Annotated in this window: 103 protein-coding genes (1 of these 103 only partly in view); 53 read left to right on the plus strand and 50 right to left on the minus strand. The window is 39.2% G+C overall.

Going from position 1 to position 115,343, the window contains the following annotated elements; all coding sequences use genetic code 11:
* Together F565_RS0108080 and F565_RS0108085 are read left to right on the plus strand one after the other, a co-directional pair.
* Positions 1–4, plus strand: the end of a protein-coding gene (locus F565_RS0108080) for a magnetosome magnetite crystal formation protein family (protein WP_020212709.1). 320 nt of this gene lie to the left of the window's left edge; 4 of the gene's 324 nt are visible here — the last part of the coding sequence; the start codon falls outside the window, past its left edge; it ends in the stop codon at positions 2–4.
* A gap of 3 nt (positions 5–7) precedes the next feature.
* Complete coding sequence (locus F565_RS0108085; protein ID WP_020212710.1) at positions 8–655, plus strand: alpha/beta hydrolase; 648 nt, start codon at positions 8–10, stop codon at positions 653–655.
* A gap of 115 nt (positions 656–770) precedes the next feature.
* Here the strand turns inward: F565_RS0108085 and F565_RS0108090 are convergent, their stop codons facing one another.
* Positions 771–1,268, minus strand: a complete 498-nt coding sequence (locus tag F565_RS0108090; RefSeq protein ID WP_154652567.1) for a hypothetical protein — start codon at positions 1,266–1,268, stop codon at positions 771–773.
* A 596-nt stretch (positions 1,269–1,864) separates the two neighbouring features.
* Between F565_RS0108090 and F565_RS0108105 the strand changes: the two genes are divergently transcribed.
* A complete protein-coding gene (locus F565_RS0108105; RefSeq protein ID WP_020212714.1) occupies positions 1,865–2,089 on the plus strand; it encodes a hypothetical protein in 225 nt (74 codons plus the stop codon).
* Positions 2,090–2,455: 366 nt separating this feature from the next.
* Here F565_RS0108105 and F565_RS0108110 read toward each other — a convergent pair whose 3' ends face one another.
* The 4 genes from F565_RS0108110 to F565_RS22320 form a co-directional block, all read right to left on the minus strand.
* Positions 2,456–3,334, minus strand: a complete 879-nt coding sequence (locus tag F565_RS0108110) for a hypothetical protein (RefSeq protein WP_026299952.1) — start codon at positions 3,332–3,334, stop codon at positions 2,456–2,458.
* The gene (locus F565_RS0108115) at positions 3,322–3,834 is read right to left on the minus strand and encodes a hypothetical protein (protein WP_154652568.1); all 513 of its coding nucleotides are present in this window, start codon (positions 3,832–3,834) and stop codon (positions 3,322–3,324) included. The genes F565_RS0108110 and F565_RS0108115 overlap by 13 nt, the downstream gene beginning before the upstream one ends.
* 240 nt (positions 3,835–4,074) lie before the next feature.
* Positions 4,075–4,488: a response regulator gene (locus F565_RS0108120; protein WP_020212717.1), complete on the minus strand. Its 414-nt coding sequence runs from the start codon at positions 4,486–4,488 to the stop codon at positions 4,075–4,077.
* Complete coding sequence (locus tag F565_RS22320) at positions 4,485–6,428, minus strand: sensor histidine kinase (RefSeq protein ID WP_020212718.1); 1,944 nt, start codon at positions 6,426–6,428, stop codon at positions 4,485–4,487. Before F565_RS22320 ends, F565_RS0108120 begins: the two co-directional genes overlap by 4 nt.
* A gap of 308 nt (positions 6,429–6,736) precedes the next feature.
* On the opposite strand from F565_RS22320, the gene dnaK reads away from it, so the two are divergent.
* From dnaK to F565_RS0108150, 5 genes are all read left to right on the plus strand, one after another.
* Positions 6,737–8,632: a molecular chaperone DnaK gene (gene dnaK, locus F565_RS0108130; protein ID WP_020212719.1), complete on the plus strand. Its 1,896-nt coding sequence runs from the start codon at positions 6,737–6,739 to the stop codon at positions 8,630–8,632.
* Between the two features lie 373 nt (positions 8,633–9,005).
* A complete protein-coding gene (locus F565_RS0108135; RefSeq protein ID WP_020212720.1) occupies positions 9,006–9,767 on the plus strand; it encodes a C40 family peptidase in 762 nt (253 codons plus the stop codon).
* Positions 9,768–9,842: 75 nt separating this feature from the next.
* Entirely contained in the window at positions 9,843–10,685 is an 843-nt protein-coding gene (locus F565_RS21345) for an alpha/beta hydrolase (RefSeq protein WP_020212721.1), read from the plus strand.
* A 74-nt stretch (positions 10,686–10,759) separates the two neighbouring features.
* Entirely contained in the window at positions 10,760–11,407 is a 648-nt protein-coding gene (locus tag F565_RS0108145; RefSeq protein WP_169336019.1) for a carboxypeptidase-like regulatory domain-containing protein, read from the plus strand.
* 83 nt (positions 11,408–11,490) lie between these two features.
* Positions 11,491–12,738: a glycoside hydrolase family 5 protein gene (locus F565_RS0108150; protein WP_020212723.1), complete on the plus strand. Its 1,248-nt coding sequence runs from the start codon at positions 11,491–11,493 to the stop codon at positions 12,736–12,738.
* 127 nt (positions 12,739–12,865) lie between these two features.
* Here F565_RS0108150 and F565_RS0108155 read toward each other — a convergent pair whose 3' ends face one another.
* From F565_RS0108155 to F565_RS0108165, 3 genes are all read right to left on the minus strand, one after another.
* Positions 12,866–14,044, minus strand: a complete 1,179-nt coding sequence (locus F565_RS0108155; RefSeq protein WP_020212724.1) for an acetyl-CoA C-acyltransferase — start codon at positions 14,042–14,044, stop codon at positions 12,866–12,868.
* Between the two features lie 183 nt (positions 14,045–14,227).
* Positions 14,228–15,478, minus strand: a complete 1,251-nt coding sequence (locus F565_RS0108160) for a hypothetical protein (RefSeq protein ID WP_020212725.1) — start codon at positions 15,476–15,478, stop codon at positions 14,228–14,230.
* Positions 15,479–15,639: 161 nt separating this feature from the next.
* The gene (locus F565_RS0108165) at positions 15,640–16,056 is read right to left on the minus strand and encodes an OsmC family protein (RefSeq protein ID WP_020212726.1); all 417 of its coding nucleotides are present in this window, start codon (positions 16,054–16,056) and stop codon (positions 15,640–15,642) included.
* Positions 16,057–16,292: 236 nt separating this feature from the next.
* Between F565_RS0108165 and F565_RS0108170 the strand changes: the two genes are divergently transcribed.
* Positions 16,293–17,264 (plus strand): hydrogen peroxide-inducible genes activator, encoded by a 972-nt coding sequence (locus F565_RS0108170; protein ID WP_020212727.1) that lies wholly within the window; start codon positions 16,293–16,295, stop codon positions 17,262–17,264.
* A 147-nt stretch (positions 17,265–17,411) separates the two neighbouring features.
* On the opposite strand, the gene F565_RS0108175 is transcribed toward F565_RS0108170, so the two are convergent.
* From F565_RS0108175 to F565_RS0108190, 4 genes are all read right to left on the minus strand, one after another.
* Entirely contained in the window at positions 17,412–18,506 is a 1,095-nt protein-coding gene (locus F565_RS0108175; RefSeq protein ID WP_026299953.1) for a peptidylprolyl isomerase, read from the minus strand.
* 10 nt (positions 18,507–18,516) lie between these two features.
* The gene (gldI, locus tag F565_RS0108180) at positions 18,517–19,074 is read right to left on the minus strand and encodes a gliding motility-associated peptidyl-prolyl isomerase GldI (RefSeq protein ID WP_020212729.1); all 558 of its coding nucleotides are present in this window, start codon (positions 19,072–19,074) and stop codon (positions 18,517–18,519) included.
* A gap of 3 nt (positions 19,075–19,077) precedes the next feature.
* Positions 19,078–20,091, minus strand: a complete 1,014-nt coding sequence (locus tag F565_RS0108185) for a DHH family phosphoesterase (RefSeq protein WP_020212730.1) — start codon at positions 20,089–20,091, stop codon at positions 19,078–19,080.
* A gap of 102 nt (positions 20,092–20,193) precedes the next feature.
* Complete coding sequence (locus F565_RS0108190) at positions 20,194–20,871, minus strand: DUF4919 domain-containing protein (RefSeq protein WP_020212731.1); 678 nt, start codon at positions 20,869–20,871, stop codon at positions 20,194–20,196.
* Positions 20,872–21,355: 484 nt separating this feature from the next.
* Between F565_RS0108190 and guaA the strand changes: the two genes are divergently transcribed.
* Positions 21,356–22,885, plus strand: a complete 1,530-nt coding sequence (gene guaA / locus F565_RS0108195; protein ID WP_020212732.1) for a glutamine-hydrolyzing GMP synthase — start codon at positions 21,356–21,358, stop codon at positions 22,883–22,885.
* Between the two features lie 339 nt (positions 22,886–23,224).
* Positions 23,225–23,572, plus strand: coding sequence for a LysM peptidoglycan-binding domain-containing protein (locus tag F565_RS0108200; RefSeq protein WP_020212733.1), 348 nt, complete (start codon positions 23,225–23,227; stop codon positions 23,570–23,572).
* Positions 23,573–23,784: 212 nt separating this feature from the next.
* Here the strand turns inward: F565_RS0108200 and F565_RS22325 are convergent, their stop codons facing one another.
* A complete protein-coding gene (locus F565_RS22325) occupies positions 23,785–26,847 on the minus strand; it encodes a T9SS type B sorting domain-containing protein (RefSeq protein ID WP_020212734.1) in 3,063 nt (1,020 codons plus the stop codon).
* Between the two features lie 167 nt (positions 26,848–27,014).
* On the opposite strand from F565_RS22325, the gene F565_RS0108210 reads away from it, so the two are divergent.
* Genes F565_RS0108210 through F565_RS0108220 form a run of 3 tightly spaced genes read left to right on the plus strand, consistent with a single transcriptional unit; the run spans position 27,015 to position 30,197 of the window.
* On the plus strand, positions 27,015–28,004 hold the full coding sequence (locus F565_RS0108210) for a GNAT family N-acetyltransferase (protein WP_020212735.1): 990 nt from the start codon (positions 27,015–27,017) through the stop codon (positions 28,002–28,004).
* The gene (locus F565_RS0108215; protein WP_020212736.1) at positions 27,997–29,475 is read left to right on the plus strand and encodes an oligosaccharide flippase family protein; all 1,479 of its coding nucleotides are present in this window, start codon (positions 27,997–27,999) and stop codon (positions 29,473–29,475) included. The genes F565_RS0108210 and F565_RS0108215 overlap by 8 nt, the downstream gene beginning before the upstream one ends.
* Positions 29,475–30,197, plus strand: a complete 723-nt coding sequence (locus F565_RS0108220) for an acyltransferase (protein ID WP_020212737.1) — start codon at positions 29,475–29,477, stop codon at positions 30,195–30,197. Before F565_RS0108215 ends, F565_RS0108220 begins: the two co-directional genes overlap by 1 nt.
* A gap of 26 nt (positions 30,198–30,223) precedes the next feature.
* Here the strand turns inward: F565_RS0108220 and F565_RS0108225 are convergent, their stop codons facing one another.
* Positions 30,224–31,366 carry a glycosyltransferase family protein gene (locus tag F565_RS0108225; RefSeq protein WP_020212738.1) on the minus strand — a complete coding sequence of 381 codons (1,143 nt, stop codon included), beginning with the start codon at positions 31,364–31,366 and terminating at the stop codon, positions 30,224–30,226.
* 43 nt (positions 31,367–31,409) lie between these two features.
* Here F565_RS0108225 and F565_RS21360 point away from each other — a divergent pair, with 43 nt between their 5' ends.
* The 3 genes from F565_RS21360 to F565_RS0108240 are packed head-to-tail and all read left to right on the plus strand — an operon-like array spanning position 31,410 to position 33,729.
* Entirely contained in the window at positions 31,410–32,231 is an 822-nt protein-coding gene (locus F565_RS21360) for a glycosyltransferase (protein ID WP_020212739.1), read from the plus strand.
* Positions 32,228–32,635 carry a sugar 3,4-ketoisomerase gene (locus F565_RS0108235; RefSeq protein WP_020212740.1) on the plus strand — a complete coding sequence of 136 codons (408 nt, stop codon included), beginning with the start codon at positions 32,228–32,230 and terminating at the stop codon, positions 32,633–32,635. Before F565_RS21360 ends, F565_RS0108235 begins: the two co-directional genes overlap by 4 nt.
* On the plus strand, positions 32,632–33,729 hold the full coding sequence (locus F565_RS0108240; protein ID WP_020212741.1) for a glycosyltransferase family 4 protein: 1,098 nt from the start codon (positions 32,632–32,634) through the stop codon (positions 33,727–33,729). Before F565_RS0108235 ends, F565_RS0108240 begins: the two co-directional genes overlap by 4 nt.
* Here F565_RS0108240 and F565_RS0108245 read toward each other — a convergent pair.
* The 3 genes from F565_RS0108245 to F565_RS0108255 form a co-directional block, all read right to left on the minus strand.
* Complete coding sequence (locus tag F565_RS0108245; protein ID WP_020212742.1) at positions 33,724–34,602, minus strand: glycosyltransferase family 2 protein; 879 nt, start codon at positions 34,600–34,602, stop codon at positions 33,724–33,726. The genes F565_RS0108240 and F565_RS0108245 overlap by 6 nt on opposite strands.
* Positions 34,603–34,716: 114 nt before the next feature.
* Positions 34,717–36,045 (minus strand): hypothetical protein, encoded by a 1,329-nt coding sequence (locus F565_RS0108250; RefSeq protein WP_020212743.1) that lies wholly within the window; start codon positions 36,043–36,045, stop codon positions 34,717–34,719.
* Between the two features lie 37 nt (positions 36,046–36,082).
* Positions 36,083–36,766 carry a cell division ATP-binding protein FtsE gene (locus F565_RS0108255; RefSeq protein ID WP_026299954.1) on the minus strand — a complete coding sequence of 228 codons (684 nt, stop codon included), beginning with the start codon at positions 36,764–36,766 and terminating at the stop codon, positions 36,083–36,085.
* A gap of 520 nt (positions 36,767–37,286) precedes the next feature.
* Between F565_RS0108255 and F565_RS0108260 the strand changes: the two genes are divergently transcribed.
* The 11 genes from F565_RS0108260 to F565_RS0108315 all read left to right on the plus strand — a co-directional run bounded on the left by F565_RS0108260 (position 37,287) and on the right by F565_RS0108315 (position 54,063).
* On the plus strand, positions 37,287–40,316 hold the full coding sequence (locus F565_RS0108260; RefSeq protein ID WP_020212745.1) for a tetratricopeptide repeat protein: 3,030 nt from the start codon (positions 37,287–37,289) through the stop codon (positions 40,314–40,316).
* 12 nt (positions 40,317–40,328) lie between these two features.
* Positions 40,329–42,086: a TonB-dependent receptor gene (locus tag F565_RS0108265; protein ID WP_020212746.1), complete on the plus strand. Its 1,758-nt coding sequence runs from the start codon at positions 40,329–40,331 to the stop codon at positions 42,084–42,086.
* A gap of 129 nt (positions 42,087–42,215) precedes the next feature.
* The gene (locus tag F565_RS0108270) at positions 42,216–42,668 is read left to right on the plus strand and encodes a hypothetical protein (RefSeq protein WP_020212747.1); all 453 of its coding nucleotides are present in this window, start codon (positions 42,216–42,218) and stop codon (positions 42,666–42,668) included.
* A 284-nt stretch (positions 42,669–42,952) separates the two neighbouring features.
* The gene (asnB, locus tag F565_RS0108280) at positions 42,953–44,569 is read left to right on the plus strand and encodes an asparagine synthase B (protein ID WP_020212749.1); all 1,617 of its coding nucleotides are present in this window, start codon (positions 42,953–42,955) and stop codon (positions 44,567–44,569) included.
* Between the two features lie 327 nt (positions 44,570–44,896).
* Positions 44,897–46,837: a DNA topoisomerase (ATP-hydrolyzing) subunit B gene (gene gyrB / locus F565_RS0108285; RefSeq protein ID WP_020212750.1), complete on the plus strand. Its 1,941-nt coding sequence runs from the start codon at positions 44,897–44,899 to the stop codon at positions 46,835–46,837.
* Positions 46,830–47,840 (plus strand): DUF6588 family protein, encoded by a 1,011-nt coding sequence (locus F565_RS0108290; RefSeq protein WP_020212751.1) that lies wholly within the window; start codon positions 46,830–46,832, stop codon positions 47,838–47,840. The genes gyrB and F565_RS0108290 overlap by 8 nt, the downstream gene beginning before the upstream one ends.
* 25 nt (positions 47,841–47,865) lie before the next feature.
* Positions 47,866–48,801: a malate dehydrogenase gene (locus F565_RS0108295; RefSeq protein ID WP_020212752.1), complete on the plus strand. Its 936-nt coding sequence runs from the start codon at positions 47,866–47,868 to the stop codon at positions 48,799–48,801.
* Between the two features lie 139 nt (positions 48,802–48,940).
* A complete protein-coding gene (gene secDF, locus F565_RS0108300) occupies positions 48,941–51,913 on the plus strand; it encodes a protein translocase subunit SecDF (protein ID WP_020212753.1) in 2,973 nt (990 codons plus the stop codon).
* A gap of 149 nt (positions 51,914–52,062) precedes the next feature.
* Positions 52,063–52,767, plus strand: coding sequence for a MotA/TolQ/ExbB proton channel family protein (locus F565_RS0108305; protein ID WP_020212754.1), 705 nt, complete (start codon positions 52,063–52,065; stop codon positions 52,765–52,767).
* Positions 52,764–53,156, plus strand: a complete 393-nt coding sequence (locus tag F565_RS0108310) for an ExbD/TolR family protein (protein ID WP_020212755.1) — start codon at positions 52,764–52,766, stop codon at positions 53,154–53,156. Before F565_RS0108305 ends, F565_RS0108310 begins: the two co-directional genes overlap by 4 nt.
* Before the next feature lie 7 nt (positions 53,157–53,163).
* Entirely contained in the window at positions 53,164–54,063 is a 900-nt protein-coding gene (locus F565_RS0108315) for an energy transducer TonB family protein (RefSeq protein WP_020212756.1), read from the plus strand.
* A 239-nt stretch (positions 54,064–54,302) separates the two neighbouring features.
* Here the strand turns inward: F565_RS0108315 and trpA are convergent, their stop codons facing one another.
* From trpA to F565_RS0108375, 11 genes are all read right to left on the minus strand, one after another.
* Positions 54,303–55,046, minus strand: coding sequence for a tryptophan synthase subunit alpha (trpA, locus tag F565_RS0108320; protein ID WP_020212757.1), 744 nt, complete (start codon positions 55,044–55,046; stop codon positions 54,303–54,305).
* Positions 55,043–56,830, minus strand: coding sequence for a tryptophan synthase subunit beta (trpB, locus tag F565_RS0108325; RefSeq protein WP_081621325.1), 1,788 nt, complete (start codon positions 56,828–56,830; stop codon positions 55,043–55,045). The genes trpA and trpB overlap by 4 nt, the downstream gene beginning before the upstream one ends.
* Positions 56,830–57,597: an indole-3-glycerol phosphate synthase TrpC gene (locus F565_RS0108330; protein WP_020212759.1), complete on the minus strand. Its 768-nt coding sequence runs from the start codon at positions 57,595–57,597 to the stop codon at positions 56,830–56,832. The genes trpB and F565_RS0108330 overlap by 1 nt, the downstream gene beginning before the upstream one ends.
* Positions 57,594–58,577: an anthranilate phosphoribosyltransferase gene (trpD, locus tag F565_RS0108335; protein WP_020212760.1), complete on the minus strand. Its 984-nt coding sequence runs from the start codon at positions 58,575–58,577 to the stop codon at positions 57,594–57,596. The genes F565_RS0108330 and trpD overlap by 4 nt, the downstream gene beginning before the upstream one ends.
* Positions 58,578–58,735: 158 nt before the next feature.
* Positions 58,736–59,302 (minus strand): anthranilate synthase component II, encoded by a 567-nt coding sequence (locus tag F565_RS0108340; protein WP_020212761.1) that lies wholly within the window; start codon positions 59,300–59,302, stop codon positions 58,736–58,738.
* A 2-nt stretch (positions 59,303–59,304) separates the two neighbouring features.
* A complete protein-coding gene (locus tag F565_RS0108345; protein ID WP_020212762.1) occupies positions 59,305–60,684 on the minus strand; it encodes an anthranilate synthase component I family protein in 1,380 nt (459 codons plus the stop codon).
* Between the two features lie 605 nt (positions 60,685–61,289).
* On the minus strand, positions 61,290–61,820 hold the full coding sequence (locus F565_RS0108350; protein WP_020212763.1) for a YceI family protein: 531 nt from the start codon (positions 61,818–61,820) through the stop codon (positions 61,290–61,292).
* 123 nt (positions 61,821–61,943) lie between these two features.
* Positions 61,944–62,819, minus strand: coding sequence for a pirin family protein (locus F565_RS0108355; RefSeq protein WP_020212764.1), 876 nt, complete (start codon positions 62,817–62,819; stop codon positions 61,944–61,946).
* Positions 62,820–63,068: 249 nt separating this feature from the next.
* On the minus strand, positions 63,069–63,656 hold the full coding sequence (locus F565_RS0108365) for a Crp/Fnr family transcriptional regulator (RefSeq protein ID WP_020212766.1): 588 nt from the start codon (positions 63,654–63,656) through the stop codon (positions 63,069–63,071).
* A gap of 130 nt (positions 63,657–63,786) precedes the next feature.
* Positions 63,787–66,003 carry a redoxin family protein gene (locus tag F565_RS22330; protein WP_020212767.1) on the minus strand — a complete coding sequence of 739 codons (2,217 nt, stop codon included), beginning with the start codon at positions 66,001–66,003 and terminating at the stop codon, positions 63,787–63,789.
* A gap of 18 nt (positions 66,004–66,021) precedes the next feature.
* Positions 66,022–66,969, minus strand: a complete 948-nt coding sequence (locus tag F565_RS0108375; RefSeq protein ID WP_020212768.1) for an ABC transporter ATP-binding protein — start codon at positions 66,967–66,969, stop codon at positions 66,022–66,024.
* 153 nt (positions 66,970–67,122) lie between these two features.
* Here F565_RS0108375 and yaaA point away from each other — a divergent pair, with 153 nt between their 5' ends.
* Together yaaA and F565_RS0108385 are read left to right on the plus strand one after the other, a co-directional pair.
* Positions 67,123–67,881: a peroxide stress protein YaaA gene (gene yaaA, locus F565_RS0108380; protein ID WP_020212769.1), complete on the plus strand. Its 759-nt coding sequence runs from the start codon at positions 67,123–67,125 to the stop codon at positions 67,879–67,881.
* 43 nt (positions 67,882–67,924) lie between these two features.
* On the plus strand, positions 67,925–68,275 hold the full coding sequence (locus tag F565_RS0108385; protein WP_020212770.1) for a hypothetical protein: 351 nt from the start codon (positions 67,925–67,927) through the stop codon (positions 68,273–68,275).
* 107 nt (positions 68,276–68,382) lie between these two features.
* On the opposite strand, the gene F565_RS0108390 is transcribed toward F565_RS0108385, so the two are convergent.
* From F565_RS0108390 to F565_RS0108410, 5 genes are all read right to left on the minus strand, one after another.
* Positions 68,383–68,676 carry a DUF3861 domain-containing protein gene (locus tag F565_RS0108390; protein WP_020212771.1) on the minus strand — a complete coding sequence of 98 codons (294 nt, stop codon included), beginning with the start codon at positions 68,674–68,676 and terminating at the stop codon, positions 68,383–68,385.
* A gap of 149 nt (positions 68,677–68,825) precedes the next feature.
* Positions 68,826–70,415 (minus strand): MDR family MFS transporter, encoded by a 1,590-nt coding sequence (locus tag F565_RS0108395; protein WP_020212772.1) that lies wholly within the window; start codon positions 70,413–70,415, stop codon positions 68,826–68,828.
* 4 nt (positions 70,416–70,419) lie between these two features.
* Positions 70,420–71,508: an HlyD family secretion protein gene (locus F565_RS0108400; protein WP_020212773.1), complete on the minus strand. Its 1,089-nt coding sequence runs from the start codon at positions 71,506–71,508 to the stop codon at positions 70,420–70,422.
* A gap of 6 nt (positions 71,509–71,514) precedes the next feature.
* Entirely contained in the window at positions 71,515–72,864 is a 1,350-nt protein-coding gene (locus F565_RS0108405; RefSeq protein WP_020212774.1) for a TolC family protein, read from the minus strand.
* Positions 72,854–73,477: a TetR family transcriptional regulator gene (locus F565_RS0108410; RefSeq protein ID WP_020212775.1), complete on the minus strand. Its 624-nt coding sequence runs from the start codon at positions 73,475–73,477 to the stop codon at positions 72,854–72,856. The genes F565_RS0108405 and F565_RS0108410 overlap by 11 nt, the downstream gene beginning before the upstream one ends.
* A gap of 482 nt (positions 73,478–73,959) precedes the next feature.
* Here F565_RS0108410 and epsC point away from each other — a divergent pair, with 482 nt between their 5' ends.
* Together epsC and cysK are read left to right on the plus strand one after the other, a co-directional pair.
* A complete protein-coding gene (gene epsC / locus F565_RS0108415; RefSeq protein ID WP_020212776.1) occupies positions 73,960–74,775 on the plus strand; it encodes a serine O-acetyltransferase EpsC in 816 nt (271 codons plus the stop codon).
* A gap of 11 nt (positions 74,776–74,786) precedes the next feature.
* Positions 74,787–75,695, plus strand: coding sequence for a cysteine synthase A (gene cysK / locus F565_RS0108420; protein WP_020212777.1), 909 nt, complete (start codon positions 74,787–74,789; stop codon positions 75,693–75,695).
* Positions 75,696–76,000: 305 nt separating this feature from the next.
* Here the strand turns inward: cysK and F565_RS0108425 are convergent, their stop codons facing one another.
* Positions 76,001–76,555 (minus strand): DUF1697 domain-containing protein, encoded by a 555-nt coding sequence (locus F565_RS0108425; protein WP_020212778.1) that lies wholly within the window; start codon positions 76,553–76,555, stop codon positions 76,001–76,003.
* 48 nt (positions 76,556–76,603) lie between these two features.
* Here F565_RS0108425 and rlmD point away from each other — a divergent pair, with 48 nt between their 5' ends.
* From rlmD to F565_RS0108445, 4 genes are all read left to right on the plus strand, one after another.
* Positions 76,604–78,016, plus strand: a complete 1,413-nt coding sequence (gene rlmD / locus F565_RS0108430) for a 23S rRNA (uracil(1939)-C(5))-methyltransferase RlmD (protein ID WP_020212779.1) — start codon at positions 76,604–76,606, stop codon at positions 78,014–78,016.
* Positions 78,017–78,034: 18 nt separating this feature from the next.
* Entirely contained in the window at positions 78,035–78,568 is a 534-nt protein-coding gene (locus F565_RS0108435; protein ID WP_020212780.1) for a DUF6452 family protein, read from the plus strand.
* Positions 78,549–79,352, plus strand: a complete 804-nt coding sequence (locus F565_RS0108440; RefSeq protein ID WP_020212781.1) for a DUF6048 family protein — start codon at positions 78,549–78,551, stop codon at positions 79,350–79,352. Before F565_RS0108435 ends, F565_RS0108440 begins: the two co-directional genes overlap by 20 nt.
* Before the next feature lie 214 nt (positions 79,353–79,566).
* Positions 79,567–79,806: a hypothetical protein gene (locus F565_RS0108445; protein ID WP_020212782.1), complete on the plus strand. Its 240-nt coding sequence runs from the start codon at positions 79,567–79,569 to the stop codon at positions 79,804–79,806.
* A 40-nt stretch (positions 79,807–79,846) separates the two neighbouring features.
* Here F565_RS0108445 and F565_RS21370 read toward each other — a convergent pair whose 3' ends face one another.
* Positions 79,847–80,419 (minus strand): hypothetical protein, encoded by a 573-nt coding sequence (locus tag F565_RS21370; RefSeq protein WP_020212783.1) that lies wholly within the window; start codon positions 80,417–80,419, stop codon positions 79,847–79,849.
* 105 nt (positions 80,420–80,524) lie between these two features.
* A complete protein-coding gene (locus F565_RS0108455; protein WP_020212784.1) occupies positions 80,525–82,153 on the minus strand; it encodes an acyl-CoA carboxylase subunit beta in 1,629 nt (542 codons plus the stop codon).
* A gap of 197 nt (positions 82,154–82,350) precedes the next feature.
* Between F565_RS0108455 and F565_RS0108460 the strand changes: the two genes are divergently transcribed.
* The 5 genes from F565_RS0108460 (at position 82,351) to F565_RS0108485 (ending at position 87,880) form a co-directional block, all read left to right on the plus strand.
* Positions 82,351–82,995, plus strand: coding sequence for a DUF47 domain-containing protein (locus F565_RS0108460; RefSeq protein WP_020212785.1), 645 nt, complete (start codon positions 82,351–82,353; stop codon positions 82,993–82,995).
* Positions 82,996–83,017: 22 nt separating this feature from the next.
* Positions 83,018–84,079 (plus strand): inorganic phosphate transporter, encoded by a 1,062-nt coding sequence (locus tag F565_RS0108465; protein WP_020212786.1) that lies wholly within the window; start codon positions 83,018–83,020, stop codon positions 84,077–84,079.
* Positions 84,080–84,704: 625 nt separating this feature from the next.
* Positions 84,705–85,631: a phospholipase A gene (locus F565_RS0108475; RefSeq protein WP_051087084.1), complete on the plus strand. Its 927-nt coding sequence runs from the start codon at positions 84,705–84,707 to the stop codon at positions 85,629–85,631.
* A gap of 270 nt (positions 85,632–85,901) precedes the next feature.
* A complete protein-coding gene (locus tag F565_RS0108480; RefSeq protein WP_020212789.1) occupies positions 85,902–87,428 on the plus strand; it encodes an aldehyde dehydrogenase family protein in 1,527 nt (508 codons plus the stop codon).
* 74 nt (positions 87,429–87,502) lie between these two features.
* Positions 87,503–87,880, plus strand: a complete 378-nt coding sequence (locus F565_RS0108485) for a DUF779 domain-containing protein (protein ID WP_020212790.1) — start codon at positions 87,503–87,505, stop codon at positions 87,878–87,880.
* A gap of 89 nt (positions 87,881–87,969) precedes the next feature.
* Here F565_RS0108485 and F565_RS0108490 read toward each other — a convergent pair whose 3' ends face one another.
* The 5 genes from F565_RS0108490 to nadC all read right to left on the minus strand — a co-directional run bounded on the left by F565_RS0108490 (position 87,970) and on the right by nadC (position 92,844).
* Positions 87,970–88,890, minus strand: a complete 921-nt coding sequence (locus F565_RS0108490; protein WP_020212791.1) for an AraC family transcriptional regulator — start codon at positions 88,888–88,890, stop codon at positions 87,970–87,972.
* A 114-nt stretch (positions 88,891–89,004) separates the two neighbouring features.
* On the minus strand, positions 89,005–90,231 hold the full coding sequence (locus F565_RS0108495; protein ID WP_020212792.1) for a GAF domain-containing sensor histidine kinase: 1,227 nt from the start codon (positions 90,229–90,231) through the stop codon (positions 89,005–89,007).
* 379 nt (positions 90,232–90,610) lie between these two features.
* Positions 90,611–91,039 (minus strand): DUF2147 domain-containing protein, encoded by a 429-nt coding sequence (locus F565_RS0108500; RefSeq protein WP_020212793.1) that lies wholly within the window; start codon positions 91,037–91,039, stop codon positions 90,611–90,613.
* Positions 91,040–91,060: 21 nt separating this feature from the next.
* Positions 91,061–91,987, minus strand: a complete 927-nt coding sequence (locus F565_RS0108505; RefSeq protein ID WP_020212794.1) for a YihY/virulence factor BrkB family protein — start codon at positions 91,985–91,987, stop codon at positions 91,061–91,063.
* Positions 91,987–92,844, minus strand: coding sequence for a carboxylating nicotinate-nucleotide diphosphorylase (nadC, locus tag F565_RS0108510; RefSeq protein WP_020212795.1), 858 nt, complete (start codon positions 92,842–92,844; stop codon positions 91,987–91,989). Before nadC ends, F565_RS0108505 begins: the two co-directional genes overlap by 1 nt.
* Positions 92,845–92,903: 59 nt before the next feature.
* Between nadC and F565_RS0108515 the strand changes: the two genes are divergently transcribed.
* The gene (locus F565_RS0108515; RefSeq protein ID WP_020212796.1) at positions 92,904–93,524 is read left to right on the plus strand and encodes a hypothetical protein; all 621 of its coding nucleotides are present in this window, start codon (positions 92,904–92,906) and stop codon (positions 93,522–93,524) included.
* A gap of 4 nt (positions 93,525–93,528) precedes the next feature.
* Positions 93,529–94,473, plus strand: a complete 945-nt coding sequence (locus tag F565_RS0108520) for a 5'-nucleotidase (protein ID WP_020212797.1) — start codon at positions 93,529–93,531, stop codon at positions 94,471–94,473.
* A 477-nt stretch (positions 94,474–94,950) separates the two neighbouring features.
* Here F565_RS0108520 and F565_RS0108525 read toward each other — a convergent pair whose 3' ends face one another.
* Both F565_RS0108525 and F565_RS0108530 read right to left on the minus strand, forming a co-directional pair.
* Positions 94,951–96,126, minus strand: a complete 1,176-nt coding sequence (locus F565_RS0108525) for a THUMP-like domain-containing protein (protein WP_020212798.1) — start codon at positions 96,124–96,126, stop codon at positions 94,951–94,953.
* Between the two features lie 2 nt (positions 96,127–96,128).
* Positions 96,129–97,235 (minus strand): AI-2E family transporter, encoded by a 1,107-nt coding sequence (locus F565_RS0108530; RefSeq protein WP_035642057.1) that lies wholly within the window; start codon positions 97,233–97,235, stop codon positions 96,129–96,131.
* Between the two features lie 245 nt (positions 97,236–97,480).
* Between F565_RS0108530 and F565_RS0108535 the strand changes: the two genes are divergently transcribed.
* The 6 genes from F565_RS0108535 (at position 97,481) to F565_RS0108565 (ending at position 104,574) form a co-directional block, all read left to right on the plus strand.
* Positions 97,481–99,217 carry a ubiquinone-dependent pyruvate dehydrogenase gene (locus F565_RS0108535; protein ID WP_020212800.1) on the plus strand — a complete coding sequence of 579 codons (1,737 nt, stop codon included), beginning with the start codon at positions 97,481–97,483 and terminating at the stop codon, positions 99,215–99,217.
* A 383-nt stretch (positions 99,218–99,600) separates the two neighbouring features.
* Positions 99,601–100,245 carry a pyridoxamine 5'-phosphate oxidase gene (gene pdxH / locus F565_RS0108545; protein ID WP_020212802.1) on the plus strand — a complete coding sequence of 215 codons (645 nt, stop codon included), beginning with the start codon at positions 99,601–99,603 and terminating at the stop codon, positions 100,243–100,245.
* Positions 100,246–100,422: 177 nt separating this feature from the next.
* Positions 100,423–100,872, plus strand: coding sequence for a response regulator (locus tag F565_RS0108550; protein WP_020212803.1), 450 nt, complete (start codon positions 100,423–100,425; stop codon positions 100,870–100,872).
* 155 nt (positions 100,873–101,027) lie between these two features.
* Positions 101,028–101,549: a SixA phosphatase family protein gene (locus F565_RS0108555; RefSeq protein WP_020212804.1), complete on the plus strand. Its 522-nt coding sequence runs from the start codon at positions 101,028–101,030 to the stop codon at positions 101,547–101,549.
* Positions 101,515–103,626 (plus strand): polyphosphate kinase 1, encoded by a 2,112-nt coding sequence (gene ppk1 / locus F565_RS0108560; RefSeq protein WP_020212805.1) that lies wholly within the window; start codon positions 101,515–101,517, stop codon positions 103,624–103,626. The genes F565_RS0108555 and ppk1 overlap by 35 nt, the downstream gene beginning before the upstream one ends.
* A 57-nt stretch (positions 103,627–103,683) precedes the next feature.
* Positions 103,684–104,574, plus strand: coding sequence for a Ppx/GppA phosphatase family protein (locus tag F565_RS0108565; protein ID WP_020212806.1), 891 nt, complete (start codon positions 103,684–103,686; stop codon positions 104,572–104,574).
* Positions 104,575–104,694: 120 nt separating this feature from the next.
* Here F565_RS0108565 and F565_RS0108570 read toward each other — a convergent pair whose 3' ends face one another.
* The 6 genes from F565_RS0108570 to F565_RS0108595 form a co-directional block, all read right to left on the minus strand.
* Positions 104,695–105,543 carry an aldo/keto reductase gene (locus F565_RS0108570; protein WP_020212807.1) on the minus strand — a complete coding sequence of 283 codons (849 nt, stop codon included), beginning with the start codon at positions 105,541–105,543 and terminating at the stop codon, positions 104,695–104,697.
* Between the two features lie 35 nt (positions 105,544–105,578).
* The gene (locus F565_RS0108575; protein WP_020212808.1) at positions 105,579–106,616 is read right to left on the minus strand and encodes an OmpA family protein; all 1,038 of its coding nucleotides are present in this window, start codon (positions 106,614–106,616) and stop codon (positions 105,579–105,581) included.
* A 122-nt stretch (positions 106,617–106,738) separates the two neighbouring features.
* Complete coding sequence (locus tag F565_RS0108580; protein ID WP_020212809.1) at positions 106,739–107,887, minus strand: hypothetical protein; 1,149 nt, start codon at positions 107,885–107,887, stop codon at positions 106,739–106,741.
* 61 nt (positions 107,888–107,948) lie between these two features.
* Entirely contained in the window at positions 107,949–108,515 is a 567-nt protein-coding gene (locus F565_RS0108585) for a pentapeptide repeat-containing protein (protein ID WP_020212810.1), read from the minus strand.
* Positions 108,516–108,554: 39 nt separating this feature from the next.
* Positions 108,555–109,079 carry a DUF6265 family protein gene (locus tag F565_RS0108590; RefSeq protein ID WP_035642050.1) on the minus strand — a complete coding sequence of 175 codons (525 nt, stop codon included), beginning with the start codon at positions 109,077–109,079 and terminating at the stop codon, positions 108,555–108,557.
* 70 nt (positions 109,080–109,149) lie between these two features.
* Entirely contained in the window at positions 109,150–110,061 is a 912-nt protein-coding gene (locus F565_RS0108595) for an NAD(P)/FAD-dependent oxidoreductase (RefSeq protein WP_020212812.1), read from the minus strand.
* Between the two features lie 177 nt (positions 110,062–110,238).
* On the opposite strand from F565_RS0108595, the gene F565_RS0108600 reads away from it, so the two are divergent.
* From F565_RS0108600 to F565_RS0108615, 4 genes are all read left to right on the plus strand, one after another.
* The gene (locus F565_RS0108600) at positions 110,239–110,610 is read left to right on the plus strand and encodes a Fur family transcriptional regulator (RefSeq protein ID WP_020212813.1); all 372 of its coding nucleotides are present in this window, start codon (positions 110,239–110,241) and stop codon (positions 110,608–110,610) included.
* Between the two features lie 88 nt (positions 110,611–110,698).
* On the plus strand, positions 110,699–111,772 hold the full coding sequence (gene prfA / locus F565_RS0108605) for a peptide chain release factor 1 (RefSeq protein ID WP_020212814.1): 1,074 nt from the start codon (positions 110,699–110,701) through the stop codon (positions 111,770–111,772).
* 252 nt (positions 111,773–112,024) lie between these two features.
* Positions 112,025–112,840, plus strand: a complete 816-nt coding sequence (pyrF, locus tag F565_RS0108610) for an orotidine-5'-phosphate decarboxylase (RefSeq protein WP_020212815.1) — start codon at positions 112,025–112,027, stop codon at positions 112,838–112,840.
* Between the two features lie 191 nt (positions 112,841–113,031).
* Positions 113,032–113,787: a helical backbone metal receptor gene (locus tag F565_RS0108615; RefSeq protein ID WP_051087085.1), complete on the plus strand. Its 756-nt coding sequence runs from the start codon at positions 113,032–113,034 to the stop codon at positions 113,785–113,787.
* A 4-nt stretch (positions 113,788–113,791) separates the two neighbouring features.
* Here the strand turns inward: F565_RS0108615 and F565_RS0108620 are convergent, their stop codons facing one another.
* Positions 113,792–115,342 carry a hypothetical protein gene (locus F565_RS0108620; protein ID WP_020212817.1) on the minus strand — a complete coding sequence of 517 codons (1,551 nt, stop codon included), beginning with the start codon at positions 115,340–115,342 and terminating at the stop codon, positions 113,792–113,794.
* Position 115,343: the final 1 nt, after the last annotated feature.

Consider the following 115,343-nt stretch of genomic DNA (forward strand, 5'->3'; position numbering starts at 1 on the left):
CTAATAAATGGATTTGTCATTGTACCACTTAGTAAGGGAACCTAAAATAAAACTGGATAAAAATCCGCTCTTGTTATTGCTTCACGGCTACGGCAGTAATGAGGAAGACCTTTTTGGCTTCGCAGGTCAGTTACCGGATGAATATTTAGTAATATCTGCGCGTGCGCCTTACAGCCTTCCGCCGTATGGCAACGCATGGTATGCTATAGACTTTGATGCAGATATGAATAAGTTTACCGATAACGTCCAGGCTGCAGAATCGCGCGACCTTATTGCCAAATTTATAGATGAGGTTTTAGGAGCCTATCCTGTAGATGCTGCTAACGTTACGCTTCTTGGTTTTAGCCAGGGTACTATCTTAAGCTATGCGGTAGCATTAACCTATCCGGAAAAAGTAAGCCGTGTGGTAGCACTTAGCGGTTATTTAAACATGGATATTATAGAGAATATTAACAGCAGGGATATATCTAACCTTAGCTTTTTTATATCGCATGGCGTTGTAGACCAGGTTATCCCTGTAGAGTGGGCACGCAAAGCCCCGGAATATCTGAAGGCAAAGGGCATCCCTGTTGAATACCATGAATATCCGGTAGGGCATGGGGTAGCGCCACAAAACTTTAATGATTTGGTTAACTGGCTTAATAAGCAGAGCTAAAATGTCTTTTGTTAGAGAGATGTATGCAAATAAAAATCCCGCATACTTAAATTTTGCGGGATAATTATTGATTTAATTTAGATGTTGTAATACAAAACGACAATTACTTCAACTTTTAATTTGACGTAATTGATGTATTGCTAACTGCAGGTTGAATACCAAATAAATTACTGAAAAAACTATCCATACAAGCCATATTCTCGGCAGCATTAGGTTGAGTATTTAGTTGTCCGTTATCCATAAAATATTTCTCGCATCTTTTAGCAATAGTTTTTGCCTGCATAGGACCAAATTTTTCTATAATTCGGAGGTTTCTTACTTTAACTACATAACCGGCTGGATCTTGTAAGATAACAAAATCAAATTTTATTTTATTTTTCATAATTCCGGTTCCGCCATTGCATGTATTTTGCACATCGTCTGCCTGCCCTTTGTACATGCTATCCATAAAGTTAGAAATCTTTAAATTGGGATCTCTGTCAAGTACAGCTAAAATGTTGGCATTTTCAGTGCTAAAAACACCTTGCCAAATAATGTTATTGCCCTCGGTTTTAAAACCTGTTTGTGCCATAACAGGAAAGCAAAGTAATAATGATAAAAGTAAAGTTTTCATAGCTATCAATTTTAAATTTAACAAAAAGCAGGTGCTTATTTTTAATAAAATTAGTCAATAATTAGATGAAGAAAACAGTTAAAACTCTTTTTATCTTAAGTTTATGAGTAATCCTTAAAAATAGGTTAATCAATAAATTGTTGTCAATCCCAAGCGAATTTTAATTACGTTATCCAAAACACTTTATATTTATAAATAATATTTCTTAAGTTAAATTGTGACTATATAAATTCGGGATTTTTTCGACAGCCAAATTAACCGATCAAATTAATAGTCCAGAAACGCAGGTAAGTGTTTTTAAATACGGGCTGGATTTTGTAAAGGTTACTTTTGTCGGGTTTTGACACCCCAATATTAATGTATAACTTTATGTCATATACTCTGAAATCAATTGCAGTAAAACCTAAAAAAGACAATTTGAGAGACAAATGAAAATAAGATGTATTTTATATTCCAATTTTAAGTTTTACCCACTTTTAGAATAAAGAAATTATAAACTCTTCATTAATATGAATTTATAGTAAAAAAATATTTTTTTAAATTTTTTTATTCATTAAAATTAGTTATGTTTGTAGAATAATTTAAACCCCGAAATTATGAAGAATAGTCTTTTAAAATGGTATATGCTTGTCTTTATATTGGCAAGTAATTTTGTTGTTTTTGCTCAAGGTGATCCGACCCAAGAAGGACTACCAACAGATCCCGAACTTGAGGCTGGTGACTCGCCTATAAACGGTAAGTTAATTTGGTTAGCTATTGTAGGAATTGCTTTTGCTTATGCGTATTATGTAAAACTACAAAAAGACAAGAATGCAGCTTAACAGAGCTGTTTAAAATATAAAAAGTTTCTTTTAAGCTTGTCATGGTCGGAAGATTTTTCTTTCGACTTTTTTGTTTATAATTTTCGTTCAGGTTATTGGCTTGTAAAAATATAATTTTCAGTGTTTTACGTGTCAATATCAAAAATTGTTGGATTATGAATTTCTGCATATTAATCAGTAGGTCTAAAAGAAATATTATATACCCTGTCACATTTTTTTGAATTTACTTCAAAAAACTCTTTATCTTTAGATTTAAAGACTCTGCTTAGTGATTGGTGCTCCTGTTATCAATAATTTAGAATCGCCTGGTAATTATCTTCATTGTTTAGATTGTATTAAAAATTTAATCTTATATTCTTACTCGAATTAATACCGAAACCTGTAGGATTTAAATTTAAAATATTTTAAATTTTCTACTTTTTTAAAATCATAGAAAAGTATATATACAATTATCATAATTGCACCAAAATCAGGTATAGATAGAAATATTGATATACCAAAATGAAAAAATATTCCAATAAATATAAGAGGCTTTTTAAAAGGTTTGAACCATATAAGGGTTGGAAAAAGAAATTCAAATAAAATTACAGACCATGCAGTAATAATTTGTACCGTAGAATTAAAAAAATAGTAGGGTACAAAATTTGGATTTGCAAAGTAAGAAAGATGCCACACATCATTAAAAAATGAGCCATCGCGCCAAAATTTATGTATAACTTTACCGTATGCATTTAAAAAATAGAGAAAACAAAAATGCATTTGAATTATAAATACAGCAGCATTATTAATCATTTGTTGTAAACTGTTTTTTAAAGCACCATCGCGTATAAATATAAGCATAAATATTACAAAATTATGTAATTTATCACCTCCATCAGATGTCCCTGTGATAACTTCGAGATAATTAATACTAATTACAGCTACAACGATATTAAGAAATCGACTCCTTTTGCTAAAAATTGCAATAGCAACAATTACAGATGCCACTAACCAATAAATGTTGTAAAAGTTATGCAAAAGTGGTAAATACATAAATTTATGAGGCATTGGGGATGCAAGCCCAATGTCTATACCATGCCTATAAAGCATATTAAGCTCTGGCCAGATAAAAAGTATTTTTGCGAGTAGCAAAATGTAAACACATTGCCTGAACAATAGAATATTTTTATCTGGAATGGTATAGTCTATAATTAGCTTTTCAATGCCTGATAAAAAGTTGTTTATATTTTTAATCACGGTTGGCATACAAAGTTTAATGACAAGTGCAGTTTATTACTTTTGTAATCTTTAATGTAATAAAAAATTTGTAAAGAGTCAGGTTTTACATTTTTATTATGCCTGTATATTAAATGGTTAATGAATTCTTTATATTTTTTACTTTGCTTCATTTTTTCTATACCTTGCCGCTTGCCAATTGTATGTATGCGACCTGCAAGCTGCGAATCCAGACGGCAATGTTTAAGCGCTGCAAAATTGCCGTTTTCTTTATAATCATTAAAAAGAGGTTCTAACAACTGTTGATTTTCTTGCCACTTACCGTTTTGATATAGACGGTAAATAACTGACTTTCCAATTAAACTGTTAGGACGATCAAATAATACTCCCAATCCTATTTGATGCTTAATTTTACCTAAAGTTTTACCTAAATAAAATTTTTTTAAATGAGAAGGATATAAATTATATACTGCCATAGAAATATAAGCAAAACAAATACAACACGTTGTGATGGTTATTACTCTTTTCATTATTTTATATATTATAACAATAGGTTTTATAGCTTTTACTTAGGCTTTTTATTGATAAGCTACAGTAATTATTAACATCATAAAATTTTACGATGTTAAATGTATAAAATTGGTTGTAATTGAATGTGTTTTTTTTCGAGAATTATAACGCAAAGTTATCTTGCTTACTAATAATGCTGTTTCGATGATTATTTCGCAACATAAATTCATTAAATTCCCAAAATTCGGTTTTAACAATAATTAAATTACCCTGTTAAGACTATACTTTAAAAGTACCTCGTCGAGCATTTCTTTAGTAAGTGGTTTTGTTTTAAAATCAGATAAAATTTGATGGGTTTTTGCCAGTGCCCTGTCATCGGGATTGTCGGATGTGCTGAGCATTACCACGATCATGCTGTTTTGCAAATTTTCGTCGAGGCTCTTATAATGTTCTATAAATTCCCACCCGTTCATGCCCGGCATATTAATATCAAGAAAAATAACATCGGGCTGCACCACGTCTTTACCTTTTTTTAAATATTCTATAGCGTCAAAGCCAGACTCTTTAGTAAGTATAGTTTTTGCAGCATTATTTTTACGGATAACCCTTTCATGAAAAAAGTTATCTATCTTATTATCGTCAACAAGCATTATGCAATTAATCTGTGTGATCATGCCTTAAAATTTAATATTTTGAATTTAAAAGTACTGCCTTTGCCTAACTCAGATTCTACCCAAATCTCGCCGCCGTGCATCTCGGCAATCTTTCTGCAATTAGCCAGGCCTATGCCATAGCCTTCATAATCCTCGTTCTTATTAAGCCTCTGAAAGATATGAAATATATCATTAAAATGCTTGGGGTCTATACCTATACCATTATCAGATACATAAAATTCGTAAAAGCCTTTGGTTTTTTTGCACCCAATGTTAATTTGAGGCGCTGTATCCTTATCTGTAAACTTAATGGCGTTATTAATAAGGTTCTGGAAAAGCTGTCGCATCTCGGTTTCATAAGCATACAATACGGGCATGTCATCTACAATGGTAATTACTGCATTTGTCTGTTTTATAAGACCATTTAAATCGGCCTTAACATTGGTAATAATGCTACAACAATCGGTGAGGCTTAATTTGCGGTTTTTGCCAAGCCTGCCAAAATCCAGCAGGGAGCGTACCAATTGGCTCATGCGCGATACTGCTGAATTCATTGTGCTAAGATGCATCCTTATTTCGTCATTAATCTGCTCGGGGTAATCTTCCTCAAGCAGCATAATATAATTAGATACTGTGCGCAGCGGCTCCTGCAAATCGTGAGATGCTATATAATTAAAGTGTTCCAGTTCCTGGTTTTTAAGCTGCAGCTCTTTAACCTGGTTTTTTATAATAGCTTCGTTAGCCTTTCGGCTGGTAACATCTGTAACAGATGCCAGTACAGATATGCCGTTTTGTGTTGTTATGGGCGTAAGTACTATTTCTACAGGAAACCATGCCCCGTTCTTAGTGTTGGCATATACCTCGTCATCTATACCCAGGCTTACAACTGCCGGCGATGTAAAGAACGATTCAGAATCGTGCCTGTAGTGCTTGTGCAGCTCTTTAGGTATAAGCATTTCTATATTTTTGCCTATCAGTTCTTCGCTGGTATAACCGTATAGTTTCTCTGTCTGAAAATTTACCTGTGTTATCCTGCCTGTCTCGTCTGACAGGATTAGCGCATAAGGTGCAGACTCTACACCAATCCTGAAATTTTCCTGAGCAATTTCCATATTAACCTCAAGCTTGTTAAGTATGTTGGCTTTTTTCCATATTAAAAACAGGCTTACTAATATAAAAGACACTATAAGGAAAGCTATGCCCACATCGGCACTCAGCCAGTGGTAGCGGTGAGAAAGTATACGCAGATAACCTATTATGAGTACGGCAACCACAATTTGCGAAAAAAGCCTGCGGGCCATAACATTGCCCATTCTTTTACCGGTAAATATACCTGTAATGCCAAGTGACGGATTTATTAAAGATGCTGCTATAGATAATAAAAGCAGTGCAACGGCAGTATGGCATGCCATTGTTGTATAATAAGACAAGTTATATAGCGAAGGAACATTGTATAAATAACCTATTAAAACTATAAACGCCACTACACTAACAAAGTGAAACAAAAACTGGCAAACGGTTTTGTATTTATTAGTATTAAGGCTGATGCCAAAGGTACTAATAGACATTATTGCCAGGCAAAGAGCGGTTAAAGGAGACATTTTACCGGGATAATAAGGATTATTATGATTTTTAAAAAAAAGGTAATCAATGCCAAGGTCGCTATGTAATATTTTTTGCGAAAAGGTGGTTGCCCCAACTAAAAATACAATTAAAGAAAGTACCCCTGTTAGCCGGTGGCCACCGCGGTTCCTGTATTTTACATATAGCAGCAGTGCCACACTAAGCAGTATAAAACAAATGGCCGAATTAAAGTGCATAGATATGTGCCCGGGTAATAAACTTTGTATGGCATCTAAGTGCAGGAGCCATCCTGTCATTACTGTAACGGCAATAAATATTACAAAAATTCCTGTAAGTATAATTGGGAAGTTATATTTATAAGCGGTAGTTACCATCATGGTATATCTTTAATCATTATAATAGTGCATTGCCGTTTATGCATTTTAAGAAAACGGCAAAATAACTTAAAGATAATTTTTTAAATGCTTATAAAATCTTAAAATCGCTATTTTCCCAGTTTAATCGACAAACTACATATATAATTATTTAGCGCATACATAAGCTAATTTATGTCTATAGCTGTGTCATGTTGTCATAGTTGCATTATTTTCTGTCATTTTTATACACATTTAAGTATTGGCACAATGATTGCCTACATGACACGAGAGATTATAAACGAAAAATTTAAATATAAACTATAAACAAGATGAGTAAAATAATCGGAATTGACTTAGGGACAACCAACTCGTGTGTAGCCGTTATGGAAGGTAACGAGCCGGTGGTTATTCCTAATGCTGAAGGAAAAAGAACAACTCCATCAGTAATTGCTTTTGTTGAAGGCGGAGAAATCAAAGTGGGTGACCCTGCAAAAAGACAGGCAGTGACCAATCCTACAAAAACCATCGCTTCTATTAAGCGTTTCATGGGTAACAAATTCTCTGAAAGCAATAAAGAAGCAAGCAACGTGCCTTACAGCGTTGTAAGAGGTGATAATGATACTCCACGTGTAGATATCGACGGACGTCTTTATACTCCACAGGAATTATCTGCAATGACACTGCAAAAAATGAAAAAAACTGCCGAGGATTACCTTGGTTATACAGTTACAGAAGCCGTTATTACTGTACCTGCTTACTTTAACGATGCACAGCGCCAGGCTACTAAAGAAGCTGGTGAAATTGCAGGCCTTAAAGTTAGAAGGATCATTAACGAGCCTACTGCTGCTGCCCTTGCTTACGGTCTTGATAAAATGGGCAAAGACCAAAAAATTGCCGTTTACGATTTAGGTGGTGGTACTTTTGATATCTCTATCCTTGAGCTTGGAGACGGTGTGTTTGAGGTGCTTTCTACAAATGGTGATACGCACCTTGGTGGAGATGACTTTGACCAGGTAATTATTGACTGGTTAGCAGGCGACTTTAACAGCGAAGAAGGAATTGACCTTCGTAAAGACCCAATGGCATTACAGCGCTTAAAAGAAGCTGCAGAAAAAGCTAAAATTGAGCTTTCTGCTTCTGCACAAACAGAAATTAACCTGCCTTACGTTACAGCTACTGCTACAGGACCTAAACACTTGGTTAAAACACTTACAAGGGCTAAATTTGAGCAACTTGCAGATGATTTAGTAAAACGTTCTATGGAGCCGGTTGCTAAAGCACTTAAAGATGCAGGCCTTTCTAAATCAGATATCGATGAGGTTATCCTTGTAGGTGGTTCTACACGTATACCACGTATCCAGGAAGAAGTTGAGAAATTCTTTGGTAAAAAACCATCTAAAGGTGTTAACCCTGATGAGGTTGTTGCTATAGGTGCTGCTATACAAGGTGGTGTTCTTAGCGGAGATGTTAAAGATGTATTACTTCTTGATGTTACTCCACTTTCACTTGGTATCGAAACTATGGGTGGCGTTATGACACGTTTAATTGAGTCTAACACAACTATACCTACTAAAAAATCTCAGGTATTCTCTACAGCTGCAGATAACCAGCCATCTGTTGAAATACACGTTATACAGGGTGAGCGCCCAATGGCAAACGATAACAAAACTATTGGCCGTTTCCACTTAGACGGTATCCCAATGGCACAAAGAGGTATCCCTCAAATTGAGGTTACTTTTGATATTGATGCTAACGGTATCATCAAAGTATCTGCTACAGATAAAGGTACTGGCAAATCGCACGATATCCGTATCGAAGCTTCTTCAGGCTTAACTCCGGAAGAAATCGACAGGATGCGTAAAGAAGCTGAAGTTAACGCTGAAGCTGACAAAGCAGTTAAAGAGAAAGCAGAGCTTATAAACAAAGCAGACTCTATGATCTTTGAAACTGAAAAACAACTTAAAGAGTTTGGCGATAAACTTTCTGACAGCAACAAACAGCCTATCGAGTCTGCTCTTGCTGAACTTAAAGTGGTTTACCAACTTAAAGATACTGGTGCTATACAACCACTTCTTGACAAAATTGACGCTGCATGGAAAAATGCATCTGAAGAAATGTACAAGCAAGGTGGCGAAGCTCAGGGTGGTGCTCAGCAAGGCCAGCCGGAAGCATCTCAACCGGAAGGTGACAACGTTCAGGATGTAGACTTCGAAGAAGTTAAGTAATTTTCTTTAGATAATAGAGAACATACTTTAGATAATAGAAAATGCCCTCACTTTTAGTGAGGGCATTTTTGTTTTTAGTATATTGTTTTCTATTCCGAAAGCAGCGCAGCAAAGTAGAGGAATTCTTTCAATGTTAAGATTTCTTCTAACGTTGAAAGGAAACAATTGTTTTAATTAAATTCTGGGCGATTCTATTCCAACGCTGGCATAGCGAAGTTGAGGAATCTCTATTAATGACAAAACATTTTTATAAAATTATGTACCCCGCTCTATAAGTAAGCCTCAAAATTAACTGCTATATTTGCGGTACAGTAAAAACTGCACCAGTTAAGAGCCGGTAGAAAAATAAACATTTAAATAATCAGTAAAAAGGATGTTTGGTATTTGTAACCTTGCCATTGTGCCACTTCGGCTTGACCCTAATGACAGAAGCGAAATGACATCGCAGGTTTTATTCGGCGAGCATTTTAAAATTTTAGAGCAAACCGAAAAATGGTCGCGCATAGAAATGGGCTTTGATAATTATAACGGCTGGATAGATAACAAGCAGTATCGTACAATTACCGAAAGTGATTACAATAAACTGGCCGCTGAGGCACCGGTGCTCAATGCCGATTTGATAGAATACATTGCCACGCCAGATAATCATTTAATGAGCATCCCTATAGGATCTGCAGTCACATTTTTAAGCACACCAGCACTTAATCCTGATAATTTTGTTTTTGAAGGGCTAAAAGCATCCGGCATAACAAGCAAACACAATATAGTAGAAACAGCTTTTATGTACCTGCATTCTCCTTACCTGTGGGGTGGCAGGACTCCCTTTGGTATAGACTGTTCAGGCTTTGTACAAATAGTATATAAGCTTAATGGCTATAACCTTTTAAGAGATGCATCGCAGCAGGCTACCCAGGGCGAAGCTTTAAGTTTTATAGAAGAAAGCGAACCCGGCGACCTTGCCTTTTTTGATAACGAAGAGGGCCGCATTATACATGTAGGCATTATTATGGAAGATAACCATATTATACATGCCCACGGTAAAGTGCGTATAGACAGGTTAGACCATTTGGGTATTTATAATATAGACACTAAGAGGCATACCCATAAGTTACGGGTTATAAAAAAGATAATATAGTTTTTTTGGAACATATTTTGCAAGCAGGTTATACAACCTGCTTTTTTTGTATCTTAATTTACTAAATGTATACCTATGAAAAAATCATATATAGCCATACTGTTTATAAGCCTGTTGTTTGGATGTTCTTCAAGTGAAGATACTATTACAGCACCCGCACCTTTAGCCGAACTAAATTTAACCGATGTTGCCTACGGCAGCGACCCTCAGCAAAAAATGGATGTGCACCTGCCTGCAAACCGTACTACAGCTACTAAGGTAGTTATTGTAGTGCATGGCGGCGCATGGATACAGGGCGATAAAGAAGATATGGCCTACATTGCAGAAGGTGTGGGAGAGGAGTTTCCGGAGTATGCCGTTGTAAATTTTAATTACAGGCTGGCAACGCAAACAAGTGCGGCTTTTCCTAAACAGTTGCAGGATTTGCAACAGGTAATAAAATTTTTAAAAGAGAGTGATTATAACATTTCTCACGATTATGCATTTATAGGCGGCAGTGCGGGCGCACACCTTGCCATGCTGTACAGCTATAAATATGATACTGCGCATGAGGTTAAGGCGGTTTGCAATATTGTAGGCCCTGCCGACTTTGCCGACCCGGCTTATGTAACCCATCCGTTATATGCATTTGCTGCACAAACGTTGTTAGGAACGCCTAACGCAACCCCGCAAATGATTCAGGATGTAAGCCCTATAGCACATATTACACCACAGTCGCCACCCACAATTATGTTTTATGGCGGTATAGATCCTTTAGTGCCCACAAGCCAGGGGCAAAGGCTAAAAGCCGCGCTCGATGCTGCGGGTGTATATAATGAATATAATTTTTACCCTAATGGCGGCCATGCCGATTGGGATGAAGCTACCAATGCTGATGTGTATGCTAAAATAATAGCTTTCTTTGAGGCTAAGTTTTAAATGGCTATATTTGGCTTATGCCTAATAAACCACAAATATCTATCCCAACTCCCTGCCATGAAAACTGGCAGGATATGACCGTTGCCGATAGAGGTAGGTTTTGTGCTTCATGCCAAAAGAGCGTTATAGATTTTACACAATCATCTGACACGCATATTGCTGAGGTTTTTAAAAAGGAAGGCGATGTATGCGGGCGGTTTTTAAAATCACAGCTTGAAAGAGATTTGGTTATTCCTAAAGAAAAGAACAGATTGTGGATGGCGGCAAGTGCGGCTATAGTTGCCTTTTTAGGATTAGGTTACAGTAAAGTTTTTGCCCAGACTGAAATTGCAGAAACAGTGCAGGTTGAGAAGGATATTGTAACAAGTAATACTGCTCCAACCGGAACGGTTAGGGTCATTACAGGGACTGTGACTGATGAAACAGGGCTTATTATTCCAGGCGTAAATGTCGTAAGCCTTAATAGTGGTACATCTGTACTGACCGACTCCGAAGGTATTTTCAGTATAGAAGTAGGTAACGCTGACATTTTGGAGTTTTCATTTGTATCCATGAAGAAAATTAATGTTGAATTGGATCACAGAAATGATTATAGTATAACGATGTTCAGCGATTTTATTATGGAAGATGTGGAAATGGTAGTTTTTGGCCATCCCACGCATACTTTTTTTGGTTCAATTTTCCATCGTATCGGCAACATCTTCCGTAAAAAGGGAGGCTAAATTCACGTTATTGCATAATACTTTTTTTTGCTTTTAAGATTTTTAATACATAGTTTTATCATATCCAAAACATCTGTATTAAAATGATATCTAAAAACAAACTATTCGCAGCATTAGCCTGTGCAGGGCTACTTGCGTCGTGTGCATCACAAAGCAGTTCAACTACAAAACATGGTGCTGTAGCACATACAAAAGGCACTCAGATTTTAGAGCCAAATGGTAATGCCATTACGTTAAAAGGCACCAACCTGGGTAACTGGCTTGTTCCTGAAGGGTATATGTTTAAAACCGGAAAGGTAGGCGCACCCCACCAGATAGACCAGCTGCTTGGCGAGATGGTAGGCCCTGATAGCCTTGCCAGCTTCTGGAACAAATACCTTGATAACTACATTACCCATGACGATATTAAATACCTTAAGCGCATAGGCTGTAACCACATCAGGCTGCCGTTTCATTACAAGCTGTTTACTAACGATTTGTATATGGGCAAGCGCAATGCCGGCTTTGAATATTTTGACCGCGTAATTAACTGGTGCAGGCAGGAAAACGTTTATGTATTGCTGGATATGCATTGTGCACCCGGTGGGCAAACAGGCGATAATATAGACGACAGCGCAGGATATCCTTGGTTATATTACAGTAAATCAAGTCAGGATTTAATGAGCGAAATATGGGTTAAAATTGCCGATCGTTATAAAAATGAACCTATGATTATAGGTTATGATGTGGTTAATGAGCCCTTTGCACATTACTTTACCGGCGATATAAAAGATTACAATCACAGGCTTTTTATGCTGTACCAGCGTATGGTTGCCGATATCAGGAAAGCGGATAAGCGGCACTCTATATTCCTGAACGGATCTGTCTGGGCAGGCGATTTTGGAGTGTTCGAGAGTATTATAGATGATAATATTGTATACGAGTTCCATAAATACTGGTTTGATGTAAACCAGGAAGCCATACAAAAATACCTTGATTTTCGGGATAAACACAATGTGCCCATTTACATTGGCGAAACGGGAGAAAATACTGATGAGTGGATTAAGCAGTTTACAACCCTGCTCGATAAAAACCAGGTTAACTGGGCATACTGGCCGTACAAAAAAATGGACAATACCCGTGGTATCATGAACTTTAAGCAGCCCCAAGATTATCCGCTAATTACAAAATATGCCGATAGTGACCGCAGTTCTTACGAGAATATCCGCAAGAATATGCCGGATAGGGTAAAGGTTCAAAAGGCACTAAACGAATTTTTAGAAAATTCGCTTTATAAAAACAATTTCCAGAACAAGGGTTACATTGATGGGCTGGGATTAAAAACAGAGTAATACCAATTATTGTTATAAAGCAGTCTAAATAATTTGTCACATTAAAACAGTTATTAATATTTAAAAAAGAGTGCCTGCATAATTTTATGCAGGCACTCTCATTTATAATAAACTATAAAGTTTAAAATTAAGCTCTCTCTATAACAATGGCAGATGCACCGCCGCCGCCATTACAAATAGCTGCTGCACCTATTTTAGCATTATTTTGCTCCAGTACATTAATAAGCGTAACAATAATACGCGCACCAGAACATCCCAGCGGATGGCCTAACGATACTGCACCACCGTTAACATTAACTTTTTCGGCATCAAGGCCCAGTATGCGTGTATTTGCAATACCCACTACAGAGAAAGCTTCGTTAAACTCAAAAAAGTCAACATCGCTTTTGCTTATCCCGGCCTTATCAAGTGCTTTAGGCAACGCAATAGATGGCGAAGTAGTAAACCATTTAGGCTCCTGCTCGGCATCGGCATATCCTTTTATGTAAGCAAGAGGTTTAAGGCCAAGCTCATTAGCTTTATCCTCGCTCATAATTACTAAAGCTGCAGCACCATCATTTATGGTAGATGCATTAGCAGCCGTAACCGTTCCGCCTTTTGTAAATACCGCGTTAAGTGCCGGTATCTTATCAATTTTTACATTGCTGTATTCTTCATCTTTGGTAACCATTATTGGGTCGCCTTTGCGCTGAGGTACCGCTACAGGAACCACCTCGCTGTTAAACTTACCGGCATCCCATGCTGCGGCACTGCGCTGGTAAGAGGTAATGGCAAAAGCATCCTGCTCCTCGCGGGTTACGCTATATTCGGTTGCACAGGCATCTGCAAAAACACCCATAGCACTATCATCATAAGCATCGCTAAGCCCGTCGCGTTGTAAACCGTCTGTAAGCGTAGCAGGGCCAAATTTAGTACCTGCCCTCATGTGTACATAGTGAGGTATAAGGCTCATGTTCTCCATACCGCCTGCTACAATAATATCGGCATCGCCGCATTGTATAGATTGTGCTGCCTGCATAACGGCTTTCATACCGCTGGCACACACTTTATTTACAGTTGTTGCAATTACATTATCCGGCAGGCCTGCAAGGCGTGCTGCCTGGCGTGCAGGTGCCTGGCCTACACCTGCCTGAACCACGTTACCCATTAAAACCTCGTTAACAAGGGCAGGGTCTAAATTTATTTTTTCGAGTGCGCCTTTTATAGCGGCTGCCCCAAGCTGCGGAGCAGTTACGGTAGATAATGCACCCATAAAGCTGCCTATAGGTGTGCGGACTGCCGATACGATCACTACTTTTTTATTCATGGTAAAATGTCTTTAAAGCGTTGTTTGTTCTTGCGAATTTAATGATAATTTCGACTTTAAAAAATAAATCGTTCAAAAAAAGTTGTAAAATATAATGTTTGTTTGTGTATTGAATAATTGTTAAGCCAAGGTTTAAAAATTATCCTGCGTTTGGCTCTTATGAAACAGATAGTATTATATAATCTACTTTTTATGCAGCTTATATATTTTATTATCTGCAACGAACACAAGTGTATCTCTCTCCTGTGTTACTTTATTAAGCTGATAAAATGTGGTGTAAGGATTGTTCTTTTCGCCGCCCTCCAGTTTAAACGAAGTAACATTTTTACCTATAGCAGCACTGTAATACAGCAGCCACGTTTGATGGTATTCGTAAAAAAGTCCTGAAGAGCTATAGCCGCCGTTAGCTTCATTATATAAAACAATAGATTCTCCCGATTGTTTTATATTGGGAGCTACAGTTTTAGCTCCGTACGTATTTTTTACAGACGTATAACCTACAGCCTGTGGGCTTAGCATATCCAACTGCGAGTTATCCTCATACGATGTTGTTTTATATAACTTGCCGGAGGCATCTTTATAAAGGGAGTAGCCCCTGTAGTTACTGCTATCATAATAGCTTCCCGATTCTACAGACCTTACCCCGCTAAGGTTCCTGAAAAATTCGGTCTGGTATTTTTCTTTAAAGTGTGCCTGTCCCTGCTCTGTACCATAGCTTTCATCAAATTCTTCCCTGGTTGCAGGTAATGGTATTTTATTTATTTGATCCTGCGTTTTTGTTAATGTTTTTATATCTATAATATCACAGGTTTCGGGGAGTTTTTGTTCATGGCCATAGGCGTTCTCTTTTACAATAATACGGTCGCCATCTATGAACTCTATAGTAGTTTTTTGATATTCAATTTTAAAGTTACCCTTATTGTCCATAATACCAAAGTTTTGCAGTTCCCTGCCGCCGGTATTTACATCGTTAAACATTACGCTGTCACGTGTAAAATGCACAAGGTAATAGGGTGTACCCTGCAAAGGTTCTATGTTATAAATATATAGATTGGGTATTGGTGCCAAAACCATTTCCGGGTTACTGCTACCGGGAAAATTGGGCCAGTTTTTGTGCCTGTCGCGCCCCGGAATTTTATAACCGCAGGCAAACATAAAAGCTACGTACGCTATTAAAAGCCCCACTGCTACGCAGCCCAAAATTATAAAACTCTTTTTGCGCGACCGCTTGCGTTGTACAACATCCTTAGCAAGGTAATTATTGCGGGCATTTTTTATCGCGGCAATTATAAGCAGTATGACCGATACGGTAATACTAACTGGCAGTATGAAAAGGTACAGCACAAAGTCGTTTACGTGCAGGGCATCGCCAATAGCAAAAATGGCAAAGTTGATTACAAATAGTATAATGGCAAGTTTAAGTGTTTTACCCATATAAAAGATTTAAAATGATATTATTGCACTGTAAATTCTGATGAAGGTAACCTGAATTTCTCACAAAAAGTGTGAAATTCAGGTTAAAATAAATAAGGCTCAAAAACACAAAACCCCGCTCATAAAGAGCAGGGTTGTATAAAAAGCGATACCGGTTTAAATTATACCAGCGTAGCAGATAAAGTGATCTCTGCGTTAAGCAGTTTAGATACAGGGCAAATTTCTTTAGCTTTTTGGGTAGTTTCCTGGAAATCCTGTTCTGTAATCCCGGGAACGTTTGCCTCAAGTTTAAGGTGTATTTTTGTTATCGTACCATCTTCAAAGGTAACCTGTGCTTCTGTGTTAAGGTCTTCCGGTACAAAGCCTTTTTCGCTAAGTAAAAAGCTTAACTGCATAGTAAAGCAACCAGAGTGTGCCGCAGCAATAAGTTCTTCAGGGTTAGTGCCCACACCATCTTCAAAACGGGTTTTAAAAGATAGTTGAGCGTTATTAAGCGTTGTGCTCTCTGTGCTAACTAATCCTTTTCCGTCTTTTCCAGTACCTTTCCAGTTAGTGTTTGCTTTTCTTGTAAATTTCATGATAAATAAATTTTAATGTTATTGTTTAATTGATTTGTGGATGCAGCCGTTACAGCCGCTCCTGTAAAGTTATTGATTTTAAAAATGCAGTCGTTAATTTAAAATTATTTCTGTACTGCATTTCTTTCGTAATGCCTAATTAAATAGTTTGCTTTGTTTGATGAGACAAATTTACAGCAGTTCTGTTTACGAATCAAATTAATAATTTTGTAGCTTTATAAAATAAAATTATAATCATGACCATTCAGCAACTTAGGTATATTATAGCATTAGACGATCATCGCCATTTTGCCAAAGCAGCAGAGGAGTGTGCCGTTACCCAGCCAGGACTTACCATTCAGCTAAAAAACCTTGAAGAGGAGATAGGTATTAAAATATTCGATCGTACAAAGGTACCTTTAAAGCCAACCGTATTAGGTGTTGAGATTATTATGCGTGCTAAAAAGGTATTGCGTGAGGCCGACGCCATAAGGGATTTTGTAGTGAACCAAAAAAATGACCTTGAGGGTACGGTAACTATGGGGGTAATATCTACGCTATCGCCCTACCTTATGCCATTGTTTATTAAGGCAATGAAAGATGTTGCGCCCAAAATGCATTTTAATATTACCGAAGGCGGTACCGGCGAATTAATGAACTGGGTTGAAACGGGAGTTATAGATATTGCCCTTATGGCAACTCCTACGGGCAACCCTGCGCTTAAAGAACATCCGGTTTTTAATGAGCCATTTGTTGCTTATTTATACCCTGATCATCCTATGGCTGCTGCGAAAGTGTATGAGATGCAGCCCGAAGACCGACCGGAATTGCTATTGCTGCAAAGCGAATATTGTTATAATGCCCAACTGTTGGATATTTGCAGCATAACAGAGCATTCCAGCACCTGGGATCGTTTTAACTATAACATAAGTTCTATAGAAACACTTAAGAACCTGGTTAGGGCAGGGCTGGGTTTTGCTATTGTGCCGCAACTATCGGTACTAAATGAACAGGATACTACACTTTTTAAACCGTTTGCCGAGCCAAAGCCTGTACGTGAAATAAGCCTCGTGGTAGCCGATACTTTTTCGAGAAAATTACTGTTAGAAAAAATGAGCAGTGCCATTTACCATTGCCTGCCCGACAGCCTTAAACAAAACACTACTTATAAAAAAATACGGTGGAATGATTCACCATATTTTATTAATGCTGTTAGCGGGGGTAAATAGAACTATAGTATTTTTTTATGATAATAACAATTTAGGTTATTTTTAAATGATGAACTACCCAATAAAAAAGGGTTGTAAATATTTATGTCTTGCGGCACAAATATTTACAACCCTTTTGAGTACATTTTAAACTAAGTATCTCCTAAGTTATTCAGCTATCATTTCAAGTTCGAATACAAGGTTTGCATTGCCCGGAATTTTACCCTGTGGCATACCTCTTTCGCCATAACCTAAATGAGATGGAATAAAGATAATTGCCTTATCGCCCGGGTTCATTTTTTCAAGGCCTTCTATAAAGCCCGGTATCATGCCCGATTTTGTACCTATAGTAAAAGGGATTGGCCTGTAAGCACCTGCAGCATCTTTTTGAGGGATATAGTTACCCATATCTTTTGCTACCTGAGCAATACTTGAATCAAATAAAAACGCTGTGCTTTCAAGATATCCTGAATAGTTAATTTGAACCTGAGAACCGTCAAGAGCCTTTTGGCCCGGCCCCTTAGCTAATATTTTATATACTAACCCGCTTGCAGTTTTAGTACCGGTAGCTTTAGCCTCGGCAAAATAGGCAAGTTTATCTGTTTTTGCTTTTGCTGCTGCTGCTTCTTTAGCTTTTACTGCCGCTGCTGCCTTTTCGTAATATTCTTTAAATATTTTTGGTGCATTAAAACGTTTTGCATCTTTACCTACGCGAACAATTTTAACCGATTTTATTACGTCATTTTGCTCTATGCTGTTTAAAACATCGATACCTTGTACCGTATAGCCAAAAACAGTGTGTAAACCATCAAGGTGAGGAGTAGCTTTATGGGTAATAAAAAACTGGCTTCCGTTTGTACCGGCACCTGCATTAGCCATAGATAGTGTTCCTGCTTTATCATGCTTAAGGTCTGTAATTTCATCGGCAAACTTGTAGCCCGGCCCACCAGATCCGTCTCCGGCAGGATCGCCGCCCTGTATCATAAAGTCTTTAATAACACGGTGCCATTTAAGCCCGTCATAAAATGGTTTACCTTTATATTTAGCGTCAACCATTTCGTTCTTACCTTCGGCAAGGGTAACAAAGTTAGCTACAGTAAGAGGTGTTTTCTGGTATTCAAGTTTTTCTACAATTATACCTTTGTTGGTTTCAATTTCGGCATAAAGCCCATCTCCCAGTTTTGCATAATCTGGTGGTGGCGTGTTTTTGCAAGAAAATAAAATTGCTACTAAGCTTAAAAACAGACTTGTCATTGGTTTCATTTATATTAAATTAATTCTCTTTTACTGCACTTTCGGGCTTAATGTCGTTAAGGGTAACGGTACATATAAGCGGCTGGTTAATACCTATTTTATCGTTATCTCCATGATAGCCAAACCCCATGTGCGACGGGAACAGGAATGTTACTGTTTCTCCCTCATTCATTAGCTTAATGCCGTCACGAAGCCCCATCATAATATTTTGCTTATCTACATGGTATACCTGCGGGCGAAGCTCTGCCTCGCTGTATATAAGGTTGCCCTTAATATCTTTAACTTCATAATCAAAATAGGCAACATCGCCGCGTTTTGGCCTGATAGTATCGTTAGTAACTTCCTGGTCGTAATAATACCAGTACCCTTTATCAGATGCTATGTATTTTTTTGTGGGGTTATTTTTTATGATAGAGTCTATCTGCTGCTCTTCGTTAGCCACAAGTTTTTTATTTCGTTTAATAGATTCCCTCATAAACGTACCCGAACTTTGCGATACCGGCTTACGTGCCTGCTGCTGCGAGCAGCCTGTAGCGGCAAGGGCTATGGTAAGCAGTGTTACAACAATCTTCTTCATATATCAGTCTATTTTTGTGTGCGCTAATGTAGCAATAAATTTTTGTATGGTAGCTTCCAGCGATTCGTTGCTTTTTCCGCCGGCAGCATTAACGTGGCCACCACCGCTAAAATGCTCTCGGGCATACGCGTTAACATCAAAGCCACCTTTAGAGCGAAACGATATTTTTACAATACCCTCATCTTTATTTTCTGTAAAAAATGCCGTAAACACGATATCTTTCATGCTAAGCCCATAGTTTACAATACCCTCTGTATCTCCTTTGTTATGCCCAAAGCTATTAAGTTCTTCCTGGCTAAGGGTACTGTAAGATGTTTTGTAAGCCGGCAGCACTTTCATGTTCTGCAAAGCCCTTGCCAAAATTTGTATACGGCTGTGCGAATGGTTGTCAAACAGTAAACTATGTATGTTGCTATTGTCTATGCCAAGGTCTATAAACTCGGCAGCAATGCGGTGCGTAGTGCCTGTTACAGAGCGGTAACGAAAAGAACCTGAGTCGGTTACTATGCCTGTGTACAGGCAGGTTGCAATCGTTTTATTTAATAAATGGCCTTCGCCAAGCTGCTGTATAAAATGATACACCATTTCGCAGGTAGAGCCATAGCTTGTATCGCTAAAAGTAACTACTGCATACGTATCCGGAGCCTGATGGTGGTCTATCATTATAAACGGAGCCTGTACCCTGCGGAGTGCTTCGGCCATAAAATCGCCCACACGGCTAAGAGTATTAAAATCGAGTGTGAAAACAATTTGTGCATCCTGCAATATTTTGTTGCAGCCTTCCACATCTTTTTCATAAACTTTTACAGTATCAAAAGAAGGAAGCCACGTTAAAAAATCGGGAGATTCGTTAGCGGTTATAACAACAGGCTCATGGCCTAAAAGTTTTAAAAAGTGGTATAGCCCAAGGGTAGAGCCCATAGCATCGCCATCTGGGTTGCGGTGGGGTATAATAGCAATTTTTTTTGGCGAAGCAAGCAATTGCTTTACCGTATCAATATCTTCGCGTGTCATCATGCTGCGAATTTACATTTTTTTATTTTATTTATAATAAAGCATAGAGGCATAAACAAAAAATGCCTGCTGTAGTGGTACAGCAGGCAGTAGCAGGCCAATGTTTTAAAGTCCTGTAACCTGGTTTTTAGTATCAGTAACTTCAAAGTAAAGTCCTTGTAAGTTATATGAATTTTTGTTTATTGTAAAGTAATCGTACTGGCCATTGGTGGCATATTCATCGCCCACCGGCTCAAAGCCAAGAACGCCTACCACCTCAAACTCGTTTCCTGCATCTATAACATGTATGCTGTTTTGTTTAGTAGTACCGTCGCCGCTGCTTAATATAGCATCTATAATCATGTCAGTCTGGGCACGTTCTGTTTTAGCCTCTTCATACCTGCCAAGCTGTTTTAAACAGTGCTGGCGGTACTCTTTTATGGTAATGCTAAAAGGATTTGCTTTTAAAAGATCAGCAGTATACATAACTACATTTTCTACGTCGGCTTTTGTAGGGGCTTCTTTTTTTAATACCTCCCTAAGGCTTACCTGGGTTTTATTAAGTGCCTCTATATCATTTTTTTTGTTTATAAAGGCAGCACCATAATATAAATGCCTTCTCTCTTCCAGCGTCATGCTTGTATCTGCCTTTGTATAACGGTCATAAAGGTTAGCGTAGTAAAAAGCAGAATTTTTATCTTTTATGTTCTTTTGTATAAGGGCATAATCAGGTACGGTAGTTTCGGTTTGTGCACTTGTTCCTAAAACCATCAGGAAGGCAAGTAGTGTAAAGATCTTTTTCATGATACCTTTGTTTTGATATGGTAAAGTTACAGGCGTACAACTATAATTTTATCTTAATTGGCGGCTTGTTAAGTCAAAAATACCATTTGTTTAACACTCTAAACATGGCTTTTAGTCCAAAACAAAAAGTCTATAGCCGAATGGCTAAAAGGTGTAGTTAAAGTGAAAGGGACAGCAATTTTAATTGTGCATTATTTACTATCGCATTAAGAACAGAGCTTAATATACTAATCTAATGCTAACTAATTTTTTGCATTTGTTTTGCTCCGAAAAAGTATATTTAAAAGTTTAAGATTTGAAATTTCTTGTCGATTAAGATACTCATGTTTTTGAGATTCCAGTTTTTCTTAAATCACTTAGAGTTTTTTCAAAAATACAGACTCTATTATACAGCGGTCGGTCATCTCATATCTATTATCTCATATCTCCGTAAAAATCTTAAAATCTAATTTTCATTTACCGAAATTATATTTTATTTTTGCACATGCAACACAACGTACTTATTTTAGACTTCGGGTCGCAATACACACAACTTATTGCGCGAAGGGTTCGCGAGCTTAACATCTTCTGCGAAATTTTCCCTTACAATAACCCACCCACAGACCTTTCTTCGTATAAAGCGGTAATACTTTCGGGCAGCCCCTTCTCTGTGAGAGCAGATGATGCGCCACACCCTGATTTGTCGCAAATTCGCGGTAAGCTGCCATTACTGGCTGTGTGCTACGGTGCGCAGTACCTTGCCCATTTTGATGGTGGCGAGGTAGCCCCAAGCAACATACGCGAGTATGGCCGTGCCAACCTGTCTTATATTAAGGACAACGAACCTTTTCTTGAAGGTGTTTCTGAGAATAGCCAGGTATGGATGAGCCATAGTGATACCATAAAAAAACTACCTACAAATGGTGTAGTACTTGCCAGCACTAAAGATGTTGCCAATGCTGCTTATAAAATAGAGGGCGAAACTACATACGCTATTCAATACCACCCGGAAGTGTACCACAGTACCGATGGGAAACAAATGCTGGAAAATTTCCTTGTAAAAATTGCAGAGGTGCCGCAAAGTTTTACACCTAACTCTTTTGTAGAGGATATCGTAGCAGAGCTTAAAGCTAAAATCCAGGACGATAAAGTTGTGCTTGGCCTTTCGGGTGGGGTAGACTCTACCGTGGCTGCCGTACTTTTAAATAAAGCTATTGGGCCAAACCTGTACTGTATTTTTGTAAATAACGGGTTGCTGCGCAAGGACGAGTTTGAAAGCGTATTGCACCAGTATAAAGATATGGGCCTTAACGTAAAAGGCGTTGATGCTGCCGATCGTTTCCTGTCGCAGCTTGCAGGAATATCTGACCCTGAAACAAAACGTAAAACCATAGGCCGTGTGTTTATAGAGGTTTTTGACGACGAAGCTCACCAGCTTACCGATGTTAAATGGCTTGCACAGGGCACTATTTATCCTGACGTGATTGAGTCGGTTTCTGTAAAAGGGCCATCGGCTACAATAAAATCGCACCACAACGTGGGCGGACTTCCAGACTTTATGAAACTTCAGGTGGTAGAGCCTTTACGCATGCTGTTTAAAGATGAGGTGCGCAGGGTAGGGGCTACGTTAGGTATAGACCCGGAGCTTTTAGGCCGTCATCCTTTCCCCGGCCCGGGATTGTCTATACGTATACTTGGAGATATAACTCCGGAGAAAGTACGTATACTGCAAGAGGTAGACCATGTATTTATTAGCGGCCTGCGCGAGCATGGCCTGTATGATAAAGTATGGCAGGCAGGTGCTATATTGCTTCCTGTAAATAGTGTGGGCGTAATGGGCGATGAGCGTACCTACGAAAAAGTTGTAGCATTGCGTGCTGTAGAAAGTACCGATGGTATGACTGCCGACTGGGTGCACTTACCGTACGATTTCCTTATGAAAATAAGTAATGAGATTATAAATAAGGTAAAAGGCGTAAACAGGGTAGTATATGATATTAGCTCTAAGCCGCCTGCAACCATAGAATGGGAATAATATAATATTTAAAATATGAATATTGATTATTTAAATAATAACTAAAACCGCCGAATGGCGGTTTTTTTACGCCCAATGGTATCTTTTGGCTGTTGAATAGTGCATTTAAAATAAATTTAGCAGCCTTTTTCTTTCAATGCAATTTAGGTATATGTTTCGCTAAGTAAAATTTATTAGAATATTACTAAAAAATTAACATAAATATTTGCGTGAAAGGTTTTTTATAAAGCCAAATGTATAATTAGGTAAAAATTATCAAAAAAACGTATTGTGTTGATTTACTTTGATTTAGTGCGTATATTGTAATACACAAAATTTCAACCTAAAAACCACTTTCCTATGATAGCAAAAAAATACCTTATTGCAGTATTATTTACCTGCTTGTTTAGTGGATATGCCAGCGCACAGGATGAAGCTGCAGCCACTACAGAAAAAACTGAAACTGCCGCTACACCGGATGAAGATGAAGAGCTGGTGAGCCATAAAGTGGCTATGGGAGAAACTATTGCACTTATCTCTAAGAAATATAAAGTAAAACCTGCAGACATTTACGAATACAATCCTGATGCTACACAGGGAGTAACCCAAAATGCTATTATATATATACCTATACACAGGGACTATAAGCATACAAAGGCAAAATTGGCTGCGGCAATTGCCGACAATGCAAGCTCTAAAAAGAATTAATTGTTTTTTACTATAGGTTAGTTGTTTTTGCTTAACGCATCTTTAAAGATGTAACCGCTTTATGCAGGTTACATCTTTTTTTTTTGAAGCATACTTAGCTGTACTGATTATGTATATATTAATTGTAAAATAAATCTATTTTGTAATTAATTGTATGTCAGTTGTATTAGGGTTTTATGTAGTGGTTTGTCCCGGCATTAATTTTAGTATTGTTACATAGATACATACACCCATCCTACAATAGGTTCAGGAAAATCAGGGTCATTAAGTTCCAGTACAAAATAGTATGTTCCTGCCGGTACCGTAGTTCCTTCAGATCCTACTTTTTGCACATCGGCAATACCATTCCAGTCGGCATCTTTATGATATCCCGTCCATATTAAATTACCCCAGCGGTTATATATTGTCATTTTAAAATTCAGGAAAATATTACGAAGGCCTTTTACAAAAAAGCCATCGTTTACATTGTCGCCATTAGGTGTTATATAGTTGTAGGTAACAGGGGCACACTTTTTAGTTTTTAATAAAAATGATGCCGTAGTGTGGCAGGTACCATTATCTAACCGAACATATATACGCTCAGGATTTGTGGTTGAAACATACTGGCTTGTATTGTAAATAGGGTCTATGCCCTGGTCTGCACCCTGCTGGTAGCGGTAAAAGGTAACTGTTTCGTTATCATAATTCTTTAATGAGTTGGCATAGGCAGAAAAATCAAACGTGCCAATGCCAAAACCCTGATCGCAGGATACAATATCTTCCGGCTGTATTATTACCGGCGATAATACAAGGCTTACGGGTAGGGTATTGCCATTATTAGTTTCATCGAGTTCTATAACAATACCGGTACCGTCTCCGGTATCATCGGCTACAAAGGTGAGGTTAAAATCAAGCGGTATGCCTATAGGTATTGTAAGGGTAATAAAGTTTTCCTCGCTTTCGCCAATGGCAATATCTTCAAGAGTTTCGGTATAGTCTAAAAATGCACCATTTACATAAATGCTTACGGGTGTTTCGGCGGGCAGTACATCGGTACCATTAATGTTGCTTACCGTATAATGTACATGTATAATACGCGAATTACATTGCTTGTAAACATCGTCTATAGTAACTGTAGCATCAGGAAAGTAACAGTCTTTAATGATAAGCCTGAACGATTTTACATCATAACATCCATTAGCATCCTGCAGGCGTACAAATATTTGCTGATTGTGGGTGCCAATATAAGCTTCAGGATTGCCTATGGCATTAGCGCCATCTATAGCATCCTGTTGTGTTAAATGGAATGTAATAACATCTGAGGGTACATTTTTAAGCGATTGCAGGTAGGCCGAGAAATTAAAACTACCCACGCCACTACCATTAAAAGTTTCGCAGGCAACTACATCGGCCGGTTGCTGCAATATGGGAGATATCCATATTGTAATGGCTACAGGAAGGCTGCTATTATTGTTTTCGTTGAGTTCCCTTACTATTCCTGTACCGTTGCCAGTATCATCTACAACTACAGTTATGGTAAAGTTTAAGCCAAAATTAATAGGTACGGACAAATTTATTGAGGCTGTAAGGCTACCATCTATAGGTATTGCTGCCGTTGTTGCAGTTACAGTTAAAAGAGTTTGGTTAACATAAATAGCTACCGGTGTGGCGGCCGGTAAAATATTAAAGCCATTAAAGTTACTTACTGTATAGGTTAGTATAATATTTCTTGAGTCGCAGGTTTGCGCAATGGTATCTATAACTACAGTACCATCCGGGAACAGGCAATCATCAGTTATCAGTAAAAAAGAAGCAAAAGCTATACAGCCGTGGCTGTCCTCAATACGTAAAAATATCTCTTCAGGATTTGCAGTAGCAAGATAAGCGGCTGCATCTGTAAGTGGTATTGCGTTTTGTGGCACAAGTGCATCAGCTGCGCTATGGTAAAAAGTTACCACGTCGTCCGGATCGTCCATCAATGAAGTAGCATAAACCGAAAAATCGAATACACCCCTGCTACTGCCCAGGCTCGTTTGGCAGGCATGTATATCTGCCGGGTTAGGGGTATATTGTAACCATAAAGATTCGTTTACAGTAAAGGTATTATTGTTCTCATTAGTTTCTGTAACCCTTCTTAAATTATCAACCCAAAAAAGGAGTTCAAAATTGCGGCCATAACTTTCGGGTATGGTTAGTGTAATGGTACCGCTCTCGCTTCCGCCAATAGGTAATTCGGTAGTGGTTTGTGTGGTAGCGATTAAATCGCCATTTATATAAATGCCCACATTAGTACCGGCAGGCAACACATCGGTACTGTTTACATTGCGAACGGTATAATTTATATCTATAGTGCGTGAGCCGCATTGCTTAACAATATCGGCAATAATGGTAGCATCGGGCAGCTGGCTGTTAAGTTTTGTAATAATGGCATTGATCATCACAAAATCTCTTGTTGATGTAAGTTGTATATCTGCCGACTCATCGCCTATGTGTATGTTATCCTGAATATCGTAAATATCCAGGTCCATGTTATACAAGGTAGAGGAGTTTGTAACAGTATTGGTACCGTTAAAAGCATTGTCGGACGGATTTAAGGCATTACTTAAAACATTATTGTTTATTCGTAAAGTTTCTCCAAAATTAAGGTCGGCATCGCCCTCCCACGCTAAAAAGCCAATTTTTGCACCGTTATTATCTATTACATTAAGGCTTGGCAGGTTAATATCTACACTGTAAGGAATGTTTTGGAGCCCATCATTCAGGTTTAATTGATTAAGCGGCAGGGCAGGATTTTCGTAAACTATAACAATGGCCCAGCCGCCAAAGTTTGTTTTGTTGGCACAATAAATACCGTCGTTTGCTACCCACTGGGTAAGATCAAGATCTGATACGGTGTAAGCACCGTTACCGGTTTGCTGAACTTGTGTTGTAACATCGGCAAAGGCACTAAAATAGCTTCTTGATACACCATCGGTTACAAATACAAGCGGAAAGGTACGTTGTGCAGTAACAGCAACATTATTTAATAGGATGTCAAAATCGCCGGTGCCGGAGCCTGCCCAATATAAATAGGCTTTTAAAACGGTGTCGCTATTGGTAAGGTTAAGGCTGGCAGATGAGGATGTATTTATAGTACACTCTGTAGTACCATTATTTTCGGAAGGGTTTAAAGTATTTCCTACAAATGTAAAATCATATCGGCCATTAAACTGCTCATAAAGCCCAACATTTACCTGGCTATACCCGATAGCCGAAAATAAGAGCAGTATGAATATTAAATGTAGTTTTTTTTTCACAGCAGGTAATTTTTCCTAAAATTAACAAAAATATACGAAAGGCAAATTTTTTATACAAAAACAACAACATAATCTCTTCATGTTTGTTTATTATATAGCATGGCGCATATTTTTTGCTATTTTTACGTTTTAAACTACGCTATAAAACGTTTTTGCCCTCATAATTAATGTACACTATAACTCCCTACACTAAAGACCATTTTAGCCAATGGAATGAATTTGTGGCTCAGTCTAAAAACGGCACATTTTTATTTCATCGTGATTTTATGGAATACCATAACGATCGTTTTGAAGATTATTCGCTTATAGTTTTTGAAGGTAAAAATCCTGTTGCACTGCTTCCTGCCCACAGGGTTGAAGGTGCAGTTTATTCGCATTGGGGGCTTACATACGGTGGCTTAATATTAGGTAATAAAATAAAGCTTTCTAATGTAATAAATATTGTAAAACAATTATTACAATATCTTCATGAAAACGGCATAAGTAAACTTCATATAAAAGCGATACCACACATTTACCATAAGGTTCCGGCTGAAGAAATGGAGTATGTGTTGTTTTTAGCCAATGCTAAAATAATCAGGCGTGATTCGCTGGCGGTAATAGATAATTCTTATCCGTTAAAAATAGCTGCCGGCAGGATGGAAGGCGTTAAAAAGGGCAGGATTAATAAATTTAAACTGGAAGAGAGTGACAATCTCAATCTATTTTGGAATGATGTACTTATACCTAATTTACAAAAACGTCATAATACTTTACCTGTACATACGCTGGAAGAAATTAGCCATTTAAAAAATCTGTTTCCGCATGCAATAAAATTGTTTACCGTGTGGCATAATAAAGGTATTGCAGCGGGTACTATTATTTTTGAAACAGAAACTGTAGCCCATGCACAATATATATCTGCTAATGATGATAAGAACCATACCGGAAGCCTCGACTTTTTATATCATGAAATAATTACTACAGTATATGCAGGTAAAAAATATTTCGATTTTGGTATCTCAAACGAACAACAAGGGCGTAAATTAAATGAAGGTCTTGCCTTTTGGAAAGAAAGTTTTGGCGCCCGTACTATGGTTCACGATTTTTATGAGGTGGAAACCGCTAACTTTGAACTCTTGAATAATGTTTTAACAGGAAATAGTATTCGTGTCTGAAAAAGAAAATACATATAAAAATATTATTAAGTCTACTTCTATTTTCGGAATAGTACAGCTTTCTAATTTGCTAATCTCTGTTGTAAGACATAAGTTTTTTGCTGTTATTGTGGGGCCGGCAGGCTATGGTATCTTTAGTTTGATTTATTCAAGCTTCGACCTTGTTAAACAAGGCTCTGGCTTTGGAATTGAAATAACAGGTGTAAAAAAAATCACTGAGAGTACAGAAAAGAAAGATAAAGACAAAGTTGCTGCGATCTTAATAAAATTATCAATCGTTACGGGCATTGTGGGTATGCTTATTTTGATGATGCTGTCATACAAAATAAGTTTTTGGGCATTTGGCGATGGACAAAAAACAGTTGTCATCGTAATGATATCTATAGCAGTTTTTTTTAGGCAGTTAATTGGTGCTCAAACAGCTGTTATGCAGGGAAGTGGAAAATTAAAGTACTTAGCTAAAACTAATTTACTTGGTAACTTTTATAGCTTGTTATTTACGCTGCCTTTATTCTATTTTTTTAAGATAGATGCAATACTTCCCTCAATATTATTATCGGCAATTATAAGCTTTATTATAAGCTATATTTACTATAATAAAATGGATATAGATAAATATCCCATTAGTTTTAAAAAATCTTTTAGAGAGGGTAAAGACATTCTATATTTCGGCGGTCTTATGTCTATAAATGGTTTTTTGCCAATTTTATCTAATTACATTATACAGCTATTCATAAATTCTAATAATGGGGTTGTACAAGTTGGGTTGTTTAACGTTGGCCAATTACTGATAAATTCTTATGTAGGGATTATTTTTACGGCGATGACTATGGAATATTATCCAAGGTTAGTAAGTTTTAACAAAAATAATGAAAAGGAAAGTAGTGCAGTAAATCAGCAGGCTATTATCTCAATACTTATTATCGTGCCTGTTATAGTTTTATTTACAGAGTTTATGCCACTTATCATTAAAATCTTATTAACTAAAAAATTTGAAGGTTCAGTGCCTATGTTATCCTGGATGATCCTTGCAATGTACTTTAAAGCAGTATCATTTTGCATGGGTTATGTTATTATAGCAAGGGCAGATTCTGCAGTATTTATGAAAACTTCTATAATATTTAATACTATTTACGTACTCTTATGTATTGTGGGGTATAACATAGGTGGGCTACAGGGCTTGGGTCTAGGGTTTATGGTCTATTATATTATACATTGCATTGCAATGTATGCTATATCTAAGCTTAGGTATAAATTAGTGTTTGAAAAAAGCTTTTATAAGTTGTTTTCTTTTGGATTAATTTTGTGTACAGTTTTGCTTGCAGTTAATATCTATGCAGAGCCGATAACAAAACATATTATAATATTGTTGCTTTTAACAATTTGTGCCACATTTTCTTACACAGAAATTAATAAGAGAGTAAATATAAAAGCATTGGTTACTAATTATATCGCAAAAAAAAGAAGATAATGGGAATCCGTACTTCAGTTAAAAAAATTTTAAAAGTAAACTGGGTTAAAACATTGTATTTTAATTACACAAAATTTCCATTTGCTGTAGCCAGGCAACTTCCTGTTTATTTTTATGGCAAAGTAAAATTTAACAGTATTAAAGGTACCATAATTATTAATGCCCCAATTAAGCGTGCAATGATAGGTTTTGGCCAGGAATATGAACAAAATACTGTACATATAGGTATTGCAGAAATAGTACTGCATGGCACCATGGTGTTTAATGGGCATGCTCAATTTGCAAAAGATTATTTTATATTTGTAGGGAAAGGTGCTTATGCTGAGTTTGGGCACATGGCTGCAATGGCATCAAGAGGAAAAATAATTTGTACTAATAAAATTAAATTTGGTACCTATGCACGTTCAGGTTCTGAATGCCAATTTATGGATACTAATTTTCATCAAATGATAGATACACAAACGGGTGAACATTTGCCTATGAATGGTACTATTGAGTTAGGGAATTATAATTATATATGCACCGCTGTTTCTGTAATGAAAGATACCAGGACGGGTGATTACTGCACTATAGCATCAAATTCGGTATGCAATAAAGATTACTCATCACTGGGGCAAAATATATTAATTGGCGGAATGCCGGCTAAATTATTAAAGGAAAACATATCCAGAGACTGGCAGGGAGAAATGGCACTGCTTGAAAAATGGGTTATGGTAAATTAATTTAGATAGTTAACATTTTAAGCTGGCTAATTCATTCCCCAAACTTCAAGATATTTTTTTGCCACTTTAATATAATCATGCTCCTTTTCTATAAAAGCCCTTGCCCTGTGTGCGGTAGTAATAATTTCGGTGGGGTTTTCTATAAGGTAGCTTAGTTCTTTTACAAGGGCATCAGTATCGGGTAAAGCATTTACAGCAACTCTTTCTGTCAGGTTATAATGTTTGGTAAACTCTGCCTCGGCACCTGTAAAAACTACTTTTCCTTTTGCCATAGCTTCAAGGGCATTATAACCCTGGTCGTAGGCAAATACCTGGTCGAGTACTATGTGCGCAGTGTCGTATAGCTTAATGTATTCATTATAAGGAATGTTCTCTGTTACAATTATTTCTACATTAGTGGGGTATTTTTCCTGTATAATTGACAGTGCTTCTTCAAAATACTTAATGCCTTTTTTAACGTAACTGTTCCTGTTAATCCCTAAAAAAATAACAACCTTATTAGTTATGGTAAGTGGTATAAATTTTATGGTATCGGTATTAATAGGGTTAGGTATCAGTGGTGCTGTATAGCCCGTTTGCTGCATGGGTATCACGTAATCAATATCAGATGTTATAATGCTTTGTGCACGGCGTTGCAACCAGTTAAATAATTCACGATGGTTTTTATGCGTATATTTAAGAGAGTAGGCATACTGTTTTTTAAGGCTTTTATCTTTTAAATAAGGTGTAAGAATAGAATATTTAAACTTTTCGGCAAGGCAATAATCTATAACGGGTGTTTCGTCGCCACAAACAAGCAGGCTCATGGTGCCATTTTGCTCAAAAAGTTTTTTTAAAAGCCATTGGGCAAAGGCAGGATGCGTTTCAAGCGCATCGCTATTTATAAGCTGTATATGGTCATATCCTTTTAACAGGGGCAGCAACCGGTAAAAACGGTAACCTTTTTCGGTACGCGCCAGGTCAAATTTAGTTAGCTTGTTTACAATACGTTTCACAAACCGCAACAGGGAGTAAGTTTCAAACAGCTTAACGGCAATACTATAGTCGGTTCCATATTGTTTAAAGCCATCGCCCGTGCCCACAACAATTACATCGTGGCCTAATGCGGTTAGTCCTTCTTTTAAAGAATTGTGCAGCCTGCTGTATTCGCCTACTAAAAGTATTTTCATTACACCACCTTAAATTTTTATATTTGTTGTAAATATATAACAATTGGTACAAGCGTTTAAAAATTCGGATATTGAAATTTTGGTAGCCACCATGAACCGGCAATCGCTTGATTTTTTAGTGCCAATGTTCCCAATGCAACACTTTTCTGAATTTAATATACTTGTTGTTAACCAGACTACGCAGGATGCCATGATAACGTCGCACTATCCTCGTGTCAGGGTAATTAATGTGTTCGAAAAAGGGCTGTCTAAAAGCCGCAATCTTGCCCTTACTAATGCAACGGGTAAACTGTGTGTTATTACAGACGATGATGTGGTTTTTAAGGATGATTTCTGCAACCATATTATAAATGCATTTAATGAGAACACGACGGCGGCTCTTATAAGTTTCAGGGTAGAAAAGGCTTTGGGCATGTTGTATAAAAAATATCCCGAAGGGCGGTTAACTGCTACAAAAATGGGCAATCGTTTAAATATTATGTCGATAGAAATGGTTGTAAACCGTGATTTGGTGCAGCAGCATAAAATACAATTTAATGAGAACTTTGGTTTGGGAGCACAGTTTTGTATGGGCGAAGAAGCACTCTTTATAAACCGGATTTATGAAACCGGACTACAAATTATTGTAGAGCCCCGTGTCATTGCAATGCATTTAGTCCAGGATACGCATGCGCGAATTGTTGTTTGGGATAAGTACTATGTACAGGGTGCACTTTTTACAGCCTTGTTTAAAAAAGATTATTACAAATGGGTACTCTTTAAGATAGCATACGAATTAAAATCAAAAAAAATAAAATTAAAAGATGTAGTGGCAGCCATTAAAGCCGCAATTGCAGGAAGGTCCGCCTATAATAAATTACTATGAAAACAACACTTAACGATATACAAATTATAAACCTGCCTGTTGTAGAGGATACAAGGGGCAACCTTGCTTTTATACAGGAGGGTGCTGTGCCTTATGCTTTTAAACGTATTTATTATTTGTATGATGTACCCAGCAGTGCACAAAGAGGCGGGCACTCGCACATACGGCAGCATGAAATACTAATTGCTCTAAGCGGTAGTTTTGATGTGGTTTTAGACGACGGGATCAACAAGCAAACCTATTCTCTTAACAAACCCAGTAAAGGCCTCCATATTGTGGAAGGGATTTGGCGCGAACTGCAAAATTTTTCTTCGGGGGCGGTGTGTTTAGTAATCGCTCAGGATGTTTTTGATGAAAGTGATTATATACGTGGCTACGAAGACTTTTTAGAATCTAAGCAATGAAACTTTTATACATTGCCAATACGCTAACCGGTGCGGGCGGTTTACAAAGGGTACTGCTGTTAAAAGCAGGCTACCTTGCAGAGCGTATGGGCTATAATGTTACTATAATTAGTGCGAACGATAAACCGGGCAAACAAATTTTTTATCCTGTAAGCCCATTATTAAATTGTATTGATATAAGCCCTGCAAAACCTGACAGGATAACTTATTTTAAATCGTATGCAAAACTCTTAAATGAGAGTATTAATGCTGTAGACCCAGACGTAATAATAATGTGCGACAATGGTTTAAAGAGTTTTTTACTCCCTTTTATACTCAAAAAAAAACGCAAACTTGTTTATGAAAGGCATACTCCCAAAATCGTTAAAATTAAAAATGCTTCGGGTAACGCTTTAAAGAGTTTTACTGATACACTTTTGTACAGGTTTATGGATTATAGTGCTGCACAGTTTAACAAATTTGTTGTGGTTACGCAGCAGGGTAAAAGCGAATGGAAAAGTAAAAATTTAGATGTTATACCTAATCCGTTATGGTTTGATACAGATGAGGTAAGCAATCTTGCCGCAAAAAGGGTTATTGCCGTAGGCCGCCATGCTTACGAAAAAGGCTATGACCGTATGTTTACTATCTGGAAACAGGTAATAGATAAATACCCCGACTGGACGCTGGATATTTATGGCGATGACAACCCTGATTATAACATAAGGCAATTAGCGCTTGATAGTGGCCTTACTAATGGCGTTAACTTTTTACCCCCCACCAAAAATATTTTAGAGGCTTATAAAAACGCTTCTATTTACCTCATGACATCGAGGTATGAAGGTTTTGGTATGGTACTTTTGGAAGCCATGGCCTGTGGTGTACCCTGCATAGCTTTTAATTGCCCCGTAGGCCCTGCAGAAATAATAAGCAATAATGAGGATGGTTTTTTAATTGAGGATGGTAATACGGATGCATTTACAAAATCAGTGATTACCCTGATTGAAGATAAAGAGTTACGCTCACAAATGGGGGAGAGGGCAAAAACAAATTCCCGGGCATATAACCTTGATGTTATAATGCAGCAGTGGGATGCTTTATTTAAGTCGTTATAAAGTACACATATAACCTAAGCGATACAGGTCTAAACAAAAAAGGTTAGGGTCTTTTTTTAAGATCAGTGTTTTAAGTAATGGTTTCCCAATTTTAAAAAAGAAACCAACTATTCCTGCAAGACTGTATTTTTTTAATATTTTGTAATATCGCAACAGCGAATTTATATTTTCTATTCCCGGTGCATTGACAAGTAACAGATGCCTGCTTTTTACCGATTCTATACATTTTGCAAAAAAAACAGCATCATTTTCTAAACCTAAATGATAAATGGGGTTATCAATATGTATAATGTTTGCCTTATAATTATATAACTGATAACTAAAGTAAATATCCATGCCATAAAAGTTATCGGTACCGTTGTAATTATTTGCCAGAAAAACCTCTTTATCGATCATGAAATTTCCCGAAAAAATGTTTCCATAAGGGCTTACACTTCGTTCTGCGGCAGTTTTTTGTTCGCGCTCTATACCATATTTGTAGCGTAAGTTGTTTCCCTTTTCAGGATTTTTGGGTTGGTAGGCATATCCACCCATAACTACCTGGTTTTGCTTACCGGCATGTTGTAAATACCGGCTAATAAAATCGCTGCTTACAGGTATTACATCCGCATCAAGGAACAGCAGAGTATTGTATTGTGCTGCAAGAGCCAAATTTTTACGGGTAAGGGTGCGGCCCAGATTACGCGGGTTTTGTATAAAATGGCAATGGGGCAATGCCGTATCGCTTGTGTAAATGGCTTTTAGTGGAGTATGCGGGTTGTCATTGGCAATTATAATTTCGTACTCAGTACCGGTTTCACTGCATTGTTTTTGCAATTCCAGCAAAAGTGCGGTTACATCATAATTATATACAGGAACAAGGATAGACAACATTTAAAGTAATTTATTACAAATGTATTAAAAGCCTGTCCATTCTAATAATTATATTTTTTAGATACATATCTGAACAAATATATTTACCGATTCAGTATTAAGTGATAATGCCCTTCATGCCAACAATCTTTTTAGTTGAGGTTTAAACGCAGTCAGCACGCAAATGATCATTAGAAATTCAAATGGGTAGCTGTATCGGGAATTAGTGCCGTAAGTAGCCATAGCCTGTAAAAGGGAGGCGGAAAAAATAAAGCTAACTATAATAAATTGAGGTGTTATCTTCTTGTTTTTAAAGAATAAAAATATGTGGTAAGGTATTAGCAGCACAAAAATAATTTTTAATGTTACAAGTATAAAGCTTTGTATATACCATACTTCCAAAAAAACTTTGTTGGCATACGTTACATTAAAGTCGTTGTAGTTCCAGTATATAGATGTTTTCCAGAAATCTTTCCATGATATAAATACCTGTTTCGCATAATCTGCAGGATTGTCTATTATGGCTACCGTTGCAAACTCGTTTAATTCGTGCGATAAATCAACAAAATTAAGGCCTGTTTTTTCTGTCAGTTCGGCATGCGCATACCAAATGCTCATGGCTACATCTTTATCTTCGGCTATAGCCTGTTCACGGTACTTTACATATATAGAACTGATAAGGTGGTATTTTTCGGGAGTTTTCTCAGCAAAATAGACACAGTTTTGTGCGGTGGTAATGCCATAATAAGTGGTAGACACAAAGTAACCCGTATTAACTTTATTTACATAAGACCAGCCTAAAAAAGCTATAAGCGAAAAAAAAGGCAATATAAGTAACCGGTTAAAAATTTTTGAGAAGCTGAAATCTTTTAAAGTATATAGACCATAGACTATAAAAGGCATAAAAACAAAAAAGGGCTTAACAAAAGTAAGTAGCCCTAATAATAAACTGATTACAAATACCTGCCTGTAGCCTGCCTGCCCATTATGCAGCAATTTTAATATATGATAAAAACTAACCGTTACCAGCAGTATTATAACAACCTCTGTAAGTATGGCAGTTTCATAAAAAATAACATGTACCATGCTGTTAAGCAACAGCGTGATATATAGAGATGCTATTGTGCTGAATTGCAGCACCCGCAAAGTTTTAAAAAGATATATTGCTGTAACGATACCCAACAGCATTTGATAGACTACCACTAACGGCAACCAGTTATTGGCCATTGCAAGTACAAGGGGATATCCGGGAGTTCGCTCGCCGTCATACCCTGCAATATTAAAATGTAGTAAAAGTTTGGCAAGATCGCTGTAACTTTCGCTATCCGGAAAAATAGTAACTTTCCAGTATAGTGCAATAACAAAAAGCCGGGATAAAATACTAAAAAGTACTATCGCCCTAAAAGGGCTTCGCAGCATAAAGCTGTTTAACTGTTGCAGCTTAAGTGCTATAGTACTTTTCATGAATTGTTACTTCGAAATTTCGTAAGATGTAGGATGTTTAAACTGTTCTCTGCACTACTTCAAACAGGGTACCATTATCGCATTTAAGGGTTTTTCCGGGAAATTTCATTATAAGGGCATAATCATGGGTAGCCATAATTATGGTTTTTCCGTTTTGGTTAATTTCGCGCAACAGCTGCATTACCTCCACACTTGTTTGTGGGTCCAGGTTACCGGTAGGCTCATCTGCCAGGATAACTTCGGGGTCGTTAAGCAGGGCACGGGCTACGGCAACACGCTGTTGTTCCCCACCGGATATTTGGTGCGGCATCTTGTTGGCAGCGCTTTTCATGCCTACCTTATCAAGTACCTCGTTAATCTTAACGTTCATTTCCTGTTTTTCTTTCCAGCCGGTAGCTTTAAGAACAAAAAGCAGGTTTTCGTGTACAGTCCTGTCCGGTAGCAATTTAAAATCCTGAAACACAATACCTATCTTTCTGCGCAGGTAGGGTATATCGCGCTCTTTAAGTTTGGCAAGGTCATACTCTACAAACTCTCCTGTGCCTTCTCTCAGCTTAAGGTCGCCATAAAGGGTTTTCATGAGGCTGCTTTTACCGCTTCCGGTTTTACCTATAATATATAAAAACTCACCGTGGTTTACCTCAAGGTTAATATTAGTAAGTACGGCATTGTTTTCCTGAAAAATGGTAACGTTATTTAGCGATAATACAGGCTGGGACATAGATGTGATGTTAGTATGTGGTAAAAGTAATAAGTTAAGGGCGGTATTCAAAATTTTTATTAGTTTCATTAGTTGTAACTACTTCTTAATACTTTTCATTATAAAAATTTACCACATAGGCACATAGATTATATTAATCTTTAAAACATAGGTTTTACGCCTTTGGCGTTAGATTACATAGCATATCTTGTGAACTATACTATGTACCTGTACCGGAGGTACAACTATGTTGCCTAAATATGCTAATGAGAATATCTCATACATTCTATGTGCCTATGTGGTAAAATATGTGGTAAAATAAGAAAATTTACAGGTGCAGATTATGCTTTTAAGTTTACGAAGCTTGGTTAATCTTAGGTTAAAATTTTTAATCTTTTATATCTGTAATTGTAGGTTTGGCGTTATTGCAGCAGTCAGGACTCCCCTTTTAGGGGTTGGGAGGCTAATACTAAAACCGTAAAAACATCCGTTAAATAATAATAAGAAGTGCTATATTTGGCTACCATAAAACACTAAACACATGCGCAGACTCAACAGGGCCCTGCTGTACTCCCTACCATTCTGGGGGTTAAGCCTTTCGGCACAGCAATCTACCATTTATACCCATCAGCTTAAAGACTACGACAAGGCCGTTTCGCTGTATAACGACAAGCAATACCAGGCCGCGCAGATACTTTTTGAAAAAACAAAATCAGATAACCAGGATACAGATGTTCAGGCAGATTGTGCTTACTACATTGCAGTGAGTGCCATTAAGCTCAACCAAAAAAATGCCGATGTGCTCATGCAGGACTTTGTAGAAGATTATCCTACAAGTACCAAGCAAAACCAGGCTTTTGTAGAAGTAGCCGGTTACCACTTTAGTCAGGGCCACTATAAAGAGGCACTGGAGTGGTATGATAAGGTAGATGAAAGCGCTCTTGGCACTGCCGACAGAGACCGTTATAACTTCCAGAAAGGCTACAGCTATTTTAGCAACGGCGACAAAAAAGAAGCCGATAAGTACCTTACTAAAGTAAAAGACTCTAAAGTATATGGCACACAGGCTAAATACTATTTAGGTTTCCTTGCTTATGAAGGTGATGATTATAAAAAAGCTACCCAGTATTTTGAGCAGGTAGAACAAACGGAAGAGAAAGCAAAGTACAGCGAAAAGCTGTCGTACTTTCAGGCAGACATGGCCTTTAAACAAGGTAATTTCCAAAAGGCTATAGATGTGGGCGTACCTCAATTACCTAAAAGCGATGCCAGCGAAAAATCAGAACTTAACAAGATAATAGGGGAGAGCTACTTTAACCTTGGCCAATATGACAAGGCTATACCATACCTTAAAAACTATAAGGGCACTAAAGGCAAATGGAATAACACCGACTTTTACCAGTTGGGCTATGCTTACTACAAGCAGGGCGATTATGAAAATGCCATTGCCGAATTTAATAAAATAATAGGTGGTAACGATGCTGTAGCTCAAAATGCGTATTACCATTTGGGCGAAAGCTACCTTAAAACCAATAAAAAACAACAGGCTCTCAATGCATTTAAAAATGCATCTGAAATGGAATTTGATGCCAAAATTCAGGAAGACGCCTACCTTAATTATGCTAAGCTGAGCTACGAAATAGGTAACCCGTACCAAAGTGTACCGGGAGTGCTAAGTGCGTTTATGGAAAAATACCCGTCTTCGCCGTTCCGTACAGAGGTTCAGAATTTACTTATCAACTCCTATATTACGTCTAAAAACTACAAGGAAGCTCTTGTGCTTTTAGAAAAAAACAAGTCTCCGGAGAACAGGTTGGCTTATCAAAAGGTAACTTTTTACCGCGGTATGGAATTGTATACCGATGGCGATTATCAAAACGCGCTGGCTTTATTCAAAAAATCGATAACCGAGCAAAAAGACCCAAGGATAACTGCCCGTGCTACCTTTTGGAAAGCAGAAACAGAGTATGTATTAGACCAGTTTAGCGAAGCTCTAATAAGCTTTAAGCAGTTTGCAGGCTTTGCAGAGGCTAAAACTACACCCGAGTTTAAACACATTAATTACAACATTGCCTATACCTACTTTAAACAGAAAGAGTATGAGCAGGCAGCAAAATACTTTGGCGATTATGTAGCTTCGGCCTCAGCCAAAGATGATAAAGTAAGGCTTAACGATTCGTACCTGCGTCTTGGCGACAGCCAGTTTGTTACCGGTAAATACTGGCCGGCTATGGAAGCTTATAACAAGGCTATAGAAATGAATGGTATAGACGGCGATTATGCTTTGTTTCAAAAAGCAATAAGCTATGGCTTTGTAGCAAGGAACGAAAAGAAGATAGAAGACCTTACTAAATTTGTGCAAACATATCCTAAATCGCAATATGCAGATGATGCAATGTACGAGTTGGGTAACACGTATGTAACAGAGAAGCAAACTACTCAGGCTATTGCCACTTACGATAAGCTTATTGCTAATTATAAAGAAAGTGCTTATGTGTCGCGCTCTATTATGCGCCAGGCACTTATTTACTATAATGCAGAGCAGGACGAGAAAGCACTTGTTAAGTTTAAAGAAGTAGTAGCTAAATACCCTAACACGCCGGAGGCTATGGAAGCGGTAGAAACTGCACGCCTTATTTATGTAGACAATGGCCGTACAGATGAGTATGCTACATGGGTTAAAACCCTTGGTTTTGTAGATGTAAGTGATGCCGATCTTGACAATACTGCTTTTGAAGCTGCCGAAAAGCAATACCTTCAAAATAATACCAAGCAGGCAATATCGTCGCTTAGCAGTTATGTGGCTAAATTCCCTAACGGAATATCGTCGCTTAAGGCTAACTTCTACCTGGCTCAATCATATTATGCCGAAGCGTTAGAGAAAAATGCAATACCTCACTACGAGTTTGTAATTTCTAAACCACGCAGCGAGTATACAGAGCAGGCACTTGCAAGGCTTGCACAAATTTACCTTAAAACTAACGATTACGCTGCTGCAACACCGGTGCTTAAGCGTTTAGAGAGCGAAGGAGAGTATCCGCAAAACAAAACGTTTGCCCAGTCTAACCTTATGAAGAGTTATTATGAGCAAAAGGATTATGTCAATGCCGTAATATATGCAGATAAAGTTCTTGCCAATACTAAAACAGAAGACAGGGTTAAGAGTGATGCACAGATTATCGTGGCACGATCTGCCATAAAAACAAACGATGAGGTAAAAGCAAAAGCGGCTTATGCTAAACTGCTTACCATTGCAAAAGGGGAACTTGCTGCAGAGGCATTGTATTATGATGCGTATTTTAAAAACAAGGAAGGTAAATATGAGGCAAGTAACACCACGGTGCAAAAGCTGAGTAAAGATTATTCCGGATACAAATATTTTGGTGCAAAGGGCCTTGTTATAATGGCTAAGAATTTTTACGGATTAAAGGACAGTTTCCAGGCTACTTATATACTGGAAAGCGTTATTAAAAACTTTACCACATATCAGGATGTGGTTCAGGAAGCCCAGACAGAACTCGACAGGATTAAAGCCGAAGAGGGAAAACGCAACTCATCCATCCAAAATTAATTAAAGAAAGCCATGAAGATCAAGTTTCAATATAAGATAGCCATATTAGTTGCATTAGGAGGCCTGCAGGCAACCTATGCGCAAAAAAAGGACGAGAACATAGGTACCGAGGTTGTAAATGTGGTAAAACCATATACACCTACTATATCAGATGCTTTTAAAGTAAAAGAAACACCTGTTATAGAGGATGCCCAGGATGCTCCTAAAGAAGAGATTAAGTACAATATTTTTTCATTTCCGGTAGCATCTACCTTTACCCCGGCAAAAGGTAAGGCTGCTGCGGTAGATAAAGAGAAAAAAGAAAAACTGTTTAAAAACTATGCAACGTTAGGCCTGGGTAACTATGGTACCATTAACGGAGAGTTGTTTGTTACAGAAAATATAGACGATACCCAGTATGTAGGCGGTACGTTTCGCAACCTTTCTTCTCAGGGGGGTATAGACGGTGTAAAGCTTGATGATGCGTACCGCACAACGGGCGTAGACCTTACGTATGGCAACCGTAAAGAAAGCTATACTTTTAATACCGATATTGGTTTCCAGAACCAGCGTTACAATTGGTACGGGCTGCCGGTAGAATACCAGGTTTTTGATGATGCTACACTTGCCGGCATTGATGAAAAGCAAACGTACAATACATTTTATGTAGGTGGAAAAATTGCTACTAAAGACAGTTTCTTCCACGAGGCATCGGCTCAGTACAAGCGCTTTTGGGATGCATTTGGCTCTGCCGAAAACCGTTTCTTTATAAAACCGTCGTTTGATGTGGATATATCTGAAACTAAAGTTAAGGTAGACCTGGTTGCCGATTATGTAGGCGGAGATTTTGAACATAATTACTACACACCCGATGCCCTAAGCTACAGCAACTTTAACCTGGGTATACAGCCAAGCATTGTTTACCAGCAGGCCGACCTTTCGGTACAGTTGGGTGCGGGAGTATTTTACAGTATGGGCAAACAAAACAATGACAGCGATAACAAGTTTTACATCTACCCGCAAATAAAAGCATCTTATAAAGTAGTGGGCGACCTTATGGTAGCTTATGCAGGTGCAGAGGGTAAGCTTAACCAAAACTCGTATGCCGATCTTGCTGGCCAGAACCAGTTTGTATCGCCTACGCTTGCCGTAGTGCCTACAAGCCAGCAATATGATTTATATGTAGGGTTAAAGGGTAAGTTGGCCAATGCCGTATCATACAATATTCGTGGTAGCTACATGAACGAAGATGACAGGGCATTCTTTACCAGTAACAACCCATTCGCTATAACACCGGAGGCTGAGGTTAAAGGATATTCTTATGGTAACTCATTTGGTGTTCTTTATGACAAGCTGAAAACAATTAGCTTCTTTGGAGAATTAAAAGCTGACTTTTCTCAAAATATAACTTTTGGTATTAACGGTACTTACAACAGTTATACAACAGACCAGGAGCAGGCATGGAACTTACCCGAAATTAAAGTAGGCTCGAGCCTGGATGTGAAAATTACAGAAAAATGGTTTGCAGGTGCTAATGTGTTTTTTGTAGGCGACAGGTATGACCGCGTGTTTAATCCTAACCTTACAGATCCTACACTTTTTGATACTCAGTTAGTAACGCTTAAAAGTTATTTCGACCTTAATGCAAATGTGGGTTACAAGTACAACGAACGCCTTACAGGTTTTATTAAGCTAAACAATATTGCTAATCAAAATTACCAAAGGTGGGTAAACTACCAGGTACAGGGATTCCAGTTTTTAATTGGTGCTTCGTATAAGTTTAACTTTTAGTTAGAGCATTAGTTTACAATATTTAACCTGCAAGGTCTTCAAGACCTTGTGGGTTTTAATTTTTCTACACCTTAATGATTTATACCTACAAGGTCTTGAAGACCTTGCAGGAGTTAAACTCCAATAAAAATGAGTGCTTTAAAACAAAATATACTTACGTATTATCTGCAACAGGTAAACGACAAGCTCGATGCCTTTCGCGATATGATAGCTGCCTTAACAAAGGGCGCTGCTAACGATGCCAAAGGTTCTGCCGGAGATAAGCATGAAACAGCCTTGTCTATGATGCACATAGAGCAGGAAAAGCTTAACCGTAAAATTTCTGAATTCCAGGAACAGAAGGCAATCCTCGAAAAAATAAACCCCGGGGCGGTGACGGACAGGGTAGCTCTTGGAAGCCTTGTAAAAGCCAATAACATGTATTTATTTGTAAGCGCCGCGTTACCTAAAATTACGGTAGATGGTATTACGGTTATAGCGCTCTCGCCACAATCGCCACTTGGCACTAAAATGATGGGCATGCGTGCAGAAGATACTTTTGAGATAAACGGAACTAAATATTTAATTCAGGAAATAATATAGTTTTCAGTTACCAGTAGCAGTTGGCAGTAACTGCATAGGTTAAAATTCAAAATGAAGCATTTTTAAAGCCATCCCGTAAGGATGGTTTTTTTTATGAACTGTAATTTTACAGCTACAAATAGTATCGTCTTGCTTAGTAATTGTGTTAATAATCCTGTTTTAAGTTTTAATTTAAAAGCATATTGTGTTTTAATGTTTTTCAATTTAAACTAAAAGTGCAATTTTGTCTTGTTGAGAATAACCAAATAAGGATTTTTAACATAGAACTTAAATTTAGAATCAGGATGTGTGGAATTTTAGCAATAATAGGAAAAGGAAAAGATGAGGCATTAGTAGCGCAACTTTCTAAAAGGATGTCGCACCGCGGCCCCGATGAAAGTGATATTCATGTAACCGAAAAAGGGCACATGCTGGGCCATGAACGCCTTTCTATTGTAGACCTAACTACAGGTAAGCAGCCCATTCAGGGCACAAAAAGTGCATGGATGGTACACAACGGCGAAATTTACAATCACCGCAAACTGCGCGATACTGTGCTAAGCCACCACACATTCAGGACCACATCAGATTCTGAAGTTATTGTTCACCTTTATGAACAGTACGGTTATGAGTTTTGCGATATGCTCGACGGCATTTTTACCTTTGTGGTTATAGATGGCGACGATTTTATTGCAGGCCGCGACCCGCTTGGCGTTAAGCCGCTATATTACGGACTGGATGACAGGGGCAGGATATACTTTGCATCTGAAATGAAAGCCATTGCCGACCAATGCCAGACGTTTTCAACATTCCCTCCGGGTCACTACTACACGCCTAAAACCGGCTTTGTAAAATACTACAGGCCACAGTGGGAAGATGCTAAAAAAGCGGTGGAAGAGGTAGATTTTGCAACCATTCGCCAGTCGTTAACACAAGCGGTTGAAAAAAGGCTTATGAGCGATGTGCCCATCGGGGTGTTGCTTTCGGGAGGGCTGGATTCTTCACTTACATCATCTATCGCGGCAAGGCTTATGAAACGCGGTTCGCAAAAACTGCATTCATTCTCTATTGGGCTTGATGCCATGGCTCCCGATGCTGTTGCTGCCCGTACAGTAGCAGAGTTTTTAGATACAGAACACCACGAAGTACATTTTACCATAGAGCAGGGTATAGAGATACTGGATAAGCTTATCTGGCATTTAGAAACGTATGATGTTACCTCTATCCGTGCCAGTACGCCCATGTACTTTTTAAGCAAAGCAATTACCGATATGGGTATAAAAGTAGTACTATCCGGCGAAGGTGCAGATGAAATATTTGGAGGGTATTTATATTTCCGCAATGCACCATCGGCAGCCGAATTCCAGAAAGAGACAATAGAGAGGGTACAAAAGCTTGCTACTGCCGATTTGCTTCGTGCCGATAAAAGCACAATGGCTCATGGCCTCGAAGCCCGTGTACCGTTCCTTGATAAAGCATTCCTTGAAATGGCCATTAAAATTAAGCCGGAAGAAAAACAGCCAAAAACGTATAACAACGTAGAAAAATATATACTTCGCAAAGCGTTTGATACGCCCGAAGACCCTTACCTGCCACAGGAAGTTTTGTGGAGGCAAAAAGAACAATTTAGTGACGGTGTAGGCTACAACTGGATAGATACCCTTATAGAGTACTGCTCAAGCCAGGTAACTGACGAACAGTTGGATAGTGCCGAGGAACGTTTTCCGTACAACACCCCGGCTACTAAGGAGGCGTACTTTTACAGGTCGGTTTTCTTTAAGCATTTCCCACAGGTTAATGCAGCACAAACCGTGCGTAAATGGATACCAAAATGGCAGGCAAATACCGACCCGAGTGGCCGTGCAAATGCTGCCCATGTTAATGCAGATACTGCCATAGCGCAGTCTAAGATAGTTGTTTAAATTCTAAAGGTTTAAGAATTTAGTTTGTTTGTTTGTGGAGAAGCGTCCTGCAGTTAGCAGGACGTTTTTTGTTTGTTTAAAAACGCTGTTAATCGGTAATATTTCGGGTTAAAAAGTCCTGAATTTTAGCAGATATATTGATTTGAGTTTTTATCAACTACTTAGTTTTAATTAAATAACCTTATCTGTTAGTGTATTCGCAGTATAAAATAAAATTTAATAAAATGTTAATAACTTAGATGCTAAAAAAGGTCAATTAATAGCATTATCGCTTACGTTTCCTTATATTTGTTCGTTAAACTTAAAATTTCGTTAAGATAAAATTTTATGAGTGAGGAAATAAAGAAAAATAGTTATTCAGCAGACAGTATTCAGGCACTGGAAGGGATGGAGCACGTAAGGATGCGCCCTTCGATGTATATAGGAGATGTGGGTGTTCGTGGTTTGCACCACTTAGTTTATGAGGTTGTAGATAACTCTATCGATGAGGCAATGGGTGGCTATTGCGATACCATTGGTGTAGCGATTAACGAAGACGGTTCTGTTACTGTTGAGGATAATGGCCGCGGTATCCCGGTAGATTTACATAAAAAAGAAGGAGTATCTGCCCTTGAGGTAGTTATGACTAAAATAGGCGCCGGAGGTAAATTTGACAAAGACTCTTACAAAGTTTCCGGTGGTCTTCACGGTGTGGGTGTATCGGTGGTAAATGCACTGTCTAACCACATGCGTTCAACTGTTTTTCGTGATGGTAAAATTTATGAACAGGAATACGAAAAAGGTAAATCGCTTTATCCTGTTAAACAGATAGGCGAAACAGAGAAGAGGGGTACTACCCAGACTTTTTACCCGGATGATACTATTTTTACCCAGACTACAGATTTTTCTTACGATACCCTTGCTGCACGTATGCGTGAGCTGTCTTACCTTAACAAAGGGATAACGGTAACGCTTACAGATAAAAGGCAAAAGGATGATAAAGGCGAATATGTATCGGAAGTTTTTCATTCAGATGAAGGCCTTAAAGAGTACGTTCGTTTTTTAGATGGTAACCGTGAGCCTATCATATCGCACGTTATCAGCATGGAAAGCGAAAAAGGCGAGGTGCCTGTAGAGGTGGCACTTATTTATAATACAAGCTACACTGAGAATATTTTCTCGTATGTAAATAATATTAATACCCACGAGGGTGGTACCCACTTATCGGGTTTCCGCAGGGGGTTAACCAATACGCTTAAAAAATATGCCGATAGTTCAGGTTTATTAGATAAACTTAAATTCGAGATATCGGGCGATGACTTCCGTGAGGGGTTAACGGCTATTATATCGGTAAAAGTACAGGAGCCACAGTTTGAAGGCCAAACTAAAACCAAGCTGGGTAACCGCGAGGTTGTAGCACCGGTAAGCCAGGCAGTGAGCGAAATGCTTGAAAACTACCTTGAAGAAAACCCTAACGATGCGCGTATTATTGTGCAAAAGGTTATCCTTGCTGCACAGGCACGCCACGCTGCTAAAAAAGCACGCGAAATGGTACAGCGTAAAACTGTTATGGGTGGTGGCGGATTGCCGGGTAAACTTAGTGACTGTTCTGAGCAGGATCCTGCAAAATGCGAAGTATTCCTTGTAGAGGGCGACTCGGCAGGTGGTACTGCAAAACAGGGGCGCGACAGGGCATTCCAGGCTATACTACCATTAAGGGGTAAAATTCTTAACGTAGAAAAAGCCATGCACCACAAGGTTTTTGAAAATGAAGAGATACGCAACATCTTTACCGCACTTGGTGTTACTATAGGTACTGCAGAAGACAGCAAGGCGCTTAACCTTGAAAAATTGCGTTACCATAAAGTAGTTATTATGTGTGATGCCGACGTTGATGGCAGCCACATTTCTACACTTATATTAACGTTCTTCTTCCGTTTTATGAAGGAACTTATAGAGAATGGCCACGTATTTATTGCTACGCCACCTTTATACCTTGTTAAAAAGGGCACCAAGAAAGAATATGCGTGGACTGAAGCGCAACGCGATGCCATTACCGAAAGGCTTGGCGGAGGTACCGCTATACAGCGTTATAAAGGTCTTGGAGAGATGAATGCAGAGCAGCTATGGGATACTACCATGGACCCTGAGTTCCGCACGCTGCGCCAGGTAGGTATAGACAGCCTGCCGGAAGCCGACAGGATATTCTCTATGCTTATGGGCGACGAAGTACCACCAAGAAGGGAATTTATAGAGAAGAATGCGTCTTATGCGCGAATTGATGCATAGGCAAACAGTTTTAAATATTATGTTTGCAGCCGTCCTGCTTTGCACGGGCAAGGCAACGGCGCAGGCACAGGAATTACAGCAAATAGGGCATCTCATAGACGATGCCCTTATTTTTTCGGATAAGTACATAACCCCCGCTACAGATGCTGCCGTATACCAGTCGGTTTCGGGATGGATTACAAGCCCCAAAAAAACAAAACTTTGGGAGGCTACCATAGCGTTGCATGTAAATGCTTTTTTAACCCCGCAAAGCGACCGTACATTTACCATACACAACAGCGATCTTAGTTTTTTTCAATTAGAAGAGGGCACATCGGCAACGGTGCCCACAGCGGTAGGTAATAAACATCAGGTGTACCTGCACGGGCAGCTTGGTGAAAGCGATGTAAGGCTGGAAACCCCGCAGGGCATCAATATGAAAACAGTAGCATACCCTTATCTTCAGGGATCTTTAGGCTTGCCTTTAGGTACAGAGCTGGTTATAAAATATTCGCCGCAGGTAAACCTTAAAAAAAGTAATTACCAGGTATACGGCTTTGGCTTAAAGCATAACATTAGCCAGTATTTTGACACTATCACTCAAAAGAAATTTCACCTTGCCGCACTCGTGGCCTATTCTAAAGAAGATATATCGGTTAATTTCCTGAATGTAGAAACTGATTATGGCACATTAGGCATAAACAGGATAAACGGTCTTGTAGATACATGGCAGGGGCAGCTAAGTGGTTCTAAAGAATTTGGTAGATGGGAGGCCATGGGGAGTTTTATAGTTACGAGAAGCGAATTTAAATATAGAGTAAGCGGAGATACGGGCACTATAGAAGATATAATCCCGTTGCAATATATCCTTAATACCCGCCTTAAGGAAATTTACAAAACAAGGGTAAATTACATAGGCGAAGCTGCAATTAAATATAATATCGGCAATTTTAATGTACAAACTGTACTTGCTTTTGGGAAATTTATAAATAGTAATGTATCTTTACAATATACAATACATTAAATCAACCCAATTAACAATATAAAATATGAAGGTAACAATTGTAGGAGCCGGCAACGTAGGTGCTACCTGTGCAGATGTAATTTCTTACAGAGGTATAGCATCTGAAGTAGTTTTGCTTGATATTAAAGAAGGCTTTGCCGAAGGTAAGGCTATGGATATTATGCAGTGTGCGCCAAATACTGGTTTTAATACACAAGTATCGGGTATTACCGGCGATTATTCTAAAACAGCAGGAAGCAGTGTAGTAGTTATAACATCGGGCGTGCCCAGGAAACCTGGTATGACGCGCGAAGAGCTTATAGGTATTAATGCAGGTATTGTAAAAGGCGTGGCAGAAAATGTGCTTAAACATTCGCCGGATGCCATAGTTGTTGTAGTGTCTAACCCAATGGATACCATGACCTACCTTACGCTTAAGGCTACAGGCCTTCCTAAACATAAAATTATAGGTATGGGCGGTGCGCTTGATAGTGCCCGTTTTAAATATTTCTTATCAAAAGCATTAAATAAACCTGCAGGCGATGTTGATGGTATGGTAATAGGTGGCCACGGCGATACTACCATGATACCGCTTACAAGGCTTGCCTCATACAATGGTATTCCGGTTACAGAATTTCTTTCGGCAGAAGAGCTGGAAAAAGTAGCCGCAGATACTATGGTGGGCGGGGCTACACTTACAGGATTATTAGGTACATCGGCATGGTATGCACCGGGAGCATCGGTAGCGTATCTTGTAGACAGTATACTTAATGACCAAAAGAAAATGATAGCGTGCTCTGTATTGCTGGAAGGCGAATATGGACAGGGGGATATTTGCATGGGAGTACCATGTATAATAGGTGCCAATGGGCTGGAAGAGATTTTAGATATACATCTTAATGAAGAAGAAAAGGCAAAGTTTGCTAAAAGTGCCGATGCCGTGCGTAACATGAATGCCGACTTAAAGGCAGTGCTGGCGTAGTTTTCTCTCTAAAATATAGAAGGCTGCCTTTAGGCAGTCTTTTTTTTATGATATAATTTGCAAATAAATTGGTTAATCTTATCGTAAATTATATATTTGCTCGTTTTTAAAAAATCGGAATAATTAATTTTTAGTAATAATGCAGAATAAGGGACTCGTTAAATTTTTCGCAATTTTGTTTGCGTTAGTATGTATCTACCAACTTTCCTTCACGTTTGTTTCAGACAGGATTGAAGATGATGCTAAGGCGCAGGCCGGTGGCAACTCTGATAAAGAGGTAGCTTATCTGGAATCTATGAAAGATTCGGTAGTATATCTTGGCTATACCTACGGCGAAGTAAGGGATAAACAAATCAACAAAGGTCTTGACCTTGAAGGAGGTATTAACGTTATGCTTGAGGTGTCTGTAAAAGATATCCTTAAAGGCTTAGCTAATAACTCTAAAAACCCTGTCTTTAATAAAGCGCTTGACCGTGCTACAAAAGAAAGACAAGGTAATCAGGACTATCTTGATGCTTTTTTTATCGCTTTTGAAAAAGAGTCTCAGGGAAGCATAAAACTTGCATCGCCGGAAATTTTTACTAATAAAATTATGGGCAGCGAAAGTGTTAATACCACTATGAGCGACGACCAGGTTAAAAAAGTATTAAAGAAAAAAGTAAGCGAGTCTATTGATAGTGCTTTTGGAGTACTTACAGAGCGTATAGATAAATTTGGCGTTGTACAGCCAAATATTCAAAAGATAGGCGAGTCTGGCCGTATCATGGTAGAATTACCGGGTGCTAAAGATGAAGCCCGTGTTAAAAAATTAGTATCAAGTACTGCACAGTTAGAGTTTTGGGAAGCTTACAAAGTAAACGACCTTCAGGGTTTTTTAGTGCAGGCTAACGAAACGCTTAAAAAAACAGAGAAAAACGCTACTGCTACAGAAACTAAAGCAGCATCTAACGATTCTATAGAAAAACTTTTAGGCAGTAATGATTCTGCTGCTAAGGTAAAAGGTAATAACCCATTGTTTGATAAACTTGCTATCAGCCCGGGTGGCCCTGTTATTGGTATGGCATCTGTAAAAGATACTGCTGCTATAACTTCTTACCTTAAAAGAGCCGATATCCGTAGCCTTCTTCCTGCCGAACTTCGTTTTGCACGTTTTGCATGGGGTAAAGAAGATACTAAGAAAAGCCGTGGTGTACTGGAGCTTTATGCTTTAAAAGGTAACAAAGAAAGTGTTGCGCCTCTTGGCGGAAATGTAATTACTGGTGCAAGTGCTACGTTTGACCAGATGAACAAACCTGCTGTAAGCATGCAAATGAATACAAGGGGTTCTCAGAAATGGGAAGAAATGACAGGTAAAGCATACAGGGAGCAAGGCTTTATTGCTATTGTTCTTGATAATGTTGTATACTCTGCTCCGGGTGTAACTACAGGCCCTATTGCAGGTGGTAACTCACAAATATCAGGTGCATTTGATGTAACAGAAACAAAAGATTTAGCTAATATCCTTAGGGCTGGTAAATTACCTGCTAAAGCTGATATCGTTCAGTCTGAAGTTGTAGGTCCATCCCTTGGTCAGGAAGCTATAGATAATGGTATTAACTCATCTATTGCAGGTTTACTATTAGTATCGCTTTGGATGATCGTGTATTATGGTAAAGCGGGTTGGTATGCGAACGGTGCATTATTAGTTAACATATTGTTCCTTTTTGGTTTCCTTGCAAGCTTAGGTGCTGTACTTACATTACCTGGTATTGCAGGTATCGTACTTACAATAGGTACTGCGGTAGATGCTAACATCATTATTTACGAACGTGCCAAAGAAGAAATCCGTCATGGTAAAACGCTTGATGAAGCTGTTAAAATATCGTTTAGCTGGAAAGGTGCTATGTCATCTATTACAGATGCTAACGTTACACACGTTCTTACAGGTTTAGTACTATTGATATTTGGTTCAGGACCGGTTAAAGGTTTTGCAACTACACTACTTATAGGTATATTCACTTCATTATTTACATCTATATTTATTACAAGGTTGTTCCTTGACTGGAGTGTTAAAAAAGGAGATAAACTTACGTTTGTTACTGGTATGTCTAAAAACTGGTTTACAAATGTTCACTTTAACTTCCTTGGCGCTAAGAAATTCACTTACATATTCTCTTCATTAGTAGTAGTGGTAAGTTTTATATCTATCTTCTTTGTTAACGGATTAGATCAGGGTATAGACTTTGTGGGCGGACGTACGTTCCAGGTTAAATTTGACAAGCCGGTTGATGCAGAGCAGATAAGGACTGAGCTTGGTGATAAAGCTGTATTTGATGGTAATGTAGATGCTAAGGTGTTTGGTAACGAGTCTCAACTAAGGATTACTACTAAATACAAAGTAAACGAAAATACTGTAGAAGCAGATCAGGAAGTAAATACAAAGCTTTATAATGTTCTTAAAAAGTATTATTCTACACCAATAACTGAGACTCAGTTTGTAAATACAAGTGAAGGTAAAACATTAGGTGTCTTACAGGCGTCTAAAGTAAATGCAAGTGTTGCAGACGATATTAAAACAAACTCATACTGGGCAGTTTTAGGATCTATGGCAATTGTATTTATTTACTTAATGGTAAGTTTCAGGAAATGGCAGTACAGCCTTGGTGCAATTGCAGCGGTAGCGCACGACGTTATCTTTGTATTGGGTATATACTCTCTTTGCTACAAGTTTATGCCTTTCCACATGGAAATGGACCAGCACTTTATTGCGGCTATCCTTACCGTGATTGGGTACTCTATGAATGATACCGTAATTGTATTTGACAGGGTACGTGAGTTTATAGCAGGTAATACTAAAGGTAGCTTTAAACAAATTGTAAACGACTCTGTAAATACTACATTATCGCGTACGGTTAATACATCACTTACAATGATATTGGTATTACTTATCATGTTCATATTTGGTGGCGATTCTATCCGCGGATTTATCTTCGCAATGTTGGTAGGTATCGTAGTAGGAACTTATTCTTCACTATTTATCGCTACACCGGTATTGGTAGACACAATGTCTAAAGCAGATAAAGACGCTATCGAAAAAAGGCATAACCAGATTGCTGAAGAAGCAACAGTATAGCTTTTTTAATATAATTTTACAAAACCTGCTTATGTAAATAAGCAGGTTTTTTATTTCTTTGCATACTCAAAAAAGTATATATTCGTTATTCATTAAAAGCAGGCTTATCTGCATGATGCCATTACACTAAAAGTAACTTTAAGTAAAACATGACAAATCTAATTTTATTACTGCAGGACACCATCCCTGCTGCTACTACAGATAGTACGGCAACAGCTGCCGTTGCAACTGCTACAGATTCGGTTAATTATTTTTCGCTGCTCATGAAGGGCGGGGTAATGGTAGTACCTATATTACTATTGCTGTTTTTTACTTTATACGTTATTATAGAAAGAGCGCTTTATTATAAAAAAGTAACTAAAGAAGACGTTAGGCTGGTAGACGAGATACGTCATCAACTAAGTGCCGGTAAGGTAGAGACCGCGCAGATTACAGCAAGTAAATCAGGTACGGCTTACGGAGCTATATTAGAAAGTGGTATTGGCCTTGTAGGCAGGCCGCTAAGCGAAATAGAAGGCATGATGGAAAAAACCACCAATGTAGAGATTGGTCAGATGGAAGAAAAACTGGGATGGCTGGGCCTTGTGGCCGGTATTGCGCCTATTCTTGGTTTCATTGGTACAATTTCGGGGGTTATTAAAATATTTTATACCATCTCTATTACTGAGAATATCAGTATAGGAAGTATATCGGGAGGTCTTTACGAAAAAATGATATCATCGGGATTAGGACTAATTGTAGGTGTAATTGCCTATTCGGGTTACCATTATTTTAATATGGTTATCGACAGTTTTTCATTAAAAGTACAAAGGGTAATCATACAATTTGTTAATGTAATCACGACCGGGAAATGAGAGTAAGAAGAAATAAACGTTTTCATGCAGAAGTTGCCGCGTCAGCGCTAAGCGACATCATGTTCTTTTTGCTGCTGTTTTTTCTTATCATCTCTACACTTGCTAACCCTAATGTTATAGACCTTGCCCTGCCTAAAGCGGATAGTAACAATACTACCGATAAAGCTCATGCAAGCCTTTCTGTAACCAAGAACAAAGAATTTTATCTTGATAAGGAGCAATTAAATTTTGATGATATAGAAGGCGCACTGGCGGCAAGAGTGGCGGCTACCGGAGATAAAACCGTAATAGTAAGGCTGCCTAAAGACCTTGAAGTACAGGATATGGTAAACATATTGTCAATCGGTGTTAAGCTTAAACTTAAGTTTGTAATAGCCACAACAAAATAAACTTTTTATGGCTACGTATACCGAACAGGAAAAGAAATCATTAGTAATAACAACTATAACTTTTGGTTTGTTATTATTGGTGCTTATTATTGGTAAATACAGTGACAGCTCTGCTGACCTGACCGACCTTGAAGGCGGCGGCGGGGGTGGTGGCGTTACGGTGAACTTTGGTGACAGCGAGGTAGGATCGGGTGCCGATTATGAGAGTAAAGTACTCGAAGTTACCGAGAAGGTAAAAGCCCAGCCGGCTGCTGCAGCCCAGGAAGACGAAGTGGTTGCCAGCGACCTTGATGACGCTCCCGAAGTTGTAAAAACAAGGCCGGTAACTACAAAACCAAAAGAACCTAAAAAAGAAGAAGCAAAGACAGAACCTGTTAAGGTTACACCAAAACCATCTAAACAAACCAATGCTGCCCTTGATGCCCTTTTAAACGGCAGTAATAAAGGTGGCGATGGCGATGATGGTGTGGCAGGTAACAAAGGTAAAAGCAACGGTAGCCTTAGTTCCGGTAGCTATGATGGCGACGGAGGCAGTGGCGGTGGTACCGGTGGAGGAACAGGAAGCGGTAATGGTACAGGCACAGGACCGGGCAGCGGAAGCGGCTCTGGTGGTGGCAGTGGCGCAGGCCGTGGCACTGGTGTAGGTAACTATAACCTTGCAGGCCGCAAAGTGCTAACTAAACCTGCACCACGCTATACATGTAACGAACAGGGTACTGTCGTAATACAAATAACTGTAGACCAAAGCGGCAAAGTTATAAAAGCTGAAAGGGGCAGGGGAACAACCAACTCGGCGCAATGCCTTTTTGACCAGGCTAAGCAAGCTGCTATGAGCACTAAGTTTGATGCAGGAACCGCAGCTACACAAGTGGGTACCATTAAGTATAATTTTACCTTAACGGAGTAGAGCAGATTATATTCTTTGCCCTCGCGTATGTCATTCTGAATTCAGCGTAGCGAAATTGAAGAATCTTGATCAATTTGTTCATCACGCAACATAATCGCAAGGCACAAAGCCATTTACCTATTGTGTGGGTTGCTAATGCGTTAGAGTGAAGCTGGCTCCCCTCTTGAGAGGGGTTGGGGGTGTGTTATTTTAAATATAAAGGTTTCAAAAATGTATATACCCAAGTTTAGCTGTGTAAACTACAACAGCCCCTCCACAAATTTCACTTCTTCTTCAACCTTTACAGCTTTTAAATAGGCTGTACCTATAATAACACCATCAACACTTTTAAAAGCCTGTTCTTTTTTTTCTTTAGAGTCAATACCAAAACCTAAAAACAAGGGAGTAGCTCCGCACAGCTTTTTAAGTTCTGCGTAGCGGGAGGACAAACCTTCGTTAATGGCATAACCCTGCCCTGTAATACTGTTTTGGCCTACAAGATATACAAAACTGTTTTGGCATACCTGCGCTACTCGTTGTACCCTTTCGTTAGGGGTAAGTGGTGTTATAAGAAAGGTAACCGGAATTTTATATTTCCCAAATACCTCCTTATACTTTGTTTCATATAATTCAACCGAAAGGTCAGGTAATATAAGCGATGCAATGCTTAATGCCTGGCATCGGCTTAAAAAAGCATCCAGCCCAAATTGCAATACCGGGTTTAAATATCCCATAAGCACTAACGGAATGTGCACTTCATTTCTCAACGCATCTAGCTGGTCTAAAAGTAAGCCCAGTTTCATACCGTTTTCTAATGCGATGCTACTTGTTTCCTGTATTACAGGGCCATCAGCCATTGGGTCGCTGAATGGAATGCCTACCTCAATAAAATCAACACCCTGTTTCTGTAATTGCAATAATTGTCCTTTCAGGCTGTCAAGCTTTGGGTAGCCTGCGGTTACAAAAATGCTGACCTGCTTTTTATCTTTTTTAAATGGATTCATAGGTTTGGGAATTTTTCCAAATAGGTATTCATGTCCTTATCGCCACGGCCCGAAAGGTTTACCACGATAACATCTTCTTTTTTTAGTTCTAATTTAGTTAAGGCGTATAAAGCGTGGGCACTCTCTAAAGCTGGAATAATGCCCTCCAGTTGCGATAACTCCAATGCTGCTTGCAAAGCTTCATCATCTGTAACTGAAATGCTCACAGCACGTCCCGTAGCGATTGTGTGCGCATGCAACGGCCCAATGCCCGGATAATCCAACCCCGCCGATATAGAATGCGGTTCGGTTACCTGCCCATCGGCATCCTGCATTAATAAGGTAAGGCTGCCATGCAAAACCCCGGGTGTACCCAGCACACTCGTTGCCGCCGACTTACCTGAATCTATGCCAAGGCCCGCAGCTTCTACAGCAACAAGTTCCACTTTAGGGTTATCATAAAACTGGTAAAAAGCACCGGCTGCATTACTGCCACCCCCCACACAGGCAATTACTTTATCTGGGTAGGTCTTACCGGTCTTTTCTAATAGCTGTTTCTCAATTTCTTTGGAGATAACCGACTGGAAATAGGCTACTATTTTTGGATAAGGGTGCGGGCCTACTACGCTGCCTATTAAATAATACGAATCGGGGTGGTTTATCCAGTGTCGAATCGCTTCATTAGTCGCATCTTTTAAGGTTTTACTCCCGGATGTTGCCGGGCGTACTTCGGCACCAAGCATTTTCATACGCTGTACATTAGGCGCCTGGCGTTCAATGTCTTTTTCGCCCATATAAACAATACAATTCAGGCCCATCAGGGCACAAACTGTAGCGGTAGCAACACCATGCTGGCCGGCACCGGTTTCGGCAATAATATTTGTTTTACCCATGTGTTTGGCAAGTAATATCTGGCCTACGGTATTATTTACTTTGTGGGCACCGGTATGGCACAGGTCTTCGCGCTTAAGGTAAATGGTAGCCCCATATTTATCTGATAACCTGCCTGCTAAATATAATGGGGTTGGCCTCCCCACATAGTCTTTCAGTAGCTGTTTAAACTCGCTTTCGAATTCCTCTGTAAAACAATAGGAATTAAAAGCAGCATCAAGCTCTTCCACATTAGGGCGTAATAATTCGGGTACGTAAGCGCCACCAAACTCGCCATAAAAGCCTAATGGATCGGTATCTAAATAAGAAGTTGTTTTCATGTTCAGCAATTTTATAAATGTTGCAATCCGGTCAGGGTCCTTCACTTTTGGCGAAAGCTCGAAACGGCTGTTAAGGTCGTAACCTGCCAGTTGCGGATGTGTAAACTGTTTTAGTTTTTCGATAGATTCTAATCCTATCCCACCACTAAGCAAAAAGGGTGTAGAACCTTTGTAAGCATCAAGAATCTGCCAGTTAAAAGTTGTACCTGTACCGCCGTGACTCTCGCTTTTGGTGTCAAATAAAAAGTAATCTGCCAAACCTTCGTAAAGTTGTGTCGCCTCAAGGTCGGCTTCGGTAGCAATGCCAAACGCTTTTATTATTTTAATGTTTTTCGGAAATTGCCTGATAAATTCCGGACTTTCATTGCCGTGAAGCTGCACTACATCAAGATTATATTTTATAACCTGCTCTTTAATATACTGTAACGAAGCATTTACAAACACGCCAACTTTTTGTTTGGCTGTAGCCAAAGTAGTCTCCGTAAAACGCTTCGAGCCTTCGTAGAATATAAAACCTGTATAGTCTACACCATTCAGGTTAGCTACCTGCATACTGCTTTGGTTATCTGTCAGTCCACAAACCTTAATTATCATTAGCGTATTCTTTTGGTTAACTCGGCCAGATGGCCATCGCGCAGAATGCTTTCACCTATTAACGCTCCACTAAAGCCGGCTTCTTTTAACGCGATGATATCTTCACGGGTTTTAATACCTGATGCCGATATTGCCGGGATGTGTTTTGGCAACAGGCCTATTAAATCATACGAATGTTGCAGTCTAGTTTGCTGTGCCTTAAGGTCGCGGTTGTTAATAGCAATTAGGTCGGCATGCATAGGGATACTATCAAGTTCGTCATGTGTGTGCACTTCAAACAGCACTTCTAACCCTAACGTATGGGCAGTGAGGGTAAGAAACGCCGCTTCCTCTTTATTTAGTATGGCAGCGATAAGCAGTACGGCATCGGCACCGGCGGCTTTGGCTTCATACAACTGTATCTCGTCTATAATAAATTCTTTTCGCAACAGCGGGAGGCTTACCACATGGCGGGCAGCAATAACATCATTAATGCTTCCGCCAAAGTAATTGGCATCGGTAAGTATTGAGATACCTGCAGCGCCGTTTTCCTGATAAAACACAGCCTCATCGGTTACACTAAGCCCTGTTTTAATATCGCCACCGCTGGGCGACTTGCGCTTTATTTCGGCTATAATACCAAAGTCTTTTTCGGTAATAAAATCTTTAAGAGAAAGTGACTCCCTCTCAAAATTTTCGCTCTCACGAAAGTAGTCTATAGAAAATTGCTGTTGAAGCACGTCCAGTTCGCGGCGTTTATTAGCCACTATTTGTTCTAATACATTCATGCCGATATTTTTTTAAGATGGTGGATAGCCCTGCCGCTCAGTACTGCATCATGAGCTTCGGCAAAAGCCGAGGCGAAATCCTTCTGCGGGTTAAAGGTTTGCAATGCAAGGGCTACATTACCTGCAAGTACGGTATTTTGTTGTTCGGTCCCGATACCCTGTAGCAGGTTTACCAAAATTTTAGCAGAATCGGTTACCGTATCGCCACCGGATATATTTGTCAGTTTAATTTCAGATTGTAACGGGCTGTTTCCCACAAGCTCGTCGCGTTCTTTACCTAATATTCGGGTAACGCCAATAAATGTAAGTTCGTCGTAACCATCCATACCGTGTAATACCGTAAAGTTTTCACGATCGGCACGTAATACATGCTGGTACTGTTTGGCCAGTTCGAGCGAATACGTACCTGTTAACTGGTGGGTAGGGTGGGCAGGATTAACCAGCGGCCCCATACTATTGAAAAATGTGGCAATGCCCAACGCTTTGCGCAGCGGTGCCACAGCTTTAAGTGCAGGATGAAAAAGGGGGGCATGCATAAAGCAGATGTTAGCCTCATCGAGCTGGCGCTGTAATATATCTTTATTGTTAGTGAAAGTGTAGCCTAAAGACTCTAACACATTGCTCGATCCACAAAGGGAGCTCACGCCATAGTTGCCGTGCTTTACTACTTTATAGCCCATGCCTGCCAGTACAAATGCTGTACTTGTAGAAATATTAAACGTATTCTTGCCATCACCACCCGTACCGCACACGTCTATACTGTCGCCCACATCAAAATGGATAGGCAGGGCAAGTTCTAACAATGCCTGGCGGAAACCGTTAAGTTCATCAAGCTGAAGGCCGCGCATTTGTATGCCCGCCATTATAGCAACCGTTTGTGCATCGGGCAGTTCGCCATTGCCTATAGCCAGCATGCACTGGTAAGCTTCAGCTTTATCGAGCTGGGCGCGGTTTATTATTTTATTGAGTATGTTTTTCATTTGTTCAGATAAAGAAAGGGTATTGATCTTATATTCCGACCTCACCCCAACCCCTCTCCAAAGGAGAGGGGAGTAGCGTTGATAATATTTTTTGGGTTCGCAGCTATAGTTTTAGGCGGCTTGTTCGTAATTTAAAATTTGTAATTCATAATTTAAAATTATTCCCTTATCCAGTTCTCTATCATTTGCCTGCCTTGTGGCGTAAGTATCGATTCCGGGTGAAACTGTACACCGCTGGTGCTACGGTGGGAGGCGTGGCGTAGTGCCATAACAGTACCGTCTTCGGTTTGGGCAGTGATAATAATTAAGGGGTTGTTTTCTGCCGAGATCTTCCAACTGTGGTAACGGCCTACAGGCATGGTATGGGGCAATCCGGCAAAAAGCGGATCTGAACCTATAATGGTCATTTCACTGGCTTTGCCATGTACGGGATGGGGGCAACGCTCTAACGTCCCGCCAAAAACCTCGGCAATTGCCTGATGACCTAAACATACACCCAGCATTTTCTTTTTGCCGGAATAGCGGCTTATCACTTCGAGCAAATCGCCTGCTTCGCTGGGTATGCCGGGCCCGGGAGAAAGTAGCAGTGCATCGCAACTGTCAAGCTCATCATAATCTATATCATTGTTGCGCTGCACAATAACCTGCACATTATCTACCTCGCGCACATAGCGTACAAGGTTATATACAAACGAATCGAAATTATCTATAATACCTACTTTCATAACTATATATTGTTGTGGGCGGCGGCAATAGCACGGCGCACGGCCCCAAGTTTGTTGTTTACTTCCTGCAATTCATTTTCGGGTATAGAGTCTAAAACCACGCCGGCACCGGCACGGTAATGCAGTTCGTTATTTTTGCTAAGGATGCTGCGTATCACTATAGCGAGGTTAATGTTACCGTCTGTCCCCAGGAAACCTATGGCACCACCATAATAATCTCGGGTTCCGGTTTCATATTTCTGTATCAGTTCTAAGGCTTTTGGTTTTGGCGTGCCCGATAATGTTCCTGCGGGAAACGTTCCGCTAAACAATGTAAGCGCATCGGTATCTTTAACTTCGCCGGTAACTTTAGAAACTAAGTGTATAACATGCGAAAAATTCTGGACTTCCTTATAAGAGGCTATGTGCACATCGTTGCAGTATTTACTAAGGTCGTTACGGGCAAGGTCTACCAGCATGGTATGCTCTGCATTTTCTTTTTCGTCGTGCACCAGTTCGTTGGTAAGTTGTGCATCAATTGCATCGTCGCCAGTTTTTCTAACCGTGCCGGCTATAGGGTGTATGGATGCCTTGCTGTCTTTAAGCCGTATCTGTGTTTCGGGCGACGACCCCATAAGGCGGTACGATTCCATATCTGCATAAAACAAATAGGGGGAAGGGTTAAGCCTCCTGAGTTGACGGTACACCTCGAAATCATCGCCAAAGAAGCCCTGTGAAAAAGGTCTTGATACGACCAACTGAAATACATCACCTCTGTATATATGCTCTTTGGCTTTGTTTACCAGGTTTATAAATGCCCCGCCACTTACCGGAGTTTTTTCTTCGCCCTGTGTTTCAAAAGGCAGTAATGTGAACGACTGGCGGCGCAGTATATCTGCAAAATGGCTGTCCGATAATTTGCTGCCGTCGAACGAGTTGTAAAGTATTTCGCCGGTATCATGAAAATGGTCTAACACTATGAGGTACTTAAACAGTATGAAATGTGCTTTCGGCAAATCAAGGTCGGCTTCCTGAACACTAACGGTTGTTTCTTCAAAATGGGAATATTCAAAACTAAAATAACTTAGAAAAGCATTGTTAGCAAAAGCATCCGCAAATTTGAAACCCGCTATAATATCTTTAACCTGGTTTGTTACTTTACGTTTATCGGCAATAGGCTGTTCCGTTTTTTGTCCGGCAACATCTATTGTAATAGTGTTATTATAAACAATGATCTCTATAATAGGATCGAGCCCGATAAAGGAGGCACTGTCTGTGCGGGAGTGGTAGTCGTTACCTTCCAGAAGGCACGGCTTGCGATAGTGGTTGCGTAACCCCATGTACAAGCCAACGGCGGTATGCAAATCGGCATTAAAGGTATAGGCTTGGGTATGTATGTTCATTAGGAGGGGAATTATAATTTTTGGTATAAAAGAAAAACGGCTTGCCACATTGTGACAAGCCGTTTACTTAAGTAGTATATATACGTAGTTAGGCACCAGTCACTAGAGAGTTGACTGCCACCACCAAAAATTCATTGCTATTTGAGATTGTAAAATCATAATTCAAATGTATGAAAGGTATTTTTACTGACCAAGAGAAAAAACACTTTTTAACATAGATATGTATTTTAGGATTATAATTGCTTATTTTATGATATACTTACAGACTTTCATAGCTATCATGTGGACACATCTTTCTGTCCTCTCCCCAACCCTCTCCAAAGGAGAGGGAGTAGCTACACTCAAATGTTTAGGCTATAGATTAGCTTTAATTTTAAATTAATTCTTGGTGAACTGTACCCGTCCGTTGGCTCCCCTCTCCTTTGGAGAGGGGCTGGGGGAGAGGACACTAATTTAAAGAATAAATAGTTGTTTCCATACAATGGTCTTGAGATGGATTAAGTGTCTTTTTACAAAATCGTAACTAAAAACAAAACCCGCAGCACTACAAAGCACTGCGGGTTTGATCAAAATATAAAGCAAATTAAATTAAGTTTGGGCTTAAATTATTGTTTTACAAACTGAAGCTCTAAAGCTATCTTAACCTCTTCGCCAAGCATTACACCACCTGTTTCAAGGGCAGCGTTCCAGCTAAGGCCAAAGTCTTTACGGTTAATTTTTCCTGTTACAGAGAAACCAGATTTAATATTACCCCAAGGGTCTTTCTGGATTCCGCCATATTCTACAGCAAGGGTAACCACTTTAGTTTCGCCGTGTAACGTAAGGTCGCCGGTTACTACATATTCGCCTTCTTCTGCTTTTGCTACCGATGTAGATTTAAAAGTAAGTTTCGGGAATTTTTCTGCATCAAAGAAATCAGCACTTTTAAGGTGCCCATCACGGTCAGCATTATTAGTGTTTATAAAATCTACATCGGCGCTAAAGTCGAATGTAGCGTTATCAAAGTTTTCATCTTCTGAAGTAGCTGTAGCTTCAAATTTTGTGAAGTTACCGGAAACGTTTGTAAACATTAAGTGTTTTACTTTAAATCCTACTTCTGAGTGTGTTGGGTCTAATACCCATTTTGTTGTTGACATAATTTTAAATTTTTATGGTTTATTAATTTGTTCTAAAAAAAGTTGTGTTGTTTAAATGAACTATGCAAATCTCCGACTTAAAACTTCCCCCCGCATTGAACTGGGACAAGAAAAATATTTTTTTTATAATTGCATGGGTACTTCCATTAATAATATTTCGGCATCCTGAGAGTTGGCTGTAATATCAATAGTATTAATATCCCAAATGCCAAGGCCGTCGCGATCATTAAGTTTAATGCTGCCTATGCTTATATCGCCTTTTAAAACAAAGGCATAAATGCCGTTGCCTTTTTTCTTAAGGTTGTATTTTGTTGTAAAGCCATTGTCAAACTGCCCCATGTGGAACCATGCATCCTGGTGTATCCATACGCCTTCATCGTCCTGGTTAGGCGAAAGTATTTGTTTCAATTTGTTGTGCCTTGCAGTAACATCAAGCGTTATCTGGTCGTATCGCGGTGTAACATTATGCTTGTTAGGATACAGCCAAATTTGTAAAAACTTGGTAAGCTTGTCTTTATTTTTGTTGTATTCACTGTGCTGAATTCCGGTACCGGCGCTCATTACCTGTATATCGCCTTTTTTAATTACAGCAGTAGTACCCATGCTGTCTTTATGCTCCAGGTCGCCTTCCAATGGGATAGAAATTATCTCCATATTATCATGCGGGTGTGTGCCAAACCCCATGCCTGGATCTACACGGTCATCATTTAACACCCTAAGTACACCAAAGTGCATCCTGTCGGGATTATGGTAATTAGCAAAACTAAAGGAGTGGTGCGAATCCAGCCAGCCATGGTTGGCATGGCCGCGGGTATCAGCTTTATGTAAAACGGAATTTTCTGCAAGTTTAGAATCTGCATTAGGCAGGTGGTTGTAGCCAATAGGTTCTAAAGGGGTTATTTCGTCAATATCATTATCGAGGGCTTTGCCTATAGTTGCCGATGTAATAAACATACCAGTGCCCATAAGGCCTTTGCGTATAAAATCTTTTCTGTCCATAACTATTATTCATTGGTTAATTACAGTACAAAGTTGCGCCAATTGAAAGTTGTGTGCATTGAACTGGGACAAGAAAGAAAAATTTTAGATTTCAGAGGGCAGATTTTAGATTTAGCTTCACTCGCATGGGTAACTATGCTTAGAATTGTTGTTCTAAAGAGCAAGAGTGTAATTCAATCTGAAATCTGAAATCATAAATCTGAAATGGTAGCTAATCTGAAATCTAAATTCTTAAATCTGAAATCAAATTTAATGCTTCGCTATCTTCGCCCTTGTCTTGCTTAAAAATTCGGCAGAGATGCCAAGGTATGATGCTATATAATGTTGTGCTACGCGTTGGGAAAGGGTTGGGTAAAGGTCTAAAAATTCAAGGTACTTGTCTAACGCCGTCATAGAGATGGTATTGAAAAGCCTGTTTTGTGTAGCGGCAAGATTGCGCTGCAGCAATATCCTGAAAGCCCTTTCAAACCGTGGTGCCCTCTCGTATAATTCTTCTTTTGCTTCGGGAGAGAATATCAGGAACTCCGAATCTTCAAGCGTTTCTATAAATACCTTACTGGGTTTTTTATCGTAAATGTTGAATGATATATCACCCACCCACGAGTCTTCTATTCCAAACTGAAGGATAACCTCAAAGCCATTTGGGTCTACAAAATATTTGCGTACAACTCCTTTTACTACAAAGGCTTCAAAATTGCACATTTCGCCTTCGTGCAGCATGATGGTTTTTTTAGGAACCTTTTTCAGTTCCATCAGCGAGTTGAATATTTCCAGTTCCTCTTCTGTAAAAGTTACATAGCGGCTGATGTTTTTATTTATCATTTCGAAAGCATCCATATCCTGTAAGGTTTATATACAAATATAATCCTTTTTATAAAGCCTGAATAAAGGAATACCTATAAATAGAAAACCACGAACTGCATTAATAAATATGCTGTTCGTGGCCTAATATCAGGAGTTAAAAAAACTATTTTTCTTCCGCAAGGCCTAAGGTTTCCCTTAGCACTTTTTCGAATATTTTATCTTCCGGCTGCGGTAATTGTGCATTTACAAAATTACCATTAGGATCTATAAGTATAAAACGCGGAATTGTTCCGGCATTATACTGTTTACCAAACAATTCATCATTATTAATGTGCAGTTGCAAGACCTTTTTAGTTTTTGCCTTAGCTTCCATCGCCCAGTCGGCAATGTTTTTATCTACACTTATAGCCATAAATTTAATGTTCTCCTTTTGGTATTTATCGGCCAGTTTATCAAAGTAAGGCGATTGCTGCCTGCATGGCCCACACCACGTAGCCCATACATCTATAATAACATATTTGCCTTTAAAATCGGCAAGGTTGTACTGTTTGCCATCTATGCCCGTAGCGCTAAAAAGTGGCGCAGGCATACCTTTGCCCAGGCTTTCTATAGTCTTGTTATTGGCTATGGTATTGTTATAATATTTTTTATCGGTAAAGCCATTGCTGTAATCAGCTAACAGCGTAGTCCTGTCGGCAGTGGTAGAAGCATCTTTAAGGCTGTTGTTTAACTGGTAAAAAAGCATTTTATCTTTAAAAGATCCCGGCTTAAGTTTGGCAATAGCAGCAAGTGTTTTGCTGTTCTCATCAAGGTCCCGCTTATCAAGGGCGATCAATTGCGATTTTACATAGTCAAAATAGGCCTGATTAGCCAGCAATCCTTCATCATCAAGTGGTACACTCTTTTTCATTTCCTTAATATCTTCTGTCTCAACAGTCTTTTCGCCGGGATACATAAGGGCACGTTTCTTAACAAATGTGTTCCAAAGATTTAAGTATTCTATTGTACCCATTATTTTGCTCTTATCTAAAAAGTCTTTTTTAGGTACGTAATTATCTATTGTTTTAAAACTTGTAGATTCGGACATCGCGCTTTTCCAGTCGCTTACCAGTCTTTTGGTTATAAACTCCGGGTTATCCATAAAGATATTCTCCTGAATATAATAGGACACTGCACTTCCCGAAAAGTTTTCTTTAGAGTTAAATTCTTCTTCCGGCAGGCGTGTACCCCTAACTTTTACGTCCTGGCCTTTTTTGTAAAAGTTAACTTCTACATCTACACTATCATTTGCACTCACTAATATTGGGGCATTAAGCATTTCGTTAAATACAAGCACGTACTTTATTAGCGGAAGTTTTTTATCGAACACGTATTTAAAAGCATTGTCCTTAACAGGTATTACTGCAAGGGTATCGTTATTTAAAAAGGTATTCATTAAGTATATGTTTTGCGGAACATGCTCGCCATTAATAGTACCTGTTACAACCGTTCTGTTATGGGGTTTTGTGGTGTTAGGCCATAAAGTGTATACCAGTAAGCCTATTACAATTACCGTAACACCGGCAAGGGCACCAAAACGTTTTGCATTGCCGGCAAATGCCTGTTTAATGCTTTTATGCTTATACCACTCGAAACCTATATATAACGTAAAAATGGTAAGTAGGAAACTTGCCGTTTCCGAGTAAGTTACCCAGTAACCCAATTGGCTGCCTTTAGGGTAAGACGCCATTTTGCTTAAAAGTTCTAACGGGTACCAGTCTGGCGTTACATTAAATGCTTTTAAAAATATAAAAGCCAGTAACAGGAAGAACCCAATAAGTATAGACCATATAAAACTTGGCAATAATACGGATAGTATGTATTGAAAAGCCGTAAAAAAGAGCGATGCTAAAAAAAGGCGTGCCACTAACCAAAATAATTCGGCGTAGGCAAATTCAAACGTCGCCGATTTTGGCACTTCTAAAAAGAACGTAGCAATATAACCGCCAAGATAACTTAAACCTACTAACGTGCCTATGGCAATAAGGTTAGAAAACAGGACCACCAAAAATTTAGAAAAGTAAATAGAGGTCTTTTTTATGGGTTGGGTTTCCATAAGCTGCCAGCCGCCATTTTTATGGTCAAGCTGTGTAATACGGCTTACGGTGATAATAATAAGTAATGGAAAAAAGAAACCCGCGAAAGGGTCGAGGCAGCTTTCTATAAATTTAATGTAGTAATTGTAAGGTATGCCGGCATCTTTATTTTCGCCTTCCTGGGCAAACATTACAGCGATCCATATTAGTGGCGATACCGCACCTAATATAACCGACCATAAGTAAATTCCCGTTCCTCTTTTCTTTATATGTTCTGCCGCGAGGGCTGTAGTAAAATTTTGCATCGTTGTGTAAGTAAGGTGTTATTGTTGATTTACAAGCGCCATAAACCATTCTTCGAGGCCGTTAAGTATCTTTATTTCATATACTTCGGCACCGCTGTTTACAAGGGCTTTGGCAAATGCGGGTATAGCTTCGCGCCCCGGCAGCTCCAGCACCAGTTGCGACTGGCTTTCCTGTATTGCAGTAGGGTGGTCTATAGCCAGTTTAGGCAGCCAGGCTTCGGCATCTTTAAGAGATACCATAATTTTGCAGGTGCCCGATTGTTGGCCAAGTTCTTCAATAGTACCTTCAAAACGTAATTTGCCATTACTAATAATGCCCACATGGGTACACATCCTTTCAATTTCGGCAAGTAAGTGGCTCGATACAAATATGGTAATGCCCTTTTCTTTATTCAGTTTTACAAGCAACTGCCTTATATCGCGCATACCGTTAGGGTCAAGCCCGTTTACAGGTTCGTCCAGTAAAAGCAATTGCGGTTCGCTTAGCAGTGCCATAGCAATGGCAAGGCGCTGTTTCATACCCAGAGAGTATTGCCTGGCCTTACGCTTGGCATCGCGGGTAAGGCCCACAAGGCTTAGTACTTCGGCAATCTTAGTTTCGGGCAGGTTGCGCAGCTTGGCAATATACTTAAGGTTATCGGTACCGCTAAGGTGCAGGTACAGTGCAGGGCTCTCTACAAGCGACCCTATATTATCGAACACCTGTGGTAACTGGCCTGCCAATGGCTTGCCGAAAATTTGTATGGAGTTTTCCTGCTCCGGCAAAATACCCGTAAGCAATCGCATTGTGGTCGATTTACCGGCACCGTTAGGCCCCAGGAAACCATAAATAGAACCTTTAGGGATGTTTAACGATACGTCGTCGAGTACTTTGCGCTGTTTAGAATAATTAAAATTGAGTCCATGAGTCTGGATGATGTATTCTGACATGGTTTGTTTTGGTTTATTGGCTAATATTACAAACATACATAATTTTCTTATGCATGATAAAATTTATGCCACGAATTTCACAAATTCAACGAATTAAGAAAATCTTTGTGGCAATAGGTTCTTTAGGCTAAAAATCGTGCTTGCAGGTATAGCATTCTATTAGTACTTTTGATATATAAACCGCAATACATGAAAATTGTTATATCGCCGGCTAAATCGCTGGATTTTGAAACTAAACTTCCCACAAAAAAACATACACAGCCTGCTTTTTTAAATGATGCTAAAGTGGTGCACGAAGCTGTTAAGGAAAAATCGCCGGCAGAGCTAATGGAACTAATGCACATAAGTGATAAGCTGGCCGACCTTAACTGGCAGCGCAACCAGGAGTGGAAAACTCCGTTTACGGCGAAAAATGCCCGCCCTGCCATATATGCCTTTAACGGCGATGTGTACACCGGCTTTGATGCCTACACTTTGCCTGTAGCTAAATTGACCAAACTACAGGATTGCCTGCGCATACTGTCTGGCTTATATGGTTTATTAAAGCCACTTGACCTTATGCAACCGTACCGACTGGAAATGGGTACGCAACTGCCAATAGGGGAGAACAAAAATTTATATGAATACTGGAAAAACATCATTACGCAATCGCTTAACGATGAACTTAAAGATGGTGAATTGTTTGTAAACCTTGCCAGTAAAGAATATTTTGATGCTGTAGATGCTAAAGCCCTTAAAGTGCCGGTTATTGTACCGGAATTTAAAGATTATAAAGACGGCAACCTGCGCATGGTAAGCTTTTTTGCAAAGAAGGCGCGAGGCATGATGGTACGTTACATTATAGATAAAAACGTAAAGACGTTAAAAGGGCTGAAAGGGTTTGATTATGATGGATACCGCTTTGACCCAAAGCTGAGTGAAGGTAACACACTTGTTTTTACGAGATAGAGCTTAAAGACTTGAGATAATAGATAAAAGACAGGAAAAAAACATGAATTTCAACGATTTACTGAACAATGACAGTTCAGAGAAAAATAAGAGGCAGGGAGTCGTTATCTTTTTTAATTACGGACACACAAACCTTGAGCCGCTACATGAATTGGAAAGCAAACTGAGGATACTGTTATATAATTCCGGTACCGGTGAGCTGGATGGGCACCAGATGGCATTAGATATGCTTGATGGCTTTCTATATTTTTATGGAGACAGTGCCGAAGAATTATTTAAAACTATTAAACCTGCGCTGCTTGCCACACCTTTTATGAAAAAAGCCGAAGTGAACCTGCGTTTTGGGATATCCGGGGATAATAAGGTGACAGATATTGATTTTATATTGGAGTAATTTAAGTTATTCCATTTCGACCAAGGAGAAATCTGTATTTATTATTAAGATTTCTCCTTCGTCGAAATGGAACGACACATTCTGTCAGCTGTGACTGCGACTGAGAACTACATTCCTTCTTTCAATTTCTTCATGAAATCTTTAAAGGCAGGCAGAAACTCTTCAAGCAAAGCGTTGTCTTTATTGCGTAGCATTACCTCGCTAAATAGCTTTAAGCCAATGGCAAACTCTGCCGACTGGTTTACATCATTAAAAAGGTCGCGTTCCTGCATTATTTTTATAATGTTGAAAATGTTATCATGGTTATCAAATTCTACAACAACCGGCTGTTGCAGCTCTTCATCTTTAGGGTTGTGGGTATGCTCTAAAGTAATTTTGTACTGGTTATATTTTGCATTCATAATTTATGGTTTTAAAAAAACCTGACACACTTTTTAAGGGTGTGCCAGGTTCGCGCTGGTTAGGCAAAGTTAAATTTTATTGAGTTTTTAAGATTATTGTCTATTATCTTCAGTCTGTCATCTTTCTAATGATCCAACAATCTAAAATCTTAATGTACCGATGACATATCTACCTTGCTCTTACCCTGTTTAACCAATAGTATAAACGGTATACAGATAAGGAACAATATGCCCAGGTATAAAAACACATCCATATATGATAGTACGGTGGCCTGTTTCATTACCGCGCCGTCCATAGCTGCATAAGCTTTATTTAATGCTTCAGATGCACTTAATCCCCTCGACATGAAGCCGCGCTGCAACTGCAATAGGTGTTGTTGTGTCTGGAAATCGGTCGCAGTTTCATGAGCTACAAGGTTAACCCTGTGCGATTGTGTAAAACGGGTAATAAAGGTTGAGATAAGCGCTATACCAAATGAACCGCCAAGCTGGCGCATCATTCCGGTAAAGGCTGCGCCTTCGCCTATGCTTTTACCCTTAAGGGTAGAAAGCGCCATAGTTGTAATAGGTACAAAAAGTAAACCTAAGCCTATACCTCGTAGTATTAACGGCCAAAACATGTGTTCTGCACCTGTGTTTGGTGTCATAATACTGTACATCCAGAAGGTAAAGCCAAAGAACACCATAAACCCGGTTGCAACCATATAGGTTTGCGGTACACCGTTTTGTATCATCTTACCTATAAAAGGCATCATAAAGGCAGTCATTAATGAGCTTGGTATTAACAGCATACCGGCATCAAGCGCGGGCCAACCTAAAATAGACTGCGTATAGATGGGGATTACAAACGTAGACCCATACAAACCAAAACCCAGTATAAAACACATTATGGTACCTATGCGCAGGTTGGCGTCGTTAAGCACGCTGAGGTTTACAATAGGGTGTTCATATACACTTTCCCTCCAGATGAATGCAAGTAAACCAAATACGGCAACTATACTAAGTGTTACAATTTCATGCGATTCAAACCAGTCATCCTGCTGCCCATGTTCTAATACAAACTGCAGGGAGCCAATAAAAGCAATTAGGAACAGGATACCCCACCAGTCTACCTGGCTTGCCTTTAGCTTTTCGCCATATTTAGGGCTCTTAACATAAATAAGGCTTAGCATGGTAGCTATTATGCCTAAAGGTACGTTTATGTAAAATATATAAGGCCATGACCAGTTATCTACTATCCAGCCCCCAAGGGGCGGGCCAAGGGTGGGCCCTACAATTACACCCATACCATAAATGGCCTGGGCTATACCACGTTTTTCTGCCGGGTAGCTTTCTGTAATAATGGTCTGTGCTGTTACCAGCAGGGCACCACCACCCATACCCTGTATAAACCTAAATGTTACAAGCTCCCAAATATTATCGGCGTTACCACAGGCAAAAGAGGCTACTGTGAATATAATAATAGATGCTGCAAAATAATTACGCCTGCCAAACTGCTGGGATAGCCAGCTTGTCATGGGTATTACAATTACGTTTGCTATTGCATAAGCGGTAATTACCCAGGCAACATCTGTTAATGTTGCCCCAAGGCTGCCACGCATTTCGTTTAGCGCTACGTTAACAATCGTGGTATCTACAATTTCGAGCAGGGCACAAAGTACTGCTGTTATTGTAATAATAACGCGATCGAAGCCGTATAGAACCAAACTGTCTTCTGATTGGACTGTTGCTCCTGCCATAGTATTAGTTTAAGTGTACATCTACCTCTACGTTCATACCAGAGCGTAAAAGTTTTACTTTTTCTTTATCGTTGTTTTCGGTAATATTAATCCTTACCGGCAGCCTTTGTACTGTTTTTACAAAGTTACCCGTAGCATTATCAGGAGGCAGTAAAGAGAAACGTGCACCGGTAGCAGGAGAGAAAGATGTAAGTACACCTTCAAACTCTACATCCGGGTAAGCATCTGCAGTAAAGGTAACTTTTTGGCCTTCTTTCATTTTTGTAACCTGAGTTTCTTTAAAGTTGGCTACAACCCATCCGTTTGTAGTATCAAGGATGTAAAACAAAGCTTGTCCCGGCTGTACCAATTGCCCCGGCTGAATGTCTATGGTAGATACCTGCCCGTCTACAGCGGCAGTAACCACAGTGTAAGAAAGGTTAAGCTTGGCAGCATCAAGCGCAGCCTGAGCCCTTTTTATGTTAGCCTGTGCAACTTCTGTCTGTTTTCCGGATACATTGCTTCTTGATACGCTTGCCGCCCTTTGAGACGTGCTTGCAGCTACAGCCTGTTTAAGAACATTAAGTTCTGCCTCAGCTTCTTTCTTAGCAGCATCAGCCTGCTCAAATTGTTGCTTGGTAATGCTTTTATTATTGTAAAGGTTCTGGTAACGCACAAAGTCGTTGTTAGCTCTCCACAGCCTTACTTTAGCAGCTTCGATATTTCCTTTAGACGATTGTATGTTAGCATCACTTACAGATACTCCTGCAGCAGTACCGCTAATATCTGCTTTAGCTACTTCAAAGCTGCCCTGTGCTGCTAAAAGTTGCGCTTCGGCATCGGCTACACGAACAGCATAATCTTTATCATCAATAGTAAACAGGGTATCGCCTTTTTTAACCACGTCGTTATCTTTTACATAAATCTTAGTTATGTAACCGGTAACCCTTGGTAATATAGGGCTCATGTTTTTTTCTATCTGGGCATCATCTGTAGTTTCGTGAGACTGCCCGTGTATGTATTTGTAACCTCCGTAACCTCCGCCCACTACTACAAGGGCAATAAGTATTACAAGGAACTTTTTGTTAGATTTCTTTTTTTCCGTGGTTTCCATGGCTGATTATTTGTTTTTGGTAAGATTGAACGAATTAGTTAGTTTGCCTGATGCGTTAAGCAGTTCATAAAAGCGTTGCGTAATATCGGCTTTAGAGAATGCCTGGTTAAGCTGCGACTGTAATTTTTGCACATCGGCTTCAAGCAGGTCGTTGGTATCTACAAGGCCATTATCATATTTGTCTTTTACAATACGGTAATTTTCATCGGCCTGTGCAACAGCCTCTGTATATACTTTATTTTGTTTAAGCGAGAGGTTGTAGTTCTCTAAAGATTCCTGTACCTGTACTTTAACCCTGTCGGTTAGTAACTCTACCTCCTGTTTCGCTTCCTCACTTCTGCTTTCGGCAGCCTTAACCTGTTTACGGTTTTTAAAGATGTTAGATATATCATAAGACACACCTACGCCAAAGTTAACCGCATTGTAAACAGACACCACATTCTGGATATTTAGGGCTACATAGCCTGCAGAGAATGATAATGAAGGATAGTACGCCGCCTTAGCTACTTTAATATTAGCTTCAGACGCTTTTTGCTGCCATCTAAGTGCCTCTAAGTCGTTACGCTGTGCAATGGCTTCACTTTCGGTTACAGATGGTGTTATACCACCTGCATTTTTAAAGTAAGCATCGCTCACGGCAATCTGTGTTCCTTGTGGTAATTTAAGCAATATTACAAGCTGGTAGTTTAGGGTAGATACCATTTTTTTGGCATCGTCTAACGATAGCTGGATGTTGCTTGCCTGTAATTGCGATTTTAGCAGGTCGTTACGGGCAATAAGCCCGTTTTCTTCCATGGCTGTAAAATCGGTAACGCGCTGGTTGGCACTTTTAAGGTTTTCTTCTATAAGCAGTACCGATTGCTGTGCTTTGTACAAATTTGCATACAGGATTATGGTTTGCATAGCTACCTGTTCCTTAGTATTGGCAGCGTTAAACGTTTGTGCCTTATACATGTTCTGGCTGGCTGCAATGCTGTTCTTTATTTTGAAACCTGCAAATAACGGCATGCTAAGGGCAGCCTGTCCAAAAACTACCTGGTTTACCTTTGGCGATGCAGTGGTTGTCCCGTCTTCTGCATCAGCGTCGGCATTGTTTGTAGCCAGTTTGTAATTTACGGTAGGGTTTGTAACCCTAAGGTATTGCCCCGAAATTTTAAAATCAGGATATGCAGTGTTCTTAACATTGTCAACCTCATACTGGGAGGTAGTTACCCTTGTGTTGGCAAGGCCGGCCTCAGTACTTTGAGAAACTGCAATAGATATTGCCTCGTCCAGCGATAGCGGTTTCTTTTCCTGTGCCTGCATTGCAACAGAGAAAAGAAGGAGGCTTCCCGGCAGTAGATATTTAATTTTCATGTGCTAAAAGCGCTTTAATGGTTTGTTTAATATGTAGTGTCAATTCGTTTGCTATGTATGCTTCATAAGCTTCCTCAGTGTCCAGTCCAAGGGTTTTCTCAAAATAAAACCTGTTGGTATGAAAGTGGGTAAGCGTCCCTAAAATGGTAGTTGTAATAAGGGCATTATTTATGTCTTTCCTAAAAAAACCTTTTTCCTGCCCGTCTACTATTATCTTGTTGAAAATTGCAGAGTTCTCCTTTTTCATATCCATAAAAGATTCCATGTTAAGAATCCTTTTTTTTGTAGAAAGCTCAAAGTGCATTATCTGGTACATGCATTTGTTTTTATTAATGCGCGATATGTAAAGATCTATAAGGCGGTCTACCTTTTCGGTAGGGGAGAGGTCCTCTCTCGATATATTTTCGAGCTGCATTTTCATGCCCGATGTGCGTTGTATTATAAGTGCCTCCAGCAGTTTTTCTTTCGACCCAAAATAATACGATATCATGGCAATGTTAACATTTGCATCCCTGGCAATATGCCTTATAGAAGCACCATCAAAACCATCTTCGGCAAACAGCTTTTCGGCTGCCTGCAATATCTCAAGTTGTTTATCATTATACTCCGTCATAACTCATATTCAAATTATAGCACAAAGTTAAACACTTGTTTAAATTAAACGTTTGTTTAATACCTGTATTAACACATTATTAACATAAAACGGTTTCGGGAATAGCCATAGATAATTTCTATTAAACGATATTTATGTATTGTTTACCAAAATGTTGTATAGATTTACATAAAGTAATTGTTAATATAATATTTCTATTTTAAAAATTTGTAGCGATTAAATTCATTGTCTAATAAAGTGTCATAATTTAGAAATTTTGATTTGCTTTTTACAGTCTATTATACCTTTTGTGTGTTAATGTTAACTGCAATATAAATCTACTAAGTTAGTAGACTTCTGTTTGTTTTTTCCTTACATTTGTTTTTGTGCCTCATGTTTTTGCTGCGGAGGCACTTTGATTATAAGCCCTGTAAGTTTACCTGTTATAAGCCTTACACATAACAGGCATTAGCTTTTATGAATACAGTTTTTAAGACTTAGTTATGAAACATCCCATTTATACGGCCAATTACTTAAAAGCCGGAGTATTGCCGGACAAAGCACAGGTAGAGTACTGGATAGAAGAATTCTTCCACTGGCTGTTTTGCATAGGTCCACAATACGGCAACTACGATTACTTTTTGCAAAAAGAAAATGAGCTTGGACAAATACTCTCAGGACTGCTTGAATTAACCGGTATTGATAATGATAAAATTCCGTCATTAATCTTTTTGTTAAATAATAATGCAATTATACTTCATCAAAAACTTGAAGATGACCTCAAAGCTATTTTTGAGTTTGACCCTGCAGCAAAATCACGTACAGAAGTACTGGTTTCTTACCCCGGATTTTTTGCAATTGCCGTTTATCGTGTTGCCCACGAGCTTTGGGTTAACCATGTGCCGGTATTGCCGCGCATGCTTAGCGAGTATGTGCATGGTAAAACAGGTATAGATATTCATCCCGGTGCTACCATTGGCGAACGCTTTTTTATAGACCATGGTACAGGTATCGTAGTGGGAGAAACATCTGTAATAGGCAATGATGTAAAAATGTATCAGGGGGTAACTTTAGGTGCACTAAGCGTGAGCAAGGCAGAGGCCGAAGTGAAGCGCCATCCTACAATAGGTAATGAGGTTACCATATATGCCAATGCTACCATACTGGGCGGTAAAACAGTAATAGGGCATGGCTGTATAATAGGGGGCAATGTGTGGATAACTAATTCCGTTCCCGCAAACTCGCTGGTGTACCACAAGAGCGAAGCATCTGTAAAAAGCAGGGAAGTGTTTCCTGAGCCTTTAAATTTTGTAATATAAATATCAATATAATGAAAGTCAATAGCATTTTAGAAACCATAGGGAATACACCCCACGTTAAGCTGAGTAAGCTTTTTCCTGACCATAATGTTTACATAAAACTGGAGCGTAATAATCCCGGCAACAGCATTAAAGACAGGATTGCCCTGGCTATGATTGAAGATGCCGAAGCTAAAGGCCTGCTTAATAAAGACAGCGTTATTATAGAGCCTACAAGCGGCAATACAGGTATAGGGCTGGCACTTGTAGCGGCTGTAAAAGGGTATAAGCTTATACTTGTAATGCCCGAAAGTATGAGTGTAGAGCGCAGGAAACTAATGTCTATTTACGGGGCAGAATTCGAGCTTACCCCTCGCGAACTGGGTATGAAAGGCGCTATTGCAAAAGCTGCCGAACTTACCGGGGCTACGCCAAATGCATGGTCGCCGCGCCAGTTTGATAACCCTGCTAATGTTGAGGTTCATAAAAAAACCACGGCTCAGGAAATTATTGCCGATTTCCCTGATGGGATAGATTATATAATTACCGGCGTGGGTACCGGTGGCCACATAACCGGTGTTGCCCAGGCAGTAAAAGAAAAATTCCCTAATGTAAAAGTATTTGCTGTAGAGCCCGAAGCATCGCCGGTATTAAGCGGTGGTAACCCCGGGCTGCACCCTTTGCAGGGTATAGGTGCCGGTTTTGTACCGTCTATTTACAACAAAGATGTTATAGATGGTGTAATACAGGTGGGCAAAGACGAAGCATTTGATTATGCCCGTAACATTGCTAAAGAAGAAGGGATACTGGCAGGTATTTCTACAGGGGCATCGCTTGCTGCGGTTAATAAAAAACTGGCCGAAATTCCTGAAGATGCCGTGGTGCTTACCTTTAATTATGATACAGGAGAGCGTTACCTTTCTATTGAAGGGCTTTTTTAATCAATTTCAGATTTCAGAAGTTACATTTCAGATTGAGCTACACTCTCATGTCATTTTAAAACCTATAATTACTAAATCTTAAGCTTAATTGCTGTGAGTTCCGGAGGAACGGCATGTTTATAGAGAAAATAATTAGGTATATATTTATAGAGCTCCGGAGGAGCGGCATGAAATAATTATGCCGCTCCTCCGGAGCTCTTTTGTTGGTCTTTGCTTATTTTCTATAAACATGCCGTTCTTTGGGAACTCAAAAAATAGGAGTGAAACTCAATCTGAAATCTGAAATCTAAAATCTTAATTCTAACTTATCTCCTTCCCTCCAGCATCTCCAGCATTTTTAAAGTAGTGTTCCAGTTGCGGGTAGTGGCTTTAATGTTCATTTTGTTCTCTATAAAAACATTGGTAAGCTTAGAATCGGCTGCGCTGGTAGCAAGTTTTAGGTATAATACATTATCTATAACCTTAAAAACATCATCACCGCGGTTATACTTTTTAAGCTGATCTATCCCTGCGCCGCCGGGTGTACCACTAAGAAATGCTACAAAGAATTTCTTGACTCCCTGTCCTTCGGGTTCGCGCTTTGCATAAGGGTTATTGGCAACTATTTTGGCAAGGTCGGCTTCTTCAAGAATAAAAATTACCACATTGTGTCCGTACTCTTTATACATAAGTATTTCAAGGTCTTTGGCAATTTTATCCCTGTTTGTTTGCGGGCTTTCAAAAACTACATTTCCGCTTTGTATGTACGTTTCCACATTTATGTAACCCTCTGCTTCCATAAGTTTTTTAAGGGCATCCATTTTTATCATGTTATGTCCGCTTACATTTATCCCGCGAAAAAGTGCTAAATATACTGGCATGTGATTTTTGCTAAATGATTAATTGCAAAAATAGTTTATTTTTGCGCCATGGGAAGAAAGACAACAGACAAGATTGTATTTAATAATATAGATGTGCTTGATGCCGGTGCAAAAGGCGTATCTGTAGCTAAAGCTCCGGATGGAAAGGTTATTTTTATACCAAATGTAGTGCCGGGCGATGTGGTAGATGTGCAAACGTTTAAAAAACGCAAGGCCTATTACGAAGGTAAGGCCGTACATTTTCATGAATATTCTGCCGACAGGGTTATACCGCCGTGCCAACATTTTGGTGCCTGTGGTGGCTGCAAGTGGCAGAATATGAATTACGAAAAGCAATTATATTATAAAAACCGAGAGGTATACAACCACCTTAAACGTATAGGTAAAGTAGAGTTGCCGGAATTTGAGCCGATAAAAGGCAGCCATAAACACTTTTTTTACCGCAATAAAATGGAATTTTCTTTCTCTAACGCGCGTTGGATGACCGATAACGAAGTGCAAAGCGGTGTAGAGTTTGATAACCGTAATGCGCTGGGCTTCCATATCCCGCGCATGTGGGATAAAATTTTAGATATTACCCATTGCCACCTGCAGGAAGACCCAAGTAACCTAATACGTAATGCCGTTCGTGATTTTGCTAATGAGCACGGGCTGGACTTTTTTAACCCGCGCGAACACAGTGGCCTGCTGCGTACGCTCATGCTTCGCACGGCTTCAACCGGCGAAATAATGGTGCTTATACAATTCTTTGATGATAATAAGGAGCAAAGGGAAATGCTGCTGGATTTCCTTGCAGATAAATTCCCATCTATAACATCGCTGCAATACTGTGTAAACCAAAAAGCTAACGACACTTTGTACGACCAGGATATTGTGCTGTACAAAGGGCGCGATTATATTCTTGAATCTATGGAAGGGTTAAGCTTTAGTATTAACGCTAAATCTTTTTACCAGACAAACAGTGACCAGGCGTATGAACTTTACAGCATAACCCGCGATTTTGCAGGACTAACCGGTAACGAGCTTGTGTACGACCTTTATACGGGTACTGGTACTATTGCCCAGTTTGTGTCGCGAGATGCCCGCAAGGTAATAGGCGTAGAATCTGTACCCGCAGCTATAGAGGATGCTAAAGAAAACGCAAGACGCAATAATATTACAAACTGTGAGTTTTTTGTAGGAGACATGAAAGATGTTTTCAATGCAGAATTTATTGACACCCACGGCCACCCAGATGTAATTATTACCGACCCTCCGCGAGATGGCATGCACAAAGATGTGGTAGAACAGATATTGCGTATAGCTCCGGAAAAAGTGGTTTATGTAAGCTGTAATTCGGCTACACAGGCACGCGACCTTGCCCTTATGGATGAGGTATATAAAGTGGTTCGTGTGCGCCCGGTAGATATGTTTCCGCAAACGCACCACGTAGAAAATGTTGTACTTTTACAAAAACGATAAATAAAAAGGCGCTGCCTAATGAAAAGATTAATAGGTTCTGTTACACTTTTGCTCCTAATTTGCGGTTACTTATGGAGCTGCGAAAAAGATGATATTTGCCCCGAAAGTACACCCACAACTCCAAGCCTTATTATAAGGTTTTACGATACAAATAATCATGTGTCTCGAAAAAGTGTGATTAATTTGCAGGTATTTATGGAAGGAAAGGATACCGTATCTTTAGGTACTACAGATTCTATTGCCCTCCCATTGCGCACAGATGCTACTGCTACACGATGGGGTTTAATATTTAACAGGACATCGCAATCTGTTCCCGGTGGTGTAATACCCGATACCGATTTTATAGAGTTTAAATATACCACAAGAGAAGAATATGTATCTCGTGCGTGTGGCTATAAAGTAATGTTTACACTTGATGATAATTTAAACGCTAACCCAAACCCAGTTTTAACAGATACACCGGGCGAGAACCATTTTTGGATAGATGAGTTTACCTTAGAAAACAAAAATATAGAAAACGAAAATAAAGCACATGTTAAGATCTATTTTTAGTGTAATGCTGCTCGTGTCGTTTTCGGCATTTTCTCAACAGGCTGGCAAGCCGCAGGCTAAACCTTTAAACCAGGATCCCGCTAAGGATACAGTTACAGTTGTACCGGTAAAAGCAGACCGCTATGGGTTGCGTGTAGGTATAGATGCATACCGGCTTGCCCGTTCTTTTTTTGATGATGGTTACAGGGGTATAGAGCTTGTGGGCGACTACAGGCTTACTAAAAAAATATATGCTGCCGCAGAGCTGGGTAACCTGAAATATACTGTAGATGATACCCAGCTAAATTTTACCACTACCGGTAATTATATTAAAATAGGCTTCGATTACAATGCTTACACTAACTGGCTCGACATGGAGAACATGATCTACATAGGGGGGCGTTATGGCTTTTCTAATTTTAGCCAAAAGTTAAATTCATATAAGGTATATCAAAACTCTACGTTAGACGATACATCTGTTACTGTAACACCTACTAATTATTTAGAAGAAGTTACAGTGCAGGCTAACCGCGATTACAGCGGGCTTTCGGCACACTGGTTAGAGCTTGTGGGCGGTGCAAAGGCAGAGCTTTTTGATAATCTTTTCCTTGGGGTAAGTGTTCGTCTTAATATATTGATTACCCAAAAAAAGCCGGCAGACTTTGATAACCTTTATATACCGGGTTTTAACCGTACTTATGATGGTAATTTCGGGGTAGGATTAAACTATACGTTGTCATACTTTATACCATTATATAAAAAACAGGCTGCCAAAGCCGATGGTAAAAAACAGGCAAAAAAATAGTAAAGGATAAATAATTACCTTTTTACACAATAAAATAAAAAACGGCTGTGTTAAAAATAACTTAAAAAAGTTAGTACCTTTACGCCTGCGTAATAATGAAAGAGCAGCTGCCTGTAACCGTAGCAATTTGAGGAGATTACCTGTAATATAATATTTATTTTCTGCCCAATTTGCCGTATAATTGCTCTTTACTTAATGCTTAAGTAAAAAGTCTATGAAATTATTTTCCCTTATATTATCTGTAGTGGTATTTTTTATATCATTGTATTTTTTTGTTTTAAAATTATCCTACATAAACAATCTTAATGACGTTATTTATATATCGCTGTTAGTAACGCTCATGGCTATTTGTGTAACGGGTGTTATAATTAACTGGGAATTTTTTGCCAAAAAGCGAAAAGCAAAATTGGTGCTATTTGTGTCTAACGGATTCTCTAAGAAAAGTAAAAAGTAATAATTCTTCTTTAAATTTGCCTATAATTGTTAGGGTTACTTCAATAATTATTATCGGTGTAAGATAGACTCAAGACATGCTTTCTTTTGAATTTTACGAGATAAATTATTCCTACTATTAAACCTATTAGTCCTCCAAGATAGCTGAAGTTGTGCATAGACCCAACAATTATAAAACTGTTCAGGTCGGTAATAGTATCCGGTATACACCACTGTTCAAAGTTTTCTTTAGAATGGCCTGCGAGAAAAATATAACCATACGCTAACCCCAATAATTCCGTCAGAAAAGTAATAAATACTGTAAATATCATAGCTTTAAGAGCAGTAATTATGGCTAATTTGTAAGGCTTAATGCTGAAGACAATGAAGCTGAATATCAGCCCTATTATCAAACCCATCCACCACGTTGCCATAATGCCAACAACAATTGCCATTTGCCTTGGATTTTTTATAAGATCTTCAGGAGATTGCATCAGCCCAAACTGGTAAAATTTGAATTTTGTGTAATATTCTGGAGATATACTAAAAGTTATCTGATCATGAATTATCCCATACAGGCTCGCGATAATAATTCCCGTTAAAATAATAGAAAGCAGTGTAAAAAGCTTCTTCATTACAAAGGCATGTGTAAGAGTGGATTCGATAAGATTTAAAAATATAAAATAAGTACGCCGGAAAACAACTTCCGGCATACTTATTTAACTTGGATAATATTGATATTATACCTGTATAACCCCAAGGTTAAATTGTTTTTCTATAGGGGAGTGGTTAGCTGCTTCTATACCTAACGATATCCATTTACGGGTGTCAAGAGGGTCTATTATACCATCTGTCCATAAACGTGCAGCGGCATAGTAAGGAGATGTTTGAGCATCGTATCTTGCCTTTATTTTATCAAACATTTCTGCTTCTTTTTCCGGCGTGATCTCTTCACCTTTTGCTTTAAGCGATGAGGCTTCTATTTGTGCCAGTACCTTTGCGGCCTGGGTTCCGCCCATAACGGCAAGCTCGGCACTTGGCCAGGCCACAATAAGGCGTGGATCATAAGCTTTACCACACATGGCATAATTACCCGCACCATACGAGTTGCCTATAACTACAGTAAATTTAGGCACTACCGAATTACTTACTGCATTAACCATTTTAGCACCATCTTTTATGATACCTCCATGCTCTGATTTACTGCCTACCATAAACCCGGTAACATCCTGCAGGAACACAAGCGGAATTTTCTTTTGGTTACAGTTTGCTATAAAACGGGTAGCCTTATCGGCGCTATCACTATATATAACACCGCCAAACTGCATTTCGCCTTTTTTGGTTTTAACCACCTTGCGCTGGTTAGCTACAATGCCCACTGCCCATCCATCTACACGGGCATAGCCTGTAATAATGGTTTGTCCATAACCCGCCTTGTATTCTTCAAATTCACTATTGTCAATCAGGCGTTTAATAATTTCCATCATGTCATACTGCTCATTGCGAAGCTTGGGCAATATGCCATAAATATCTTCCTGTGGCAGGGCTGGCTTAACAGTTTTTTCGCGGCTAAAGCCTGCTTTATTATAGTCGCCTATCTTATCTATTATATTTTTTATCCTGTCTAAAGCATCTTTATCATCTTTAGCTTTATAATCAGTCACTCCGGATATTTCGCAGTGTGTTGTAGCACCGCCTAAAGTTTCGTTATCAATACTTTCGCCTATAGCCGCTTTTACAAGATAGCTCCCTGCAAGAAAAATACTTCCCGTTTTATCTACAATCATAGCTTCGTCGCTCATAATAGGCAGGTAAGCCCCGCCTGCCACGCAGCTACCCATAACCGCAGAAATCTGGGTAATGCCCATACTGCTCATTATTGCGTTGTTGCGAAATATGCGGCCAAAATGCTCTTTATCGGGGAAAATTTCATCCTGCAAAGGCAGGTAAACCCCGGCACTGTCTACTAAGTAGATTATAGGCAAACGGTTCTCCATAGCAATTTCCTGGGCGCGCAGGTTTTTCTTACCTGTAATAGGAAACCATGCACCTGCTTTAACGGTAGCATCATTAGCTACTACAATACATTGCCTGCCACGTATGTAGCCTATTTTTACAACCACGCCACCGCTTGGGCACCCACCATGCTCTGCATACATGCCATCTCCTGTAAAAGCGCCAATCTCAATTGCATTGGCATTTTCGTCCAGCAAATAGTCAATGCGCTCACGGGCAGTCATTTTACCTTCGGCATGCAGTTTCTCTATACGTTTTTCGCCACCGCCTAATTTTACTTTGGCAAGTTTTTGTTTCAGGTCAGATAGTAAAAGCTTATTATGGTCTTCGTTTTTATTAAAGTTAATATCCATGATATTTTATAGTATTGTAAATATTTGTAACTTTGGTCTCGCTAAAATACGAAAACGTTTGTAATTAAAATAAATTTTTGAGATAACCTTAAAAAAATTCATTTTTTATTCAGCGGCTTTAATAACTTCAAATTTATAATTACTTAATGATTTCTTAACATTAGCCACTTACATTTGCAGCATCAAATTATATGTAAATGTCTATAAACAGCATCTTCCAGTTCCTTGTACCAAAAGACAAGAAATTCTTTCCACTTTTTGAGCAGGCTACGCAAAACCTTGTAATTCTTGCACAAACACTTCATGAGGCTGTAAATGCGCCAAAAGTAGAAAGGGAAGCTTACTTTAAGAAAATTGAGGAACTTGAAGCTATAATTGAAGATATAGCTCATAAAACTAACCTGGAACTTAGCCGTAACTTTATTACCCCTTTTGACAGGGAAGATATACACGCGCTAATTTCATCGATAGATTATGTGGCCGATTACCTTTATGGTGCTGCAAACAGAATGAGGTTGTACCAGGTTGAGAAAATTACGAAATCTATTCGTAAGATGACTGAAATTACCCTTGAAAGCTGCCAGTTGATACAACTTGCCGTTGCCGACCTTAAGGATATGAAAAACCTTAAAGGTATTGCTGAGGCTTGTATAAGGATAAATAAACTTGAAAATAAATCAGATAACGTTTTTGATAAAGCTGTTGCCGATATTTTTGAGAATGAAACAGATGCTAAGAACATCATTAAATATAAAGAAGTATTATCGGCCCTTGAATCTGCAGCCGATAAATGTAAAGGTGTAGCGAATGTACTGGAGTCTATCGCAGTTAAACATTCATAACACAACCTCTTAAGCTATTTTTATGACGCTTCTTATCATTATTATTATTTTAGCTTTAATATTCGACTTCATCAATGGTTTTCACGATGCAGCCAACTCTATTGCTACCATCGTAGCCACTAAGGTGCTTACTCCTTTTCAGGCAGTGCTTTGGGCGGCGTTCTTTAACTTCCTTGCTTACTTTATATCGATGTATGTAGTGGGCGAGTTTAAAATTGGTAACACAATTGCTAAAACCGTTTCTGAAGATTTTATTACGTTAGAAGTTATCCTTGCCGGCCTTGTAGCGGCTATTACCTGGAACCTTCTTACCTGGAAACTGGGTATACCATCATCATCTTCGCATACGCTGATAGGTGGCTTTATGGGAGCAGCAATGGCACATGCATTTACAATTCCGGGTGCCGACCTAAATACCGTTATTAACTATACTAAGGTTATTCCTATTATACTGTTTATTTTTGCTGCACCACTTATAGGTATGGTTGTGGCATATTTTATAACTATCCTTATCCTTAATATTTGCCGTAATGCAAACCCGTCAAGGGCAGATAAGTGGTTCAGGAAGCTACAGTTGGTTTCGTCGGCTATGTTTAGTTTGGGTCACGGTGCTAACGATGCCCAAAAAGTAATGGGTATTATAGGAGCAGCGGTAATATTTTACCATACAAAAATTGACCTGGATCCTAACTATCTTGTCGAAGATCCGTTTAAATATTTCGTGCAACACTGGTACTGGGTGCCACTTGCAAGTTTTATGATGATAGGCCTTGGTACTATGAGTGGTGGCTGGAAAATTGTAAAGACCATGGGTTCTAAAATTACAAAGGTAACATCGTTGGAAGGTGTTGCTGCCGAAACTGCAGGTGCTATTACACTTTATGCATCTGAGCATTTAGGCATACCGGTATCTACAACACATACTATTACAGGATCTATAATAGGGGTGGGTATTACAAAAAGGGTATCTGCCGTACGCTGGGGCGTAACTATAAGCCTGCTTTGGGCATGGGTGCTTACCATACCGGTATCTGCGGTTATTGCAATGATCATGTATTACGTGGTTTCGTTGTTTACAAAATAAGTGGCTGAGGTACTGAGTTTCTTAGATACTTAGGAATGTCTAAATAACAAGGGGGTACCAAAAATAATTATGAAGGCATATAATTATCTTCTATTTAGAATTTATACCTATTATAGGGACAACGGTAAAAACGAGACTGAAAACCTTCTCGTTTTTAGTACGGCGTGTGTTGTAACAGTACTAACTGTTTTTAATATTATGTGGATTTATTTTTTATGTCTATTATTGGATTTTTTTCCTCATTTTGTCAATAAATTTTACTTATTTGGTGTGGTTTTTTTAGTTTTTATACCTCTATATAATTTTAATATAAAAAATAAAAAATTTTTAAATTATAATTTTGAGAAAGACAGGATTGGAGGCTTCGTAGTTGTCGGTGTATTTTTCTTAACAGGGCTAATGACTTTTATAGTAGGAACTATTTACAGAAATAAAGTTCTTGGATTATAAATAATATAAATTGAATATTTGTTCGGATTTAATGGGTTAAACTTACAAAATCTAAGTTTCTCAGTCTCTAAGAATCTAAGCATATCCATATAATAATTTATAGCCGTTTTAACAAAACGGCTATATTTTTTTTGTAGGTATACTGCTATCTTTGGTAATAACTTACTTACAACTTATGCGCACCTGCAAAACCGGAATTACACCGCTTTACTTTATAATACTTCTTTGTTTTTGTAGTGTGCAGCTGCATGCGCAAATAAGTTCGGTTTTTAATAACAGCCGCCCGCGCAGCATGTCGCAACGCTGGGAGCTGGATACGCTCACATCTGGCGGAACATTCGTTATTACCCCTTATAAACCCATTTACATACTACCGTTGCGATGGTCCAGCCAGCCTAATGACCAACCTTACAGCGGCAACCCTGCCGAGGGTTATATAGTGCCCGATGATGATGCCCAAAAGTATAACCACCTGGAAACTAAATTTCAGATTAGTTTTAAAGTAAAGGTACTACAGGCAATTTTTGGACGTTACGGCGACCTTTGGGTAGCATACACACAAAAATCGCATTGGCAGGTTTATAATCAAAGCCTGTCGCGACCATTCAGGGAAACTAACTACGAGCCCGAAGTAATCCTCAACTTTAATACGAACATTAAAATGTTCGGCTTTACAAACCGTATGGCGGGAGTAAGCTTTAATCACCAGAGTAATGGGCGCGATATGCCTTTATCGCGCAGTTGGAACAGGATTATTTTTCATGCGGGTTTCGAGAGGGATAATTGGCAGGTATACCTTCGCCCGTGGATACGGATGGCAGATGATGACGATGATAACCCGGATATAATAAGAAGGATTGGTAATGGAGACGCTACGGTAATTTATACGATGGGAAAAAGTGTAATATCATTTACCGGGAGTACAAACTTTTCTTTTAACAGCCATTTTAGCGGCTATGCCGAGGCTTCATGGTCGTACAGGCTATTTGGGAATCTTAAAGGCTATCTGCAAATTACGCACGGCTATGGCGAAACACTAATAGATTATAATAACAGGCAAACTACTGTTGGTTTAGGGGTATCACTCGTAGAATGGAATTAATTTAATGGACAATATTAATAAGCAATTTGCAATAGACGATAGGCAATGTGTAATTTTAAAAATTGCCAATTGCATATTGCCAATCCACTAAGTCTTTCATCTATCATCTATCATCTATCATCTTCCATCTCCATGTCCTTTAGATTTACAATAAATCGACATTAAAAAAACTAATGTGGCAATTTTGTGCTATCATTTGAACGATTTATGCTATTATTAAAACGATGTAGTTAGTAACTTTGAAAGTATAAAAATTAAACTTTTATACTTATGAGCACAGTAGCAGAACCAAAAAAGGAAAACTTAGTTAAGCTTCCTGAACTAAAAAGTAAATACGATAATTATATAAATGGGAAATGGACAGCTCCGGTAAACGGAAAATATTTTGATGTTATTTCTCCTATAGATGGAAAAAAATTTTCTCAGGCGGCACATTCTTCTAAAGAAGATTTAGAACTCGCTGTAAACGCTGCCGAAAAAGCTTTTGTAACATGGGGTAAAACATCGCCCACTTACAGGAGTAATCTGTTAATTAAAATAGCACAGCTTATGGAGGATAACCTTGAAGCCATAGCTGCTGTTGAAACGTATGATAACGGCAAGGCTGTACGCGAAACCCTGAATGCAGATATTCCATTAGCCATAGACCATTTCCGTTATTTTGCAAGCGTACTGCGTGCAGAAGAAGGATCGGCTAACGAACTTGATGAAAATACACTGTCATTAATAATACATGAACCTATAGGTGTTATTGCACAGATCATTCCGTGGAATTTCCCTATCCTTATGGCTATATGGAAACTGGCACCTGCACTTGCTGCGGGTAATACCGTAGTGCTAAAACCTGCCGAAAGCACTCCAATATCAATTTTATATCTTTTTGAAATTATAGGATATTTATTGCCGGAAGGTGTGGTTAACATTGTAAACGGTTTTGGGGCAGAGCTGGGTAAAGCACTTGTAACAAACCCTAAAGTTAAAAAAGCAGCCTTTACCGGATCTACGGCTACCGGCCGTATGGTGATGCAGTATGCTACAGAAAATATAATTCCGGTAACATTAGAGTTGGGAGGTAAATCGCCAAATGTATTCTTCCCGTCGGTTATGGATGCCGATGATGATTACCTTGATAAAGCTATTGAGGGTGCTGTATTATTTGCGCTTAACCAGGGAGAGGTTTGTACCTGCCCGTCGCGTTTATTAGTGCATGAGGATATATATGATGCTTTTATAGAACGCGTTATAGAACGTGTAAAAGCTATTAAGATAGGCAATCCGTTAGACCCTACGGTGATGATGGGTGCTCAGGCTTCTAAAATTCAATACGATAAAATATTAAGCTACATTGCCCTTGGTAAAGAAGAAGGCGCAGAGGTACTTGTAGGTGGTGCTGCTAACCATGTAGATGGCCTTGAAGAAGGGTACTATATTAAGCCAACTTTGTTTAAAGGGAACAATAAAATGCGCATTTTTCAGGAAGAGATCTTTGGGCCTGTACTTGCAGTAACTACCTTTAAAACTACTGAAGAGGCACTGGAAATTGCAAACGATACTATTTACGGCCTTGGTGCAGGCGTATGGACACGCGATGCCCACGAACTCTACCAGATACCAAGAGGTATACAAGCAGGGCGTGTTTGGGTAAATAACTACCATAATTATCCTGCGGGCGCTCCGTTTGGAGGTTATAAACTGTCGGGTATTGGCCGTGAGAACCACAAAATGATGCTGGACCATTACAGGCAGACTAAAAATATGCTCATATCTTATGATAAAAAGAAATTAGGCTTTTTCTAAGATTAATTTTAAGGGGTTGCAGGCTGCTTTAGGGCAGCCTGCTTTTTTTGTTATATTAATTAAAATTAATAATCATGGTTAAAAGACTTGATAGTACAGATAAGGCAAAAAAGCTGGTACACGAAATATCGGCAGATTTTGGCGAACTGATGTTTTACCAGGCAGGGGGATGTTGTGAAGGCACGCAGCCGCAATGTTTTGAAAAAGGCGGCTATTACCTGCGCAGCCGCGATGTGTGTATAGGGCAGGTAGAAGGCTTTGATTTTTGGGTAGACCGCGACCTTTTTGAATACTGGAAGCATGCCCATTTTGAGCTTGATGTTACCGATGCTTTTGGGGCAGGGGGCTTTTCGCTGGAATCGCCCAGGGGTAAATCGTTTAAAATTAATTACCGCATTTTTACACCGGAGGAAGAACTGGATTTAGAGCCGGTACGACTGGCAGAAGATTAGTAGTTGGGTATTAGTTGCCAGTGATGGGTTTTGAATATAGGATTTTGAGGCTATCAAATAGACAGAAATACAAATAACCAAATCTGCTTTTATGCAACGTGCAGCATCTGGTACTGTTTAGGTGTTATGCCCTCATGTTTTTTAAAGAGTCGGATAAAGTAATTGCAATCTTCAAAACCACTCATAAAACATACTTCGTTTACCTGTATGTGTGGGTTTTTAAGCAACTGCTTGGCATGTTTAATTTTTTCGTTCAGTATAAATTCAATAGGGCTCATACCCAGTTCCCTTTTAAAATACCTGTAAAAAGAAGTAGTGCTCATATTTGCCTTATCGCTAAGTGCTTTAAGGTTGATGGGGTTATTAATGTTCTCTTTTATAAAATCTGTAACAGCATGTATTGCGTTGTTGCTGTCAGATAGTTTATCCTGGTGTGCAGCCTGTACCGTTTGTGTTTGTATAATTCGTATTAGCAGTTCCTGCAGGGCAAGGTCGGCAAGGGCATCTTTAGTGACTGATGTACCCATGCACTCACGCACCAATTTATTAAGCGTTGCAGCAAGCTCTATATTATTGTAAAAGAAGTAATTCTCGTTATTAAGCTGCCAACTCGTATTGTCATTTTTAGGATAGCGCTCGCTTAAAAAGTTAAGGGTATCAGTAATTTTATCGTGGTCTATGGCAAGTGCAAGGCATTGGGTGGGGTTTTGAGTCGAAGCTTCGGGAAAATCAATTTTCATTTCTACATTTCCGGGTACAATAACAGTTTCTCCGGGTACATATTCAAAACCGGGATCGTCAAACAGGTGCATTACCTTTTTACCCCGCAACATACTGGTAACAACGAGGTCGTTAAACTTGAGTGGAACGAGTACGCTTTCCTGATACGTTTCGAAAAGGTTAAGCTCGCAATTATCTAAAGAATAAATTGTTCTGTTTTCTACAAGTGTCTTTAACGACTTTTCGCCGGTAAGCGAAGGAGTTGCCAATAATGCTTTATGATTGTTCATACCATCAATTTAAATCGGCTTTAAATTAATCATATAAAACGATGTAGAAAAATTTTGCGAGTTAAATTCCTCGGTCAATTGTTTTGCGGTTGGCAAATTTTGAATCCGGTATTGCTAATTATATTCTGATATTTCGGTAAGTTCCTCTGTCTTATTAAATTTAAAAGGTATAGATACTATAAAAGTTGTGCCTTTATCTTTACCGGGGCTCATGGCATAAATATTACCATTATGCAGCTCTATAAACGATTTAGATATAGAAAGTCCCAATCCGTTAGATGTTTCTTTACCGGTAGGGGTAGAGCTAAGCTTGGCAAATTTGGTAAACAGTTTTTGCATATCGCTAAAATTAAGACCCTGGCCTTCATCTTTAACCTCTATGTGTACATAATTTCCGGCTTCGCGGGCAGTAACCTTTATGGTAGTATCGTGGTACGAGTATTTAATGGCATTGCTAAGCAAGTTATGCAATACATCAGATATTTTTGTGCGGTCTGCCTCAATTTTAGGCAGGTTTTCATCGCAATGAAACTCAATAACCTGTTTTTTGCGCAGTGCTAAAAGTTCAAAATTATTAAGCAGCCTTACAAACATCTCTTTAAGGTCTACTTCTTCAACAGAGAGCATCATGTCTTTATCCTCCAGCTCGGACTGTTTTAAAAGTTCGGAAAGTTTAGACTGTATGCGCGATACCGACGAGTAAATATTCTCTGTCATACGCTCTACACTTTGCGGGCTTTTAGAAATTATCTCGTTAGCCAGTTTTATAGAGGCAAGCGGATTTTTAATTTCGTGCAGTGTAATGTTCATCAGGTTAACCTGAGACTCTATAGATTTGCGGTAGCGCAGCCTGTTTTCCAGCTTATCTATAACTATAGATGCCAGTGTTTTAAGCATTGTTAACTGCTCCTCTGTAGCCTCGCCGGGTTTAGAGTCTACCACGCAAATGGTACCTACATTATGGCCTTCGGGCGATTTTAGCGGTGCACCGGCATAAAAACGTACATCGTCTATAGGCAGGGCAGGATTGCTAATAAGCTCAGGAACAGTAAGGGTATCTGTAAAAATAGTAACATTATCATTTTTTATGGCAATGGTACAAAGGCTTTCGGCCCTTGGCACATCGTCCATCAATAGCATGCTTACGTTAGATTTTACAAACACGCGCTCTTTGTCAACAAAGTTAATGTACGCGCTAGATGTATTAAAAATTTGCGCAGCAAGCAGTGCGAGCTTATCAAAGGTATCTTCAGAGTGGGTATCCAATATCTGGTAGTCCTTAAGTTTTTCTAACCTAAGGAGTTCATTGTCGGGTACTGAATATGGTCTGCGATACGTCATTAATAGGTTTAAATATATATTTATACTGTTGGCGAAATTACATCATAATTTTAACTTAAATGCTCTATTGCGCAATCTTGTAACTAAAACGACACGATGTTATAAACCGTTTTTTTTTAGAGTTTACCCAATATGCTCTTTTTAAAGGGACTACTAATTAATTCCCAATTTACAACATTTATCCCAATGTATGTTTGCTGTAAGATGTTAATGGTTTGTTAAGCTAAATATTTGATTTTAAGGGCAATTATAATCCTTTGATTTAAAGATGTATGCGCGCATAAAGTTGTGTATATCAAAAATAAAAAAGGAACCTCATTTGAGATTCCTTCTGATATTTGTACTGTGCTTACTTATAACTGCGACTAATACTAAACACTTATTTAACCCTGTACCACGTTTGGGAGCGGCCTATAAGCGATATGCCCATGTAACCACGAACACTTAATTTATCGTTACCATCAAGCTTAATGGTGCAGCTGTACAGCTTGCCTTTTTGCGGGTCAAGGATATCACCATCGGTATATTCGTTACCATCTTTTTTAAGGCCTTTAATTATAGTAAGCCCCAGTATGGGTTTGTCTTTATCTTCGCCTTTACAGTTCTGGCATTTAGAATCTTTTTTGGCGGGGTTAAGTATCTCTACCACCTTGCCATAAATTTTGCCGTCTTTTTCGTAAACCTCTACGATAGATTTTGCTTCCTTGGTTTCATCGTCTATGGTTTTCCACCGTCCGGTAACCTGTGCCTGTGTACTAAACATGCCAGCCACGGCAATAAATAATACTGTAAATAAATATTTTCTCATAATTTAAAGTTGTTATTAATTCTAAATGTACAAATTTTTCCGCTTTAATTTATGAATAAGCGCATTTAATTCGAACCCCAGGAGCAAAATAAAGCAGTTTATCCATATATATAGCATTAATACAAGTAGCGTGCCAATAGACCCGTACAACTCATTATACTTGCTAAAACGCACCACATAAATACTAAACCCAAAAGATGTTACACCAAAAAGCAGCGTACTAAAAACCGACCCATAGCTAAAAAATGCGGCACCGCGGGTTTCTTTAGCTGCAAATTTAAACAACAGCGACGTAGTGGTAAGTATCATAAGGATAAGGAACAGGTAACGCCCCAATTGCAGTAAAAAATCATCCTGGCTAATAATGCCACGGCTTGCAAGGCTGCGTATAACCACCTCAAACGTTACTATAGAGGCCACTGTAACAATTAGCAGCAGCGTAAGCACCAGCGACAGCGCAATGGCCACCCCATATTGCCTAAAGTAAGTGCGCTTTATAGTAATGTGCATACTGTTCTGGAAACCGCTTAGTATGGCATTTAGCCCATTACTCATAAGGAGTATGGAAAGTAAGATACCCGTAGATAACAGGCTCTTGTGGCTGTTAAGTAAAATATCGGTAAGGATGCCCGATATGGCATCGTAGGTTGTGGGCGGAACATTATCTGCCACAAACTGCATAAAATCTTCCTGAAATCCCTCGATAGGAATGTAGGGTATAAGGTTAAGGATAAAAAGTGCAAAAGGGAACAGCGACATAAAAAAGCTGAATGCAATGGCACCCGCCCTGTAGGATATATCGCCTTTAAGGATGCCCGTAATATAAAGCTCAGCAAGGTGGTAGAGCGTAAGCCCATCGCTGTACGGCAACTTTATGCTTTTGCCAAACCGCACCAGGTATTTTAGTACCGGTACCTTTTCGAGTTTATGTTCGAGCGCCTGAGACATTAAAATGCTTTTAGGCTAAGATCCATATTATAAACAGAGTGGGTAAGTGCCCCGCTCGAAATATAATTTACCCCACATTCGGCATAATGGCGCATGGTATCTTCGTTAATGCCGCCGCTGCTTTCCGTTTGGCAATAGTTGCCAATAAGTTGTACAGCTTCTCGGGTTTGGGCATAGTCAAAATTATCAAGCAGTATGCGGTGCACACCGGGGTTGGCCATAATTTCGCGCACCTCATTAAGGTCGCGTGCCTCTACAATAATTTTAAGATCCAGGTTATTGGCCTTAAGGTATTCCTGCGTTTTAGTAATGGCAAGGGTAATGCCACCTGCAAAATCTATATGGTTGTCTTTAAGCATCACCATATCATACAGGGCAAAACGGTGGTTCTCGCCGCCGCCTATTTTTACAGCCCATTTTTCGAGCGCGCGAATGCCCGGCGTGGTCTTGCGGGTATCTAAAACCCCGGTGCCGGTACCTTCCAATATTTTAACGTATTTAGCGGTTTTGGTGGCAATGGCACTCATGCGCTGCATGGCATTAAGCACCAGCCTTTCGGCCTTAAGGATGCTTTGCGAACTGCCGTGTACATGAAAAGCCACATCGCCATATTTTACGGGTGTACCGTCTTGTATAAAAACTTCAAATGTCATGGCAGGGTCTACATAAGCAAACACCTGACGGGCAAAAGCCACCCCGGCAAGCAGGCCGTTATCCTTAACCAACAGCTTAGCGCGGCCTGTAGCGCCGGCGGGTATGCAGGCAAGCGAACTGTAGTCGCCCGGGCCTACGTCTTCGCGAATAGCATTTGCAATTATTATATCGAGCTCTTTCTGGAATTGACTGTCAGATATCATTGTATGGTATTATAAGGCTAAAATAGTGAATTTTTGCGGAATGGGCAGCTATTAAAATTATGTTAAAAATACCTAATAGTGGGTATAGGTGTGTTGTAGGAAAAGGTGTAGATTGTGAAATGTTTAAACCCTTAATTATCAAAAAAATGAAATTTAATTTTAGAGAGTTAGATGCTGAAATCAGACAATTGATGCAGATTGAATTTGACTTTGATGTTACTTCAGAATTATTGTATAACAGTAAAAGATTTAGTGCTTATGGAATAGAAAAGTATCCTGATTTTTTTAAACAATCCATTACTAATGGAGATGAAGAAACTTTGGCAACAGCATTGACTATTGAATGTTTTAATGAATATGAGGATCGTAATTCTAAAAATGGAGTAATATCTGTTAAAGTTCCAGTAACTGCTAACGTCACATTTGCTGAAGGTGAATTTAATAGATTTTATATTAGAGCTATTTGTCGAAAAGCAATAGCAAACAACGAATTTGTGACAGCATATAGGGCAAGAAACTCAGAAAAACCAAGAACTGGTTCTGAAGAGTTGTTAGGGAAATTAATAAATCCGACAGACGTTTTAAATGATCTAAGAAAGAATATTGGGATAGACACTGCACTTGGACTTCCGAATGGGCCTAATAGTGGTTTAAGTATTGAACGAATAATAATTAAATAATATTATGGCAGTAGATTTTTCGGAAATTTTAGTTGTTGGTGTATCAAGTAGATCACTTTTCGACTTAGAAAGTGAAAATAAAATTTTTGACAATGAAGGAATAACAAGTTATAGAGACTATCAACAGTTACATGAAAACGATGTTTTACAACCAGGAACAGCTTTTCATCTTGTACAAAGCCTTTTACATCTAAACAAAGATGCTAAAAAACGAATTGTTGAAGTGATCGTTATGTCGAGAAATAGTCCTGAAACTGGTGTTAGAATTATGAATTCAGTTCAACATTATGAATTGGATATTACGAGGATGGCATTGAGTGGTGGTGAGCCTTTAGCCCCTTATATTGATGCATTTGATATAGATTTATTTTTGAGTAGAGATTTAAACGACGTACAATCTGTAATTGATTCAAAAGAATGCGCAGCTGCGATTATATATGATCCGCCGACTGAATTTAATCCAGTTGATAATAGAGTTAAAATAGCATTTGATGCAGATGCAGTACTTTTTTCGGGAGAATCTGAACATCGATATAAAACTGAGGGAATGGAGGAATTTCATAAATATGAAAAGGAACATGAAAATGATCCTTTAGGTGAAGGTCCATTCGCTAAACTTTTAATCAAACTTTCGAAAATTCAAGAAGAACTTCCTACATCAATAGAATTATCCCCGTTAAGAATCGCTATAGTTACAGCAAGAAGTGCACCTTCACACATGAGAGTTATTAAAACACTTAGAAATTGGGGGGTATATGTGGATGAGGCTTATTTTTTAGGTGGGTTATCAAAAGATAAAATATTGAAAGCATTTGGAGCACATATCTTTTTTGATGATCAGGAAATACATTTAATTGAAACATCTAAACACGTCCCTTCAGGTCAAGTACCTTATGCTACAGATTCACCTTTATTCATTTTAAATAGGGATAATTTAAGTTCTAAGTAATAGACTAATCTTTAGCATTTAATCTTAAAATAAGATTTGATAGAATAATATTGTATTACGCTTAACAATTGGTACAAAATGTAAGACCTCTCAGTAAAGAAATTTGTAAAACAACACCCTATAACCGCAAAGGGGTTTTGGGTGTTTTATTTTTGCATCCGTGCCTTAAGATAGCTACATAAAAATGCTACAACAAAAATTAGCGCGGTATTGTAAAATTTGTATATTAATCGCAAATCAAAACAATCGCCATGAAAAATCTCCTCATTGCCTTTGTAGTATGCTGCTTTTAGGTAGTAGCCGTTGCTCAGTCTGAAATAGAGAAACAACTGCAGGGCACATGGAAGATGACCGAAATGAATGTGAGCGGGCTATACGCAAATGCCGAAACTAAAGAGATTGCTATTAGCTGCCTTTAATGCCAGATAAAAAAAACCACTCGGTAATTAAAAAAAGGCGAGTAACCACCACAAATGCTTACGCTTTACTGCATAGTAAAACAACCTTTTCATTTTTAAGGTTGGTTGTAAAAAAAGCGTATGTATCGCCGCCGTCTTTAATTTTCCATTTCTTAAGGATATCCGTTACCTGAAGCGGGAAATTTCGTGCCGTTACATTCATCTTTTTGCCCTCTATATGCTGTTTAATTTCGGCTTTTTGGTAAGGAAGTACCTGGTTAATATTGAACCTGCGTCCGGGAAAGTTTATAAGAATATCAGAAGTGTATAACTGCGAATGCTTATGCAGTTTTTGCAGGCTGTATACTGTGCTTACAGCATCAAAAGCCCCCGATTTCATAATGGCACTGTTAGGCTCATACAGGTATTTTTGGGGCAGCCCGTAAACTGCTTCGGTATCATTATCATATGAGGTTTCAAAAGTATCAATGCCCTCTTTAGCCAGGTTTACAGCAACAAGGGAAGGAGTGCCGGTGTAGCCTTTTTGAAGCATCCAAAGCAGTTCTTTAACCTCATTGTTTACAGCCACAATATGTATAGCTTTTACAAAATGAAGCTCGCCCAACCCCGCAGTAATATCAAGCAGGGGAGCAGTCTTTATAAGTATGTTATTGGTGTATTTAAAATAAGTTTCGAGTAAATCAGGAACGCCTGGCAGGCAGTCCTTAAGCATAAAAACCTTGCCTTTGGTGTCACTGCGTCGGGCAGGGTCGGCGTAGAGCCAGTCCCATTGCTTATCGGCATTAATAAGGGTATCAAGGCTGTCGCCCGCTATGCACTGTATGTTATCTGCGCCAAGCACCTTAAAATTATGTTGGGCAATAACCGAAAGCTCTGCATTAAGTTCGCAATGGCTTACAATGGTCACGGTTTTCGAAAAAAAGTAATCGTCTATACCAAAACCCCCGGTAAGGTCTATTAGGCGTTCGCCCGAAACAAGCCCTGATTTATACAATGCCGCAGCCTCTGATGAGGTTTGCTCAACTGAAATTTTAGAAGGGTAAACTATATCCTGAGCTGCATACCACGTAGGCAGTTTGTCTTTAGCACGTTGGCGTGCAGCAATCTGGTTTAGTATTTCTGTCCAGTCAGCATCCGGAAAAGGGTTCTTTTGCAGTGCCAGTTGGGTAACGGGCTGCGTGGTATTTTCGCGAATGTATGCCTGTATTTCAGGCTTTAATAAATTTGAGAGCAAGATTATATATCTTTAGTAAGTGCTTTAACAACAGGGTTTTTAGGGAAAAATTCTTTTGCAACCACCTTAAGCACAGTATATAATGGTATGGCCACTATCATGCCCAGTACGCCAAATACAAAACCGCTTACAAGTATCACTATAAAAATTTCCAGTGGGTGCGAGTTCACACTATTTGAAAATATGAGCGGCGAGCTAACATTATTATCTATAAACTGCGCTATGCTGTAACCTATAATTACGTATAAAGTGGTAGATAGCATTTCTCCCTGTGTTTCCGGCCCAATGTTACCCAGCAAAGTTAGTACAATTACTAAAACGGTGGCAATTACAGGACCTATATAAGGTATAATATTAAGGAGCGCTGTTATAAATGCAATTATAAATGCATTTTTAACCCCAAATATAAGCAGTACTATCAGGTAAATGCTAAAGAGTACCGCAAGCTGAACTATAAGCCCTATAAAGTAGCGGCTAAGCAGGTAATTTACTTTGCGCAGGGAGTTAAGTATTTTGTCTTCATGCTCATCGGGTAATAATTTGCGGGCACCTGCAAAAAATAACTTGCGGTCTTTAAGGAAAAAGAAGGTAATAAACATTACCGATGCTAACCCCATACCAAAACCACTTAGTATGCCTATAAGCGAATTAAGTAATGCGGGTATAAAGTTAAAATTGAGTTTAGAGGTAAGGTTAGCTTCTTTGATCATTTTTTGGGTATCTATGCCAAAATAGTCGTTTACGCTATGCACCATGTTCATGACATCCGTTTCCAGTTTGGCAGTATCCAGCAGGGACAGGTTTTCACTCTGGGTAACTATAAGTGGCACAAACATCATGATGAAGCCTGCAAGCAAACCAAGAAAAAGTACCAGTGTAAATATGACGGCTAAGATGTGCGGAAACCGCAGTTTTCGTTTTAAAAAGAATACAACAGGACTCGCTACCATGCTTAATATAAGAGCTACAAACAAGTAAATAAGAACCGTTTGTATTTGGTTTAAAAACAAGAGCAGTATAAAAATTGCACCGAGCGTTAATACGGCGCGCACTATACCGTGAGAGATAATTTTAGGAGTCATTAAGGTAGTAGTTTGGTGTTTAGACATCGAATTTAATAAAAAAAAGGGCATTACTTTATGGTTTAATATAAGATTATGACAAACCTTACTATTGTGGCTTATAAAGCGCAGCATATTTATTAAAAGCTATATTTTATGCTAATTATTTAACAATCGTAAGTACGTATAAAGCAGCTTTAACATATTTTAACACAGAGCGTTATAGATGCGTTAATTGTTTACAGGCAGGTGCGTTTAATGCCTAAATTGTGGCATCAATAAATCACGACACAATGGGAAAAAAAGTAGCCGACCAAATAGTACAAATGCTTGCAGATAATGATGTAAGAAGAATATATGCCGTTACCGGCGACAGCCTTAACGAACTTAACGATGCCGTGCGCCGCGATGGTCGCATACAATGGATACATGTAAGGCACGAGGAAGCAGGTGCCTATGCCGCTGCCGCCGAAGCCGAACTGGATGGTTTTGCGGTATGTGCGGGTAGTTGTGGCCCCGGCCATGTGCACCTTATAAACGGGCTGTATGATGCCCACCGTAGCGGGGTGCCACTGCTTGCAATAGCCTCAACCATAAATACTCCTGAGTATGGGGTAGATTATTTTCAGTCTACAAATACCACAAGATTGTTTGATGATTGCAGTTGTTACAATGAGGTAGCCAGCACACCGGAGCAGGTGCCTACAATGCTGCAAAGCGCCATACAGCATGCACTGCATCACAAGGGCGTGGCCGTAATAGGATTGCCGGGAGATGTATCTGCTATGGATGCTGTAGAGCCTGTGGCGGCAAAGAAAAATTACCGTAACAATCCGGTTATACGCCCTAATAATCATGAACTTGCACAAATGGCTGCAATTTTAAATGCCGGGCCTAAAGTCACTATTTTTTGCGGTACCGGAGCTGATGAAGCCCATGACGAAGTAGTAGAACTCGCGGGTGCCCTTAAAGCCCCTGTAGGCTATTCGTTTAGGGGTAAAATGGGTATGCAGTATGATAACCCTTATGAGGTGGGGATGACCGGTTTGCTGGGTTTGCCATCTGCCTATCACAGCATGCATGAGGCCGATGTGATATTATTGTTAGGTACTGATTTTCCGTATACTGCGTTTATGCCTGCGGATAAAAAGATCATTCAGGTAGACCTAAAACCGGAGCGTTTAGGCAGGCGTGCCAAACTGGAACTTGGCCTTTGCGGTAACATAAAAGATACCATTGCAGCATTGTTGCCTATAATCGAAACGAAGCAGGATGATACCTTTTTAATGGCGCAACTGGCGCTGTATGAAAAGGTAAAAGACAACCTTAATATCTATGTAAAAGACAGCGGTGAGAGCCATAAAATTTCGCCCGAATATGTAGCGCATACCATTGACAGGCTGGCAGATAGAAACGCTATTTTTACGGTAGATACCGGTATGTGCTGTGTGTGGGGTGCCCGTTACCTTAACGCTACGGGAGAGCGTAAGCTGTTAGGTTCTTTTAACCACGGTTCTATGGCAAATGCTATGCCTATGGCTATTGGTGCGGCACTTAGCCATCCTGATAAACAGGTAATTGCATTTTGTGGCGATGGTGGCCTTTCTATGCTGCTTGGAGACCTGGCAACCATACACCAGTACAAACTGCCTGTTAAAATTATAGTGTTCAACAACAGGTCGTTAGGGATGGTAAAGCTGGAAATGGAAGTTGCCGGATTACCTGATAACCAAACGGATATGGTTAACCCCGATTTTGCTATGGTTGCACTTGCCATGGGCTTTAGGGGCATTACTGTTAATGAGCCTGATAATCTTGAAAATGCCCTGACTGAAGCCTTTGCAATTAATGGGCCGGTACTGGTGAATGTTATGACAAACCCGGACTCGCTTGCCATGCCTCCTAAAATAGAGTGGAAACAAATGGCGGGTTACACCACTACGATGACCAAGCTAATTTTGGGCGGAAAAATGGACGAAGTTTTAGACACTGTAAAATCGAATTACAAACACTTAAAAGAGATACTATAAAATTTAACATATAGGTGTGTATAACAATTTAGCAGTAATTTCGTGTTTTTTGCGTTGTGTGCAAAGGGGCTTTTAACGGTAATTTGCGACATGCAAAAGACAACAAAAAACCACTTTGAACACGAACTGGTCAAAATTGAGCGATTTTTGCAAAAGCTGTATGTATACCACTTTACAGCATTTACTGAAGAAATGGCTTCAGCGATAGTTTAAATTTTTTTGCCACGAATTTCACGAATTGACACGAACTCAAAATTTGTGAGATTTGTGGAATTCGTGGCAAAATTTTATTGTAATAGTCGTTTCAGTAAAATCAGGAAAAACAATTGTAAATTTGTGGATGATCTAAAAATCAAATCTTCCAAAATCTAATTATCCTAAAAATGGCCGACTTAAGCAACTATAGAAGATCATACGAAAAAAGCGAACTTACAGAGCAACACCTGCCCGAAGACCCAATGGCACTTTTTAAAACGTGGTTTGCAGAGGCAGAAGAAGCTGTGCATAAGCATGAGGTAAATACCATGACAGTTTCTACTTTTGGGCTCGACGGTTTCCCAAAGGCGCGTGTGGTATTGCTTAAGGGTTACACGTATGAAGGCTTTACGTTTTTTACCAATTATGAGTCGGAGAAGGGGAAAGCCATTGCGGCCAACCCTAATGTGTGTTTGTCATTTTTCTGGCCGGAGCTGGAGCGTCAGGTAATTGTAAAAGGAGTTGCAGAAAAAGTTTCGGCGAATGCCTCTGATGGGTATTTTGATGTACGCCCCGAAGGGAGCAGGCTGGGAGCCATAGTATCTCCGCAAAGCGAAGTTATACCATCGCGTGATTTTTTAGAAGAAAACCTAAAACAACTTGAAGCCAAACTGGAGGGCAAAGAAATTGTACGTCCGGACTATTGGGGTGGGTATTTAGTACGCCCGCTTTCGGTAGAGTTTTGGCAGGGCAGGCCTAACAGGCTGCACGACAGAATACGATTTACAGAGCAGGAAGACCTGAGCTGGAAAATTGAAAGGCTGGCGCCTTAAATGATCCGCAGATGGGTATTCGGAAATCCTTAGCATATTTGAAGACAATTTAAGCCACTTAATAAGTGGTTTTTTTTATTTATCTCTAAAGGGTATTTACTCCTGTTAATTTTTAACATTTGTTTATAATCTAATATACTTATTTTTGTAAAAACACCATTTACCAACTACAGCACTATGAATTTAAGCGGCGATATCATTATTATTGAAGACGACCAGGAAGACAGGGATATCCTTCAGGAACTTTTAGAAGAAGTTTTAGAAAAAAATAACTACGACAATAAAATAGTCCTGATACCGGATAGCACTGCAGTTTTAGATTATTTAAGATCGACTAAAGATTCGCCATTTCTCATAATATCAGATATCAATATGCCTAAGCTTGACGGCTTTAAATTAAGGCAGCAAATATTTGAAGACCAGGATTTAAATGATAAGTGCATACCCTACGTTTTTCTTACCACATCGGGAGATAATGTAGATTTCATGAAAAAGGCTTATGGCTTATCTATTCAGGGATATTTTACCAAGCCAAATGATTTTACAGAGTATCAAAGCCTGCTGTCAGATATCGTGCGTTACTGGAAAGTAGCTAAAATAGCAAATAGGGTGGGATATCCTTATTAATGTATGTTTTAAAGTATTTATGCAGCAGTTTACAATGTATGTAATTGTTGCATAATACTTTATTTTCTTCAATTTTAAGAACGCATTAACAACTTTTAAATTTATCGCATTAAATTTTTCTATATATTTAAGTTTAGTAACTGAAATATGAGTGTATGAAAAATTTAATTCTGATACGTCACGCTAAGTCCAGCTGGGATGCTCCGCTAATAGATAAAGACCGCCCACTTTCTAAACGAGGCATAAACGATGCGCACCTTATGGCTGCCCATGTAGAGGAGCATTTGCCAAAATCGTATGTGGTATGGAGCAGTACTGCGCAGCGTGCTAAAAATACCGCTTATATTTTTGCCGAAAACCTTTCGATACCCCAGGATACCATAGTTTTTAAGGACGACCTATACACTTTTGACGAAAAAAACCTTGCCGACATTGTAAAAAGCTGCAATAACCAATTTGATAACCTAATTCTTTTTGGTCATAATGGCGCGATTACTAACTTTGTTAATACCTTTGGCAATCGCGCTGTAGAAAATGTACCTACAGCGGGCTTTGTGTCGCTTTCTTTTGAAGGGAATGACTGGAGCGACATTACAAAAGGAACGACAGAAACAGTACTATTTCCAAGCGATTTAAAAAAATATGATCCACCATTTACAGGTAAACAGGTATATTGACAGGGAGAAAAGCTGGCTTGCATTTAACGCCAGGGTATTACAGGAAGCAGCCGATGAAACAGTGCCTTTGCTGGACAGGCTGAGGTTTTTAGGGATATTTTCTAATAATTTCGACGAATTTTTCAGGGTTCGCTATGCTGCTATACGCCGCCTTAGCCTGGAGGGTATTACCAGCGAAGAGCTGCCTGCAAATAACTCTGCCCATAAACTGCTGAGCGAAATTACAGAGATTGTTATAGAACAACAGTCAGAAAGCCTTCGTATACTTAGCGTTATAGAAAGGGAGATGGAGCGTGAAAATATTTTTATGCTTAACGAAACCCAGCTTAACCAGGAGCAGGAACATTTTATAAAAGACTTTTTTATACAAAAGGTAAGCCCGGAGCTGGTTACCATAATCCTTAACGACCTCGAAGAGTTTCCGCTGTTAAGAGATACCGCAGGGTACCTTGCAGTAAAACTTATAGTGAGGGAGCGCTACAAAGGGCCGGACGGTATAGAGGTAAAACAGGAGGTACGTTATGGTGTTATAGAGATGCCGCGTACTATAAGCCGTTTTGTACAACTGCCATCGCAGCCGGATAAACACTGCATTATAATGCTCGATGATGTTATAAGGTTTAACCTGCACAACATTTTTAATATATTTAAGTACGAGAGCATATCTGCCCACATGATCAAGATAACGCGCGATGCCCAGCTGGACCTTGACAGCGACCAAAGCAAGAGCCTCATGGAGAAAATATGGACGGGTGTTAAAGACAGGCGCATAGGCGAGGCAGTACGCTTTGTATACGACCAGGCTATAGATGAAGATACGCTCAAGTATTTTCTTACCAATATGCACATCGATTCGTCCGACAGTATAATACCGGGCGGGCGTTACCACAACCGCCGCGATTATATGGGCTTCCCCAACCTGGGCAGGCAGGATTTACTGTACCAGCACAATGTGCCGCTACCGGTAACAGGCCTAAGTCTTGAGGGTAGTATACTGCAAAAAATAAGGAAAAAAGATTACCTGCTGCATGCGCCTTACCAGTCGTTTGCTTACGTTATTAAGTTTTTGCGTGAGGCTGCCCTGGACCCTAAGGTAATGACTATAAAAATTACCCTGTACAGGCTGGCGAAAAACTCGCAGATAATTAGTTCGCTTATAAATGCGGCTAAGAATGGTAAAAAAGTAACGGTACAAATAGAGCTGCAGGCACGTTTTGATGAGGCCAGTAATATTACGTATGCAGAGCAAATGCAAACCGAGGGCATTAACCTTATATTTGGGGTTAAAGGGCTTAAGGTGCACAGTAAAATATGCTCTGTAGAACGCCTTGAAAATGGCAGGATAAAACGTTATGGCTTTATATCTACCGGCAATTTTAACGAAAGCACCGCCAAAATATATACCGATGTTACGCTGTTTACGGCGCATCAGGAAATATTGAAGGAAGCAAACAAGATATTCGACTTTTTTGATGTTAACTATCGTGTGCACCGCTATAAGCACCTCATAGTGTCGCCGCATTATACACGTTCCCGATTTTATAAACTGATAGACAGGGAAATACTTCATGCCATTGCCGGTAAAGAAGCATACATAAAATTACGTATGAACAGCCTTACCGATTTCAGGATGATAGATAAACTGTATGAGGCAAGCAGGGAAGGTGTTAAGATACAGCTTGTTATACGCGGTATGTGCTGCCTTATACCGGGAGTAGAGGGTATGAGCGAAAATATAGAGGCTATAAGTATAGTAGATAATTACCTGGAACACTCGCGCATTTACATTTTTGCTAATGCCGGCGACCCTGATATTTACATTTCTTCGGCTGATTTTATGACGCGAAACTTAGACTCAAGGGTAGAGGTAAGCTGTCCTATTTATGATGCTGATGTTAAGCAGGAACTGTTAGATATATTTGAACTGGGATGGCGTGGCAATGTAAAAGCCCGCTACCAAAGCGAAAATTTAGAGAACAAATACCGCAAGCAGCCTAAAGCAAAACCGTTTAGGGCACAGGTAGAAACCTACAATTATTACAGGAACAAACTCGAAGTTATTTACGAACAATTATAAAAGGTTCTTAGAGCCTTAGAACCTCAGGTTCTTAGTCTCTTAGTCCCTCCTGAAAGAATGATTAACATAAAAAAATATGCTGCTATAGATATTGGAAGTAACGCCATGCGATTGCTTGTATCTAATATTGTAGAGCAGGATGGTAAAGAACCGCAATTTAATAAGAGCTCGCTGGTACGTGTGCCTATTCGCCTTGGTCAGGACGCTTTTACAGTTGGCGAAATTACAGATGAGAATATAGAGCGTATGGTTGATGCCATGAAAGCCTATAAACTTATCATGAAAATTCATGGCGTAGAGCGTTATATGGCCTGCGCAACATCGGCCATGCGGGAGGCTTATAACAGCAAAGAGGTTGTAAAAATTATAGAACAGGAAGCTGACATTAAAATAGAAATTATAGACGGAAAAACTGAGGCTGCTATTATAGCATCTACAGATTTGCAGGAGTTTATGAAACCCGACCAAACCTACCTTTTTGTAGATGTGGGCGGTGGCAGTACAGAGTTTTCGCTGTTTGCCGATGGTAAGATCGTAGCCAGTAAATCGTTTAAAAACGGTACTGTAAGGCTTCTTAATAACATGGTTAACGATGTGGTGTGGCACGAAATAGAAAAATGGATTCATTCCGTTACCGAACCTTACGAAAATATTAATCTTATAGGTAGTGGCGGTAATATAAACAAGTTGTTTAAAATGAGCGGTAAAAAGCAGGACAAACCTTTGTCTTACTTTTATGTGCACTCGCAATACCAGTTTTTAAACGGTATGAGCTATGAGCAACGCATATCTGACCTTGGGCTGAACCCCGATCGTGCAGATGTTATTATTCACGCTACCCGAATATATCTTAACGCTATGAAATGGAGTGGTGCACGAAATATTTTTGTACCTAAAATAGGGTTGAGTGATGGTATAGTTAAGGCAATGTATTACGGACGGATATAAGTTTTTTATCTGCACATAGCAAAGCGAATGCATTTATGAAGTCTTAATTGCTAAAATATTTTAAATAAAACTTAAAAAAAACTGTTCAGTCGTGAACAGTTTTTTTTATAAGTTTAAAGATTAAAGCTTGTTTAATTCAACAAGATCTTGTTCGGTTAGGTTTATTGAACCTGTTTCTAAATTTTGTTCAAGGTGTTTTACTTTTGATGTTCCGGGAATAAGCAAAATGTTATCGGCATGGTATAACAACCAGCTCAATGCTATTTGCTGCGGTGTAGCGTCATGTTTTTGAGCAATTGTCTGCAAAACTTCTAACGCTTTTACATTACCTGCATTTAACGGATACCACGGAATAAAAGCAATGTTATTGGCCTTGCAATATTCCAGTACGCCTTCCCATTTACGGTTGTCTACACTGTACATATTTTGTACAGATACCACCTCAAAATACTGCTGTGCATGTTTAATATCTTCCACACTAACTTCAGACAGGCCAATGTGTTTAATCTTGCCGTCCTGTTGCGCCTGTTTTAAAAACTCGAAAGTTTTTCCTGCCGGTACTTTAGGGTCAATACGGTGCAGTTGGTAAAGATCTATCCTGTCAAGCTTAAGGCGTTTCAGGCTACCCTCTAAAGCTTCTTTTAAATGTTCGGGACTGGCATCTACCGGCCATTGGTCAGGGCCTGTGCGAAGTAATCCACCTTTAGTACCTATAACCAGCCCTTCAGGATACGGGTACAGAGCTTCGGCAATTAACTCTTCAGATACGTGCGGGCCGTAACTATCGGCAGTATCAATAAAATTAACCCCCAGTTCTACGGCGCGTTTAAGTACCCTTATAGCCTCGTCCCTGTCTTCGGGTTCACCCCAAATGCCTTTTCCTGTAATGCGCATTGCACCATAGCCTAAGCGGTTAATGGTTAGGTCGCCACCTATGGTAAATGTTTTTTTTATATCTGTATTGCTCATTGTGATTGTAAAAATTATGTTGATTGTTATTTAGTTTAAAATTTAACCAGCTCAACCCTGCGGTTTTTGGCTTTGTTTTCGTCAGAAGTATTAGGTGTCAACGGTTTTTCTGCACCATAGCCCGTAGACTTAAGATTGGCTTTTGGGATACCAATGGCAACAAGATAATTCATTACCGTAGTGGCCCTGTCTACAGATAGTTTTTTGTTTTTATCGGGCGTTCCTGTATTATCGGTATGGCCTTCTATAGATAATTTCAGGGTGGGGTTAGCTTTAAGCACAGCAGCAATCTCGTTTACAACTTCCTGTCCGTCGGCTTTAAGAGTGGCTTTATCGGTATCAAAATTGATATTCAGTACCGCTTTACCGGCAGCATCAATATCTTTCTTAATGGTTTCGGCAGTAATTTTAGTAACGGCAAGGGTTTCAAGGTTGCCTTTTTCTAAAATGGTAATGGTGCCACTTTCATTATTCATGAGGCTAAACTGGATCCACACTTCTTTATCTTTAGTACGGATAACAAATGTTTTAACATCATCCAGCAAATTAAAATCTATAGAGTGGCCGTACTTTTTGTCAACAAGTTCTTTATTGCCAATGCGGTCAATTTCCGATTGTGGTACCGGTACATTATTAACCTGAACGCCGCCCAATGCAAGTATAGCTTTTTCGTAGCTTTTCTCTACCACAAGGCTGTTAAAAGAGCCGGTTCCCTGTTTTTTCTCGATGCGTACTTTACAGGTTTTTCCTTCCTGAGGTATAAGCTTACCATTCACGGCAAAGTATTCTTTGTCATAATCTGATATTTCGCCCGGTTTAATACCATCATCCCCATATCCGTACTTATAAGTATCGGGCGCGTTGAGGTACGGAAATTTCCCTAAGTCTTTATCCGATACCGGAATGGTATTTATATCAAAAGTGGCATTTTCAGATGCCGCGCCTGCAGTTGGTGTAGTTACAGTAGTGGTGCTGTCTTTCTCTATTTGGGTGGTTGTAGTTTCTGCAGATTGCTCTTTTTTACAGGCAATAAGGCTAAGAAATAAAGCAGTACATAAAAATATTTGTTTCATATTACAGTTGGTTGTTTGTAGTATGAAGGTAAGAATAATCTTTGAATGTAATGTTTATTGTATGCTAATATTATATTTCATTAATAGCCGGTAACCCATTCATGGCATATTTAATACTTGTATTAATAAACGCCAGGAGTTCCCATATTATAATTTGATTTTTGTGTTATAAAATGTTCATTTGGCAAATGAAACCAAGTCAATGAATTCTCTTCATTAATTATTTCGATTTTATTTTTATAGTTACGAGGGTTTTGAAACAAATTTTCAATTATTGCTGAATTAGCATTAGGATCCTGATAGATGATTTTTTTTATCCTATTATTATTTAAATGGGAAAACAAATGTTGATCAATCTCCCTATTAAAGGTCGGAAATGAATATCCTATTATAATAAGTATTTCTGTATCATACATAACCTTTTCAACTTCTCTATAAAGCTCACTATTTAAATTATGTTCCCATGCATATTTTATATATTGATCAAAATCTGCCGAACCTCTTTTTGTGTCCTCGAAAAGACCTGTAATATGATCCCAATAAGCTGTAAAATCATTATCGATATTTAACTCAAATGTGCCTTTTTTTCTGTCGAGAAAAAATCCTCTATGTCCATTAAGATGATATACATCATTAGCTAAATTATTATCAATCTTGAATTTAAAAAAAAATGTGTTTAGGTCTTCAAGACTTTGTACCTCATCGTCTTTCAAAAAAGATTTAAATGTTTTCTCTAATTGCAAATCGTAGTTCCAACTTATAAATTTGAAACTATCATTCATTTTAATTTTATTATCTAAACCTTTTTTCAGTAAAATAGAAAATAGGCTTGTGTATCTATAATCAATCGGCTTATAAATTTTCTCAGGTATTAAGTCCTTATATCTTAATTCATAAAAATTTTCCCAAAGGTCAAAAAATACACTAACTGACATTTTTAACAATCTAAGTTCTTCAGTTTGTTCAGTCAAGAAGAGCTTCCTTGCATATGTATCTACTGTGTTGAATTCGGATGCTTTTTTTCCAAAATATCCAATGTACCATAAAATTTTTTCTTTTTCATTCCCTAAATTTTGAAATTCTTTCATTTCAAAATTATATCTACTATTTTTTTTTTGTGTGAGAGTTGCGTTATTTATTGTAAAGGAATTAGTTTTTCTAAAATTTAATTCATATTGAGATAATTTCATCATCAATTCAGCTTGCTGATTTAATATTGGACATGAATTATAACTTGCCCCCGCGCCTAAATAATAAGTAATTTTTGCCATTATGATTGAGTGAATGATACTTACAAATATATCATTTAATACATGATTATGAATGTAATGTTTATTCTATGCTAATATTATATTTCATCAACAATCCGGCAACACCCTCTCGGCTAAAACGTGCCTTTTTAATACGGTTAAGTTCAGGGTCAAAACTATAGTTATATGCCGTCCTGAAATCTGCTTTTTCCAGTACCGCCTGCTGAAAGATAGCTTTGTTAAGGTCGCAATCGCTAAACGTAGCACCAGTAAGGTCAGTTTCATTAAAATCAGCTTCCTGCAGGCCGCATTTTATAAATTTAGTATTCTTAATTTTTAACCTGTAAAAAGAGGCGAGCTGCATATTACAGCCCTCAAATTTTAAGGATAGCAAAAAAGGATCGCAAATACTAAAGTTAAAACCCAACAGCTTGCAGTTAACAAAAGTTACATCTTTAAAAGCGGTGCCTTTAGCCTTCGCCATACCCAGGTTGCAGTCTTCAAAACGGCATTCGGTAAAAATAAAACCGGTAAGGTTGGCATCGGTAAAATTACAGTCTGTAAAAGTGCAGTTATCATATTCGCCATAGGCCAGGGCATTACGGCTAAAATCTTCTTTCTTAAAAACGGTAGTTTCTATAATATCCATGAGGTGGTTTTGTACCGCTAAAATAAGAAGTAAAAACCGTTATTTTTTCCTTTTCATGGGGAATTGTTCTACCGCAGGCTTACCATTCTGTGTGCCTGATATTTCTGCCATAAGTGAGTCGTTAGTTATTTTTGTGTAGGTTATGCGCTGCGGAAAATCGTGCTTTTTGTTTTCAAAAACATAAGTGTTTGCCGTAAAACTTTTTAGCGTGAATGATACCGGCTTAGCGTCATTTTGTTTAGGTGTAGTAACAATATAATGCAGCGAGTCGCCCTTTTGGTCGAGCACAACGGTTTCATAAAACAAGGTGTCTTTATCCTTTGTAACAGTACTTTTAGCTGTAAAAACCGAGTCGTTAACCTTTGTCCATTTTTCGGTATACAAACCGTCTTTAGTCAGGTTTTCCCAAGTACCTTCCAGCCAGGCAAACTCCTTTATTTTGTCATAACGCTGCGTAGTTTTAACGTCATCGCTAAGTGGTACTTTAGTGGGCGTATCATTATTTCTGCATGAGGTAAAAAATGCAGTCAGGGTAATGGCGGTTAATAAGGTTTTTGTTTTCATAAAAAGGTTCATTGGTTATAAGCAAATTAACCAAAATTTTTGATATCCCAATATGATTTTTGTCAGCTATTTAAAAACTTTCCGCCTGCATTTCATGGTTTATAAAAGCACCGGCACGCATACCATCTGCTACGGCTACAGCTACAGATCGCATCATGGTTGTACAGTCGCCTGCGGCATAAATACCTGCTACAGTGGTTTTTTGCATTTCAGCAGTTTGTATAAAGCCATTTTCGTCTACTGTACAGCCCAATTGTTGTGGAATGTTGGTATGCTGTACAAAAGGAACCCTGCTGTACATAACGGTAAAGTTATGGATGTCGCCGTTTGCTAAAACAATATTTTTAAGCTGGCCGTTGGTTTGGTTAAGCGAGGTAACCGGGGTTTCTATAATTGATATATCGTGCTTTTTTAGTTTACCAAGCTGTTCGTCTGTAAAATTCGCCTTGCCATTGGTAAAAATGGTAAGGTCTTTTGTCCATTGTGTTAGTAAAAAACCATAATGATAAGCCGCCTCGCCATTGGCAAGTATGGCAGTTTTCATGTTTTTAACCTCATAGCCGTGGCAGTATGGGCAGTGAATTACAGATATTCCCCAGCATTGCGCAAAGCCATCAATGTCCGGCATAATATCTTTTATACCTGTGGCAAACAACAACTTTCCGGCTGAAAAAGTTTCGTTAGCATCGGTAATAATTTCAAAACCGGCATCTGTTTTTAAACCCTGAGCAGCTTTAGCTTCCAAAAACGTAACAGTAGGATATTTAAGTACCTGCTCTTTAGCTTTCACCGAAATTGTCCCCGGGGTTTCGCCATCGTGTGTTATAAAATTATGCGAATGCGGTGTTTGCCTGTTGCAGGGTTCGCCGGCATCTATAATTAAAACGCTTCTTAATGCCCTGCCTAATGCCATAGCTGACGATAAGCCTGCATAACTACCGCCTATAATAATTACCTCGTAGTCTTTTTTCATTTTATTCATTTATTGATGAGGGAACGCGGATGACACGGATTTAAAACAGATTTGCGCGGATTTTAACACGACAAATCCGTGAGATCCGCGATTGCGCAGCATCCGTTTTATCCGCGTTCCATTTTTCTTTTATGTTGGCAAATATAAATATATTTCGTATTATTGCAACATAATTGCATTAATAAAATGAAAAGAAGAAACACACCTGCTAAAACTGCGGTACTAAATATTTTGCAACAGGCACAATCGGCCCTGAGCCAGGACAGTATAGAAGCTGAGGTAAAGGGGGAGATGGATCGTGTTACGGTATATAGGGTGTTGAACCGTTTTTGTGAAGACGGTATTACCCACCGCATACTGGCAGATGATGGTAAGTACTACTTTGCCCTGTGCCTAAATTGCAATGAGGAAAATCATGACCATGACCATTTTCATTTTCGCTGCTTAGGTTGCCAGAAGGTAGAGTGCCTTAAACAGCAGGTACAGGTTATACTGCCACAAGGCTACCGACAGAATGCCATTAGCAGCTGGGTAACGGGCTATTGTAAAAATTGTTAGCAAACGGAACACTTTTTGTATAGTATATACTATATTGAGTATCAAAAAAATTATGTAATTTTGCAGTTCCAATTAAAGGGAAAAGACTATGTTAGACAGGTTAATGATCATAAAACAGCGTTTTGACGAAACTTCAGACCTTATTATCCAGCCGGATATTATATCTGACCAAAAACGTTATGTGCAGTTAAATAAAGAATATAAAGAACTTAAGGCGCTTAATGAAAAGAGGGAAGAATACCTTGCCCTTACCGCCAATATTAATGAGGCCAACGAAATTATTGCCGACGGCAGCGATGCCGAAATGGTAGAAATGGCTAAAATGCAGCTTGACGAAGCTAAAGATAGGCTTCCGGAGCTTGAGGATGAGATTAAGTTTATGCTTATACCTAAAGATCCTGAGGATGCCAAGAATGTAATGGTAGAGATCCGCGCCGGTACCGGTGGCGATGAGGCCAGTATATTTGCAGGCGACCTTTTTAGGATGTATACCAAATACTGCGAAAATAAAGGCTGGAGAACCAGTGTTGTAGACGTAAGCGAAGGTACATCGGGCGGGTTTAAAGAGGTAATATTTGAAGTAAGTGGCGAAGATGTTTACGGTACACTTAAGTTTGAAGCCGGTGTACACCGTGTACAACGTGTACCGCAGACTGAAACCCAGGGGCGTGTTCACACATCTGCTGCTACGGTAATGGTGTTGCCGGAAGCTGAGGAGTTTGATGTACAGCTTGATATGAACGAGGTACGTATAGATTACTTCTGTTCGTCTGGTCCCGGTGGGCAGTCGGTTAACACGACTAAATCGGCGGTACGTTTAACGCACTTACCCACAGGCCTTGTCGCTCAGTGCCAGGATGAAAAATCGCAGCACAAAAATAAAGATAAAGCAACCCAGGTTTTACGCTCGCGCCTTTATGAAATGGAGCTTGCCAAAAAACAGGAAATAGATGCAGCTACACGTACCTCTCAGGTAAGCAGTGGCGACCGTTCGGCTAAGATACGTACCTACAATTATTCTCAGGGGCGTATTACAGACCACAGGATAGGGCTTAACCTGTTCGACCTTGATGGGTTTATGAATGGTAACATCCATAAAATGATCGATGAGCTACAGCTTGTAAACAATACAGAGAAACTTAAGGAAACTGAAGTTTATTAATTATAGTAATCCCGCTTCGGCGGGATTTTTTTTGCTCTCTACGTTCAGGAAGAAGGAATGCGGATGCTGCGCAAATACTTATTAGCGTGGATTTTATTTAGCAAATCAATGTAATATGTTCGTGCCCTGAAAAATCCGCATTAATCCGTTCAATCCGCGTCATCCGCGTTCCATTTTTTGTTAAGGTTCCATCTTTTCAAACAAAAAACGTATTTTTGCAGCCACAAACTACAAACAATACAACTGCATAGCATGACTACACAACAGTTATACGAACAAATACAACAAAAAAAATCTTTTCTAAGCGTAGGCCTCGATGTAGACCTTACCAAAATTCCGCAGCATTTACTGGCTACCGAAGACCCTATCTTTGAATTTAATAAAGCCATTATAGATGCTACCCACGATCTTTGTGTGGCCTACAAACCCAACACTGCTTTTTTTGAGGCATACGGACTTAAAGGCTGGCATTCGCTTGAAAAAACGATACAATACCTAAACCAAAAGCATCCTGAACAATTTACAATTGCCGATGCCAAACGTGGCGATATAGGCAACACATCGGCTATGTATGCCAAAGCATTTTTACAGGACATGGATTTTGATTCTATTACCGTAGCACCTTATATGGGGAAGGATAGTGTGGAGCCATTTCTTGCTGTTAAAGATAAATTTACCATACTGCTGGCATTAACCAGCAACGAAGGTGCTTTTGATTTCCAGACTAAAAAAGTTGATAGCGTTGAGTTATATAAAACAGTTTTAGAAACATCTAAAACATGGAAAAACAGCGAAAACCTAATGTATGTAGTTGGTGCTACCAAAGCCGAATATTTTACGGAGATTAGAAAGATTATTCCTGATAGCTTTATCCTTGTTCCCGGTGTGGGAGCGCAGGGTGGAAGCCTTAGAGAGGTTTGCAAATATGGTATGAACGATAAAGTTGGCCTGCTTGTAAATTCATCGCGTGCTATTATCTATGCTTCAAGCGGAGAAGACTTTGCCGAAAAAGCGAGGGAAGAGGCTTTGAAAGTGCAGAAGGAAATGGAAGAGATATTGAATAAGTAAGCAAGAATAGTATTATGCGGTCTGTCATTCCGACGAAGGAGGAATCTCAATAACTAAAGAGATTCTTCGACTTCATTGCATTTCGCTCAGAATGACATACTGTATATAATCATTGATAAATAAAAAACTTGGCAACCGAAAAACAGTATACAGACCAAACCGGCACTACAATTTCATTACCAGCAACGCCAATGCGTATTGTTTGCCTTGTGCCCTCGTTAACAGAGTTGCTGTACGATTTAGGGCTGGAAGACAGGCTTGTAGGTATAACCAAGTTTTGTGTGCACCCGTACCACTTAAAATCGACTAAAAAGATAATAGGAGGTACCAAGAAAGTACATGCCGTAAAAATCCGCCTGCTGCAGCCGGATATCATCATTGCCAATAAAGAGGAGAACACAGCAGAGATTGTGGCAGCTGTGCGCGAAATTGCACCGGTATGGGTCAGCGACATTGTTACCATAGCTGATACTATTGCCATGATAGAAGAGTTTGGGAAGATATTTGCAGTGCGCACGCAATCACAGCAATGGGTTAATAAAATAAACTTTGGCCTTCAGGATTTTAATGCTTTTATAAAAGACAAGCCATTTTTAAAAGCGGCTTACTTTATTTGGAAAGACCCCTATATGGCAGCCGGCAAGGATACTTTTATAAACGAAATGCTGAAGCTGAACCACTTTACAAACATTTATGAAAATAAAGAAGGCCGTTACCCGGAAGTAATTGTTCAGAAAATGAAAATACAGGGCGATCCTGAGGTTGTATTTTTATCATCAGAACCCTTTCCTTTTAAAGATGAAGATGCTTTTGAGCTGGGCCGACACACGCACCACGCCAAAACAATTTTTGTAGATGGCGAAATGTTTAGCTGGTATGGGAGCAGGATAGTGAAAGCCTTTGCTTACTTTAAAAAGCTACAGGACAGGATGGAGGAGCCTGTTTAAAATCTTATTTTTCTTCGCGGGGAGGGTTAAGGTCGTCACTACCGGTTGCTTTTTTAGCAGTTGTTGTGCGTGGCTTTGCCGTTGCAGTCTTTGTAGTTGCAGCGGGCTTGCCTGCGGTGGCAGATCCGGGCTTAGCTGTTGTGGCAGAGGCTGGTTTACTTGTTGCTGCATTACCCGTTGTTACCGGCTTTACACCGGTATTGCCTGAAGGTTTTGCTGTGCCCGTTGCTGTTGATGGCTTAGTTGTATTAGGTGCACCAGTAGCCGGTTTTGAAGTAGAACCTGTTGTTGCCGGTTTGTTTCCTGTTGGTTTAGGAGACGTTACAGCAGGCTTTGTACCACTATTTGGTGTTGCAGGCTTTGGCGCGGTTACGCCAGTAGCTCCCGGTTTAGATGCTTGTGTAGCCGGCCTGGCAGTAGTGTTTCCTGCATTACCTGATTTTGCTGTTGCTGATGTTGGCTTTGCAGCATTATTTGCAGGAGAACGTAAAGGCACGGCTGCAGCCGATATTGCTGCAATACTGTCTACAGTAATGGTAGGTGTTCCTATAGGTGTGTATACATCCGTCACCCAGGCAGATGGCCTGCGGGTTTGGTCGCTACCTTTTGCATATACTTCTATATACTGACCTGTGGTGTTTTCCTGTAAAACCTTTTGGTTGATATGCCTTTTAGTAACTTCCCATACTTTAGGGATATGTGAATAATCGCCTTTAAGAGTTGTTTTTACAGCATTAAAAGGCAGCAATTTACCACCTTCATAATCGCTTCCGGGAGAGGTAAACATTTCATCCCTTATAGGTATACAATACCAGTAGGTTACATTTTCCTTATCTGCAATGCCATTTTTAAAAAGTATAAATGGCCTCCCGTTAATTATAATATTATTTTCTTTAGCAAAAGCGGTAAGTTTTCCAAAGGAAGCTGACGCTTTTTGGTTGGCATCTGCCAATGGCGATGTAGCCGACTGTCCTAAATAAAATGTACCTTTTTTAGTAACAAGGCCTGCAACATCTACTTTATATACCTGTAGCTCTTTTACTAAAAAAGTGTTCAGGTTATCGAGCCCGCGCTCTAAAGAACTTTCAATTTTATTGTCTATGCCACCGTTAAGCAAAGCAAAAGCTTTTTCTTTAAAAGTAAGGCTGCCCTTAAGCGATACGCTTATCCTGGTACTGTTAAGGGTATCTTTAAAAGACCAGCTAATATTGGAATTTAAATCATCTATAGTTGCTTTTTGCCCTATCGAATCATTGGCAGCCGTGTTGAGTGTTTGTATCTTTCCATTGTTGCTTCCCTTTGTCCACGATATAAAAGCACCTTTACCCACAGGATTGCCCGAAAAGGTAAACGTTGCCGTTGTATCGGCGTTAGCAAACAGGCCTAAGTTTTCCCAGTTTTTATAATCGTTTACATAATTATAAAGCACCTGTCTGGATACACCTATTACCTTGTCTTTCTTTATGTTATATTTTCCTTCCTGTGTGGCTATAAATACTGTTACAGCTATGGTGGCCAATATTAGGAGCAAAAATATATATTTTACAATTTTCATG

This window comes from Flavobacterium rivuli WB 3.3-2 = DSM 21788 (assembly GCF_000378485.1).
GTDB lineage: Bacteria > Bacteroidota > Bacteroidia > Flavobacteriales > Flavobacteriaceae > Flavobacterium > Flavobacterium rivuli.

What these genes read in the sequence shown, in the direction of transcription:
- F565_RS0108085 (WP_020212710.1), top strand. Translation starts at nt 8, where the DNA reads ATGGATTTGTCATTGTACCACTTAGTAAGGGAACCTAAAATAAAACTG.
- F565_RS0108090 (WP_154652567.1), bottom strand. Translation starts at nt 1,268, where the DNA reads ATGAAAACTTTACTTTTATCATTATTACTTTGCTTTCCTGTTATGGCA.
- F565_RS0108105 (WP_020212714.1), top strand. Translation starts at nt 1,865, where the DNA reads ATGAAGAATAGTCTTTTAAAATGGTATATGCTTGTCTTTATATTGGCA.
- F565_RS0108110 (WP_026299952.1), bottom strand. Translation starts at nt 3,334, where the DNA reads ATGCCAACCGTGATTAAAAATATAAACAACTTTTTATCAGGCATTGAA.
- F565_RS0108115 (WP_154652568.1), bottom strand. Translation starts at nt 3,834, where the DNA reads ATGAAAAGAGTAATAACCATCACAACGTGTTGTATTTGTTTTGCTTAT.
- F565_RS0108120 (WP_020212717.1), bottom strand. Translation starts at nt 4,488, where the DNA reads ATGATCACACAGATTAATTGCATAATGCTTGTTGACGATAATAAGATA.
- F565_RS22320 (WP_020212718.1), bottom strand. Translation starts at nt 6,428, where the DNA reads ATGATGGTAACTACCGCTTATAAATATAACTTCCCAATTATACTTACA.
- dnaK (WP_020212719.1), top strand. Translation starts at nt 6,737, where the DNA reads ATGAGTAAAATAATCGGAATTGACTTAGGGACAACCAACTCGTGTGTA.
- F565_RS0108135 (WP_020212720.1), top strand. Translation starts at nt 9,006, where the DNA reads ATGTTTGGTATTTGTAACCTTGCCATTGTGCCACTTCGGCTTGACCCT.
- F565_RS21345 (WP_020212721.1), top strand. Translation starts at nt 9,843, where the DNA reads ATGAAAAAATCATATATAGCCATACTGTTTATAAGCCTGTTGTTTGGA.
- F565_RS0108145 (WP_169336019.1), top strand. Translation starts at nt 10,760, where the DNA reads ATGACCGTTGCCGATAGAGGTAGGTTTTGTGCTTCATGCCAAAAGAGC.
- F565_RS0108150 (WP_020212723.1), top strand. Translation starts at nt 11,491, where the DNA reads ATGATATCTAAAAACAAACTATTCGCAGCATTAGCCTGTGCAGGGCTA.
- F565_RS0108155 (WP_020212724.1), bottom strand. Translation starts at nt 14,044, where the DNA reads ATGAATAAAAAAGTAGTGATCGTATCGGCAGTCCGCACACCTATAGGC.
- F565_RS0108160 (WP_020212725.1), bottom strand. Translation starts at nt 15,478, where the DNA reads ATGGGTAAAACACTTAAACTTGCCATTATACTATTTGTAATCAACTTT.
- F565_RS0108165 (WP_020212726.1), bottom strand. Translation starts at nt 16,056, where the DNA reads ATGAAATTTACAAGAAAAGCAAACACTAACTGGAAAGGTACTGGAAAA.
- F565_RS0108170 (WP_020212727.1), top strand. Translation starts at nt 16,293, where the DNA reads ATGACCATTCAGCAACTTAGGTATATTATAGCATTAGACGATCATCGC.
- F565_RS0108175 (WP_026299953.1), bottom strand. Translation starts at nt 18,506, where the DNA reads ATGAAACCAATGACAAGTCTGTTTTTAAGCTTAGTAGCAATTTTATTT.
- gldI (WP_020212729.1), bottom strand. Translation starts at nt 19,074, where the DNA reads ATGAAGAAGATTGTTGTAACACTGCTTACCATAGCCCTTGCCGCTACA.
- F565_RS0108185 (WP_020212730.1), bottom strand. Translation starts at nt 20,091, where the DNA reads ATGATGACACGCGAAGATATTGATACGGTAAAGCAATTGCTTGCTTCG.
- F565_RS0108190 (WP_020212731.1), bottom strand. Translation starts at nt 20,871, where the DNA reads ATGAAAAAGATCTTTACACTACTTGCCTTCCTGATGGTTTTAGGAACA.
- guaA (WP_020212732.1), top strand. Translation starts at nt 21,356, where the DNA reads ATGCAACACAACGTACTTATTTTAGACTTCGGGTCGCAATACACACAA.
- F565_RS0108200 (WP_020212733.1), top strand. Translation starts at nt 23,225, where the DNA reads ATGATAGCAAAAAAATACCTTATTGCAGTATTATTTACCTGCTTGTTT.
- F565_RS0108210 (WP_020212735.1), top strand. Translation starts at nt 27,015, where the DNA reads ATGTACACTATAACTCCCTACACTAAAGACCATTTTAGCCAATGGAAT.
- F565_RS0108220 (WP_020212737.1), top strand. Translation starts at nt 29,475, where the DNA reads ATGGGAATCCGTACTTCAGTTAAAAAAATTTTAAAAGTAAACTGGGTT.
- F565_RS0108225 (WP_020212738.1), bottom strand. Translation starts at nt 31,366, where the DNA reads ATGAAAATACTTTTAGTAGGCGAATACAGCAGGCTGCACAATTCTTTA.
- F565_RS0108235 (WP_020212740.1), top strand. Translation starts at nt 32,228, where the DNA reads ATGAAAACAACACTTAACGATATACAAATTATAAACCTGCCTGTTGTA.
- F565_RS0108240 (WP_020212741.1), top strand. Translation starts at nt 32,632, where the DNA reads ATGAAACTTTTATACATTGCCAATACGCTAACCGGTGCGGGCGGTTTA.
- F565_RS0108245 (WP_020212742.1), bottom strand. Translation starts at nt 34,602, where the DNA reads ATGTTGTCTATCCTTGTTCCTGTATATAATTATGATGTAACCGCACTT.
- F565_RS0108250 (WP_020212743.1), bottom strand. Translation starts at nt 36,045, where the DNA reads ATGAAAAGTACTATAGCACTTAAGCTGCAACAGTTAAACAGCTTTATG.
- F565_RS0108255 (WP_026299954.1), bottom strand. Translation starts at nt 36,766, where the DNA reads ATGTCCCAGCCTGTATTATCGCTAAATAACGTTACCATTTTTCAGGAA.
- F565_RS0108260 (WP_020212745.1), top strand. Translation starts at nt 37,287, where the DNA reads ATGCGCAGACTCAACAGGGCCCTGCTGTACTCCCTACCATTCTGGGGG.
- F565_RS0108265 (WP_020212746.1), top strand. Translation starts at nt 40,329, where the DNA reads ATGAAGATCAAGTTTCAATATAAGATAGCCATATTAGTTGCATTAGGA.
- F565_RS0108270 (WP_020212747.1), top strand. Translation starts at nt 42,216, where the DNA reads ATGAGTGCTTTAAAACAAAATATACTTACGTATTATCTGCAACAGGTA.
- asnB (WP_020212749.1), top strand. Translation starts at nt 42,953, where the DNA reads ATGTGTGGAATTTTAGCAATAATAGGAAAAGGAAAAGATGAGGCATTA.
- gyrB (WP_020212750.1), top strand. Translation starts at nt 44,897, where the DNA reads ATGAGTGAGGAAATAAAGAAAAATAGTTATTCAGCAGACAGTATTCAG.
- F565_RS0108290 (WP_020212751.1), top strand. Translation starts at nt 46,830, where the DNA reads ATGCATAGGCAAACAGTTTTAAATATTATGTTTGCAGCCGTCCTGCTT.
- F565_RS0108295 (WP_020212752.1), top strand. Translation starts at nt 47,866, where the DNA reads ATGAAGGTAACAATTGTAGGAGCCGGCAACGTAGGTGCTACCTGTGCA.
- secDF (WP_020212753.1), top strand. Translation starts at nt 48,941, where the DNA reads ATGCAGAATAAGGGACTCGTTAAATTTTTCGCAATTTTGTTTGCGTTA.
- F565_RS0108305 (WP_020212754.1), top strand. Translation starts at nt 52,063, where the DNA reads ATGACAAATCTAATTTTATTACTGCAGGACACCATCCCTGCTGCTACT.
- F565_RS0108310 (WP_020212755.1), top strand. Translation starts at nt 52,764, where the DNA reads ATGAGAGTAAGAAGAAATAAACGTTTTCATGCAGAAGTTGCCGCGTCA.
- F565_RS0108315 (WP_020212756.1), top strand. Translation starts at nt 53,164, where the DNA reads ATGGCTACGTATACCGAACAGGAAAAGAAATCATTAGTAATAACAACT.
- trpA (WP_020212757.1), bottom strand. Translation starts at nt 55,046, where the DNA reads ATGAATCCATTTAAAAAAGATAAAAAGCAGGTCAGCATTTTTGTAACC.
- trpB (WP_081621325.1), bottom strand. Translation starts at nt 56,830, where the DNA reads ATGATAATTAAGGTTTGTGGACTGACAGATAACCAAAGCAGTATGCAG.
- F565_RS0108330 (WP_020212759.1), bottom strand. Translation starts at nt 57,597, where the DNA reads ATGAATGTATTAGAACAAATAGTGGCTAATAAACGCCGCGAACTGGAC.
- trpD (WP_020212760.1), bottom strand. Translation starts at nt 58,577, where the DNA reads ATGAAAAACATACTCAATAAAATAATAAACCGCGCCCAGCTCGATAAA.
- F565_RS0108340 (WP_020212761.1), bottom strand. Translation starts at nt 59,302, where the DNA reads ATGAAAGTAGGTATTATAGATAATTTCGATTCGTTTGTATATAACCTT.
- F565_RS0108345 (WP_020212762.1), bottom strand. Translation starts at nt 60,684, where the DNA reads ATGAACATACATACCCAAGCCTATACCTTTAATGCCGATTTGCATACC.
- F565_RS0108350 (WP_020212763.1), bottom strand. Translation starts at nt 61,820, where the DNA reads ATGTCAACAACAAAATGGGTATTAGACCCAACACACTCAGAAGTAGGA.
- F565_RS0108355 (WP_020212764.1), bottom strand. Translation starts at nt 62,819, where the DNA reads ATGGACAGAAAAGATTTTATACGCAAAGGCCTTATGGGCACTGGTATG.
- F565_RS0108365 (WP_020212766.1), bottom strand. Translation starts at nt 63,656, where the DNA reads ATGGATGCTTTCGAAATGATAAATAAAAACATCAGCCGCTATGTAACT.
- F565_RS22330 (WP_020212767.1), bottom strand. Translation starts at nt 66,003, where the DNA reads ATGCAAAATTTTACTACAGCCCTCGCGGCAGAACATATAAAGAAAAGA.
- F565_RS0108375 (WP_020212768.1), bottom strand. Translation starts at nt 66,969, where the DNA reads ATGTTTGTAATATTAGCCAATAAACCAAAACAAACCATGTCAGAATAC.
- yaaA (WP_020212769.1), top strand. Translation starts at nt 67,123, where the DNA reads ATGAAAATTGTTATATCGCCGGCTAAATCGCTGGATTTTGAAACTAAA.
- F565_RS0108385 (WP_020212770.1), top strand. Translation starts at nt 67,925, where the DNA reads ATGAATTTCAACGATTTACTGAACAATGACAGTTCAGAGAAAAATAAG.
- F565_RS0108390 (WP_020212771.1), bottom strand. Translation starts at nt 68,676, where the DNA reads ATGAATGCAAAATATAACCAGTACAAAATTACTTTAGAGCATACCCAC.
- F565_RS0108395 (WP_020212772.1), bottom strand. Translation starts at nt 70,415, where the DNA reads ATGGCAGGAGCAACAGTCCAATCAGAAGACAGTTTGGTTCTATACGGC.
- F565_RS0108400 (WP_020212773.1), bottom strand. Translation starts at nt 71,508, where the DNA reads ATGGAAACCACGGAAAAAAAGAAATCTAACAAAAAGTTCCTTGTAATA.
- F565_RS0108405 (WP_020212774.1), bottom strand. Translation starts at nt 72,864, where the DNA reads ATGAAAATTAAATATCTACTGCCGGGAAGCCTCCTTCTTTTCTCTGTT.
- F565_RS0108410 (WP_020212775.1), bottom strand. Translation starts at nt 73,477, where the DNA reads ATGACGGAGTATAATGATAAACAACTTGAGATATTGCAGGCAGCCGAA.
- epsC (WP_020212776.1), top strand. Translation starts at nt 73,960, where the DNA reads ATGAAACATCCCATTTATACGGCCAATTACTTAAAAGCCGGAGTATTG.
- cysK (WP_020212777.1), top strand. Translation starts at nt 74,787, where the DNA reads ATGAAAGTCAATAGCATTTTAGAAACCATAGGGAATACACCCCACGTT.
- F565_RS0108425 (WP_020212778.1), bottom strand. Translation starts at nt 76,555, where the DNA reads ATGCCAGTATATTTAGCACTTTTTCGCGGGATAAATGTAAGCGGACAT.
- rlmD (WP_020212779.1), top strand. Translation starts at nt 76,604, where the DNA reads ATGGGAAGAAAGACAACAGACAAGATTGTATTTAATAATATAGATGTG.
- F565_RS0108435 (WP_020212780.1), top strand. Translation starts at nt 78,035, where the DNA reads ATGAAAAGATTAATAGGTTCTGTTACACTTTTGCTCCTAATTTGCGGT.
- F565_RS0108440 (WP_020212781.1), top strand. Translation starts at nt 78,549, where the DNA reads ATGTTAAGATCTATTTTTAGTGTAATGCTGCTCGTGTCGTTTTCGGCA.
- F565_RS0108445 (WP_020212782.1), top strand. Translation starts at nt 79,567, where the DNA reads ATGAAATTATTTTCCCTTATATTATCTGTAGTGGTATTTTTTATATCA.
- F565_RS21370 (WP_020212783.1), bottom strand. Translation starts at nt 80,419, where the DNA reads ATGAAGAAGCTTTTTACACTGCTTTCTATTATTTTAACGGGAATTATT.
- F565_RS0108455 (WP_020212784.1), bottom strand. Translation starts at nt 82,153, where the DNA reads ATGGATATTAACTTTAATAAAAACGAAGACCATAATAAGCTTTTACTA.
- F565_RS0108460 (WP_020212785.1), top strand. Translation starts at nt 82,351, where the DNA reads ATGTCTATAAACAGCATCTTCCAGTTCCTTGTACCAAAAGACAAGAAA.
- F565_RS0108465 (WP_020212786.1), top strand. Translation starts at nt 83,018, where the DNA reads ATGACGCTTCTTATCATTATTATTATTTTAGCTTTAATATTCGACTTC.
- F565_RS0108475 (WP_051087084.1), top strand. Translation starts at nt 84,705, where the DNA reads ATGCGCACCTGCAAAACCGGAATTACACCGCTTTACTTTATAATACTT.
- F565_RS0108480 (WP_020212789.1), top strand. Translation starts at nt 85,902, where the DNA reads ATGAGCACAGTAGCAGAACCAAAAAAGGAAAACTTAGTTAAGCTTCCT.
- F565_RS0108485 (WP_020212790.1), top strand. Translation starts at nt 87,503, where the DNA reads ATGGTTAAAAGACTTGATAGTACAGATAAGGCAAAAAAGCTGGTACAC.
- F565_RS0108490 (WP_020212791.1), bottom strand. Translation starts at nt 88,890, where the DNA reads ATGAACAATCATAAAGCATTATTGGCAACTCCTTCGCTTACCGGCGAA.
- F565_RS0108495 (WP_020212792.1), bottom strand. Translation starts at nt 90,231, where the DNA reads ATGACGTATCGCAGACCATATTCAGTACCCGACAATGAACTCCTTAGG.
- F565_RS0108500 (WP_020212793.1), bottom strand. Translation starts at nt 91,039, where the DNA reads ATGAGAAAATATTTATTTACAGTATTATTTATTGCCGTGGCTGGCATG.
- F565_RS0108505 (WP_020212794.1), bottom strand. Translation starts at nt 91,987, where the DNA reads ATGTCTCAGGCGCTCGAACATAAACTCGAAAAGGTACCGGTACTAAAA.
- nadC (WP_020212795.1), bottom strand. Translation starts at nt 92,844, where the DNA reads ATGATATCTGACAGTCAATTCCAGAAAGAGCTCGATATAATAATTGCA.
- F565_RS0108515 (WP_020212796.1), top strand. Translation starts at nt 92,904, where the DNA reads ATGTTAAAAATACCTAATAGTGGGTATAGGTGTGTTGTAGGAAAAGGT.
- F565_RS0108520 (WP_020212797.1), top strand. Translation starts at nt 93,529, where the DNA reads ATGGCAGTAGATTTTTCGGAAATTTTAGTTGTTGGTGTATCAAGTAGA.
- F565_RS0108530 (WP_035642057.1), bottom strand. Translation starts at nt 97,235, where the DNA reads ATGTCTAAACACCAAACTACTACCTTAATGACTCCTAAAATTATCTCT.
- F565_RS0108535 (WP_020212800.1), top strand. Translation starts at nt 97,481, where the DNA reads ATGGGAAAAAAAGTAGCCGACCAAATAGTACAAATGCTTGCAGATAAT.
- pdxH (WP_020212802.1), top strand. Translation starts at nt 99,601, where the DNA reads ATGGCCGACTTAAGCAACTATAGAAGATCATACGAAAAAAGCGAACTT.
- F565_RS0108550 (WP_020212803.1), top strand. Translation starts at nt 100,423, where the DNA reads ATGAATTTAAGCGGCGATATCATTATTATTGAAGACGACCAGGAAGAC.
- F565_RS0108555 (WP_020212804.1), top strand. Translation starts at nt 101,028, where the DNA reads ATGAAAAATTTAATTCTGATACGTCACGCTAAGTCCAGCTGGGATGCT.
- ppk1 (WP_020212805.1), top strand. Translation starts at nt 101,515, where the DNA reads ATGATCCACCATTTACAGGTAAACAGGTATATTGACAGGGAGAAAAGC.
- F565_RS0108565 (WP_020212806.1), top strand. Translation starts at nt 103,684, where the DNA reads ATGATTAACATAAAAAAATATGCTGCTATAGATATTGGAAGTAACGCC.
- F565_RS0108570 (WP_020212807.1), bottom strand. Translation starts at nt 105,543, where the DNA reads ATGAGCAATACAGATATAAAAAAAACATTTACCATAGGTGGCGACCTA.
- F565_RS0108575 (WP_020212808.1), bottom strand. Translation starts at nt 106,616, where the DNA reads ATGAAACAAATATTTTTATGTACTGCTTTATTTCTTAGCCTTATTGCC.
- F565_RS0108580 (WP_020212809.1), bottom strand. Translation starts at nt 107,887, where the DNA reads ATGGCAAAAATTACTTATTATTTAGGCGCGGGGGCAAGTTATAATTCA.
- F565_RS0108585 (WP_020212810.1), bottom strand. Translation starts at nt 108,515, where the DNA reads ATGGATATTATAGAAACTACCGTTTTTAAGAAAGAAGATTTTAGCCGT.
- F565_RS0108590 (WP_035642050.1), bottom strand. Translation starts at nt 109,079, where the DNA reads ATGAAAACAAAAACCTTATTAACCGCCATTACCCTGACTGCATTTTTT.
- F565_RS0108595 (WP_020212812.1), bottom strand. Translation starts at nt 110,061, where the DNA reads ATGAATAAAATGAAAAAAGACTACGAGGTAATTATTATAGGCGGTAGT.
- F565_RS0108600 (WP_020212813.1), top strand. Translation starts at nt 110,239, where the DNA reads ATGAAAAGAAGAAACACACCTGCTAAAACTGCGGTACTAAATATTTTG.
- prfA (WP_020212814.1), top strand. Translation starts at nt 110,699, where the DNA reads ATGTTAGACAGGTTAATGATCATAAAACAGCGTTTTGACGAAACTTCA.
- pyrF (WP_020212815.1), top strand. Translation starts at nt 112,025, where the DNA reads ATGACTACACAACAGTTATACGAACAAATACAACAAAAAAAATCTTTT.
- F565_RS0108615 (WP_051087085.1), top strand. Translation starts at nt 113,032, where the DNA reads ATGCGTATTGTTTGCCTTGTGCCCTCGTTAACAGAGTTGCTGTACGAT.
- F565_RS0108620 (WP_020212817.1), bottom strand. Translation starts at nt 115,342, where the DNA reads ATGAAAATTGTAAAATATATATTTTTGCTCCTAATATTGGCCACCATA.